At 65.4% G+C, this 113,143-nt stretch carries 104 protein-coding genes and 2 tRNA genes (1 of these 106 cut by a window edge); 48 read left to right on the top strand and 58 right to left on the bottom strand.

Annotation, left to right across the window (positions count from 1 at the left end; translation table 11 throughout):
• Window positions 1-842: the 3' end of an XrtA/PEP-CTERM system amidotransferase gene (locus tag AC56LK_RS13935; RefSeq protein ID WP_497185089.1), read on the top strand. It extends 1,054 nt beyond the left edge of the window; the window shows 842 of its 1,896 coding nt (coding positions 1,055-1,896); the start codon falls outside the window, past its left edge; the stop codon is at window positions 840-842.
• Window positions 843-894: 52 nt separating this feature from the next.
• On the opposite strand, the gene AC56LK_RS13930 is transcribed toward AC56LK_RS13935, so the two are convergent.
• Window positions 895-2,256, bottom strand: coding sequence for a UDP-glucose dehydrogenase family protein (locus AC56LK_RS13930; protein ID WP_497185088.1), 1,362 nt, complete (start codon window positions 2,254-2,256; stop codon window positions 895-897).
• A gap of 336 nt (window positions 2,257-2,592) precedes the next feature.
• On the opposite strand from AC56LK_RS13930, the gene AC56LK_RS13925 reads away from it, so the two are divergent.
• From AC56LK_RS13925 to AC56LK_RS13900, 6 genes are read left to right on the top strand one after another with little or no spacing between them, the layout of a single operon-like run.
• Entirely contained in the window at window positions 2,593-3,780 is a 1,188-nt protein-coding gene (locus AC56LK_RS13925) for a glycosyltransferase family 4 protein (RefSeq protein WP_497185087.1), read from the top strand.
• The gene (locus AC56LK_RS13920; protein WP_497185086.1) at window positions 3,781-4,974 is read left to right on the top strand and encodes a glycosyltransferase family 4 protein; all 1,194 of its coding nucleotides are present in this window, start codon (window positions 3,781-3,783) and stop codon (window positions 4,972-4,974) included.
• Between the two features lies 1 nt (window position 4,975).
• Window positions 4,976-5,956, top strand: a complete 981-nt coding sequence (locus tag AC56LK_RS13915; RefSeq protein ID WP_497185085.1) for a polysaccharide deacetylase family protein — start codon at window positions 4,976-4,978, stop codon at window positions 5,954-5,956.
• A gap of 4 nt (window positions 5,957-5,960) precedes the next feature.
• Window positions 5,961-8,498 (top strand): oligosaccharide flippase family protein, encoded by a 2,538-nt coding sequence (locus AC56LK_RS13910; RefSeq protein ID WP_497185084.1) that lies wholly within the window; start codon window positions 5,961-5,963, stop codon window positions 8,496-8,498.
• A gap of 60 nt (window positions 8,499-8,558) precedes the next feature.
• Window positions 8,559-9,545, top strand: a complete 987-nt coding sequence (locus tag AC56LK_RS13905; RefSeq protein WP_497185083.1) for a glycosyltransferase family 2 protein — start codon at window positions 8,559-8,561, stop codon at window positions 9,543-9,545.
• Window positions 9,542-10,750, top strand: a complete 1,209-nt coding sequence (locus AC56LK_RS13900) for a polysaccharide pyruvyl transferase family protein (RefSeq protein ID WP_497185082.1) — start codon at window positions 9,542-9,544, stop codon at window positions 10,748-10,750. Before AC56LK_RS13905 ends, AC56LK_RS13900 begins: the two co-directional genes overlap by 4 nt.
• Window positions 10,751-10,777: 27 nt before the next feature.
• Here the strand turns inward: AC56LK_RS13900 and AC56LK_RS13895 are convergent, their stop codons facing one another.
• Together AC56LK_RS13895 and AC56LK_RS13890 are read right to left on the bottom strand one after the other, a co-directional pair.
• Complete coding sequence (locus AC56LK_RS13895) at window positions 10,778-12,022, bottom strand: pyridoxal-dependent decarboxylase, exosortase A system-associated (RefSeq protein WP_497185081.1); 1,245 nt, start codon at window positions 12,020-12,022, stop codon at window positions 10,778-10,780.
• The gene (locus AC56LK_RS13890; protein WP_497185080.1) at window positions 12,015-13,601 is read right to left on the bottom strand and encodes an acyl-CoA ligase (AMP-forming), exosortase A system-associated; all 1,587 of its coding nucleotides are present in this window, start codon (window positions 13,599-13,601) and stop codon (window positions 12,015-12,017) included. Before AC56LK_RS13890 ends, AC56LK_RS13895 begins: the two co-directional genes overlap by 8 nt.
• A gap of 156 nt (window positions 13,602-13,757) precedes the next feature.
• Between AC56LK_RS13890 and AC56LK_RS13885 the strand changes: the two genes are divergently transcribed.
• The 6 genes from AC56LK_RS13885 to AC56LK_RS13860 are packed head-to-tail and all read left to right on the top strand — an operon-like array spanning window position 13,758 to window position 19,202.
• Window positions 13,758-14,954: a DegT/DnrJ/EryC1/StrS family aminotransferase gene (locus AC56LK_RS13885; protein WP_497185079.1), complete on the top strand. Its 1,197-nt coding sequence runs from the start codon at window positions 13,758-13,760 to the stop codon at window positions 14,952-14,954.
• Window positions 14,951-15,997: a GNAT family N-acetyltransferase gene (locus AC56LK_RS13880; RefSeq protein ID WP_497185078.1), complete on the top strand. Its 1,047-nt coding sequence runs from the start codon at window positions 14,951-14,953 to the stop codon at window positions 15,995-15,997. Before AC56LK_RS13885 ends, AC56LK_RS13880 begins: the two co-directional genes overlap by 4 nt.
• A 15-nt stretch (window positions 15,998-16,012) precedes the next feature.
• Window positions 16,013-16,261, top strand: coding sequence for an acyl carrier protein (locus AC56LK_RS13875; protein ID WP_497185077.1), 249 nt, complete (start codon window positions 16,013-16,015; stop codon window positions 16,259-16,261).
• The gene (locus AC56LK_RS13870) at window positions 16,258-17,103 is read left to right on the top strand and encodes a hydrolase 2, exosortase A system-associated (protein ID WP_497185076.1); all 846 of its coding nucleotides are present in this window, start codon (window positions 16,258-16,260) and stop codon (window positions 17,101-17,103) included. The genes AC56LK_RS13875 and AC56LK_RS13870 overlap by 4 nt, the downstream gene beginning before the upstream one ends.
• Window positions 17,096-17,947, top strand: coding sequence for a hydrolase 1, exosortase A system-associated (locus AC56LK_RS13865; RefSeq protein ID WP_497185075.1), 852 nt, complete (start codon window positions 17,096-17,098; stop codon window positions 17,945-17,947). The genes AC56LK_RS13870 and AC56LK_RS13865 overlap by 8 nt, the downstream gene beginning before the upstream one ends.
• Window positions 17,948-17,954: 7 nt before the next feature.
• The gene (locus tag AC56LK_RS13860; RefSeq protein ID WP_497185074.1) at window positions 17,955-19,202 is read left to right on the top strand and encodes a glycosyltransferase; all 1,248 of its coding nucleotides are present in this window, start codon (window positions 17,955-17,957) and stop codon (window positions 19,200-19,202) included.
• On the opposite strand, the gene prsR is transcribed toward AC56LK_RS13860, so the two are convergent.
• From prsR to AC56LK_RS13830, 6 genes are all read right to left on the bottom strand, one after another.
• Window positions 19,199-20,560, bottom strand: coding sequence for a PEP-CTERM-box response regulator transcription factor (gene prsR / locus AC56LK_RS13855; protein ID WP_497185073.1), 1,362 nt, complete (start codon window positions 20,558-20,560; stop codon window positions 19,199-19,201). The genes AC56LK_RS13860 and prsR overlap by 4 nt on opposite strands.
• Before the next feature lie 13 nt (window positions 20,561-20,573).
• Window positions 20,574-22,667 carry an XrtA/PEP-CTERM system histidine kinase PrsK gene (gene prsK, locus AC56LK_RS13850; protein ID WP_497185072.1) on the bottom strand — a complete coding sequence of 698 codons (2,094 nt, stop codon included), beginning with the start codon at window positions 22,665-22,667 and terminating at the stop codon, window positions 20,574-20,576.
• A gap of 90 nt (window positions 22,668-22,757) precedes the next feature.
• A complete protein-coding gene (locus AC56LK_RS13845; RefSeq protein WP_497185071.1) occupies window positions 22,758-24,161 on the bottom strand; it encodes a TIGR03013 family XrtA/PEP-CTERM system glycosyltransferase in 1,404 nt (467 codons plus the stop codon).
• Between the two features lie 34 nt (window positions 24,162-24,195).
• The gene (locus tag AC56LK_RS13840) at window positions 24,196-25,257 is read right to left on the bottom strand and encodes an SDR family oxidoreductase (protein WP_497185070.1); all 1,062 of its coding nucleotides are present in this window, start codon (window positions 25,255-25,257) and stop codon (window positions 24,196-24,198) included.
• A 24-nt stretch (window positions 25,258-25,281) separates the two neighbouring features.
• Window positions 25,282-26,571 (bottom strand): nucleotide sugar dehydrogenase, encoded by a 1,290-nt coding sequence (locus AC56LK_RS13835; RefSeq protein ID WP_497185069.1) that lies wholly within the window; start codon window positions 26,569-26,571, stop codon window positions 25,282-25,284.
• 325 nt (window positions 26,572-26,896) lie between these two features.
• Window positions 26,897-26,972, bottom strand: a tRNA-Arg gene (locus AC56LK_RS13830).
• Window positions 26,973-27,190: 218 nt separating this feature from the next.
• Between AC56LK_RS13830 and AC56LK_RS13825 the strand changes: the two genes are divergently transcribed.
• Together AC56LK_RS13825 and AC56LK_RS13820 are read left to right on the top strand one after the other, a co-directional pair.
• Window positions 27,191-28,081 (top strand): c-type cytochrome, encoded by an 891-nt coding sequence (locus AC56LK_RS13825; protein WP_497185068.1) that lies wholly within the window; start codon window positions 27,191-27,193, stop codon window positions 28,079-28,081.
• Between the two features lie 298 nt (window positions 28,082-28,379).
• Window positions 28,380-29,303, top strand: a complete 924-nt coding sequence (locus tag AC56LK_RS13820; protein WP_497185067.1) for a GNAT family N-acetyltransferase — start codon at window positions 28,380-28,382, stop codon at window positions 29,301-29,303.
• Window positions 29,304-29,318: 15 nt separating this feature from the next.
• Here AC56LK_RS13820 and AC56LK_RS13815 read toward each other — a convergent pair whose 3' ends face one another.
• Complete coding sequence (locus tag AC56LK_RS13815) at window positions 29,319-30,803, bottom strand: right-handed parallel beta-helix repeat-containing protein (RefSeq protein WP_497185066.1); 1,485 nt, start codon at window positions 30,801-30,803, stop codon at window positions 29,319-29,321.
• 398 nt (window positions 30,804-31,201) lie between these two features.
• Between AC56LK_RS13815 and AC56LK_RS13810 the strand changes: the two genes are divergently transcribed.
• From AC56LK_RS13810 to AC56LK_RS13795, 4 genes are all read left to right on the top strand, one after another.
• Window positions 31,202-33,967 carry an RIFT barrel domain-containing protein gene (locus tag AC56LK_RS13810; RefSeq protein ID WP_497185065.1) on the top strand — a complete coding sequence of 922 codons (2,766 nt, stop codon included), beginning with the start codon at window positions 31,202-31,204 and terminating at the stop codon, window positions 33,965-33,967.
• An 84-nt stretch (window positions 33,968-34,051) separates the two neighbouring features.
• Window positions 34,052-34,369 carry a hypothetical protein gene (locus tag AC56LK_RS13805; RefSeq protein ID WP_497185064.1) on the top strand — a complete coding sequence of 106 codons (318 nt, stop codon included), beginning with the start codon at window positions 34,052-34,054 and terminating at the stop codon, window positions 34,367-34,369.
• Window positions 34,370-34,438: 69 nt separating this feature from the next.
• On the top strand, window positions 34,439-35,761 hold the full coding sequence (locus AC56LK_RS13800; protein WP_497185063.1) for a putative O-glycosylation ligase, exosortase A system-associated: 1,323 nt from the start codon (window positions 34,439-34,441) through the stop codon (window positions 35,759-35,761).
• Window positions 35,758-36,813, top strand: coding sequence for an acyltransferase family protein (locus AC56LK_RS13795; protein ID WP_497185062.1), 1,056 nt, complete (start codon window positions 35,758-35,760; stop codon window positions 36,811-36,813). The genes AC56LK_RS13800 and AC56LK_RS13795 overlap by 4 nt, the downstream gene beginning before the upstream one ends.
• A 42-nt stretch (window positions 36,814-36,855) precedes the next feature.
• Here AC56LK_RS13795 and AC56LK_RS13790 read toward each other — a convergent pair whose 3' ends face one another.
• Complete coding sequence (locus AC56LK_RS13790; RefSeq protein WP_497185061.1) at window positions 36,856-38,304, bottom strand: oligosaccharide flippase family protein; 1,449 nt, start codon at window positions 38,302-38,304, stop codon at window positions 36,856-36,858.
• 8 nt (window positions 38,305-38,312) lie between these two features.
• A complete protein-coding gene (locus AC56LK_RS13785) occupies window positions 38,313-39,314 on the bottom strand; it encodes a glycosyltransferase family 2 protein (RefSeq protein WP_497185060.1) in 1,002 nt (333 codons plus the stop codon).
• Between the two features lie 531 nt (window positions 39,315-39,845).
• Between AC56LK_RS13785 and AC56LK_RS13780 the strand changes: the two genes are divergently transcribed.
• On the top strand, window positions 39,846-41,255 hold the full coding sequence (locus AC56LK_RS13780) for a right-handed parallel beta-helix repeat-containing protein (protein WP_497185059.1): 1,410 nt from the start codon (window positions 39,846-39,848) through the stop codon (window positions 41,253-41,255).
• A 94-nt stretch (window positions 41,256-41,349) separates the two neighbouring features.
• Here AC56LK_RS13780 and AC56LK_RS13775 read toward each other — a convergent pair whose 3' ends face one another.
• Both AC56LK_RS13775 and AC56LK_RS13770 read right to left on the bottom strand, forming a co-directional pair.
• A complete protein-coding gene (locus AC56LK_RS13775; protein ID WP_497185058.1) occupies window positions 41,350-43,410 on the bottom strand; it encodes a M13 family metallopeptidase in 2,061 nt (686 codons plus the stop codon).
• Window positions 43,411-43,494: 84 nt separating this feature from the next.
• Window positions 43,495-45,564, bottom strand: coding sequence for a M13 family metallopeptidase (locus tag AC56LK_RS13770; protein WP_497185057.1), 2,070 nt, complete (start codon window positions 45,562-45,564; stop codon window positions 43,495-43,497).
• Window positions 45,565-46,106: 542 nt separating this feature from the next.
• Between AC56LK_RS13770 and AC56LK_RS13765 the strand changes: the two genes are divergently transcribed.
• Both AC56LK_RS13765 and AC56LK_RS13760 read left to right on the top strand, forming a co-directional pair.
• Window positions 46,107-47,528, top strand: coding sequence for a S41 family peptidase (locus AC56LK_RS13765; RefSeq protein ID WP_497185056.1), 1,422 nt, complete (start codon window positions 46,107-46,109; stop codon window positions 47,526-47,528).
• A 115-nt stretch (window positions 47,529-47,643) separates the two neighbouring features.
• Entirely contained in the window at window positions 47,644-48,765 is a 1,122-nt protein-coding gene (locus AC56LK_RS13760; protein ID WP_497185055.1) for a beta-ketoacyl-ACP synthase III, read from the top strand.
• Window positions 48,766-48,801: 36 nt separating this feature from the next.
• Here the strand turns inward: AC56LK_RS13760 and AC56LK_RS13755 are convergent, their stop codons facing one another.
• The 8 genes from AC56LK_RS13755 to AC56LK_RS13720 form a co-directional block, all read right to left on the bottom strand.
• Window positions 48,802-50,844 (bottom strand): 2,4-dienoyl-CoA reductase FMN-binding domain-containing protein, encoded by a 2,043-nt coding sequence (locus AC56LK_RS13755; protein WP_497185054.1) that lies wholly within the window; start codon window positions 50,842-50,844, stop codon window positions 48,802-48,804.
• Between the two features lie 48 nt (window positions 50,845-50,892).
• A complete protein-coding gene (locus tag AC56LK_RS13750; protein ID WP_436108150.1) occupies window positions 50,893-51,345 on the bottom strand; it encodes a hypothetical protein in 453 nt (150 codons plus the stop codon).
• An 11-nt stretch (window positions 51,346-51,356) separates the two neighbouring features.
• Window positions 51,357-51,821 (bottom strand): DUF2721 domain-containing protein, encoded by a 465-nt coding sequence (locus AC56LK_RS13745; RefSeq protein WP_436108149.1) that lies wholly within the window; start codon window positions 51,819-51,821, stop codon window positions 51,357-51,359.
• Between the two features lie 60 nt (window positions 51,822-51,881).
• Window positions 51,882-52,838, bottom strand: a complete 957-nt coding sequence (gene pip, locus AC56LK_RS13740) for a prolyl aminopeptidase (RefSeq protein ID WP_497185053.1) — start codon at window positions 52,836-52,838, stop codon at window positions 51,882-51,884.
• Window positions 52,839-52,893: 55 nt separating this feature from the next.
• Window positions 52,894-54,513, bottom strand: a complete 1,620-nt coding sequence (locus AC56LK_RS13735) for an ArnT family glycosyltransferase (protein WP_497185052.1) — start codon at window positions 54,511-54,513, stop codon at window positions 52,894-52,896.
• A gap of 89 nt (window positions 54,514-54,602) precedes the next feature.
• Window positions 54,603-55,922, bottom strand: a complete 1,320-nt coding sequence (locus AC56LK_RS13730; RefSeq protein WP_497185051.1) for an amino acid deaminase — start codon at window positions 55,920-55,922, stop codon at window positions 54,603-54,605.
• Window positions 55,923-56,038: 116 nt separating this feature from the next.
• Window positions 56,039-56,779, bottom strand: a complete 741-nt coding sequence (locus AC56LK_RS13725; protein WP_436108146.1) for a beta-ketoacyl-ACP reductase — start codon at window positions 56,777-56,779, stop codon at window positions 56,039-56,041.
• Between the two features lie 48 nt (window positions 56,780-56,827).
• Window positions 56,828-58,006 carry an acetyl-CoA C-acetyltransferase gene (locus tag AC56LK_RS13720; protein ID WP_497185050.1) on the bottom strand — a complete coding sequence of 393 codons (1,179 nt, stop codon included), beginning with the start codon at window positions 58,004-58,006 and terminating at the stop codon, window positions 56,828-56,830.
• A gap of 281 nt (window positions 58,007-58,287) precedes the next feature.
• On the opposite strand from AC56LK_RS13720, the gene minC reads away from it, so the two are divergent.
• Genes minC through minE form a run of 3 tightly spaced genes read left to right on the top strand, consistent with a single transcriptional unit; the run spans window position 58,288 to window position 60,181 of the window.
• A complete protein-coding gene (minC, locus tag AC56LK_RS13715) occupies window positions 58,288-59,061 on the top strand; it encodes a septum site-determining protein MinC (protein ID WP_497185049.1) in 774 nt (257 codons plus the stop codon).
• A 51-nt stretch (window positions 59,062-59,112) separates the two neighbouring features.
• The gene (minD, locus tag AC56LK_RS13710) at window positions 59,113-59,928 is read left to right on the top strand and encodes a septum site-determining protein MinD (protein ID WP_436108143.1); all 816 of its coding nucleotides are present in this window, start codon (window positions 59,113-59,115) and stop codon (window positions 59,926-59,928) included.
• Between the two features lies 1 nt (window position 59,929).
• Window positions 59,930-60,181: a cell division topological specificity factor MinE gene (gene minE, locus AC56LK_RS13705; protein WP_231059021.1), complete on the top strand. Its 252-nt coding sequence runs from the start codon at window positions 59,930-59,932 to the stop codon at window positions 60,179-60,181.
• Between the two features lie 52 nt (window positions 60,182-60,233).
• On the opposite strand, the gene AC56LK_RS13700 is transcribed toward minE, so the two are convergent.
• Complete coding sequence (locus AC56LK_RS13700) at window positions 60,234-60,782, bottom strand: hypothetical protein (RefSeq protein WP_497185048.1); 549 nt, start codon at window positions 60,780-60,782, stop codon at window positions 60,234-60,236.
• Window positions 60,783-60,969: 187 nt separating this feature from the next.
• Here AC56LK_RS13700 and AC56LK_RS13695 point away from each other — a divergent pair, with 187 nt between their 5' ends.
• The 9 genes from AC56LK_RS13695 to AC56LK_RS13655 all read left to right on the top strand — a co-directional run bounded on the left by AC56LK_RS13695 (window position 60,970) and on the right by AC56LK_RS13655 (window position 70,552).
• Entirely contained in the window at window positions 60,970-61,659 is a 690-nt protein-coding gene (locus AC56LK_RS13695) for a response regulator transcription factor (protein WP_436108141.1), read from the top strand.
• A gap of 94 nt (window positions 61,660-61,753) precedes the next feature.
• Window positions 61,754-63,025 (top strand): glutamyl-tRNA reductase, encoded by a 1,272-nt coding sequence (gene hemA, locus AC56LK_RS13690; RefSeq protein WP_497185047.1) that lies wholly within the window; start codon window positions 61,754-61,756, stop codon window positions 63,023-63,025.
• Window positions 63,026-63,108: 83 nt separating this feature from the next.
• The gene (gene prfA, locus AC56LK_RS13685) at window positions 63,109-64,185 is read left to right on the top strand and encodes a peptide chain release factor 1 (RefSeq protein WP_497185046.1); all 1,077 of its coding nucleotides are present in this window, start codon (window positions 63,109-63,111) and stop codon (window positions 64,183-64,185) included.
• Between the two features lie 46 nt (window positions 64,186-64,231).
• On the top strand, window positions 64,232-64,705 hold the full coding sequence (locus AC56LK_RS13680; RefSeq protein WP_497185149.1) for a disulfide bond formation protein B: 474 nt from the start codon (window positions 64,232-64,234) through the stop codon (window positions 64,703-64,705).
• A complete protein-coding gene (gene prmC, locus AC56LK_RS13675; protein ID WP_497185045.1) occupies window positions 64,702-65,529 on the top strand; it encodes a peptide chain release factor N(5)-glutamine methyltransferase in 828 nt (275 codons plus the stop codon). Before AC56LK_RS13680 ends, prmC begins: the two co-directional genes overlap by 4 nt.
• 58 nt (window positions 65,530-65,587) lie before the next feature.
• Window positions 65,588-67,369 carry a DUF885 domain-containing protein gene (locus tag AC56LK_RS13670; protein ID WP_497185044.1) on the top strand — a complete coding sequence of 594 codons (1,782 nt, stop codon included), beginning with the start codon at window positions 65,588-65,590 and terminating at the stop codon, window positions 67,367-67,369.
• 79 nt (window positions 67,370-67,448) lie between these two features.
• Entirely contained in the window at window positions 67,449-69,044 is a 1,596-nt protein-coding gene (gene gshA / locus AC56LK_RS13665; RefSeq protein ID WP_497185043.1) for a glutamate--cysteine ligase, read from the top strand.
• A 13-nt stretch (window positions 69,045-69,057) separates the two neighbouring features.
• Window positions 69,058-70,050, top strand: coding sequence for an arginase family protein (locus AC56LK_RS13660; protein WP_497185042.1), 993 nt, complete (start codon window positions 69,058-69,060; stop codon window positions 70,048-70,050).
• A 49-nt stretch (window positions 70,051-70,099) separates the two neighbouring features.
• On the top strand, window positions 70,100-70,552 hold the full coding sequence (locus tag AC56LK_RS13655; protein ID WP_497185041.1) for a GNAT family N-acetyltransferase: 453 nt from the start codon (window positions 70,100-70,102) through the stop codon (window positions 70,550-70,552).
• A 348-nt stretch (window positions 70,553-70,900) separates the two neighbouring features.
• Here the strand turns inward: AC56LK_RS13655 and AC56LK_RS13650 are convergent, their stop codons facing one another.
• Window positions 70,901-71,335, bottom strand: coding sequence for an FKBP-type peptidyl-prolyl cis-trans isomerase (locus AC56LK_RS13650; protein ID WP_497185040.1), 435 nt, complete (start codon window positions 71,333-71,335; stop codon window positions 70,901-70,903).
• Window positions 71,336-71,439: 104 nt separating this feature from the next.
• Window positions 71,440-73,317: a potassium transporter Kup gene (locus tag AC56LK_RS13645; protein WP_497185039.1), complete on the bottom strand. Its 1,878-nt coding sequence runs from the start codon at window positions 73,315-73,317 to the stop codon at window positions 71,440-71,442.
• A gap of 165 nt (window positions 73,318-73,482) precedes the next feature.
• Here AC56LK_RS13645 and rarD point away from each other — a divergent pair, with 165 nt between their 5' ends.
• The 4 genes from rarD to AC56LK_RS13625 all read left to right on the top strand — a co-directional run bounded on the left by rarD (window position 73,483) and on the right by AC56LK_RS13625 (window position 77,491).
• Window positions 73,483-74,361, top strand: a complete 879-nt coding sequence (rarD, locus tag AC56LK_RS13640) for an EamA family transporter RarD (RefSeq protein WP_497185038.1) — start codon at window positions 73,483-73,485, stop codon at window positions 74,359-74,361.
• Between the two features lie 84 nt (window positions 74,362-74,445).
• Complete coding sequence (ettA, locus tag AC56LK_RS13635) at window positions 74,446-76,113, top strand: energy-dependent translational throttle protein EttA (protein WP_497185037.1); 1,668 nt, start codon at window positions 74,446-74,448, stop codon at window positions 76,111-76,113.
• Window positions 76,114-76,407: 294 nt separating this feature from the next.
• Window positions 76,408-76,824 (top strand): helix-turn-helix domain-containing protein, encoded by a 417-nt coding sequence (locus AC56LK_RS13630; protein ID WP_497185036.1) that lies wholly within the window; start codon window positions 76,408-76,410, stop codon window positions 76,822-76,824.
• A gap of 133 nt (window positions 76,825-76,957) precedes the next feature.
• Entirely contained in the window at window positions 76,958-77,491 is a 534-nt protein-coding gene (locus AC56LK_RS13625; RefSeq protein WP_497185035.1) for an REP-associated tyrosine transposase, read from the top strand.
• 52 nt (window positions 77,492-77,543) lie between these two features.
• Here AC56LK_RS13625 and AC56LK_RS13620 read toward each other — a convergent pair whose 3' ends face one another.
• The 9 genes from AC56LK_RS13620 to AC56LK_RS13580 form a co-directional block, all read right to left on the bottom strand.
• Window positions 77,544-78,116 (bottom strand): porin family protein, encoded by a 573-nt coding sequence (locus AC56LK_RS13620; RefSeq protein WP_497185034.1) that lies wholly within the window; start codon window positions 78,114-78,116, stop codon window positions 77,544-77,546.
• Between the two features lie 171 nt (window positions 78,117-78,287).
• The gene (locus AC56LK_RS13615; protein ID WP_497185033.1) at window positions 78,288-78,884 is read right to left on the bottom strand and encodes an alpha-ketoglutarate-dependent dioxygenase AlkB family protein; all 597 of its coding nucleotides are present in this window, start codon (window positions 78,882-78,884) and stop codon (window positions 78,288-78,290) included.
• A gap of 184 nt (window positions 78,885-79,068) precedes the next feature.
• Window positions 79,069-79,431, bottom strand: coding sequence for a hypothetical protein (locus AC56LK_RS13610; protein ID WP_497185032.1), 363 nt, complete (start codon window positions 79,429-79,431; stop codon window positions 79,069-79,071).
• A gap of 132 nt (window positions 79,432-79,563) precedes the next feature.
• On the bottom strand, window positions 79,564-79,941 hold the full coding sequence (locus tag AC56LK_RS13605) for an MAPEG family protein (RefSeq protein WP_497185031.1): 378 nt from the start codon (window positions 79,939-79,941) through the stop codon (window positions 79,564-79,566).
• A gap of 8 nt (window positions 79,942-79,949) precedes the next feature.
• On the bottom strand, window positions 79,950-80,780 hold the full coding sequence (locus AC56LK_RS13600; protein ID WP_497185030.1) for a Rossmann-like and DUF2520 domain-containing protein: 831 nt from the start codon (window positions 80,778-80,780) through the stop codon (window positions 79,950-79,952).
• Between the two features lies 1 nt (window position 80,781).
• A complete protein-coding gene (locus tag AC56LK_RS13595; RefSeq protein ID WP_497185029.1) occupies window positions 80,782-81,360 on the bottom strand; it encodes a DUF924 family protein in 579 nt (192 codons plus the stop codon).
• 49 nt (window positions 81,361-81,409) lie between these two features.
• Entirely contained in the window at window positions 81,410-82,153 is a 744-nt protein-coding gene (locus AC56LK_RS13590) for an MgtC/SapB family protein (RefSeq protein ID WP_497185028.1), read from the bottom strand.
• 9 nt (window positions 82,154-82,162) lie between these two features.
• On the bottom strand, window positions 82,163-82,429 hold the full coding sequence (locus AC56LK_RS13585; RefSeq protein WP_436108567.1) for a hypothetical protein: 267 nt from the start codon (window positions 82,427-82,429) through the stop codon (window positions 82,163-82,165).
• Window positions 82,429-84,261, bottom strand: a complete 1,833-nt coding sequence (locus tag AC56LK_RS13580) for an aminopeptidase P family protein (protein ID WP_497185027.1) — start codon at window positions 84,259-84,261, stop codon at window positions 82,429-82,431. The genes AC56LK_RS13585 and AC56LK_RS13580 overlap by 1 nt, the downstream gene beginning before the upstream one ends.
• 172 nt (window positions 84,262-84,433) lie before the next feature.
• On the opposite strand from AC56LK_RS13580, the gene AC56LK_RS13575 reads away from it, so the two are divergent.
• Complete coding sequence (locus AC56LK_RS13575) at window positions 84,434-84,784, top strand: MmcQ/YjbR family DNA-binding protein (protein ID WP_497185026.1); 351 nt, start codon at window positions 84,434-84,436, stop codon at window positions 84,782-84,784.
• 76 nt (window positions 84,785-84,860) lie between these two features.
• Window positions 84,861-85,487 (top strand): hypoxanthine-guanine phosphoribosyltransferase, encoded by a 627-nt coding sequence (locus tag AC56LK_RS13570; protein ID WP_497185025.1) that lies wholly within the window; start codon window positions 84,861-84,863, stop codon window positions 85,485-85,487.
• A 14-nt stretch (window positions 85,488-85,501) separates the two neighbouring features.
• On the opposite strand, the gene AC56LK_RS13565 is transcribed toward AC56LK_RS13570, so the two are convergent.
• From AC56LK_RS13565 to AC56LK_RS13545, 5 genes are all read right to left on the bottom strand, one after another.
• A complete protein-coding gene (locus AC56LK_RS13565; RefSeq protein WP_497185024.1) occupies window positions 85,502-86,455 on the bottom strand; it encodes an NAD(P)H-dependent flavin oxidoreductase in 954 nt (317 codons plus the stop codon).
• 82 nt (window positions 86,456-86,537) lie between these two features.
• The gene (locus AC56LK_RS13560; RefSeq protein WP_497185023.1) at window positions 86,538-87,455 is read right to left on the bottom strand and encodes an MBL fold metallo-hydrolase; all 918 of its coding nucleotides are present in this window, start codon (window positions 87,453-87,455) and stop codon (window positions 86,538-86,540) included.
• 1 nt (window position 87,456) lies between these two features.
• A complete protein-coding gene (locus AC56LK_RS13555) occupies window positions 87,457-87,663 on the bottom strand; it encodes a DUF1289 domain-containing protein (RefSeq protein ID WP_497185022.1) in 207 nt (68 codons plus the stop codon).
• The gene (locus AC56LK_RS13550; RefSeq protein ID WP_497185021.1) at window positions 87,663-89,126 is read right to left on the bottom strand and encodes a UbiA family prenyltransferase; all 1,464 of its coding nucleotides are present in this window, start codon (window positions 89,124-89,126) and stop codon (window positions 87,663-87,665) included. Before AC56LK_RS13550 ends, AC56LK_RS13555 begins: the two co-directional genes overlap by 1 nt.
• 82 nt (window positions 89,127-89,208) lie before the next feature.
• Window positions 89,209-89,670, bottom strand: coding sequence for a thioesterase family protein (locus AC56LK_RS13545; RefSeq protein ID WP_497185020.1), 462 nt, complete (start codon window positions 89,668-89,670; stop codon window positions 89,209-89,211).
• A 118-nt stretch (window positions 89,671-89,788) separates the two neighbouring features.
• Between AC56LK_RS13545 and AC56LK_RS13540 the strand changes: the two genes are divergently transcribed.
• Window positions 89,789-90,220, top strand: a complete 432-nt coding sequence (locus AC56LK_RS13540; protein ID WP_497185019.1) for a CopG family transcriptional regulator — start codon at window positions 89,789-89,791, stop codon at window positions 90,218-90,220.
• A 22-nt stretch (window positions 90,221-90,242) separates the two neighbouring features.
• Window positions 90,243-91,451 carry an extracellular catalytic domain type 1 short-chain-length polyhydroxyalkanoate depolymerase gene (locus tag AC56LK_RS13535; RefSeq protein WP_497185018.1) on the top strand — a complete coding sequence of 403 codons (1,209 nt, stop codon included), beginning with the start codon at window positions 90,243-90,245 and terminating at the stop codon, window positions 91,449-91,451.
• 2 nt (window positions 91,452-91,453) lie between these two features.
• On the opposite strand, the gene AC56LK_RS13530 is transcribed toward AC56LK_RS13535, so the two are convergent.
• Window positions 91,454-91,639, bottom strand: a complete 186-nt coding sequence (locus AC56LK_RS13530; RefSeq protein ID WP_497185017.1) for a cysteine-rich CWC family protein — start codon at window positions 91,637-91,639, stop codon at window positions 91,454-91,456.
• Between the two features lie 136 nt (window positions 91,640-91,775).
• Between AC56LK_RS13530 and argB the strand changes: the two genes are divergently transcribed.
• Both argB and AC56LK_RS13520 read left to right on the top strand, forming a co-directional pair.
• Window positions 91,776-92,705, top strand: coding sequence for an acetylglutamate kinase (gene argB / locus AC56LK_RS13525; protein ID WP_436108555.1), 930 nt, complete (start codon window positions 91,776-91,778; stop codon window positions 92,703-92,705).
• A 42-nt stretch (window positions 92,706-92,747) separates the two neighbouring features.
• Window positions 92,748-92,822 (top strand) — tRNA-Thr (locus tag AC56LK_RS13520).
• Between the two features lie 21 nt (window positions 92,823-92,843).
• On the opposite strand, the gene AC56LK_RS13515 is transcribed toward AC56LK_RS13520, so the two are convergent.
• Window positions 92,844-93,734 carry a TraB/GumN family protein gene (locus AC56LK_RS13515; RefSeq protein WP_497185016.1) on the bottom strand — a complete coding sequence of 297 codons (891 nt, stop codon included), beginning with the start codon at window positions 93,732-93,734 and terminating at the stop codon, window positions 92,844-92,846.
• Between the two features lie 27 nt (window positions 93,735-93,761).
• Between AC56LK_RS13515 and AC56LK_RS13510 the strand changes: the two genes are divergently transcribed.
• Genes AC56LK_RS13510 through pabB form a run of 3 tightly spaced genes read left to right on the top strand, consistent with a single transcriptional unit; the run spans window position 93,762 to window position 96,947 of the window.
• Window positions 93,762-94,490 (top strand): pyrimidine 5'-nucleotidase, encoded by a 729-nt coding sequence (locus tag AC56LK_RS13510; RefSeq protein WP_497185015.1) that lies wholly within the window; start codon window positions 93,762-93,764, stop codon window positions 94,488-94,490.
• Between the two features lie 27 nt (window positions 94,491-94,517).
• Window positions 94,518-95,096 carry a nucleoid occlusion factor SlmA gene (slmA, locus tag AC56LK_RS13505; RefSeq protein WP_497185014.1) on the top strand — a complete coding sequence of 193 codons (579 nt, stop codon included), beginning with the start codon at window positions 94,518-94,520 and terminating at the stop codon, window positions 95,094-95,096.
• A gap of 18 nt (window positions 95,097-95,114) precedes the next feature.
• Window positions 95,115-96,947 carry an aminodeoxychorismate synthase component I gene (gene pabB / locus AC56LK_RS13500; protein ID WP_497185013.1) on the top strand — a complete coding sequence of 611 codons (1,833 nt, stop codon included), beginning with the start codon at window positions 95,115-95,117 and terminating at the stop codon, window positions 96,945-96,947.
• Window positions 96,948-96,950: 3 nt separating this feature from the next.
• Here the strand turns inward: pabB and AC56LK_RS13495 are convergent, their stop codons facing one another.
• Both AC56LK_RS13495 and AC56LK_RS13490 read right to left on the bottom strand, forming a co-directional pair.
• The gene (locus AC56LK_RS13495; protein ID WP_497185012.1) at window positions 96,951-97,541 is read right to left on the bottom strand and encodes a glutathione peroxidase; all 591 of its coding nucleotides are present in this window, start codon (window positions 97,539-97,541) and stop codon (window positions 96,951-96,953) included.
• Between the two features lie 41 nt (window positions 97,542-97,582).
• Window positions 97,583-98,005 (bottom strand): CoA-binding protein, encoded by a 423-nt coding sequence (locus AC56LK_RS13490; protein ID WP_497185011.1) that lies wholly within the window; start codon window positions 98,003-98,005, stop codon window positions 97,583-97,585.
• A gap of 99 nt (window positions 98,006-98,104) precedes the next feature.
• On the opposite strand from AC56LK_RS13490, the gene AC56LK_RS13485 reads away from it, so the two are divergent.
• The gene (locus AC56LK_RS13485; protein ID WP_497185010.1) at window positions 98,105-98,728 is read left to right on the top strand and encodes a peptidoglycan recognition protein family protein; all 624 of its coding nucleotides are present in this window, start codon (window positions 98,105-98,107) and stop codon (window positions 98,726-98,728) included.
• A 3-nt stretch (window positions 98,729-98,731) separates the two neighbouring features.
• Here AC56LK_RS13485 and AC56LK_RS13480 read toward each other — a convergent pair whose 3' ends face one another.
• The 15 genes from AC56LK_RS13480 to mnmG all read right to left on the bottom strand — a co-directional run bounded on the left by AC56LK_RS13480 (window position 98,732) and on the right by mnmG (window position 112,923).
• Complete coding sequence (locus AC56LK_RS13480) at window positions 98,732-100,402, bottom strand: serine hydrolase (RefSeq protein ID WP_497185009.1); 1,671 nt, start codon at window positions 100,400-100,402, stop codon at window positions 98,732-98,734.
• Between the two features lie 247 nt (window positions 100,403-100,649).
• Entirely contained in the window at window positions 100,650-101,009 is a 360-nt protein-coding gene (locus tag AC56LK_RS13475) for a hypothetical protein (RefSeq protein WP_497185008.1), read from the bottom strand.
• A 179-nt stretch (window positions 101,010-101,188) separates the two neighbouring features.
• Window positions 101,189-101,611: a F0F1 ATP synthase subunit epsilon gene (locus AC56LK_RS13470; RefSeq protein ID WP_497185007.1), complete on the bottom strand. Its 423-nt coding sequence runs from the start codon at window positions 101,609-101,611 to the stop codon at window positions 101,189-101,191.
• A gap of 27 nt (window positions 101,612-101,638) precedes the next feature.
• The gene (atpD, locus tag AC56LK_RS13465; protein WP_497185006.1) at window positions 101,639-103,045 is read right to left on the bottom strand and encodes a F0F1 ATP synthase subunit beta; all 1,407 of its coding nucleotides are present in this window, start codon (window positions 103,043-103,045) and stop codon (window positions 101,639-101,641) included.
• Window positions 103,046-103,150: 105 nt separating this feature from the next.
• Window positions 103,151-104,026, bottom strand: coding sequence for a F0F1 ATP synthase subunit gamma (gene atpG, locus AC56LK_RS13460; RefSeq protein WP_497185005.1), 876 nt, complete (start codon window positions 104,024-104,026; stop codon window positions 103,151-103,153).
• A 56-nt stretch (window positions 104,027-104,082) separates the two neighbouring features.
• Window positions 104,083-105,624: a F0F1 ATP synthase subunit alpha gene (atpA, locus tag AC56LK_RS13455; RefSeq protein WP_224946990.1), complete on the bottom strand. Its 1,542-nt coding sequence runs from the start codon at window positions 105,622-105,624 to the stop codon at window positions 104,083-104,085.
• A 76-nt stretch (window positions 105,625-105,700) separates the two neighbouring features.
• A complete protein-coding gene (locus AC56LK_RS13450) occupies window positions 105,701-106,234 on the bottom strand; it encodes a F0F1 ATP synthase subunit delta (protein WP_436108541.1) in 534 nt (177 codons plus the stop codon).
• Between the two features lie 2 nt (window positions 106,235-106,236).
• Window positions 106,237-106,707, bottom strand: a complete 471-nt coding sequence (locus AC56LK_RS13445; protein WP_436108540.1) for a F0F1 ATP synthase subunit B — start codon at window positions 106,705-106,707, stop codon at window positions 106,237-106,239.
• Window positions 106,708-106,780: 73 nt separating this feature from the next.
• Window positions 106,781-107,020, bottom strand: a complete 240-nt coding sequence (atpE, locus tag AC56LK_RS13440; protein WP_056340707.1) for a F0F1 ATP synthase subunit C — start codon at window positions 107,018-107,020, stop codon at window positions 106,781-106,783.
• A gap of 86 nt (window positions 107,021-107,106) precedes the next feature.
• Window positions 107,107-107,943: a F0F1 ATP synthase subunit A gene (gene atpB / locus AC56LK_RS13435; protein ID WP_497185004.1), complete on the bottom strand. Its 837-nt coding sequence runs from the start codon at window positions 107,941-107,943 to the stop codon at window positions 107,107-107,109.
• Between the two features lie 2 nt (window positions 107,944-107,945).
• Entirely contained in the window at window positions 107,946-108,284 is a 339-nt protein-coding gene (locus tag AC56LK_RS13430; RefSeq protein ID WP_436108538.1) for an ATP synthase subunit I, read from the bottom strand.
• 269 nt (window positions 108,285-108,553) lie between these two features.
• Entirely contained in the window at window positions 108,554-109,426 is an 873-nt protein-coding gene (locus AC56LK_RS13425) for a ParB/RepB/Spo0J family partition protein (RefSeq protein ID WP_497185003.1), read from the bottom strand.
• A 21-nt stretch (window positions 109,427-109,447) separates the two neighbouring features.
• On the bottom strand, window positions 109,448-110,218 hold the full coding sequence (locus AC56LK_RS13420; RefSeq protein ID WP_497185002.1) for a ParA family protein: 771 nt from the start codon (window positions 110,216-110,218) through the stop codon (window positions 109,448-109,450).
• A 114-nt stretch (window positions 110,219-110,332) separates the two neighbouring features.
• Window positions 110,333-110,992 carry a 16S rRNA (guanine(527)-N(7))-methyltransferase RsmG gene (gene rsmG, locus AC56LK_RS13415; protein WP_497185001.1) on the bottom strand — a complete coding sequence of 220 codons (660 nt, stop codon included), beginning with the start codon at window positions 110,990-110,992 and terminating at the stop codon, window positions 110,333-110,335.
• Entirely contained in the window at window positions 110,989-112,923 is a 1,935-nt protein-coding gene (gene mnmG, locus AC56LK_RS13410; protein ID WP_497185000.1) for a tRNA uridine-5-carboxymethylaminomethyl(34) synthesis enzyme MnmG, read from the bottom strand. The genes rsmG and mnmG overlap by 4 nt, the downstream gene beginning before the upstream one ends.
• Window positions 112,924-113,143: the final 220 nt, after the last annotated feature.

Genomic DNA, 113,143 nt, shown 5'->3' with positions numbered 1-113,143 from the left:
AGCTGGCGCGCAAGCACGTGACGGTGGCGCTGTCGGGCGACGGCGGCGACGAGAACTTCGCCGGCTACCGCCGCTACCGCTATGCGATGGCCGAGCACAGCGTGCGCTCGAAGCTGCCGGCCGGGATCCGCAAGCCGCTGTTCGGCACCCTCGGGGCCCTGTACCCGAAGGCCGACTGGGCGCCGCGCGTGTTCCGCGCCAAGACCACCTTCGAGGCGCTGGCGCGCGACCTGGTCGAGGGTTACTTCCACGGCGTGTCGATCATGCCGGACCGGGTCCGCGACGAACTGTTCAGCGACGGCTTCCGTTCGCGCCTGCAGGGCTACCGCGCGATCGAGGTGATGCGCGGCCATGCGAAGAACGCGCCGACCGATGACCCGCTGTCGCTGCTGCAGTACCTCGACTTCAAGACCTACCTGCCGGGCGACATCCTGACCAAGGTCGACCGCGCCAGCATGGCCCACTCGCTCGAAGTACGGGTGCCGCTGCTGGACCATACCTTCCTGGAGTGGGTGTCGGGACTGCCTTCAAGCATCAAGCTGCAGGGCGGCCAGGGCAAGTACATCTTCAAGAAGTCGCTCGAGCCCTTCCTGCCGGAGGACGTGCTGTACCGCGCCAAGAAGGGCTTCTCGATCCCGGTCGCAGCCTGGCTGCGCGGCCCGCTGCGCCAGGCCGTGCGCGAGGCGGTACTGAGCCCGCGGCTGCTGGATACCGGCATCTTCAACGAGCGCTACCTGCGCCACATGGTGGACCAGCACGAATCCGGCGCCAGCGACTACAGCGCCTCGCTGTGGTCGGTGCTGATGTTCGAAGCCTTCCTGCGCGTCAGCCTGGAGCGCTGAAATGCAAAACGCCCGGCACGGTGGCCGGGCGTTTGCCTTACATCGTCAGGCCTCAGGCCGCGCGGCTGACGCGGCCGATCCCTTCGTAGTGCAGGCCATAGGACGAGACCATGGCCGGCTGCCAGATGTTGCGGCCGTCGAACACGGCCTTGCTGGACAGTTCCTGGGCCAGCTGGGCGAAGTCCGGCGAACGGAATTCCTTCCACTCGGTGACCAGGGCCAGCGCATCGGCGCCACGCACCGCATCCATGGCCGACGTCGACATGCGCAGCATCTCGGCGACGCGCTGCGGGCCGTGCTCGGCCAGCAGCACGCGCGCCGCTTCCTCGCTCGCCACCGGATCGTAGGCCACGACCTTGGCGCCGGCCGCGAACAGCTTGCGGATCAGGCGCAGGCTCGGGGCTTCGCGCATGTCGTCGGTGTTCGGCTTGAACGACAGGCCCCACAGGGCGATGGTGCGGCCCGCCAGCTGGGTCTCGCCGCCGAAGAAACGGCACAGCTTGTTGAACAGCACGTCCTTCTGCGCCTCGTTGACCTTCTCGGTGGCGTTCAGCAGGTACATCGGCTGCTCGTGGTCGGCCGCGGTCTTGACCAGGGCCTTGATGTCCTTCGGAAAGCAGGAACCGCCATAGCCGACGCCGGCATACAGGAAGTTCGGGCCGATGCGCGGGTCCAGGCCCATGCCGAGGCGGATCGCCTCGATGTCGGCGCCCAGCAATTCGGCCAGATTCGCCACTTCGTTCATGAAGCTGATGCGGGTCGCCAGCATGGCGTTGCAGGCGTACTTGGTCAGCTCGGCGCTGCGCACGTCCATCTCGACCAGCTTTTCGTGGTTGCGGTTGAACGGGCCGTACAGTTCGCGCATCATGCGGGTCGCCCACGCGTTGTCGCTGCCGATCACGATGCGGTCTGGACGGGTGAAGTCGCCGATTGCCGCGCCTTCCTTCAGGAATTCCGGATTGCTGATCACGGCGAATTCGATGTTCACGCCACGCTTGTCCAGTTCGCCGGCGATGGCAGCGCGCACCTTGTCGGCGGTACCCACCGGTACGGTGGATTTGTCGACCACCACCACCGGACGGTCGATGCGCTCGCCGATGCTGCGTGCCGCGGCCAGGATGTGGGTCAGGTCGGCGCTGCCGTCCTCGTCGGGCGGGGTGCCGACCGCCAGGAAAATCACCTCGGCGTGGGCAACCGCTTCATCATAGCTGGTCGAAAACAGCAGGCGTCCGGCGTCGGCGTTGCGGTTGACCAGCGAATCGAGGCCCGGTTCGTGGATCGGGATGCGGCCATCCTTGAGCATGTCGATCTTGCGGGCGTCGACGTCGAGGCAGAGCACGGTATTGCCGACGTCGGCGAAGCAGGCGCCAGACACCAGGCCAACATACCCGGTGCCGATGATGGAAATTTTCATAGGAATTCAGCTGGAAAAGAGGCACGGATGGCCGGCGCTGCAAGCGAGCCCGGCCGTGAATGTTTCCAACAAGCCTAACAGTGCTGTTAAAAAATTGCAAACGAACTAACTCTATTGTGTCGCGGCATTTGCACACCTAAAACACACGATGTTTCTCGCACGAAACTAGTGCGATATTTTAATTTTTATAAGGTAATATGCTGACTTGCTTTTAACGAAAATGGCATTCCAGCAAGCATTTCCGACCTTGCGGTGCCGGCAGGCGCAGCAGGCGGAAGACCGGTCCGCGCAGCTTTGAAGGCAGTGCCGGAATGCCTGTCCGGTCAAGCCCCCGACATGAAATTACTGACGTTTTCCACCCTGTTTCCGAACGCCGAACAGAGTACCCACGGCCTGTTCGTGGAGACCCGGCTGCGCTACCTGGTCGCCAGTGGCCAGGTCGCATCGCGCGTGGTCGCGCCGGTGCCCTGGTTCCCGTTCGCGCACGAGCGCTTCGGCAGCTACGGCAAGCTGGCGCGCGTGCCCGCGAACGAAGTACGCGGCGGCATCGAGGTCAGTCATCCGCGCTACGTGGCGCTGCCGAAGATCGGCATGAACATCGCGCCGCAGCTGATGGCGCGCGCGGTGCGCCCGGCGATCGGCCGGATCCTCGACAGCGGCTACGATTTCGACGCCATCGACGCCCACTACTTCTACCCGGACGGGGTGGCCGCGGTCATGCTCGGCAAATACTTCAACAAGCCGGTGGTGGTGACCGCGCGCGGCAGCGACATCAACCTGCTGCCGCAATTCCCGGTGCCGCGCAAGATGATCCTGTGGGCGGCCCAGAACGCGCGCGCCGTGATCACCGTCTGCAGCTACCTGAAGGACGAGATGGTGCGCCTGGGCGCCGATCCGCGCCGCATCACGCCGCTACGCAACGGCGTCGACCTGCAGCGCTTCGCACCGATGGATGCGGCTACCGAGCGCGAAGCGGTGCGCGCGAAGCTCGGCCTGGAAGGCTATACCCTGCTGTCGGTCGGCCGCCTCAACGAAGTCAAGGGCCACGACATCATCGTCAAGGCCCTCACCCGCCTGCCCGGCGTCACGCTGATGATCGCCGGCGACGGCCCGGACCGCGGCAAGCTGGCGGCGCTTGCCTCCTCGCTCGGCGTGGCCGGCCGCGTACGCCTGCTGGGTCCGGTGCCACAGACCGAACTGCGCACCTATTACGGCGCCGCCGACCTGCTGGTGCTGGCCTCCAGCCGCGAAGGCTGGGCCAACGTGCTGCTCGAATCGATGGCCTGCGGTACGCCGGTGGTCGCCACCAGTATCTGCGGCACGCCGGAAGTCGTCACCGCGCCCGAAGCGGGCCGCCTGATGCCGGAACGCACGCCGGAAAGCCTGGCCGAGGCCGTCAATCTGCTGCGCGCCGACACGCCGGACCGCGCCGCCACCCGGCGTTACGCCGAACGCTTCAGCTGGGACCAGACCACGCAGGGACAAATCGACCTGTTCCGCAATATCCTCATGGGGCAAACCTGAATGCGCATCCTGTACCACCACCGTACCCGCTCGAAGGACGGCCAGTACGTCCACATCGAAGAGATGATCAATGCCCTGCGCGAGCAGGGGCATGAAGTCGTGATCGTGGCCCCGCCCAGCGCCGAGACCGAAGACTTCGGCTCGGATGCCGGCGCCGTGGCCCTGCTCAAGCGCTGGCTGCCGAAATGGTTCTACGAACTGATGGAGCTGGGCTATTCCCTGGTGGCCTACCGGCGCCTGGCCAGGGCGGTGCGCGAGCACAAGCCGGACTGCATCTACGAGCGCTACAACCTGTTCCTCCCGGCCGGCATCTGGCTGGCGCGCAAGACCGGGCTGCCGCTGCTGCTCGAGATCAATGCACCGATTCTCGAGGAGCGCAGCCGCTACGACGGCCTGTCGCTCACCCGTCTGGCGCGCTGGTCGCAGGCCTATGCCTGGCGCAATGCCGACGTGGTCTTGCCGGTGACGCGCGTGCTGGGCGACATCGTGGCCTCCTACGGCGTGCCGCAGGAGCGCATCGTGGTGATCCCCAACGGCATTAACGGCAAGCGTTTTTCCGAGGTACCCGACGTCGCGGCGGCCAAGCGCGCGCTCGGCCTGGACGGCAAGCTGGTGCTCGGCTTCACCGGCTTCGTGCGCGACTGGCACGGCCTGGACAAGGTGATCAACCTGATCGCCGAAGACCCGCCCGCATCGCAGCGCCACCTGCTGGTGGTCGGCGACGGCCCGGCGCGCGCCAACCTGGAAAAGCAGGCGCGCGAGCTGGGCATCGCCAGCCGCGTGACCTTCACCGGCATCGTCGGGCGCGACGACGTGGCGCGCCACGTGGCGGCCTTCGATATCGCGCTGCAGCCGGCGGTGGTGGCCTACGCCTCGCCGCTCAAGCTGTTCGAATACCTGGCCTTGGGCAAGGCGATCGTCGGCCCGGCCCAGCCGAACATCGAGGAAATCCTGGCGCGCGACCACAACGCCGTGCTGTTCGACCCGGACAGCACCGCTTCGCTGGCGCAAGCCGTGGACCGCCTGTGCACCGACCACGCGCTGCGCGAAAAGGTCGCGGCGAATGCGCGCGCCACGATCGCCGAACAGAAACTTACCTGGCACGAAAACGCCCTGCGCGTGGTCGGCCTGTTCCAGGGACTGCTGCGCCGTGATGAAGCACGACCTGCCGTGGTTTCCTCGCAAAGGACATGACATGACGGCGTACGCGCCCTCCACCGGCATGGGCTCGCGCCTGGTCCGGTACATTGGCGACCGGATCGCCACCGGCAGGCCCGGACAGGGCCGCCTGTGCATCCTGAACTACCACCGCATCCTGGAAGCGGCCGACCCGCTGCTGGCGGCCGAACCGGACGTCGAGACCTTCCGCTGGCAGATGCGGGTGCTGGCCGACTGCTTCAACGTGCTGCCGATGGACCGGGCCCTGGCGGCCCTGTCCAGCGGCCGCATGCCGCCGCGCGCGGTCTGCATCACCTTCGACGACGGCTACCGCTCGTTCCATGACCTGGCCCTGCCGGTGCTGCGCGAGTTCGGCTTTCCCGCGACGGTGTTCGTCACCACCGGCTTCGTCGACAGCGGCAGCATGTGGAACGACCGCATCCTGGAAGCCTTGCGCACCATGAAAGCCGCCGGCCTCGACCTGGAAGACGCAGGACTGGGCAGCTACCCGCTCGACACCCTCGAGCAGCGCCGCCAGGCGGTCGGGGTGCTGACCGAAAAGGCCAAGTACCTGGAGCCCGCGGCGCGCCAGGCCCTGGTCGAGCGCCTCGACGGACTGGCTACCCCGCCGGCGCGCGAGCCGATGCTCACCAGCGACATGATCCGCAGCATGTCGGCCCAGAACATCGAGATCGGCGCGCACACGGTGTCGCATCCGATCCTGACCAGCCTGCCCGACGCCAGCGCCCTGCAGGAACTGGCGGAAAGCAAGCGCCAGCTGGAGGCCATCACCGGCCGCCCGGTGCGCTATTTCGCCTACCCGAACGGCAAGCGCGGCAAGGATTTCGATGAGCGCCACATCGCCATGGCGCGCCAGGCCGGTTTCGAAGCCGCCTTCACCACCGCCCTCGGTGCGGCCAGCGCCGCGGACGACCGCTTCGCACTGCCGCGCAGCCGTCCCTGGGACGTGACCCGGCCCTTCTACGTCTTCCGCGTTCTGCGCTGGCTGGCAGCCTGACACCATGGCTACGATGACAAATACCCTGACTGGCCGCAAGGCCATCGGCATCTCCTTCGCCACGCAGTACGTCGAACTGGGCATCCAGTTCGTGTCGGTGATGGTGCTGGCGCGTATCCTGTCGCCGTCTGAGATCGGCACCTTCTCGGTGGCGGCCATGCTGATGACGATGCTGCACGTGTTCCGCGACTTCGGCGTGATTCAGTACATCATCCAGGAGCGCGAGCTGGACCGCGACAAGCTGCGCGCGGTGATGGGCGTGGCGATCCTGCTGGCGCTGGCGGTGGCGGGCGTGATGCTGCTGCTCAGCGGCCCGGTGGCGCGCTTCTACGCCAACCCGGCGCTGCGCGAGGTCATGCTGGTGATGGCGGCCAGCTTCGCGATCTCGCCCTTCGGCTCGGTAGTGCTGGGCGTGCTGCGGCGCGAAGGGCGCCTCGACGCGATCTTCTACGTCAAGACCTTCGCCGCCCTGTGCCAGGTCGGCGTCGGCATCTGGCTGGCCCTGGGTGGCCATGGCGCCCTGAGCCTGGCCTGGAGCAACTTCGCCGGCATCCTCGCCTTCGGCCTGGCGGGCAACCTGTTCCGGCCGGCCAAGCTGCCCTGGCTGCCCCGCTTCCGCAATCTCGGCACCGTCCTGTCCTTCGGCAGCGTCAGCAGCCTGGGCAACCTGGCCAATATCGCCGGCACCAGCGCGCCGGAGCTCATCGTCGGCAAGGTGATGAACCTGGCGGCGGTGGGCTACTTCAGCCGCGCCACCGGCCTGGTGCAGCTGTTCACGCGCCTGATCGGAAGTGCGCTCACGCCGCTGGTGCTGCCCTACTTTGCCCAGGTGAAGCGCGACGGCCAGTCGCTCGACAAGCCCTACCTGATGGCGGTGTCGCAGCTGACCGCGGTGGCCTGGCCCTTCCTGGCGGTGCTGCTGGTGCTGGCCTATCCAGTCACCCACGCCCTGTACGGCGCCCAGTGGGATGCCTCGGTGCCGGTGGCGCGCCTGCTGTGCGTGGCCGGCATCATCGGCGCGGTCGGCCTGTTTTCCTCGCAGGCGATGGTCGCGGCCGGCAAGGTGCGCTACGCCACCCTGTGCAACCTGCTGGTCCAGCCGGTGCGCATCGCCGCCGTGCTCGCCACTTCGGCCTGGGGCCTGGAAGCGGTGGCGCTGGCCCTGGTGATCTCCGAGTGCATCGGCCTGGTGGCCGTCTGCATCTTCCTGCGCCGCACCATCGGGGTACGTCCGCTGGCCCTGGCGCGCGCCTGCGCCCGCAGTGCCGTGATCGCGGCCTGCGCGCTGGCGGTGCCGCTGCTGGTCTGGCTGGGCGGCTCCGACCACACGGCGCGGGTCTGGAGCGCGCTGGCGCTGGGCGGCCTCGGCGCCACGCTGGGCTGGCTCGGCGGACTGGTGCTCACCCGCCATCCGCTCGGCGAGCACGTGCTGCCCCTGCTCGGCCTGCGCCCCGCTCCCGGCAGCGCGCAACAGCCCGGCCTCAGCCCCGCCGCGCGCGCCAAGCGGCTCGCCTACCGCAGCGGCGCGCTGGGCGCCTGGCACCGCGTCCGCAACCGCCGCAACCTGACGGTGGTGATGTTCCACCGCGTGCTGCCGCGCACCGACCCGCGCTTCGCCGGCGCCGATCCGGAATGGACCATGACGCCGGAAGCCTTCGCCCAGTGCCTGGAATTCTTCCGCCGCCACTACAGCGTGGTGGACGCGCCGCGGGTGTTTGCGGCGCTCGAAGGCAAGGCCACGCTGCCGCCCAACAGCCTCTTGATCACCTTCGACGACGGCTGGGCCGACACCGCCGAATTCGCGCAGCCGGTGCTCGACCGCAACCGCATGCCCTCGCTGGTGTTCGTGGCGGGCGGCGCGATCGGCCAGGCCGACCCGTTCTGGGAAGAAGGCGTGTTCAGCTTCCTGGCGACCGAACCGGATGCGCTGGCACAGGTCGGTGCGGCGCTGGCCGGGCTCGGCATGGCGCCGCTCGGCGATGAGCTGCCGGCCGGCGGCGAAGCGGCGATCCGCGCCGTGATCCGCGAACTCGGCAAGCGCCCGCGCAGCGAAGCGCTGGCCCTGGCCGCGGAACTGCGCCGCCGCAGCGTCGCCGATCACGGCATTCCGGCGATGATGGACGTGCCGCAGCTGCGCCGGCTGGCCGCCGGACACGCGATCGGCGGACATGGCATGAGCCACCAGCCGCTGACCCGGGTGCCTGACCTGGCCCACGAGCTGCGCGCGGCGCAGCAGTCGGTGGCCGACTACCTCGGCCAGGAGCGGATCGCCTCGATGTCGCTGCCGCACGGCGCCGGTTCGGATGCCGTACTGGCGGCCTGCCGCGCCGCCGGCTACCGCTACCTGTTCGACAGCCGCGCCCACCTGAATCGCATCGACGGCAGCGCGGCGCCGGGCCAGGACATCGGTGCGGTGGGGCGCATCCACATCTCGGAGCGCGCCATCGTCGACGCCGGGGGCCAGGTCGACCCGACGCGGCTGGCGGGCTCGCTGTTCCTGCGCCCGGTGCGGGCGCTCGAGCGGCCGCGCACGCATCTCTAGGAACGGCGATGCTTTCCGCCGCAATGTTTAGAGCACCACATGGCTTCAAAGGTTGAACCGATGCAAGAACAACAGAACGACAATCCGGGCGCAGCGCTGAGCTGCGCGCCGGACGCGATCCAGGTCAGCGTGATCATCCCGGCCTTCAATGCCGCCGCCACCATCGGGCGCGCACTCGCTTCGGTGCGCGCGCAGGAAGGCGTGGGCATCGAAATCATCGTCATCGACGACGCCAGCCGCGACGGCACGGCGGATGCCGTGCGCGCGGCGATCCGGCCGGGAGAAAACATCACCCTGCTGCAGCTGCCGATCAACAGTGGCGTGTCGGCGGCGCGCAATGCCGGGATCCAGCTGGCGCGCGCGCCCTACCTGGCCTTCCTCGACGCCGACGACATCTGGCTGCCCGGCAAGCTGCAGCGCCAGGTGGCGACCATCGCCGCCGATCCCGCCATCACCCTGGTCTCCTGCAACAGCCAGCAGGCCGATGCAGAGGGCCGTCCGCTCAAGGAAGGCCACGTGAACCGGCCGCCGGTACAGGGCATCGACGCCTGGAAGACCCTGCTGGTGTACAACTTCCTGCCGACCCCCACCGTGCTGACCCGTACCGCGCTGGTGCGCGAACTGGGCGGATTCGACGAGCAACTGGCGGTGGGCGAAGACCTCGACCTGTGGATCAAGCTGGCGATCCGCGGCAAGGTCGCGGTGCTGCCGGAAGTGCTGATCAATTACTACGACCTGAACAACAGCCTGATGAAGCGCCATCGGCGCCAGACCGGCGACATCGTCCAGCCCATGATCGAGCGCCATATCAGCGAACAGGCCGGCAAGCTGTCGGATGCCGAAATCCGCCACATGCGCGGCAGCCGCTCGTTCCAGATGGGCTGCGACCTGTTCTTCTCGGGCAGCTACCGTCCCAGCATGGCGCTGTTCATCCAGGCGGCCCGCTGCGGCACCCGTCCGCTGAAGAGCCTGTCCTACTTGCCGCGCGCGCTCGTGATGGAAGCTGCGGCACTGACCAAAGAAACCTTTATGAGGCCCGGGAAATGAGCGGGAAGCAAGCCCTGAACATCCTGATCAATGGATGGTATGGACAGCTGAATGCCGGGGATGACGCCATCCTCGACGTGTTTGTCGAGCGCACGGCGGAAAAGTTCGACGCCCGCTTCACGGTGCTGTCCGAGTTCCCCGGGAACATCCCGCAAACGCCCCGCCTGCGCAGCCAGTTCCACCCGGTGCTGCTGGGACGCGGCATGCTGTCCCAATACCTGAACGGCAATGCCTGGCGCCACCTGCGGGCGATCCGCGAAGCCGACCTGGTGGTGCTGGGCGGCGGCGGCATCCTGCGCGACAACACCAACTGGCGCAACCTGCTGCGCCTGCTGGACGAAATCTGGCTGGCCAAGCTGTTCGGCCGCAAGACCATGATGTACGCGATCGGCGTCGGCCCTTTCAAGACGCGCATCGGCAAGTGGCTGATCGGCGCCACCGCGCGCGCCTGCGACCTGGTCACCGTGCGCAGCCAGCGCGCCGCGGAACTGCTGCGCGAAGTCGGCGTGCCGGCCGAACGCATCCATGTGGTGGCCGATCCCGCCTTCCTGCTGGCGCCGCAGCAGCCGGCGGAAGCACAGCGCGCCGAACTGGCTGCACTGTTCAGCTCCGGCAAGAAGAAGATCGGGTTTTACCCGACCTTCTACCTGCGCCGCAAGTCGGCAGGCATCGAACGCATCGCCGCCGCACTCGACCAGCTGGCCGAAACGGAAGACGTGGAATTCGTGGCGGTCCCGATGTCGGTGCTCGACGGCGACATGGATGATGTCGTCATCGCCCGCCGGGTACAGGCGGCGATGCGCCGCCCGGAGGCTCTGCACATCTATGAAAAGCGGCTGTCGGCGCCGGAACTCAAGTGGGTGACTGGACTGGCGCCGCTGAACATCACGGTGCGCCTGCATGCGATGATCTTCTCGCTCGGCTGCAACGTGCCGGTGGTGGCGCTCAATTACGAGCCGAAGGTGTCGAACGTATTCGAGGACTTCGCCGCCCCCCAGTACCTGGTCGACCTCAACGAGGACACCGAGGTGCGCCTGGTCGATGCGACCCGGCTGGCCCTGCGCAACCTGGAGCCCTATGGCGAGCATATCCGCCAACGCCGCCAGCGCGTGAAGGCACGCTCCAGCGCCACCTTCGACCTGATGGGCGAGCTGTGCGGCTACGAGACCGGGCTCGATACCGAGACCGAGCCGCATCGCCGCTGATCCGGCTCAGGGGACAAGCGCCCGGCCTCAGAGCAGGACTTCGGCCGCCGCCGGATGGCTCAGGAATGCGGCCGGGCTGGCGCTGCGCCCGTAGGCGCCGGACTGGAACACCACCACCAGGTCGCCCGCTTCCGCCCGCGCCAGCTCCATCCGTTCGGCCAGCAGATCGAGCGGGGTGCACAGCGGTCCGACGACGGACACGGTCTCCCGCTCCCCCGCTTCCATGCGGTTGCCGATCGCAACCGGATAATTCTTGCGGATCACCTGGCCGAAATTGCCCGACGCCGCCAGGTGGTGGTGCAGGCCGCCGTCGGTCACCAGGAAGACCTGGCCGCGCGACTCCTTGCGTTCGGTGACGCGGGCCACGTACACCCCCGCCTCGCCCACCAGGTAGCGTCCCAGCTCGATGATCACCTCGGTCTCCGGCGAGCGTTCGCGCAGGCGCGCGCACCAGTCTTCCAGGTGGGTGCCGATGGCCTCCAGCGCCAGCGGCGCTTCGCCCGGAAAGTAGGGAATGCCGAAGCCGCCGCCGATGTTCAGCTGGGGCAGCGGCAGGCCGGTCCCCTCGAGCAGGGCCAGCGCCAGTTCGAAGGTGCGGGACTGGGCCTCGATGATGGCCTCCGCCTTCAGGCTCTGGGAGCCGCTGAAGATGTGCAGGCCGCGGAATTCGACCGTCATGCCGGCCAGCGAGCGCAGCACCGCCGGCACCCGCTCGGCATCGATGCCGAAGGGCTTGGCGCCGCCGCCCATGCGCATGCCCGACCCCTTCAGTTCGAAGTCCGGGTTGACCCGCAGCGCCACCAGCGGCCGGATCCCCAGGGTTGCGCCGATGGCGGCCGCGCGCGCCAGTTCGTTCTCGGATTCGATATGCAGGCAGACCCCGGCGGCGATCGCCCGGCGCAGCTCGGCATCGAGCTTGCCGGGACCGGCGAAGCTGATTTCCGCCGCCGCCATGCCGGTGTCGAGGGCGACCGCCATCTCGCCGGCGGACGCCACGTCGAAGCCGTCGACCAGGCCGGCCATGTGCTGCACCAGTGCCGGCATCGGGTTGGCCTTGACCGCGTAATGCAGGCGCACCGAAGGGGGCAGCACGGCGCGCAGCTGCGCCACGCGCGCGTCCAGGAGGGCGCGGTCATAGGCATAGAAGGGGGTGGCGCCGACCCGTTCGGCGAGCCGGGTCAGCGCGATGCCGCCGACCTGCAGGCAGCCGTCCACCACCGGGAACAGGGTCTGCGCCGCATGCACCGGGCGGGACGGTTTTGCTTCACTCATGGGTGTCCTGTTCTTCGAACAAATGCATGAAATCGGTACGCAGCAGCGGCCGGTCGATCTTGCCGTTCGGGTTGCGCGGCAAGGGCTGGTCGCGCAATGCGATGTGGGCCGGCACCATGTAGGCCGGCAGCAGGCGGCGGCAGGCCTCCAGCAGGCCGGCCGCCGCGGCGGGCGCGCCTTCGCGTGGACGCGCCACCGCCACCACCGCCTGGCCCAGCTTCGGGTGCGGCACGCCGAAGGCGGCCGCATCGAGCGCCAGGCCGCTGGCATGCAGGGCTTCCTCGACCTCGGTCGGGCTGACCCGGTAGCCGGACACCTTGATCATCTCGTCGCTGCGGCCGACGAAATACAGGTAGCCCTCTTCGTCGCGGCGCACCGTGTCGCCCGACCACACCGCCATCTCGGCCAGCGGCAGGGCGGGATCGCGGCCGGGCGCCGGGCGGAAGCGCTCGGCGGTCTTGGCCGGATCGTTCCAGTAGCCCAGCGCCACCAGCGCGCCACGGTGCACCAGCTCGCCCGGCTCGTTGGCCGCGCACAGGGAGCCGTCGGGCCGCACCACCATCACTTCGGCGTTCGGGATCGCGCGCCCGATCGAATCCGGGCGCCGGTCCAGTTCGGACGGCGGCAGGTAGGTCGAGCGGAAGGCTTCGGTCAGGCCGTACATCAGGAACAGTTCGGCCTGCGGGATGGCGGCGCGCAGCGCGTCGACGGCGGCGCGCGGCATGGCGCCGCCGGAATTGGTCAGGTAGCGCAGCGTGGTGGCGGCCGACCAGTCGAGTCGGGCCAGCTCGATCCACAGCGGCGGCACCGCGGCCAGCCCGGTGATGCGCTCGGTCACCACGGCGCGCACGACGTCCTGGGCGAACAGGTGGTTGATCAGCACCGCCGCCGCGCCGGCGTGGAAGGCGCAGGTGAGCTGGCTCAGGCCATAGTCGAAACTGAGCGGCAGCACCGCGAGCAGGCGGTCGTCTGCGCGCAAGCCCAGGTAGCTGGAGACGCTGAGCGCCCCCGCCACCAGGTTACGGTGCGACAGCACCACGCCTTTCGGCTTGCCCGTGCTGCCCGAGGTGTACAGGATGGCGGCGACGTCGGCATCGATGCGGCGCACCGGGTGCGGCGCGCCGTCGCGGTTCGCATCAAAGCTGCGCACGGCCGCCCCGGCAGGCGCTTCCAGTCCCTCGGCGGGGCCGGTTACCAGGATGGTGTGGAGCTGCGGGCAGGCGGCCAGCGCGGGCGCCAGCTGGCGCAGGCGCTCCGGCGAGGTGACCAGCAGGCGCACCCCGCAGTCGGCCAGGATGTAGGCGACCTGCTCCGGCTTGAGCAGGGGATTGACGGGTACGAAGACGGCGCCGGCAGCGCTCGCGCCGAACAGGGCGGCGACGCCCTCGACACGCTTTTCGAGGAAGACGGCGACCCGTTCGCCGGCGCTGACGCCGGCATCCTGCATGGCGCCGGCGGCCGCGCCCACGCGTTGCGCCAGGGCTGCGTAGTCGAGGCGCTCGGCGCGGTAGACCAGCGCTTCGGCGGACGGCGTGCGCTCGGCCGCCGAGAAAATGAAATCGTGAACGAGCTCACTCATGAAAACCCTGATCGTCTCTCGCTCCCTGTCGCAGGCAGCCAAGCGCGCATTTTACCAGTAAGATTTCGGTGAAGTAATCGACGCCGGCCTTTCGGAAAAGACGCGCACGCATCGGCGCGGCTCGACCGCAGGCCACTGCTCAGCCTATACTCTCTGATGACCAAAATCCTGCCCGTTTCCGCCCTGGTGCGTCCGCGCGTGCCGCTGGCCCCGGTGCTGTCCGGCGGCAGCTTCGCGCGTGCGGGCGACGCAGGACTGCCCTCGGTGCTCGACGCCGGCCCGGCCCGGCTGGTGACCAGCGGCCGCATCGCGATCGCCATGGCGCTGCGCGAGATGGGCATCCAGCCCGGCGACGCCATGCTGGTGCCGGCCTGGCACACCCAGTCAATGGTGGCGCCGCTGCTGTGGGCGGGCGTGCAGCCGGTGTTCTACGACGTGGGGCCGGACGGCACGGTGGATCCTGCCGAGCTGGCGCGCCGCCGCACCCCGGCGGTGCGGGCGCTGATGGCCACCCATTACTTCGGCTTTCACCAGGACATGGCGGCGCTGCGTGCCTGGTGCGACGCGGCCGGGCTGCAGCTGCTCGAGGACTGCGCCCACTGCTGGTTCGGCGAGGTGCAGGGACGCCCGGCCGGCGCCTGGGGCGACTACGCGATCGCCAGCAGCATGAAGTTCTACCCGACCTATGAAGGCGGCTGCCTGGTGTCGGCGCGCCACGCCCTGCGCTCCCCCTCTCCTTCCGGCGCCGGCGCCGGCTTCGAAGCCAAGGCGGCCCTGGGCGCGCTGGAGCGCGCCTTCGGCCACGGTCGCCTGCGCGGGTTGGAACGCCTGCTGGCCCTGCCGCTGGCGCTCAAGCGCGTGCTGTGGACCCGGGCCAAGGCCAGGCAGGCGGACGCCGCGCCTGCCCTGGCGCCCGATTCTTCCGACAGCAGCGTGCGCTTCGAGCCGGCCTGGCTCGACCGCCGCAGCGCCCTGTTTTCGCGCGCCGTGCTGCGCCTGGGCAGCGCCCGCCGCATCGTCGGGCGGCGCCGCGCCCATTACGCGCAGCTGGCGGCGGCACTCGGCGGCCTGCCGGGCTGCCGGCCGTTGCATCCGGCCCTGCCGGACGGTGTGTGTCCCTGGGTGTTCCCGCTGCTGGTGGAACAGCCCGAGCCGCTGTTTGCGGCACTGCAGGCGCGCGGCGTGCCGCTGGTGCGCTTCGCCGAGCTGCGCGACCCCGGCGCCGGCACCGCAGACTTCCCGTACAGCGCCGCACTGGCGCAGCGGGTGTTCGGCTTCCCGGTGCACCAGGAACTGCGTGCGGACGAACTGGCCTGGCTGTGCGCCGCCATCCGCGAGGCGGCCGGAGCATGAGCCGACACCTGCGCTGGACCCTGCATCCCGCCACCGATTTCGCGGATTACGCCGCCGGGTGGGACGCGCTGGTGCGTGAGGCCGCCATGCCGCCGGCGCTGGCACCAAGCTTCGTCGCGCCGTTGCTGGCATGCTTCGGCGACCCGCGCGCCCTGCTGGCCTGCTGCCGCGAAGGCCGCGGCGCCGGCGCGCCACCCGTGGCGATGGGGGTGTTCATCCCGGCGGAGCATGGCAGAGGCTGGAGCACGCTGCAGCCGCCCCAGGCCCCGCTCGGCCTGTGGCTGCAGCGGCCCGGCCAGGACACGGCTGTCCTGCTGCGCGGCCTGCTGCACGCCCTGCCTGGCTGGCCGGCGGTGGTGGCGCTGACCCATCTCGACCCCGACGTGATGCCGCGTCCGCCTGACGCGGGGAGCGTGCGCACCCTCGACTACATCGACACCGCCCGCATCACGCTGCAGGGCAGCTTCGACGACTACTGGGCCGCGCGCGGCAAGAACCTGCGCGCCAACCTGAAGAAGCAGCGCGCGCGCCTGGCCCGCGACGGCATCGCGCTGCGCCTGGAAGCCGTGCGCGCGCCAGGCGCCATGGAAGCGGCGGTGGCCGACTATGCGCGCCTGGAGGCGGCCGGCTGGAAGGCCGGCGGCGGCACCGCGGTGGCGCCGGGCGACGCCCAGAGCCGCTTCTACGCCGCCATGCTGGACGCCTTCGCGCGCCAGGACGGCGCCTGCGTCTACCGCTACTGGTACGGCGAGCGCCTGGCCGCGGTGGACCTGTGCATCGAAGACGCGGCGGGTTGCCTGATCGTGCTGAAGACCACCTACGACGAAGCGGTGGCCGACGGGACATCGCCGGCGCTGCTGATGCGCGAGGAAGCCACCCGCGCCCTGTTCGAGGCCGGCCACTACCGCCGCATCGAATTCTATGGCAGGGTGATGGAATGGCACCTGCGCTGGACGCAGGAAATCCGACGTCTGTACCATGTAAACTATTACCGCTGGCCGCTGCTGGCGCGCGCGCATGCCGCGCTGCGCGCCCGGGCCTGATTTGCTGGAGAAGCCATGTACCTTGATGAAGTAAGACAGATCGTGACCGATACCCTGTTCCTGGGCCCGCGCGGCGACGCGCTCACGGCCGACTCGCCGCTGCTGGGCGCCCTGCCCGAGCTCGACTCGATGGCGGTGGTGTCGCTGCTGGGCGCACTGGAGGAGCGCTTTGGCTTCATGGTGGACGACGACGAGATCAGCGCCAGCACCTTCGAGACCCTGGGCAGCCTGGCTGCTTTCGTCGACGGAAAACTGAAGCAATGAGCGCCGCGCCGGCGCGTCCGGATGCCGAACCGTTCTTCCTGCCGTCCCCGCGCGGGCCGTTGTTCGCGCTCTACCACGCTCCGGCCGGAGCCTGCCGCCACGCGCTGCTCTACGTCCACCCTTTCGGCGAGGAGATGAACAAGTCGCGCCGCATGGCGGCCATGGCGGCACGCCGCCTGGCCGACAGCGGCGTGGCCGTGCTGCAGCTCGACCTGAGCGGCTGCGGCGACAGCGCCGGCGAATTCGCCGACGCGCGCTGGGAAGACTGGCTGGACGACCTCGCCCTCGGCAGCGCCTGGCTGCGCGAGCGCAGCGGGCTGGCGCCCGGTGTGTGGGGCCTGCGCTTCGGGGCCCTGCTGGCCCTCGACTTCGCCCGGCGCGCGGCCGCGCCGCCGCCGCGCCTGCTGCTGTGGCAGCCGGTCACCAGCGGCGCCGTCTACCTGACCCAGTTCCTGCGCCTGCGCAGCGCCGGCGACATGCTGCGCGAGGGCAGCGCGCGCGGCACGCAAGCCCTGCGTTCCACCCTGCTCGGCGGCGTGCCGCTCGACGTGGCCGGCTACACCCTGGCCCCGCAGCTGGCGGCCGCGATCGACGCCCTCGATGCCGGCGCCATCCTGCCGCCGGCGCCGGTCGACTGGTTCGCCGTCGGTCCGGGCGAGCGCCCCCTGTCCCCGGCCAGCGAGCGCATCGCACACGGCTGGCGCGTGGGCGGCAAGGCCGGCACCCCGGTCGCCCTGCATGCGGTGCGCGGCCCGGCTTTCTGGGACAGCCAGGAAATCATCGATTGCCCGGCGCTGCTCGACGCCACCGTGGCCGCGCTGGCGGAGGTTGCCCATGCATGAGGAACGCGCACTGTCGTTTACTTGCGAGGGCGACCGGCTGGTCGGCATCGTCAGCCTGCCGTCCGCCGCCGCGCCACAGCCCGCCCGCGGCGTGCTGATCGTGGTCGGCGGCCCGCAATACCGCGCCGGCAGCCACCGCCAGTTCACCCTGCTGGCGCGCCAGCTGGCGGCCGAAGGAATCGCGGCGATGCGCTTCGACTACCGCGGCATGGGCGACAGCGAGGGCGCCCTGCGCGACTTCGCCGACGTCGGTGCCGACCTGCGCTGCGCGCTGGACGCCTTCTTTGCCGCCGTGCCTTCGCTGCGCGAGGTGGCCCTGTGCGGCCTGTGCGACGGCGCCTCGGCTTCGGTGTTCTATGCGGCGGACGACGCACGCGTGCGCGGCCTGGTCCTGCTCAATCCCTGGGTGCGCACCGAGCAGGGCGCGGCCCGCGCCACCTTGCAGCACTACTACGGCGCGCGCCTGGCGAGCGGCGCCTTCTGGCGCAAGCTGCTGTCCGGGCAGTTCAGGCCGCGCGCCGCGCTGGCTTCCGCCTTCGGCCTGCTGCGCCAGGCAAAAAGCGGCCCGCAGGACGCCGGCGCCAGCCTGCCCGAGCGGATGTACCGGCGCCTCAGCGCTTTCAGCGGCCGCGTGCTGGTGGTCCTGAGCGGGGCCGACCTCACCGCCCAGGAATTCGCCGGACTGGCGGACTCCTCGATGCCGTGGCGCACGCTGCTGGCGGACGGCCGCGTGACCCGCCACGAGCTGCCGGGCGCCGACCATACCTTCTCTCAGCGTGCCTGGCAGGACGAGACGGCGGCCCGTGTATGCGACTGGATGCGCGCGTGGCAAGACCCCCGGTGAAGCATCCATGAAACGGGTGCTGATGGTGGCCTTCCACTTCCCGCCGCAGCGCGGCAGCAGCGGGCTGCAGCGCACGCTGCAGTTCGTGCGCAACCTGCCGGCATCCGGCTGGGAGCCGCTGGTGCTCAGCGCCGCGCCGCGCGCCTACGAGGACGCGGGCGACGAGCAACTGGCCGCGATCCCGCCCGCTACCCACGTGCAGCGCGCCTTCGCCCTCGATACGGCCCGCCACCTGGCCTGGCGCGGCCGCTACCTGGGCTGGCTGGCGCTGCCCGACCGCTGGGTGAGCTGGCTGCTGGGCGCGGTCCCGGCCGGCCTCGCCACCATCCGGCGCCTGCGCCCGGCCCTGATCTGGTCGACCTACCCGATCGCCAGCGCCCACCTGGTGGGACTGGTGCTGCACCGCCTGAGCGGCCTGCCCTGGGTGGCCGACCTGCGCGACCCGATGGTCGATGCGGTCCACCCCAGCGGCCGCGCCAAGCGCGCCGCTGCGCTGTGGATCGAACGCCAGACCCTGCTGCACTGCACGCGCGCGGTGTGCACCACCGAAGGCGCCGCGCGCAGCTACCGCGCACGCTATCCGGCGCTGCCGCCGGAGCGTCTGGTGGTGATCGGAAACGGTTACGACGAGGGGAATTTCGCCGCGGCCGGCACGCTGCCGGAAGACTTGCCGAAGCAGACCGGCAGGCCGCTGGTACTGCTGCACAGCGGGATCGTGTACCAGCTCGAACGCGACCCCAGCTGCCTGTTCGAAGCGCTGGGCATCCTGCGCGCCGACGGCCGCATCGGGCCGGACACGCTGCGCCTGGTGCTGCGCGCGCCGGTGACCGCAGACTGGCTGCGCGGCCTGGCGCAGCGCCATGGCATCGCCGACATGGTCGCGATCGAGCCGGCCCTGCCCTACCGCGACGCCCTGCGCGAGATGCTGGCTGCCGACGCCCTGCTGGTGCTGCAGGCGGCCAACTGCAACGACCAGGTGCCGGCGAAACTGTATGAATACCTGCGCGCCGGACGCCCCATCCTGGCCCTGACCGATGCCGCCGGCGACACCGCCGCGGCCCTGCGCGGCGCCGGCATCGACACCATCGGGCCGCTCGACTCGACCGAGGGCATCATCGCGGCACTGCTGCGTTTCCTGAAGCTGGTGGAGGAAGGACGGGCGCCGCTGGCCGCCCCTGAGGCGGTGCGGCGCCATGAACGGCGCGCCCACGCCGAGCAGCTGGCGCGCCTGTTCGACGAGGTGCTGGAGACTTAGTTACCGGCCTTGATGCCGTGGCGGCCCATCAGGTCGTACAGCGTCGGGCGGCTCACGCCCAGCATCTCCGAAGCCTTGACGATGTTGCCGTCGACCCGTGCCAGCACCTTGACGATCGCCTTGTACTCGGCTTCGTCGCGCACCTGGCGCAGGTTGATCGGTTCTTCCACCGCGCCCTCGCCCGGCAGCCCGAGGTCGTCGGCGACGATGGTATTCCCGTCGGCCATGATGACCGCGCGCTTGATGTAGTTCTCCATCTCGCGCACGTTGCCCGGCCAGTTATAGGTCTCGATGGCGGCGATCGCGTCCGGCGCGAAGTGCAGCGACGGACGTCCTTCGGCCGCGCAGAACTTGTTCTTGAAGTGGTGGGCCAGCAAGGCGCTGTCGCCCTCGCGCTGGCGCAGCGGCGGAATGGTCACCACGATTTCCGACAGGCGGTAATACAAGTCTTCGCGGAAGCGGCCCTGGGCGCACAGCTCCTTCAGTTTCTGGTGGGTCGCGCAGACGATGCGCACGTCCACCGGGATCTCCTCGTGGCCGCCGATGCGCTCGATCACGCGCTCCTGCAGGAAGCGCAGCAGCTTGGCCTGCAACGGCATCGGCAGGTCGCCCACTTCGTCGAGGAAGAAGGTGCCGCCGTGCGCCAGCTCGACCTTGCCCTTGGTCTGCTTGGCAGCGCCGGTGAAGGCGCCCTTTTCGTAGCCGAACAGTTCGCTCTCGAGCAGGTTCTCGGGAATGGCCGCGCAGTTGATCGCCATGAAGCGCTCCTTGGCACGCGGCGACAGCTGGTGCAGCGCGCGCGCCAGCACTTCCTTGCCGGTGCCCGATTCGCCCAGCAGCATCACCGAGGCCGAGGTCGGCGCCACCTTCTCGATGTTGCGGCAGACCTTGAGCATGCCCGGGTCGCGCGAGATCACGCCGGCCAGCGGCGAGTCGGCCTGCGACTGCTGCATGCGGCGGTTCTCCAGCTGCAGATTGTGCAGGAAGAAGGCGCGCTGGATCACCAGGTTGAGCACTTCCGGGTCGCAGGGCTTCTGGTGGAAGTCGTAGGCACCCATGCCGATCGCCTTGACCGCGTTCGCATGGTCCTGGTTGCCGGTCAGGACGATCACGCGCGTGTCCGGCGCCAGCGCCAGGATCTGCTGCAGCGTCGCCAGGCCCTCGGTCGAGCCGTCCGGATCGGGCGGCAGCCCGAGGTCCATGGTGCACACGGCAGGCTCGTGGCGGCGGATCTGGGCCAGCGCGGCCTCGCGGTCGCCGGCCACCACCACGTCGTAGCCGTCCAGGCTCCAGCGCAGCTGCTTCTGCACGCCGGGATCGTCTTCGATGATGAGCAGTTTGGGTTTGGTCTGGGTCACGTTGTTCCTCGCTTCAGGCGGCACGCTGGGCGCGCTGGTCCGCCGGCATTTCCTGTTGATGGAGCGGCAGCATGACGCGGAAGGTGCTGCCCGTGCCCGGGCTGCTTCTCACCTCCAGGCTGCCGCCCAGTTCGTTGATGTATTCGCGGCTTTCGAAGGCGCCGATGCCCATGCCGGCCGACTTGGTCGAGTCGAAAGGCTTGAACAGGCGCTCGCGGATGAATTCCTCGCTCATGCCTTCGCCGGTGTCGCTGATCTCCACCAGCGCGCGGCCGCCTTCGGCCGCCAGGCGGATGCTGACGCTGCCGGTGCGCGGCGTGGCCTCGATCGCATTCTGGATCAGGTGCCCGACCACGCGCTCGAGGCGTTCACGGTCGGCCAGCACCTGCAGGCCGGGGGTCTCGACCAGCAGCTGCGGGCGCGGCTCGAAGGCCGCCTTCTGGTCCACGGCCTGGCGCACCACCTGTTCCACGGCGAGCGCCAGCGGCTGCTGCGCGGATTCGGTGCGGCTGAGCTTTTGCAGCATGATCTTCATCTTCTGCACCGAGTAATCGACGGTCTCGAGCATGTCGGCCTGGAATTCCGGATTGTCCTTGTGTTTCGCCGCGTTGGCGTTCATCAGCGACAGCTGCAGCACCAGGTTCTTCAGGTCGTGCACCACGAAGGTGGACATGCGGTTGAAGGACTCGAACTGGCGCGCCACCATCAGCGCGTTCGCGGTCTCCTGCTGGGCCAGCTGGCTGGCGGCCTGGCTGCCGGCGATCTCGAGCACATCGATGACTTCCCAGTTCAGCTTGACCGGGCTGCGCGGGTTCTGCAACAGCACGAAGCCGGACAGGCGCTCATGCAGGATCAGCGGCACCACCAGCCAGGCGCGCGGGTAGCTGCCCAGCCATTCCGGCAGCACCAGGGCATCGTACTTGTCGGGGCTGTGCGCGTATTCGTGCAGGTCGACCACCCACTGGCTGGTCTCGAGGAACTGGCAGAACGGCGAATCGGCCGGTTCCATGCCCGTCAGCGCCGGCGAATGCCAGCTGGTCACCGGCTCGTAGTTGCCGGAGGCGCCGCGCTGCCACAGCACGCCGCCCGGACTTTCCACCAGCGCCGCCACCGCCTCGATGACGCGCCCCCCCAGGTCCGGGCCGGGCTTGGACAGCGTGCGCGTGAAGCGCATCCATTCCTCGCGGTAGTCGTAGTTGTAGCGGTAGAAGTGCTTGCTGATGAAGACCTTCAGGCGCGCCCGGAAGCTTCCCGAAAACAGCACGCCGGCCAGCAGGATCAGGGCGCCGAACAGGAAGGTCACCTGCATCACGGTGCCCCAGCTGCCGCCGAAATAGCGCAGGTAGTAGCCGGCCGAGCCCATCGCCAGCAGGTAGAGGGCCGAACCGAACAGGGTGGCGGAATGGAACATCGCGCGGCGCGACACCGACAGCGGCGAGGACCACATCTTGCTGCGTCCCAGCGAGATCGCGATCAGCGGCACGGTAAGGGCGTTGACGACGCCGCGCGCGGCCCAGATGTCGGGATCGACCTCGCGGAACAGCATGGCGTTGCTGTAGAGGTAGAAGTCGTAGGCGAACATCGCGCCGATGCCGAGGCAGGCGAATTTCACGGCCCAGCGCTCATGCAGGGTGCGGGCGCGGTACACATGCTCCACCAGCAGCATGCCCGAGACCGCGATCGCCACCCGCGCCGCGCCCGGCAGCGCGCCGGTCCGGTCCAGCTGTGCCAGGTCCCACCAGCCGCCGGCCACCGCGCCGAAGCAGGCCAGGTAGACCAGGGGGCCCAGCACCAGCGCCGGCTGCAGGCGCAGCGGCATGCGGCTGCTGGCGTCGGTGAAGTGCCCGCGCAACACCACCAGGAAGACCGACCAGCCGGCATTGCGCAGCAGCTCCGCGCAGTCGGTCAAGGTCGACGACATGTTGCCGGCCGCCGCTTCCCAGGCCAGGGCGGCGCCCCACAGCACGCTCGACAGGCAGGCCAGGCCGAGCGCGATGTCGTGGCGGCGCCGCTGGCGCACCGCCAGCGGCGCACCGAGCACGAGGAAGCACACGGCCACCAGTGCATAACTGTAAGCCGCGATACTGGTCAGGGAGACGTCGTCCATGGGAGTGGCGTAGGCGGCGCTAAAAGGAAGGGATGAAGCTCGGGTTGGCCCGGCGCAGCGGCGCGCCGGGCAGGCTATGGCGCGCGCCGGTCACTGGCCGCGGCGCAGCAGGACGACCTTGAGCGTGTTGATCAGGATGAGGACGTCGAGGAACAGGCTGTTGTTCTTCACGTAGTACAGGTCGTACTGCAGCTTCTGCAGGGCGTCCTCGGCCGAGGAGCCGTAGCCGTAGCGCACCTGGGCCCAGCCGGTGATGCCCGGCTTGACGCTGTGGCGCACGTTGTAATACGGGACCACTTCGATCAGCTGCTCGACGAAGTAAGGACGCTCCGGACGCGGGCCGACGAAAGACATCTCGCCCTTGAACACGTTGAGGATCTGGGGCAGTTCGTCGATGCGGGTCTTGCGCATGAAATTGCCGAAACGGGTGACACGCGGGTCGTTCTTGGACGCCCACTGCGGCTGGCCGCTTTTCTCGGCGTCGGCACGCATGCTGCGGAATTTATGGACGCGGAAGGTCTTGCCGTCCTTGCCGACCCGTTCCTGCGAGTAGAACACCGGACCGCCGTCTTCGAGCTTTACCAGCAGTGCGGCCAGCAGCATCAGCGGGAGCGACATCACCAGGATCAACAGGCTGCACACCAGGTCGAAGCTGCGCTTCATGAAGGTGCGCACGAAACTCTGGTCGAAACCGCCGCCGAACACCAGCCAGGACGGCTGCAGCGAATCGACGCGGATCTGGCAGGTCTCGCGTTCGAAGAAGGTGGCGGCGTCGGTGACGCGGATGCCTTGCAGCTTGCAGTCGAGCAGTTCCTTGATCGGGAAGCCGCCGCGGCGGTTCTGCACCGACACTACGATTTCCGAGACGTTGTACTGGCGTACCAGCGATACCAGCGAGTCGCCGTCGCGCACCTTCAGCAGGTTCGCCGAGGGCACGCACAGCTCCTCGCCGGCGCTCGGGATGAAGCCGGCGATGTTGTAGCGATGGTAGTTCGAATTCTTCTGCGCCAGCTCGCTGCATTCCTTGGCCAGCGGGCCGCTGCCGAGGAACATGATGCGCGACTGCAGGAAGCGCGCTTCGGAGGTCTTGAAGAAGGCCATGCGCGCCAGGAAGATCCCGGTGCCGGCCAGCATGAAGACCAGGGCCATGGTGCCGCGCCCGAAGGACAGTTCCGGCGCCATGTAGAACACCAGCGCCAGGATCGCGAAGCCCATCAGGAAAGACGGCATCAGCTTCATGAAGAAGGGATGGCGCAGGCCTTCGTCGAAGTCGAGCTGGTACATGCCCATCGCACTCATGCTGAAGATGATCGCCACCGTGAATGCAACCGCCGAGGTGAAGAAGTGGTCGAGGTGGGCGGCCGTGGCGGCGTCGCCGAACTCGAGCATGCGCACCGCGGCGCCGATGTAGGCGGCCCCCAGCAGCACCAGCACCTCGACAAAGAGCAGCAGGAATACGATCTTCGACACATAGTGGTTAGAGATCCTGAACACGGTACCCTCCCTGATTCTTCTTACTTTTATATGGTTATGCAGTGGTGTTCGACGACGGCGCGAGGTGCTGCACGTACCACGACATCGCCTGTTGCAGGCCTTCGCCGATGCGATGCGTCGGCTGGTAGCCCAGCAGGGTCGCTGCCTTGCTGATGTCGGCCTGCGAATGGCGCACGTCGCCGCGCCGGAAATCGACGTATTGCGGCTGGTGTGCGTTCAGGTGCGGGAAACGCTCCCGCAGCAGCTCGCGCATCATGCCGTACAGCTGGTTCAGGCTGGTGCGGTCGTTGACCGCGACGTTGTACACCTGGTTGGCCGCTTCGCCCCCTGCGAGCGCGGACAGCAGGTTGGCCTGGACGACGTTGTCGATGTAGCAGAAATCGCGACTGGTCTCGCCGTCGCCGTTGATGCGCAGTTCATCGTTGCGGATCAGTGCAGCGACCCACTGCGGAATCACGGCGGCGTAGGCGCCGTTCGGGTCCTGGCGCGGGCCGAACACGTTGAAGTAGCGCAGGCCGATCGATTCGGTCCCGTAGGTACGGCCGAACACGTTGGCATACAGTTCGTTCACGTACTTGGTGACGGCATAGGGCGACAGCGGGCTGCCGATCCGGTCCTCGATCTTCGGCAGGTCCGGATGGTCGCCGTAGGTCGAGCTCGAGGCCGCGTAGACGAAGCGCTTGACCTTCGCATCGCGCGCTGCAACCAGCATGTTGAGGAAGCCGGTGACGTTGACCTCGTTGCTCGTGATCGGATTGTCGATCGAGCGCGAAACAGAGCCGAGTGCGGCCTGGTGCAGGACAAAATCGACGCCCCCCCCAGCGGCGCCGGCGCAGGCGCGCGCGCAGTCGTCCGTATTGCGGATGTCGCCTTCGATGAAGCTGAAGCGCGACCAGGCCTCCTGCCCGACTGCCTCGCGTACCATCTCGAGGTTGTGGCGGTGACCGGTGGCGAAGTTGTCCAGGCCCGTGACCTGCTGGCCCAGGCGCAACAGCGACTCGACCAGGTTCGAACCGATGAAGCCGGCCGCACCGGTCACGAGCCAGTGATAGCGCTGCTGCTGCAGGTGCTGCTGAAGGTCTTGAAACTTATTCACTTTCCAAACGCTTTCTCGGAACGGTTAGAGTCGCCAGACGCAATAGCCGGCTTCCTGCAGGGCTTTCGGGTCGAACTGGGACTTCACGTCGATGAAGCAGCCGCCTTCATTGAGCTTGGACTGGAAATCGGACAGCGACAGCGCCAGCACTTCCTTGTGCGGCACCGCGACGACGACGGCATCGGCCGGCGGCAGGCTGTCCCAGCTTTCCAGCTTGATGTTGTATTCGTGCCGGGCTTCTTCGGCTTCGGCCACCGGGTCATACACGTGGACCTCGCAACCGTAGGATTCGAGTTCGTGGACGATGTCGGCGACTTTCGAGTTGCGCAGGTCCGGGCAGTTTTCCTTGAAGGTCAGGCCGATCACGTTGACCTTCGAACCCTTGACGTGGAAGCCGGAGGAAATCATCGACTTGACCGTCTTCTCGGCCACGAACTTGGCCATGCCGTCGTTGATGCGGCGGCCCGCCAGGATCACCTGCGGGTGGTAGCCGACCATCTCGGCCTTGTGGGTCAGGTAGTAGGGATCCACGCCGATGCAGTGGCCGCCGACCAGGCCCGGACGGAAGGGCAGGAAGTTCCACTTGGTGCCGGCCGCCTTGAGCACCTCGAGGGTGTCGATGCCGACCTTGTCGAAGATGATCGCCAGTTCGTTCATCAGCGCGATGTTCAGGTCGCGCTGGGTGTTCTCGATGACCTTCGCGGCCTCGGCGACCTTGATGCTGGACGCGCGGTACACGCCGGCGGTGACCACTGATTCATACAGTTTCGCGATGCGGTCGAGCGATTCCTCGTCGTCGCCGGAGACCACTTTCAGGATGGTGGTCAGGGTATGTTCCTTGTCGCCCGGGTTGATGCGCTCCGGCGAGAAACCGACGTGGAAGTCTTCTTTCCACTTCAGCCCCGATTCGCGTTCCAGGATCGGGATGCAGACCTCTTCGGTCGCGCCCGGGTAGACGGTCGATTCATAGACGACGGTGGCGCCGCGCTTCATGTTGGCGCCGACCGACTTGCTGGCGCCGATCAGCGGCGTGAAATCCGGGTTGTGGGCGATGTCGACCGGGGTCGGCACGGCCACGACGATATAGTCGGCCTGCGCCAGCATGGCCGGGTCGGTGGTCACCTCGAGGTGGCGCGCTTCGCGCAGCGCTTCCGAGGACACTTCGCCGGTCGGATCCACGAACTGTTTATAGTGTTCGATCTTGGTGCGCGACAGATCGAAGCCGATGGTGCGCGCTTTCTTGCCAAATTCTACTGCCAGGGGCAACCCGACATATCCCAGCCCTACCACTGCGACGACTTCATCAGCTTTCATGGCGCATTCCGCTTCAGTATCAGGTTTTGCAATTATGCTAACTTTCAGTGTAGCACGAATGCATAAGTACACTCAACTTACCGTGAGAGTTTTGTCTAACGATAACAACGTTGCCGACGAGATGATATAGAAAAGACATGACTCCACGGTGACATGGCCCGCAAAGCTCATCTGTATCGGCCGAAGGATATTAGCATTTTCTGAAACACAAGTTCCAAAAAAGCATGAATCGTGCGCGGGATTCCGATAGCAATAGATCAAGCAATATTGCTAACGGGAATTTACAATTTTGCAAGAAAATACGGCGGGCGCCGATGTATTCGGATGGCGCGGCTGGCGGGGATCGAACCCACGACCCTTGGCTTCGGAGGCCAATACTCTATCCACTGAGCTACAGCCGCGTAGGGGGGAACAGAAAGTGATGCGAAGGATACAGTCTTTCTCCGATGCCGTCCATGGGCATGCACTTGCCTGAGATGAATTTCGTTACACTAGAGCAGCTTTACGACTATAATCGGCCGTTTGACGGCATTTGCAAAAAAGCATGTGATCGCAAGCGCCGGGTTAATGGCAAGGTTTTTTGGTAGTGGCAGGTTTTTTTAATGGAATTAAGGAAATCATGAGCGACGCACACAACGAACACCAATCCCTGATCCGTACCCCGAAGCAGCTCATCGCTGCCGTCGCAGGGTTCTTCCTGGTCATCGTCATCGGCATCATCCTGCTCGTGGTTTTCGCTACCAACGATCGCCTGACCGGCGCCGGCACCAAGAGCCAGAGCGCCGAAGCGCTGGCGCAGCGACTGCGTCCGCTGGCCGAGGAAGGCTTCACCCTGGTCGACGCGAATGCTCCACGGGTCCTGCAGGCAGGCAATGCTGTGTATACCGCGGTCTGCGCCGCCTGCCACGACAGCGGCGCCGCCGGCGCCCCCAAGCTGGGCGACAACGGCGCCTGGACCGCTCGCCTGGCCCAGGGTTACGACACCCTCGTCAAGCATGCCATCGAAGGCATCCGCGCCATGCCGGCCAAGGGCGGCAACCCGGATCTCGACAACGTCGAAGTGGAACGCGCCGTGGTCTACCTGGCCAACAAGAGCGGCGCCGCGTTCAAGGAACCGGCTGCGCCGGCACCGGCCGCTGCGACCACGACCGCGGCAGCACCCGCCACTGAAGCAGCCGCTGCAGCGCCTGCAGCTGCAGCAGCTGCGCCTGCAGCCACCCCGGCCGCCGCTCCGGCAGCAGCGCCGGCCGTTGCTTCTGCCGAGACCGGCAAGACCCTGTATAACAGCGCTTGCATCGCCTGCCACGGCGCCGGCATCGCCGGTGCACCGAAAACCGGCGACAAGGCAAACTGGGCTCCACGCATCGCCCAGGGCAATGCGACCCTGTATGAGCATGCCATCAAAGGCTTCCAGGGCAAGGCCGGCCTCATGCCGCCGAAAGGTGGTTCGACCGCAGCGGATGCGGACGTCAAGGCCGCCGTCGACTATATGGTCCTCGCCTCCAAGTAATTCCCCGGGCCCGCTCCCGGGCCCTGTTCTCCCCTCTTCCTGTCCCCGGCGGCATCGCCCGCCAGTCCAGTCCCTTTGAGCCTCGCATGCGCGCTGTCGCGTCCCGTAGACGCTGCGCACGGTTCAATGCGAATCAGAAATATTTTTCGATTAGAATGGCATTGCCTAAAATTTATTGCGAAAAATGCAAAACCGTTCACGCCACGCCATCGTGAAAAAGGCTGACTGCCTTTCTCCAGAAGAACTCCAGACATGGGAGCATTTATCAGCGACCCAGCCCCATCTCGCATCGCCATTCATGAGCGCCCACTATGCGCGGGCCGTGGCGGAATCCGGCCTGGATGCCCGCGTGTGCGTCATCCGGGACAACAATGAGATCTCGGCATTCTTCCCGCACTCCTACGCAAGCGGCCTGGCAAGCGTGTTCGGTGTTGCCGAGCGCATCGGTGGCGAAATGACGGATACCTTCGGTGTGATCGCCCACAGCGGTTTTCGCACCACTCCGGAGGAATTGCTTCGCCTGGCAAAGATCAATTACTTGAACTTTTCCCATCTCGCCGAGCCGCAGTTGCACCATGGCCTCACGGCAGGCCAGCCGCGGGTCGGCCTGCGTACCCGGGTCGATCCGCAGGCGGTCCCGGTCCTCGACTCGGTGCCGTCGATCGGCAAGCACTATCTGAAAGAAAGCGCGCGCCGCACCCGCAAGCTGACCGAGGAAGTCGGGCCGCTGCGTTTCGAATTCAATGTGGAGCGCAATCGCACCGAAGCGCTCGAACTGCTCATCCGGCAGAAGCGCGCCCAATACCAGTCCAGCGGCGCTCCCGATTCGCTGAAGGAAAGCTGGAAGCGCAACACCTTGTCCAGGCTGCTGGACTACCGTTTCGACAGCTGCCAGGGTGTACTGTCTTCGCTGTACGCCGGCGACGCCTGGATCGCATCGCATTTCGGCATCATGGGCAACGGCATCCTGCACATGTGGTTTCCGGTCTACAACCAGGAATTCTCGAAATATTCCCCGGGCCGCCTGCTGCTGCATGCCATTATCGAATCCAGCCGCGCCGCCGGCTTCGACACGATCGACCGTGGCGAAGGCGACACGCCGATCAAACGCGAGATCGCCAACCAGGAATATCAGTTATACCGGGGCATCTGGCAAAGCCGCTCGGCGCTCACGCCGATCGTGCACAACTTTACCCGCTTGCGCTGGCGCCTCGGCTTCTGAGGCGCGGGCCGCCGGTCAGGGTGAACGCATGCAGCCGCTGAAGTCGTCGAAGGCCCCGTAGCGCGGCCTCTCGGCACGCACCGGACCACACAGGTCGGGCACGGTTTCTCCGCGCGTCACGCGGCGTTCGGCCGGCTCGCGCCAGCGGAAATCGAAACCGAGCGGATCGCGGAACAGAGCACGCTGCGGGTGGCTTCCGGTATACAGCCGCGCCGCCGACGAAACCTGGTTGTCCCCCATGTGCAGGATGCCGCCGTCGCGGCTGCGAACGATGCCATCCACCAGGTTGCCGTCGATCGTGGCGCTGCTGCTCGGGAAGCGTACCGCGATGCCGCCGGTGTCGATCAGCGTGTTGTGAATCAGCTTGCTGCGCGCAGCGGAGTTCAGGTAAATGCCGTCATCCGAACACGATGCGATCAGGTTGGCGCGCAGGGTGCTGTCGGCCTGCTCGGTGATGCATTTGCCGCCGTCGCGACAGAACATCTTCTCGGTACCTCCCCCACCCAGCGACAGGCCGACACGCTGGCCCGGCGCACCGCGCAGCCGGTCTTCGCACAGCACGACGTTTTGTTCCATGAGGTTATTGCTACCGGCACCTTTGAAGAAGGCGCCATAGCTGATCCGGTCACCATCGCCCTTGATGAAGTCGCTGATCAGGTTGCGGCGGACGATCCAGTGGCTGGCCGTGACCACGTCGATTGGCGTGACGGGCTTGTGGGTGGCCCTGATCGTATTGTTGCGCAGCGTATTCAATTCAAGCAGACCATGATCGGGGTGCTGCCCAGCTTCCCCGTTGATCTTGACATGCGCGTTGTAGTCGACAATCAAGTTATTGACCGCAGCAAAGTGATGGGCATTGCCTACGACATGGAATGCATGCTCGCATGGCGCGTCCGTGCACTTCCCTTGCATGGACAGATTTTCGAAGCGCCAGTAGGGCGCCGATACCTTAAAGCCTTCATGCGTATTCATGTCCAGGTGGACGCTGCCGGGCGTTTGGGCCCGCACCACGATCGGTGCGTCCGCCCGGCCTGGACGTGCTGCCAGGATCCGGTAATCGAAGCGGTAGCGGCCAGGCAGGAGGGTGATGACCTGGCCCGGCAGCGCTTCGGCAATCGCGCGCAGCAGGCCCGCGCTGTCGGATACCAATATTTCCTGACCTGAGGGCTGGCTGGGAACAAGCATACCCGACGCCTGCATACCGACCTTGCCGCTCCAGGAAGCGCTTCGCAGCGGCGTATCGCCGCGATCTACCCGTACCAGCCATTGCCTGGCGGTCGAGCCGATGGTTTCGATCAGTGCATTGTGCCCGTCACTGCGGCGCTCCACATAAGGACCCAGCGAACGTGGCGTAATGCCGGCATCGTCCAGGTAATACAGGGCGATGCTGCCAGCCAATGCCGTCAGTCCGAGACTTGCAACGCCAAGCCACAACAAGGGACGCCTGTTGCCGCGACGTTGAGACTTGGAGCGGCTGGAGACGCCGGCTTGTTTTTGCATGTGTCAGTCCAGACAGCCGAAAAGAGTCAAAAGATTATGCCATAAGGAATTTCGTCTGTGACGGCCATCACAGTGTTGCATTCAAACATCGCAATCAGCGGGAAAATTGCATGCTAATTGACAACAGGAATGAGTTGCACGACAATATTTTGTTGTATCCGAGCAGTTTTTTGAATTTTTTTCGGTATCAATTTGCAATTTTTCCCTACTTCATTTAGTTTCCAGGAGTAATCTGAGTCTATCCGTACGGCACTATTTTTCTCGCCGTAAATTTTTAGGACAGCTCAGATATGCGAAATTCTTACACTTCTCCCCTCCTGATCGCAGCCGTTTGCGCCACTCTGTCGGCTTGCGGCAGCAGCAACGAAGCAGCAACTGAAACGCCAGCAGCAAACTCGATGGGTACGATGGGCGCCGTCCGTCTCTCCACGACCACCTACACTCCTGAATCGACCTGGACCGCATGCGCCACCGAAGGCGGCACCTGCGCGGTCAGCGGCACTGCCACCGTGCGCTACGGCACTGCGGACAAATTCGTTACCAAGAGCGTGACCGGCCCGGTCGCTTGCTCGAACACCGTGTTCGGCGACCCGGCTCCGGGCTATGCCAAGACCTGCAGCATCGGCGTCACTCCGGTTGCAAGCGCCCCGACCACTTCGACCACCACCTGGAGCGTCTGCGCCAAGGAATACGGTACCTGCTCGTTCAGCGGCACCGCCAACGTTCGCTATGGCACCGATACCAAGTACGTCACCAAGACCCTGACCGGTCCGGTCAACTGCTCGAACACCGTGTTCGGCGATCCGGCGCCGGGCTATGCCAAGTCCTGCAGCGTCGGCACTGTCACGACCGCGCCTGCTCCGACCACGCCTCCGACCGCACCGACGACCTCGCCGACGCCCCCGGCGTCCTGGGCCGTGTGCGCCACCGAAGGCGGCAACTGCTCGGTCAGCGGCACTTCGGAGGTGCGTTATGGCACGGCGACGCAGTACGTCACCAAGACCGTGACCGGTTCGGTCGCCTGCTCGAACGCCGTGTTCGGCGATCCGGCACCGGGCTATGGCAAGTCCTGCAGCGTCGGCATCACGTCCACGACGGCCCCGACCGCTCCAGCACCGGCTCCGGCTCCGGCTCCGGCTCCAGCCCCTGCTCCGGCTCCTGCCCCGGCTCCAGCTCCAGCACCTACTGGCGGCGCAATTACTACCGTCCAACTGACCAATGCAACGGCCAGCGCGCAAACCAGTGCCGCTGCCACCTTTGGCCAGACCTTCCTGCAGGGCGACGTGCGTAACGGCGAGACCCTGGTTGGCCGCAACGCAGCCGGCGCCTCGGTGCCACTGCAAGTCGACGTCAAGGCACGCCATGCCGACGGCTCGCTGCGCCACGCCGTGATCACCGCCCAGCTCTCGAGCAGCGCGGCGAACGCATCGGAAACCATCAGCCTGGTCAAGGCGACCGCCACCGCGGCAGCGACCCCGGCAACCCCGGCCTCGCTGCTGAACAGCGGCTTCACCGCGGCCTTCACCGCCACCATTGGCGGCGTCCAGTACAAGGCTTCGGCGGATGAGCTGCTGAAGGCGGGCAAGTACACGACTTGGCTGTCGGGTTCGCTGGCCAACGAATGGGTGGCGCAGGCTCCGTTGAAGACCTCGTCGGGCGTCGAGCATCCGCACCTGATGGCCCAGTTCGCCATCCGTCACTACGCCGGCAGCAACAGCGCCCGCGTCGACGTCACCATTGAAAACGGCTGGGCCTTCCAGGCCGCTCCGCAGAATTTCACCTACGATGCGCAGATGATGGTTGGTGGCCAGTCGGTCTTCTCGCAGGCCGCGCTGACCCACTACCACCACGCCCGCTATCGCAAGGTCTTCTGGTGGGGCAAGGCGCAAGCGCTGAACGTGCGCCACAACACCGCGTACCTGATCGCAAGCAAGGCACTGCCGAACTACGACCAGTCGCTGGCAATCAAGGAAACGACGATCGCTTCGTGGAAATCGCAATGGACCGCGGCCAAGACCGGTCCGATGCAATCGGGCGTCGCTGCACAGTACATGCCGATGACCGGCGGTCGTCCTGACATCGGCCTGATGCCGACCTGGAGCGCCCTGTACCTGCTGAGCATGGACCAGCGCATGAAGGATGTCAGCCTGGGCATGTCGGAAGCAGCCGGTTCGTGGTCGGCCCACTATCGCGACAAGAACACCGGCCGTCCGGTGACCCTGAGCGCGTATCCTTACCTCTCGCGTTATGAGAGCGGTTCGATCAACCCTGCGACCGGCAAGAGCGAACTGCTGCCGTCCTGCCCGAATACGCTGTGCACCACGCCGTTGACCGCCGATACCCCGCACCAGCCGGCGTTCGCCTACGTGCCTTACCTCGTGACCGGTGACTACTACCACCTGGAGGAACTGCAGTTCTGGGCAAGCTTCAACAGCTTCCAGATCGCACCGCAATACCGCGGCGCCGGCAAGGGCCTCGTGATGGACAACCAGGTGCGTGGTCAGGCATGGACCCTGCGTACGATGGCCGAAGCCGCCTTCATTACCCCGGACAACGATCCGCAGAAGGCAAGCTTGATGGCATTGGTGAATAACAACATCGAGTACTACAACGCCACCTATACCAACAATGCCGCCACCAACAAGCTGGGTGTCGTCACCAACGGCTACGCCATCGAATACGACGGCAACACCGGCCTGGCACCGTGGCAGGACGACTTCCTGACGTCGGCGATCGGCCGCATGGTGGAACTCGGCTTCAGCAATGCCCAGCCCTTCCTGGCCTGGAAATCGAAGTTCGTGGTGGACCGCATGATCGGCAGCGGCTACTGCTGGGTTCAGGCTCCGGCCTACAGCCTGAAAGTACGCGACAGCTCGAGCGCGCCGTTCTATACCACGATCGGCCAAGCCTACCTGGCGAGCAACCCGACGACCGGTGCGCTGGCTTGCGGCAGCACGCAACTGGCAAGCGCCCTGGGTGTGCGTGTCGGTGAGATGGTCGGTACCTTGTCGCCGATCGGCCAGCAGGGCATCATGCAGGCGGCCCTGGCCTATGCCGCAGGTGCCAACGCAAACGGTGCGAAAGCATGGTCGGCGTTCACTACTAACCGCCAGTACAAGCCGGACTACTCGGCGGAGCCGAACTTCTCCGTGGTCCCACGCTGATCGTGCGCTGATCCAGCAGTGACGTAAAAGCGGAAGTCTTCGGACTTCCGCTTTTTTTTTGCCTGTCGATCGAGCCTCTCTTGAATGGAACCTGAAGCGATTCGTAGTAAAAATGTAACTTTTCTGCTCGTTGTGCAACGGTGTTGCCCAACTTCACGTGATATCCTTCAGCATTCGTTCAGGCAAGCATTGCGCGTTCCGGCGCAGGCAGAACAGCTGTTAAGGGCACCAATGATTGACAACATCGCGATACTCATCTTCAGCTCCGCCATCGTCTACACGGTTTTCCGGGCGATCAAGCTGGACAAAGTGCTTCCCTGGTTTTCCGCCGATAGCGAACGGCAGCTGCAAGCGCTGCAGCTCGAAGAGCAGAAGAAGTCCAAGAAAGGCATCCGCAAGTAAGCATCGCCCAGCGATCTCCTGTCCGGAAGATGCGTTTTCCGGCCGCTGTTGTGCAAGGCACCTATACGTATGCAAAGTCTATTCCTGACGGCTGTCTTCGGCAGTCTTCTCTTCATGGGGTTTTCGGCGGCATTCGCCGCGGCACTCGGCTTTGTCTGGGTCGATATCGTCAAGCCCCAGCAATTGGCCTATGCGATCCTGACCGGACAGCCGCTGTCCTTCATCGCCGCCATCGCGACGATCGGCCTGTTCACGATGACAGACCGCAAGCAACCGCCACGCTTCACGCCCATCCTCCTCTTGCTCACGCTGTTCGGCCTGTGGATCACGTTCACCTCGTCCATGTCCGAATTTCCGGTCAGGGCCTGGACCAAATGGGACTGGGCCTCGAAGGTCGTGATCTTCGCGGTGATCTTCCCATTCATCTTCCGGTCCCGCGTCCAGATCGAAGCCTTCATCCTGGTCTTCATCTTCTCCGCCGCGACCATCTTCTTCTCGGCCGGTGTGAAAACCATGCGCGGCGGCGGCGGATATGGCGTGCTGGCGATCATGGGATCGGGCAATACCGGCCTGGCGGAAAGCAGTACGCTGTCCGTGGTATCGGTGATGCTGATCCCCCTGATATTCTTCGTCATGCGGTATTCCATCCTGCTCCCGCGGACGCGCCTGACACGCTTGTTCTTTGTCGGCGTCATCATCACCGCGGTGGCGGCGGTGGTCGGCACCTCCGCACGCACAGGTGTGATCGCGATGATCGTACTGGTGGCGATTTCGATCCTCAAGTCGCAGCGCAAGATGATGTGGATCGCCGGAATAGGCATCGCCGCGATCATCTTGATGAACATCGACCTGTCGAACACTCCCTGGGGAGCACGCATGTCGACCATCGAAACCTACAACGAGGACTCCTCCGCACTCGGCAGGATCAAGGTGTGGGAGTGGACCCTGCAATTCGTCGGCACCAATCCCTTGGGCGGGGGGTTCGACGCCTACATGCACAACCGCATCGCTGGCGTTCTGGCAGACGGCACGATACGCTACCTGCCTGACGGCGTCAGGGGCGGCAAGGCGTTTCACAGCATTTACTTCGAAGTGCTGGGCGAACAGGGCATTCCAGGTTTCATCATGTACTTCCTGATCATCGTGTTGTCCCTGCTGAAATTGCATTCGTTGAAAAGAAAATGGCGTCAGCATGAAGGAATGGCCTGGGTTGGGGGACTGGCGGACGCGCTTACCACCGCGATCCTGGTCTACCTTGCCGGCGGCGCCTTCGTCGGTATCGCCTACCAGCCGTTCATCTTCTACATGGCGAGTCTTACGGTGGCGATCGACCAGTACTCCGTCCGCGTGGAACGAGAGCAGCTCAAAGAAAAAGGACGTGTGAAGTCGTGAAGCTCAACCAACTCGCAGGCTTACGGGGAATCTGCGCATGGTGGGTGGTGTTTTACCATTCGCTGGGCCTGATGGGCGATTCGGTCTCGGGGCCGCTCAGGCATGTCATCGCACACGGCTACCTGGCGGTCGACCTGTTTTTCCTGCTCAGCGGTTTCGTGATCTTCCTGAGCTACCACGTCGCCGTATCCAAGGATTTTCCTCATAGCGTAGGCAAGTTTTACTGGAACCGCCTGGCTCGGATTTACCCCCTGCATCTCGTGATGCTGGGAGGTTACCTGCTGCTGTTCCTGGCGTTCACCCATTTCTCGAGCAGCGGCGCGGCGCCGACGACCTACACCTGGAGCTCCTTTATCCAGAGCATGTTCCTGGTCCATATGTGGGTTGGCAGCGACCTGACATGGAACGTGCCGTCGTGGTCGATCAGTTCGGAATGGTTCGTCTACCTGTTTTTCCCACTGATGGCGTATAGCCTGCGCAAGCTTCGCGGCGGGGTGGCGGCCCACCTGCTGGTCATCGCAGCAGTCGCGCTCTTGCTGCATCTGATTTACTCCCTGTCCGGCTTGCACTCGCTGGGCTCGGAGATCCCGCGCATGGCGCTGGTGCGCACCATGCTGGAATTCCTGATGGGAGTATTCATCGGCTCCTTGTTCGTCAATCACAAGGACTTCCTGGAAAAGACCAGTGGCGTGGCCTTCGTCGGCTTCATCATCCTGAGCGGGCTGTACGCGTTCACCGACCTGCCCGACTATTCCCTGATCCCGATTGCCTTCGCCCTGCTGATCGCCTACCTGAGCGTGACAGCGTCCTGGCTCACTGCCCTGCTGTCCCGGCCGTCGCTGGTCTATCTCGGCGAGATCTCGTATTCCACCTACATGGTGCACTACCTGGTCTACGATCTGTTCAAGGCCGGCTTCGTCTCGAATATCCACCAGGTCAACCAGCTGTACCTGTGGCTGTCGTTCGGCATGGTGTTCGTCCTGTCGGTACTGCTGCACCACGCCGTCGATACGCCTTCGCAACGCTACTTCCGCCGCCTGTCCGCACGCTAGCGGCGGCGCGCTTGCGCGCCAAGCCCGCCCTGCTGCCCTCCTTCAGGCCCGCGACAGGCGGGCAAGCAGCATCTTCTTCGCACGCAGCAGTTCCTCGGCGAGCGGATGGCGCAGCAACAGGAGCACGACCGGCCATGCCACGCACGCAAACATCGCCACCAACAGCAGGCGCGCCGCCGGATGCGCCACCGAGGCCAGCAGCGGCGAGAACAGGTACAGCCCGGCCAGCATGGCGACGACCGTGACCGCGCTGCGCCAGGTCGCCGACACCCAATGCACGGGCGTGATGCCCATGGCCCTGCGGGCCAGCAGCAGGTAGGCCGGAACCGACAGGAGCTCCCCGCACACGAAAGCGAATGCGAAAGACTTCAGGGAACCGTCGAACAGCGCGACCGAGAAGCCGATCTTGGCCAGCATGCCGACCAGCAGCGGAGACGCCGACAGGTAGGGACGGCCCATGGCCGTGAAGGCCGGCTGCAGGACCGAGAACGACATCTGGATGCCGGCGACGATGCAGAGTGCCGGGACGACCGGCGCCGATTCCAGCCAGCCTGGACCGTAGAGCAACAGGATGATATCGCCCGGCACGAAGGCAAGCACCGCCAGCGCGGGCCACATGACGCCGGTCAGGTAGGCGACGATGCGCTTGACCTCGCGCGACACATCCTCGCCGCTGTGATGGATCTTTGCCAGATAGGGCAAGGTCGCAAAATTGATGCTGGGCCCGGCGATGTAGTTCAGCATATTCACAGTAGAACTTGCTCGGCTGAACAATCCAACGAAATGCGCACCGCTGAGCCGGCCAATGACCAGGTCAGGCAGTGCCGCGTCGGCGGAACGGACCGAGTTGGTCAGCATGGTGCCGCCACCGAAATGCGCCACTTCGCGCCATCCGCGCAGGGACGGCAGGAGCGGCACATTCGCCGGCCGCAGGAGCCAGTAAGCCGTTGCGGTAACGAAGATATTGACCAGGTTGGCCCATGCGAAGGACATGTAGCTGTAACCCAGTTTGGCCAGCGTAATGCAGGTGAGCGCATAGGCCAGCACCGAGCAGGCGGTAACGATGGCCGGGACCCGGACATCGAGTTCGCGCGCCAGCACGGCTTGCGGGATCGAGCCGACCGGGATGAACAGGAAACCGATGGCCAGGACGTGCATTACATCCTCGACGCCGGCATGACGGTAATACTCGGCGGCAAACGGAGCCGCCAGGAACACCGCCAGCGCAAAACTCCATGAGGCGCAGAACATCACGCCCATGGCCGCACGCAGGGAGGCCGTCGTCAGCACCTTCTGGCTGCGGATGAAGGAGACCACGCCGAAGTCGCGGAACACGTGGGCGAAGGCCACGAGGACCGCAGCCATCGAGAAGATCCCGATCTCGGCCGGCTCCAGCAGACGTGCGATGTAGACCGACAGCAGGAAGTTGGCGACGGTGGCGCCGTTCGAAACAAAGAAATTAATGGCGATTTTTGAACGGATCGAATTCATGTGTACTTCTAAGCGTTGGGCGTGGCCGCCGCGCCGACCGCGACAAGCCGCCTGCCGGATCTTCTCGCAAGTATGAGCTTGCCATACAAAGTTCCGAGCAGGTAGACCGCGTCCATGAGACCGGTAAAACTGCGTGCCCGGCTGTTGGGTAAACGCGAAACGAAAAAGCGCATGAAGCGCAGCAGTCCGGACGCCGCCTGGCTGTAGCGGTAGCGCGGCAGCCCGAACAGTTTCGGGACCGGTTCCTGCGGCAGCCACTGCAGGCGCACCCCGTTGCTGGCACCGGACCAGAACGACCAGCGCAGGTGGTAGGAGCGGGTCATGCGCGACTCCGGAATGAAGTGGTAGATGACCAAGGCCGGATCGTACATGCCGTGGAAACCTTTCAGCATCAGGTTGCGATGCAGCTCGTCGTCCTCGCCACCCATCAGGTTGCCCTTGGAGCGGCCGATATGTGTCGCGAAGCCGCCGGCTTCCAGCAGGGCGCTCCGTTTGACGATGCAGTTGCCGCCGCAAATGCTGCCCCCGAAGTCCTTGAACGGCTGCGCCTGGTCACTCTGTTCGATCCAGCCGAGCACGGCGCGGTAGGCACCGACGTGCATCGGCAGCCAGGCCGGCGGCGTTGACTGCCAATCCGGCTTGTAGGGACCGCCGAGGAAATCGAACTCACCCTTGCGCATATAGTCGGCCGCCACGTCGAACCAGGCGGCGTCGATCTTTTCATCATCGTCGATGAAGCCCAGGTACTCGTCGTCGGTGTGGGCAACGGCAAAGTTCAGCGCTGCCGAACGGCCCTGCTGGAGCGCCAGCAGATACCTCGTCTTGAGGGTCGGGAAATTGTGCAGGGCAGCCTTGTTGGCCTCCTGGTTCTGAGGTGTGGAATTGTTATCCGAAACAATGACCGTCAAATCTATATCCGTCGGCAAATGCGCTTGGGCGATGTGCGCGAGCGCGACGCCCAGCAGGTCAGGCCGGTTATAGGTCGGAATAATCAGGCTGAGTTTGAACATTGTCGGACCGCTTCCATAGGCTGATATGCACGAGGTAGTTGAAGCAGGCCCCTGTACGGCGCCATGGGACGGCGCAATACGACGGGGACGTCACACGCGGTATTCCTGAACCCAGCTGCAACATCACTGGTGTTCTGTTTGTCATGTAAGTTTAGCAAAGATAATAATTGCTTAAAGATAAAGATGTCGCGCAATTTGTGTGGGCGTTGTGATCTTGGGACAAGTCGATGTCTCAGTAAGAGTTATTTAACAATTGGTTAATTTTTTCTTTCAAATAACTGAATGACGGTAAGTATGAGCCAGCCTGGAGAGTCGGCCAACAGACGATAAAATTTGGTGAAGATAGGCCGATATTGAACGTAGATGAACGAATAATCGTGAAATCCATTTCTCTATGGAGAGTTCTAAAAGTTCTCGACTGTTACAATTGGTTACGTGATTTTACAGACAGCATCGTATATGCTGGCCGGAAATGTGTCGCTGGAAATTTCCTAAAGACACAAACTTTGTTATTCTGACCAGAGGGATTTGATGCGCCAGCTTTCTTCTTCTATCCTGCAAAACAGCCTCCTTATCGCAGGCCTCCTGTCGGCTCTGCCGGCCTCCGCCGCCACCCTGGCAGTCGGTTCGGGCAAGACCTACGCAACTCCCTGCAAGGCATTTGCGGTGGCCAAGGACGGCGACCTCGTCGAAATCCAGGGCAACCAGACCTATGCGGGCGACGTCTGCGGCATCAATACCAGCAACCTGACTGTTCGCGGCGTCAACGGGCGTCCCAAAATCGATGCGGCCGGCAAGAACGCCATGGGCAAGGGCATCTGGGTCGTCAGCGGTAATAACGTGACCGTCGAGAACGTCGAAATGTTCGGCGCCAAGGTGCCGGACCGGAACGGCGCCGCATTGCGCCTCGAGGGCAGCAACTTTACCCTGCGCTCGGCCTACCTGCACGACAACGAGAACGGCATCCTGAGCAATGCCAACACGACCAGCAACATCCTGATCGAAAACAGCGAGTTCGGCCGTAACGGCGATGGCACCGGCTACACCCACAACCTGTACATCGGCAACGTCGCCAGCCTGACCTTCCGCCACAACTTCTCGCACGACGCCAACGTCGGCCACAACCTGAAGTCGCGTGCCCGCGTCAACACGATTGCCTACAACCGCTTCTCGAGCCTGCCCGAAGGCCAAACCGGCAACGGCAAGCCGAGCTACGAGATCAACCTGCCGAACGCCGGTACCACCTATATCATCGGCAACGTGATCCAGCAGCCGGCCGCGAACGGCAACCCGAGCATGATCGCCTATGGTGAGGAAGGCGCCAGCAACCCGGGGCACGACCTCTACGTGGTAAACAACACCTTCCTGAACGACGACAGCGCGCGCGGCACCTTCGTGTCCGTCGGCTCGGGCGTCACCAAGCCGGCCCTGCTGCAAAACAATATCTTTGCCGGCACCGGTACCGTCAGCACCCAGGCCAGCGCCGTCCAGAAGACCAACTACCGCGCGGCTGCACCCGGTTTCGTCAACCGTGCGGCCTACGACCTGCGCCCGACCGCGAACGCCCTCGTGATCGACGCCGGCTCGGCGCCGGGTACAGCGGCCACCGGCGTGTCCCTGGCGCCGACGGCGCAGTACAAGCACGTCGCCTCGGGCCAGACCCGGACCGTGTCGGGCCTGCTCGACATCGGCGCCTATGAAGCCGGCGCCACGACCAGCACGCCGACGCCTACCCCGACGCCGACACCGTCCACCTGGACCGCCTGCGCCACCGAAGGCGGATGGTGCCGCTTCAGCGGCTCGGCCCAGGTGCGCTACGGTAGCGCCGACAAATACGTCACCAAGACCCTGACCGGCCCGGTCGCCTGCACCAACGCGGTGTTCGGCGATCCGAAACCGGGCTACGCCAAGTCCTGCAGCTACGCCAGCGCGGCGCAGTAATCCCGCCGGCTGCGCCCATGCCAAGCGCACCATGAAAAACGGCCGCGACATTCGTCGCGGCCGTTTTTATTGTCCATACGGGCGAAGACGTCCCTTACCAGATGATCACGCGGTCCTTTGGCGCCAGGTACATCTTGTCGCCTTCCTTCACGCCGAAGGCTTCGTAGAAGCCCGGCTGGTTCTTCAGCGTGCCGTTGGCGCGGAACTGCGCCGGCGAGTGCGGGTCGGTCTTCACCTGGTTGATCTGGGCCGGCTCGCGCATCTTCGCGCGCCACACCTGGCCCCAGCCCATGTAGAAGCGCTGGTCGCCCGTGAGGCCGTTGATGACGGGCGCCTTCTTGCCCTTCAGCGACAGCTTGTAGGCCTTGTGGGCGATCGCCAGGCCCGAGTTGTCGCCGATGTTCTCGCCCAGGGTCAGTTCGCCGTTCACGTTATAGCCCGGCAGCGGGCTGTAGCCGGCATACTGCTGGATCAGGACCTTGGTCTTCTCGGCGAAGCGCTTGCCGTCATCCTCGGTCCACCAGTTGCGCATATTGCCGTCGCCGTCGTACTGCGAACCCTGGTCGTCGAAGCCGTGGCTGATCTCGTGGCCGATCACCGCGCCGATGCCGCCGTAGTTCACCGCGTCGTCGGCCTTCGCATCGAAGAACGGCGGCTGCAGGATCGCGGCCGGGAACACGATCTCGTTCAGTTCCGGGTTGTAGTAGGCGTTGACGGTCTGCGGCGTCATGCCCCATTCGTCGCGGTCGATCGGCTTGCCCAGCTTGTTCAGCTCACGCTGGTACTCGACTTCGCGCGAGCGCATCACGTTGCCGACCAGGTCGTCGCGCCTGACGCTCAGCGACGAGTAATCCTTCCACTTGTTCGGGTAGCCGATCTTCGGGGTGAACTTGGCCAGCTTGGCCTGGGCCTCCTTCTTGGTGGCGGGGCTCATCCAGTCCAGGGTGTCGATGGACTGGCGGTAGGCTTCCATCAGGTTCTTCACCAGGACTTCCATGCGCGCCTTGCGTTCGGCCGGGAAGTGCTGCTTCACGTACAGCTTGCCCACCGCGTCGCCCAGCGAACCCTCGATGGTCGACACGCCGCGCTTCCAGCGCGGCTCCAGCTTCGGCGCGCCCGACAGCGTGGTGCCGTGGAAGGCGAAGCGCTGGTCGACGAAGGCCTTCGACAGGTAGTTGGCGTAGCCGTTCACGGTGTGCAGCTGCAGGTAGAGCTTCCAGGTCTCGAGCGGCACGCGGTTCACGATCTCGGCCATGCCCTTCAGGTAGCTCGGCTGGCTGACGATGACGTAGCCGGTCTTGCCCTTGATGCCGGATTCCGCCAGCCAGGCGTCCCAGGCATAGCCCGGCGCCAGTTCGGCCAGCTTGGCCAGTTCGACCTTGTTGTAGGTCTTGATCGGGTCGCGGTTCTCGACCTTGGTCCACTGGACGCGCGCCAGTTCGGTCTCGAGGTCGACCACGGCCTTCGCATGCGCGGCGGCGTTCGTGTCGCCCGACAGCGCCAGCATCTTCTCGACGTGCTGCTGGTACTTGGCGCGGGTGTCGGCCAGCTTGGCGTCGTCCGCCTTCAGGTAGTAGTCGCGGTCCGGCATGCCCAGGCCACCCTGGTACAGGTCGGCCACGTACTTGGTCGAGTCCTTGGCATCCTGGTGGATGTAGAAGCCGAAGGGCACGGTGACGCCGATGCGGCCCAGGCGCGCGAAGGTGGCCGGCAGTTCGGCCTTGTCCTTGATGGCGGCGATTTTCGCCAGCTCGCCCTTCAATGGGGTGATGCCCAGCTGTTCCAGGCGCGCTTCGTCCATGTAGCTGGCGAAGAAATCGCCGATCAGCTGCTCTTCCGAGCCTGCGCGGGCGTTCCTGGTCGCCGCCGATTTTTCGATGATCGCGCGCAGTTGCGGCTGGGTGTCGTCGTGCAGCTTGTGGAAGGCGCCCCAGCTCGACTTGTCGGCCGGGATCTCGACGGTCTTGAGCCACTTGCCGTTCAGGTGCTGGAAGAAGTCGTCCTGCGCGCGCACGGCCGGCTCGACATAGTCGAGCGCGATGCCGGCGGACAGCTTCGGCGCGGCCTTGGCGCCGGTGGTGGTCTTTGCGGATTCCGCCTGGGCCATCGAGGCCACCAGGACGAGCGCCGCGGCGCTCAGGATATGTCGTTTCATTGGTTCTCTCCGTGTGTCTTCTTGTTGTCGTTATGTGAAACGGGCCGGAAGCTTGCGCCGCCGGCCCGTTGGGCTGCTACCTGATTACCAGATGATCACGCGGTCCTGCGGCGCCAGGTACATCTTGTCGCCTTCCTTGACGCCGAAGGCCTCGTAGAACTCCGGCATGTTCATCACGGTGCCGTTGGCGCGGAACTGGCCCGGCGAGTGCGGGTCGGTCTTGACCTGGTTGATCTGCTGCGCTTCGCGCATCTTCGAACGCCACACCTGGCCGAAGCCCATGAAGAAGCGCTGGTCGCCGGTCAGGCCGTCGATGACCGGGGCCGGCTTGCCGTTCAGCGACAGCTTGTAGGCTTTATAGGCGATCGACAGGCCGGCATTGTCGCCGATGTTCTCGCCCAGGGTCAGTTCGCCGTTCACGTTATAGCCAGGCAGCGGCGAGAAGCCGTTGAACTGCTTGACCAGCTTGTCGGTGCGGGCCTTGAAGGCGGTGCGGTCCTGCTCGGTCCACCAGTTGCGCAGGTTGCCGTCGCCGTCCGACTGGCTACCCTTGTCGTCGAAGCCGTGGCCGATCTCGTGGCCGATCACGGCGCCGATGCCGCCGTAGTTGACGGCATCGTCGGCACGCATGTCGAAGAACGGCGGCTGCAGGATCGCGGCCGGGAACACGATCTCGTTGGTCGTGCTGCGGTAGTAGGCGTTGACCGTCTGCGGCGTCATGCCCCATTCGGTGCGGTCGACCGGCTTGCCCAGCTTGTTCAGCTGGTAGTTGTACTTGAAGGTCGCGGTGCGCATCGCGTTGCCGACCAGGTCGTCACGCTTGATGCTCAGCTTCGCGTAGTCGCGCCACTTGTCCGGGTAGCCGATCTTCGGGGTGAACTTGGCCAGCTTGGCGCGGGCTTCCTTCTTGGTGTCCGGGCTCATCCACTCCAGGTTGTCGATCGACTGGCCATAGGCGATGATCAGGTTCTTCACCAGCTCTTCCATGCGGGCCTTGCGCTCGGCCGGGAAGTGCTCCTTCACGTACAGCTTGCCGACCGCTTCGCCCAGCGCGCCCTCGACCGCGCCGACACCGCGCTTCCACAGCGGGGCCTGCTCGGAGACGCCGCTCAGCGCGGTGCCGTAGAACGAGAAGCTCTGTTCGACGAAGGCCTTCGACAGCAGCGGCGAGTATTCACGCAGCAGCTGCCATTCGAAGTAGGACTTCAGGGTCGACAGATCGGTCTTGGCCAGCACCTCGTTCAGGCCCTTGAAGTAGCTCGGCTGGTTGACGATGATGGTATCGACCTTGTTGCCGATGCCGGCCGCGCCCAGTGCCGCCTTCCAGTCGTAGCCCGGGGCCAGCTTGCCCAGCTCGGCCACGCTCATCTTGTTGTAGCGCTTGACCGGATCGCGGTTCTCGACGCGGGTCCACTGCACCTTGGCCAGCTCGGTCTCGAAATCGACGATGGCCTTGGCCTGGGCCGCGGCGTTCTTCTCGCCAGCCAGGCTCAGGGTCTTCTCGACGTGCGCCAGGTACTTGGTACGCACTTCGGCCAGCTTGGCGTCGTCCTGCTTCAGGTAGTAATCACGGTCCGGCATGCCCAGGCCGCTCTGCGAGATGTACACGACGTGCTCGGTCGAGTTGCGCATGTCCTGGCTGACGTAGATGCCGTACGGGGTCGAGACGCCGATCTTCGACAGGTGGGCGGCCAGGGCCGGCAGGCCTTTCTTGTCCTTCAGCGAGCGGATCTTCTGCAGCTCCGGGTTCAGCGGCTTGGTGCCCAAGGCTTCGCGGCGCGCTTCATCCATGTAGCTGGCGTACAGGTCGCCGATCTTCTGGGTTTCCGAGCCGGTCTTGGCCGACTTGTCGGCTTGCGCCGCCTCGATGATGGCCTTGATCTGCGGCGTGGTGTCGTCGCGCAGCTTCATGAAGGTGCCCCAGCTGGCCTTGTCGCTCGGGATCTCGGTCTCTTTCAGCCACTTGCCGTTCAGGTGGGTGAAGAAGTCGTCCTGCGGGCGCACGCTGGTGTCGATGTATTGGGTGTCGATGCCCGAGATCGGCGCGGCGACCGGCTTGGCGCTTGCAGCCGCCGCAGTGGCCGAATTGTCCGCCGCGTTGGCAAAGGCTGCCGCCAGGGTCAGCGTCAGGGTGCTCAGAAGGATTCGCTTCACGGAATAGTCCTCGATTGCTAAGGAATTACTGGGGTTGGGAAAAGCGGCCGGCTTGTGGCCGGTCTCATCGTTGCGCCGGCAGTGTTCAACTGTCGGCCGTCTCAGCCACCGTCCTCGACGGTATAGGCTTCAGGCATTCTAGCGGGTGGGCAAGGGGCGGCAACCGCCTGCAGGGCTTTTTTACTTTTCGATACATGCAGATAGGGTGATATCGCATATGCATGTGTTGGTACGTCACAACAAGATGAGCTGCGTCCGGGCATAAAAAAGCCCGCGGAGGGGGCCGCGGGCAAAGACCACTTCAAAAGTGGAGAGAGAGAAAAACTAAGATCGACTATAAGGTCAGCTTTCCCCGTCCGATTCGACTCTTACAATTGCTTACCAAGCTGAGCAATCCGTAACAAGTCAGGCCTGCTTCAAAACAGCCCTTGGCGTTCGGGTTTATACTGGCCTTGCGCTAACTCATGTGCCAATACAGGTGTAAGATCAGCCGCAGGCACCGCGGCGCCATCGCAGCCAGCAGCGCTCATACCGGGTAAACCATGGGCTCCACATTCAAGAATTCCTGTCTCCTCGGCCTGGGCGCCATCGCCGGGGTCGCGGTCACCATGCAGTTTTCCGCCCTGGCCTACAAGCCGGTCGAGGCGGGCATGCCCCTGGCCGAGCTGCGCCAGCTGGCCGACGTCTACGGCGTCATCAAGTCCACCTACGTCGAGCCGGTCGAGGACAAGGCGCTGCTGTCGGAAGCGATTTCCGGCATGGTGGCCTCGCTCGACCCGCACTCGGCCTACCTCGACCCGCGTGCCTACCGCGAGCTGCGCGAAGGCACCGAAGGCCGCTTCGTCGGCCTGGGCATCGAGATTTCCGAGAGCGAGGACGGCTACGTGGAAATCGTTGCGCCGATCGAGGATTCGCCGGCCTGGCATGCCGGCATCAAGGAAGGCGACCTGATCACCCAGATCGACGGCCATCCGGTGCAGGGCCTGCCGATCGACGAGGCGATCAAGCGCATGCGCGGCGAGCCGGGCACCAGGGTCACCCTGACCATCGCGCGCAAGGACAGCCCCGCCCCGCTGCGCTTCACCATCGCGCGCAGCGAAATCATCCAGAAGAGCGTCAAGGCGAAGATGGTGGAGCCGGGCTACGCATGGCTGCGCATCTCGCAGTTCCAGGAACCGACCGTGGACGACATGGCGGCCAAGCTGCAGGCGCTGTACCGCGCGAATCCCGACATGAAGGGCCTGGTGCTCGACCTGCGCAACGACCCGGGCGGCCTGCTGCAGGGCGCGATCGGCGTCGCCGCCGCCTTCCTGCCCAAGGATGCCGAGATCGTCTCGACGCACGGCCAGCTGCTTGAACAGCGCCAGCGCTTCTACGGCCGCCCCGAGTTCTACATGCTGCGCAGCGGCGCCGACCCCTTGTCGACCCTGCCCCAGGCTTTCAAGAAGCTGCCGATGGTGGTGCTGGTGAATACCGGCTCGGCCTCGGCCTCCGAGATCGTGGCCGGCGCACTGCAGGACTACAAGCGCGCCACCATCCTGGGCAGCCAGACCTTCGGCAAGGGTTCGGTGCAGACCATCCGCCCGATCGGGCGCGACGCCGCCGTCAAGCTGACCACCGCGCGCTACTACACCCCGGCCGGGCGCTCGATCCAGGCGCGCGGCATCGTGCCCGACGTACCGGTCGACGAAACCCTTGATGGCGACGGCCTGAATGCGCTGCGCATGCGCGAGGCCGACCTCGAGCGCCACCTGTCGAACGACCGCGACAAGGAAGAAGCCACGCGCGCGGATGACATCGAAGAGCAGATGCGCCTGCTGGCCGAGGCGCGCGAGCGCAAGCCGGTCGACTACGGCAGCGCCGACGACTTCCAGCTGGCCCAGGCCCTGCGCCACCTCAAGGGCGAAAAGGTGCAGCTGTCGCGGCGCGCGGGGGGCGCCACCCTTGCGCAGCACGCCCGCTGAGGCTTAGGCTTTCCCCTCTAAACTGCCGGTTTCGACAATTCCCAGGTCAGGGCCGAGGGTGTAGAATCGGCGCATCTTGGGGGCAACTCCCGTTATTTTCTTTGAAAGTCGCTATATGAAACCTGTCGTGATCAGCGGCACCGGCCTGTTTACGCCGCCCTATTCCATCTCCAACGATGAGCTGGTGACGGCCTACAACGCCTACGTCGAGCTGTATAACCAGGAACACGCCGCCGCCATCGCCGCCGGCGAGACCATTGCGCTGGAAGCCTCGAGCAGCGCCTTCATCGAAAAAGCCTCCGGCATCAAGTCGCGCTACGTGATGGAGAAGGAAGGCATCCTCGACCCGGCCCACATGACCGCCCGCATCCCCGAGCGCGCCGACGAACAAGTGTCGCTGCAGGCCGAGATGTGCGTGGCCGCGGCGCGCGAAGCGCTGGACCGGGCCGGCAAGCAGCCCGCCGACATCGACATGGTGCTGGTGGCCTGCTCGAACATGCAGCGCCCCTACCCGGCCATGGCGGTCGAGGTGCAGGACGCGCTCGGCATCGAGGGCTTCGGCTTCGACATGAACGTGGCCTGCTCCTCGGCGACCTTCGGCATCCAGACCGCCGTCGACGCGGTACGCAGCGGGCGTGCGCGCGCCGTCCTGATGCTGAACCCGGAAATCACCAGCGGCCACCTGAACTTCCGCGACCGCGACAGCCACTTCATCTTCGGCGACGCCTGCACCGCGGTGATCGTCGAAGCGGCCGATACCGCGACCAGCCGCCACCAGTGGGAAATCCTGGACAGCAAGCTGAAGACCAAGTTCTCGAACAACATCCGCAACAACTTCGGCTTCATGAACCGCTTCGACGAAGCCGGCATCGGCGCGCCGGACAAGCTGTTCCGCCAGCAAGGCCGCAAGGTGTTCAAGGAAGTGTGCCCGATGGCGGCCGAGACGATCGCCGACACCGTCAAGAACGCCGGCCTCGAGATCAAGGACGTGTCGCGCTACTGGCTGCACCAGGCCAACCTGAACATGAATTTGCTGATCACCCGCACCCTGCTGGGCCGCGACGCCGAGCCGAACGAGGCGCCGGTGATCCTCGACACCTACGCCAACACCTCGTCGGCCGGGTCGATCATTGCGTTCCACAAGTACCAGGATGATCTGCCGAGCGGAGCGAATGGCGTGATTTGCTCGTTCGGCGCCGGGTATTCGATCGGCTGCGTGGTCGTTCGCAAAAAATAATCGTCGTTCATAGGGTGGACGGCGAAGCCTTCCACCCTACAGTTTCGCAGCCAGCTCGGCGCCTTCGCGGATGGCGCGTTTGGCATCCAGCTCCGCCGCCAGCGCCGCGCCGCCGATCTTGTGGAAGCGCGGCCCGCCCGGCGTCCCTTCCGCCGGCATCAGCTCCGCCAGGCTCTCCTGCCCCGCGCAGATCACCACGTTGTCCACTTCCAGCAGGCGCGCTTCGCCGCCGACCGTGATGTGCAGGCCCGCATCGTCGATGCGCTCGTACTGCACCCCCGCCAGCATCTGCACGCCATTGCGCATCAGGGTTGCGCGGTGCACCCAGCCCGAGGTCTTGCCCAGCCCCGCGCCGGGACGGGTGGTCTTGCGCTGCAGGAGCCAGACCTGGCGCGGCGGATGCGGCTTGGCGGGCGGCGCAAGTCCGCCCGGCGTGCCCAATGACGGATCGACGCCCCACTCGCCCATCCAGTGCGCGGTCGGCACAGGCAGCGGCACGTCGGGATCGTGCACCAGGAATTCCCCCATGTCGAAACCGATGCCGCCGGCACCGATGACGGCCACCCGCCGCCCCACCGGCTTCCCTTCGCGCAGCACGTCGAGGTAGCTCAGCACCTTCGGGTGGTCGATGCCCGCGATCTTCGGCTTGCGCGTGGTGATGCCGGTGGCGACGATGACGTCGTCGTAGCCTTCGGCCAGCAGCTCTTCGCGGCTGACGCGCCGGCCCAGGCGCAGCTCGACGCCGGTCAGTTCGATCTTGCGTCCGAAGTAGCGGATGGTCTCGGCGAATTCCTCCTTGCCCGGCACGCGCATGGCGACGTTGAACTGGCCGCCGATGCGGTCCAGCGCGTCGAACAGCGTCACCCGGTGCCCGCGCTCGGCCGCCACCGTGGCCGCGGACAGGCCGGCCGGACCGGCGCCGACCACGGCGACGCGGCGCGCCTGCGCGGTCTTGCGGAACACCAGCTCGGTCTCGTGGCAGGCGCGCGGATTCACCAGGCAGCTGGCGCGCTTGTTCGAGAAAGTGTGGTCGAGGCAGGCCTGGTTGCAGGCGATGCAGGTGTTGATCTCGTCCTTGCGCCCAGCGGCCGCCTTGGCGACCCAGTCCGGATCGGCCAGGAAGGGCCGCGCCATCGACACCATGTCGGCGCTGCCCTGCGCCAGCAGCGCCTCGGCGTCATCCGGCATGTTGATGCGGTTCGAGGCCACCACGGGAATCTTCACCTCGCCGCGCAGGCGCCCGGCGATCTGGGCGAAGGCCGCGCGCGGCACCGAGGTGACGATGGTCGGCACGCGCGCCTCGTGCCAGCCGTAGCCGGTATTCAGGATCGTCACGCCGGCCGCCTCCAGGGCCCTGGCCACCGCCACCACCTCGTCCCAGGTATTGCCGCCTTCGACCAGGTCGAGCACCGAGTGGCGGTACATCAGGATGAAGTCGGGGCCGACCGCGGCGCGGATGCGGCGCACCACCTCGACGGCCAGGCGCATGCGGTTCTCGATGCTGCCGCCCCATTCGTCGGTGCGCTTGTTGGTGCGCGCGCACAGGAACTGGTTCAGCAAATAGCCTTCGCTGCCCATCACCTCGACGCCGTCGTAGCCGGCCATCTTCGCCAGCCTGGCGCAGCGCGCGTAGGCCGCGATGGTGGACTCGATGCCGGCGGCGTCGAGCGCTTTCGGCTTGAATTTCGAGATCGGCGACTTCACGCTGGAGGCGGAGACCACGAAGGGCTGGTAGCCGTAGCGGCCGGCGTGCAGGATCTGCAGCACGATCTTGCCGCCCTCATCGTGCACGGCGCGCGTGACGCGCCGGTGGTTGGGCACGTCGCCGAGGAAGTTCAGGGTGCCGCCAAACGGCAGCAGCCAACCCTGGCGGTTCGGCGAGATGCCGCCGGTGACGATCAGGCCGGCGCCGCCGCGCGCGCGTTCGCGGTAGAACGCGGCCAGCTTGCCGTAGTTGTAGAAACGGTCTTCGAGCCCGGTGTGCATCGAGCCCATGATCACGCGGTTCTTCAGGGTCGTGAAACCGAGGTCGAGCGGCGCGAGGAGGTTTGGATAAAGTGGATGCAAGGTGGAGTACATAAGCACGGCATTACACCGTGATTTCGTGGAGGCGTGTTTCTAAACATGCTAGGCCAGGTGGCTTTCGCGATCGCGCAGCTCGGCGAAACTTTCGATACTGCCGATATTGATGACGACCGGATTCAGGCTCGCGTTCGGCGACATCGAGCGCCAGGCGAACTGCCATTCCTTTTCCCGGGACAGTCCCAGGCTCTTCGAAAACGCGGCGCCCAGCGGCGAGCGCACGCCGTATTCGACCTGGCCGTCGATGCCGGCCCAGTTGGGCAGGGTGCGCTGCACCGCACGGTGCAGGCGTTCGCCGAATTCTTCGGTGTTGTGGATCACCAGGCAGCGGTCGGCGGGGCTGAACACGTCGAACAGCTGCTTGTCCCAGGCTGTCGAAAACGACAGGGCCAGGAAGCCGCCGTCGGGCAGGAGGCGGAACTGGCCGCGCAGCGCGGCTTCGAGCTCGTCTTGCGGCGCATAGCGGTACAGGGTCGGGGGGCGTTGGTAGTCGTGCATGCTTTACTCGATTATTTGGTAGGCGCCTGCTGGCGGGGATGCTGGAGCGACAGCATGGCCTGCATGCGCATGAAGCGCGAGGCGATGAGGATCTCGCGCAGGAAGTAGACGAAGCTGCTGATCAGGCCCAGCATCGCGAACACGAACAGTCCGGCGATGTACTGGTCCAGCGGCAGGTTGGTGGTGTCGCCCAGGAACAGCATCGCAATCACCAGGCAGACCATCAGGCCGCAGCCGGTGCTGGAGGTGATCGCCGTGTTGATCAGGTGCGAGCGGACGTAGAGGGTCTCGAGTTCGGACGAGTCCTCGGTACTCGGCCGCTCCTTGAGGCGGTCTTCGAGCACGCGGGTGCGGTCGATGATGCGCGCCAGCCGGTTGGTCAGCACGGTGAGCTTGGTCGCCACGCCGGTCAGCAGGAAGACCGGCGCGATCGCCAGCTGGATCACATGGCCGATGTCGCTGATCTGGATATTCATGAAAAGGTGCGTTGTTGTAGGTCTTGTTCGTAGTGTAGCAGCCGCGGAGCGGCCGCGGCGTCAGTCGAAGCGCCCGTGGCGCTTGAACTGCTCGGTCGCGCTCACCAGCGCGCGCGCGATGCCGGTCTCGAGGGCGCCGTGGCCGCCGTCGGGAATCATGTGCAGCTTCGCGCCGGGCCAGGCCTGGTGCAGGCGCCAGGCCGACAGCGGTGGGCAGATCACGTCGTAGCGGCCCTGCACGATGGTGGCCGGCAGGTGGGCGATGCGGCCGATGTTGCGCACCAGCTGGTCTTCTTCCAGGAAGGCGCCGTGCAGCATGTAGTGCGATTCCAGGCGGCCGACGCCGAGGTCGAGCGCGTCCGACGAGGCTTCCTCGGGCTGCGGCAGCAGGAACACGCGGCGGCCTTCGAAACGGCTCCAGGCGCGCGCGGCCGGCCAGAACACGGCAGGGTCCTCGCACAGCAGGCGTTCGCAATAAGCCTTGAGCAGGTCAGCGCGCTCGGCCATCGGGATCGGGGCCACGAATTCCTCGTACAGCTCGGGATAGAACCACTTGACGCCGTTGATGAACCAGTCGACTTCGGCCTTCGTGCACAGGAAGATCCCACGCAGCACGAAGCCGAGGCAGCGCTCGGGGTGGGCCTGGCCGTAGGCCAGCGCCAGGGTCGAGCCCCAGGAACCGCCGAACACCAGCCACTGGCGGATGCCGAACATGGCGCGCAGGCGCTCGATGTCGTCGATCAGCAGCCGGGTCGTGTTGTTGCGCCATTCGCCCAGCGGGGTCGACTTGCCGGCGCCGCGCTGGTCGAACAGGATCACGCGGTAGGCGTTCGGATCGAAGAAGCGGCGGTGCTGCGGCGACAGGCCGGCGCCCGGCCCGCCGTGCAGGAACAGCACCGGAATGCCGTTGGGGTTGCCGACTTCTTCCCAGTAGATCGTGTGCAGCTCGTCGACGGCGAGCATGCCGTGGCGGATGGGCTGGATCGGCGGGAACAATGACGGCGGTGTGGCGGGCATGGAGGCTCTCTCGGCAGGTCAGGGCCCGATTGTAGCCTACAGCAGAAGGCGCGGCCTAGCGTGCGGACTGGATGGTACGCCCGATGATCGGCAGGTCGATCTCTTGTTTACCATTGGACGGCTTCACCGGATGGCGGTTACGGTAGATGACCAGTTCCTTCTCGTGGGCCGGATAGTTGGCCGGGGTCTTGATCCGTGCCACCTCCTCGAACTGTTCCGAAGCGATGACCCGTTCGAAGCGCTGCATCACCGCGAGGTCGTTCCAGAAGCCCGGCTGCACCACGACGTATTCGATGCCCAGGCTGTCGATGCGCTCGCTGATCGCCGCTTCGTCCAGCTCCTTTTCCTTGACGCCCAGCTCGCGCCGCACCGCCACGTTGAGCAGCAGCTTGTCGGCACGCACCACCGACATGTCCTGGCGGTCTTCGCGGGCGCGCATGTTGAACACGAAGGAGCCGTCGCGGTAGCCGGAGAACAGCACCGCCGTGCCGCGCGCGGCCTTCTGCGCGACAAAGTCGGCCGCTTCGGCATAACCGCCCACGTAATGCACGGGCCGCATCAGGGTGGTCTGGCCGAGCACCAGCGCCGCCAGCGCGACGCTGGCAGGCACCACCGCGCGCGCCGGCAGCAGGGTGGACAGCGCCAACACCGCGGCCAGCACCACCGGCGGCAGGATGAACAGCGAATGGCGCGCCTCTTTCAGGTCGATGGCCGAGAAGAACAGGTAGCCGAACAGGAACCAGAGCGTCCAGAACAGCAGGTCGCCGCGCAGGAAGCCCTCCACCCGGCGGCGCTGGAGCAGGACGAGGGCACCGGCGGCGGCGGCGATGACCAGCGGCCAGCCGAGCTGTCCCGGCAGGCGTTCCAGGTACCAGGTCCAGCCGGCGAGCGAGGAACGCGAGGCCAGCGAATCGGCGATGCCGGTGGCCGACTGGACGTTCGCCTGTCCGAATTTCAGGGTCAGGACGACCAGCGGCACCAGGCCGACCAGGGCCAGGATGGCGGCACCCCATGCGTGGCGGTCGCGCAGCAGCGCGCCGCGGCGCTCGGCCAGCAGCGTGGCGGCGTAGACCAGGGCCATGAAGCCGGCGGTCAGTTTGGTATACATGGCCAGCACCAGCAGCACCAGCGCCCAGTACAGCAGGCTGGAACGCGACTCGCGGCGGTAGCGCGTGAACAGCACGGCGCTCCAGACCGAGAAGGCGAGGCTGGGGATCTCGAGCATGACCTGGCGGCCCCAGAAAGCGATCTCGGGCGCCGCCACCAGCATCACCGTGGCGGCCAGGGCCTGCCACTGTCCCAGCCAGAAGCGGAACAGGCGCCAGCTGCCCCAGGCGAAGGCGATGTAATGCAGGCCGATCACCAGCAGCGCGGTGTTCTCGGAGACGCCGAACAGCGCGTAGAACGGCGCGCTGATGGCGTAGAACAGCGGCGGATAGAACAGGATGGTCAGGGCCGGGTACTTGGCGTAATAGGCGTAGGCATAGCCGGCCGGGTCGCCGAAGGGTGCGGCCGCGAACAGGTCCTTGATGAAGACGCCGTTCAGGGCATGACGCGGCGCATCGCTCCAGGAGAAGGTGTTCCCCGATGGCGCGCCGAGGTACAGCAGACCCACCAGCAGCGCCAGCGTGAGCAGGATGATCCAGTGTTGAAACCGGGAAGCTTGATTGTCCATGGGCGCGTAAAAGTAAAGACTGTTGCGCGCTAGCATACTTGTCAATATTGAATTAAACAAGCAATGCCGGTGTGGGTGTGGCTTTCCGGTCAGAAGAAGGTATTCAGTGCCTGCGTCACATTGTAGGCGTCGTCCACCGCCAGCAATACCTGCCATTTGTCGAAGGTGGTGCAAGGGTGCGAGATGCCGCAGCCGACCAGGTCGCCCACCTGCAGGCTGCCGCGGATCTCGCCTTCGGGCAGACGCAGATAGGCGTGCTGGTCGTTCATCTTGACGATCTCGCAGCCGGGCGGCAGGGTCGACGGCGCCGCTGTGTCGCTGCCGGGACGGTGGCTGAACAGCGGGACCGGCAAGGCCTCGTCGTAGGAGGCGTCGCGCTTGCCCATCGTCAGGATCGCCAGGCCGGGTTCGGGGCGCGACTGCACCATGCTCCAGACTTCCAGGGCCGGACGCAGGCCTTCGCCATGCGCTTCGCGCGCGTCGAGCTGGGCCAGCAGGCGTCGATAGGAACCGTGGTCGCTGGTGAGATAGCAGCCGCTGCGCAGCACCGCGCGCACGGGACGCGACAGGCCGTCCACGCCATGGAAGCCGCGCGCCACCAGGTCGAAATAGGACGAGCCGCCGGCCGACAGCAGGATCTCGCCGCTGCCGAACAGGCTTTCCTGATCGGCCGTCTTCACCAGCGCGACCAGCCGGGCCAGGAAGGCGTTCACGGCGCGGATGTCGGCCTCGCGGTCCTTGGTCACCAGCAGGCCTTCGTAGCCTTCGAAGCCCGCCAGCACCAGGCCGGGGGCATTGGCGATCGCGCGCGCCACCGCCAATGCTTCTTCGTCCGTCCTGCAGCCGGCGCGCTTGCCGGCCAGGCCAAGTTCGACCAGCACCGGCAGAGATCTAGCCAGGCTGCGTGCCGTCACTGCCTGCGACAGCCGCCTTACCCCTTCCTCAGAATCGGCAAGGACGAAGCATTCGAAATCCGGGTCCTCATGCAGCAGCGCCAGCACGGCCTCGATGTCGGCGCGCCCCACCAGCTGGTTCGCCAGCAACACGCGGCGCACGTTGAAGCGGTGCGCCACGGCTACCTGCGTGGCGCTGGCCAAGGTGATGCCCCAGGCGCCATTCGCCAGCTGGGCCGCGAACAGCTGCGGACTCATGGTGGTCTTGCCGTGCGGGGCGAGCGTGGCGCCGTGGCGCTCGCAGAAGGCCTTCATCCAGGCGAGATTGTGCAGCAGCGCCGATTCCTTCAGCAGCGCCACCGGGAAGGAGGTGTCGCCGCGCAGCACGTTCCAGCCCTGCACGCCGATCGCACCCTGGCGCAGGGCTTCGGTCAGTGGCAGGCCCTTGGTGCCGGGCGGGAGCAGCTGTTCGTCGAGGCAGGACAGGGCAAGGCCGTCGCGGGGCAAGGTGTGCATGGCAGCGCTTTGTAAATGGTGAAGATGCGAATATTTTAATCGTGCCCGCGCGTGGCAGAGCGCGAAAAAAAAAGCACCGCCGCGGCGGTGCTCTTCCTTGCGCGCGAGCGCGGCAATCACTGCATGTGCTGGCCGCCGTTGATGGCGATGTTGGCGCCGGTCACAAACGCTGCCTCATCCGACGACAGGTAAGCCACCAGGCCAGCCACTTCTTCCGGCTTGCCCAGGCGGCCCATCGGGATTTGCGGGATGATCTTGGTTTCCAGGACTTCGCTCGGAATGTCCATCACCATCTTGGTGCCGATGTAGCCCGGCGAGATGGTGTTGACGGTCACGCCCTTGCGCGCCACTTCGTAGGCCAGGGCCTTGGTGAAGCCGTGCATGCCGGCCTTGGCCGCCGAATAGTTGGTCTGGCCGAAGGCGCCCTTCTGGCCGTTGACCGACGAGATATTGATGATCCGGCCCCAGCCGCGTTCGACCATGCCGTCGCAGACCGGCTTGGTCATGTTGAACACGGAATCCAGGTTGGTCTTCATGACCGCGTCCCAGTTCGGCTTGTCCATCTTCTTGAAGGTCATGTCGCGCGTGATGCCGGCGTTGTTCACCAGCACGTCCACCGGGCCGACTTCCTGTTCGACCTGGCGCACGCAGGCCTGGGCCGAGTCGTAGTCCGACACGTCGCAGGCATAGGCCTTGAAATCATAGCCCTGCTCTTTCATCTGGCTCAGCCAGGAATCCGCCTTCTTGTTCCCCGGCGAAAACGTAGTGACGACCTTATAACCCAAAGCGGCCAGCTTGATGCACACCGCTTCGCCCAGACCGCCCATGCCGCCAGTCACCAATGCTACTCGTGCCATTGTCTTCTCCAGTTTTATTTGTCAGTCACTTCGTACAAACCCAGCGAATCAGTCGCGTTCGACCGCCAGCGCCACGCCCATGCCGCCGCCGATGCACAGGCTGGCCAGTCCGCGCTTGGCGTCGCGGCGCACCATCTCGTGGAGCAGGGTGACCAGCACGCGGCAGCCGGAAGCGCCGATCGGGTGGCCCAGCGCGATCGCGCCGCCGTTCACGTTGATCTTCGACGTATCCCAGCCCATTTCCTTGTTGACCGCGATGGCCTGGGCCGCGAAGGCCTCGTTGATTTCCATCAGGTCGACGTCTGCGTGGGTCCAGCCGGCCTTCTGCAGGCACAGGCGGGTGGCCGAGACCGGGCCCATGCCCATGATCGACGGGTCCAGGCCGGCCGACGAGTAGGCCTTGATGCGCGCCAGCGGGGTCAGGCCCAGCTCTTTCGCCTTCGAGGCGCTCATCATGATGACGGCCGCCGCGCCGTCGTTCAGGCCGGACGCGTTGCCGGCGGTGACGGTGCCCTCTTTATTGAAGGCGGGACGCAGGCCGGACAGGGCCTCCAGGGTCGAGCCGTGCTTCGGGTATTCGTCGGTGTCGAAGAGGGTCGGGCCCTTCTTGGAGGGAATCTCGACCGGGATGATCTCGTCCTTGAACTTGCCTTCTTTTTGTGCAGCCTCGGCCTTGAGCTGGGACTGCAGCGCGAATTCGTCCTGCTCGGCGCGCGAGACTTCGTACTTGCGCGCGACGTTCTCGGCGGTGACGCCCATGTGGTACTGGTTGTAGACGTCCCACAGGCCGTCGACGATCATGGTGTCGACCAGCTTGGCGTCGCCCATGCGGAAGCCGTCGCGCGAGCCGTTCAGCACGTGCGGCGAGGCGCTCATGTTTTCCTGGCCGCCGGCGATGACGATGTCGGCGTCGCCGCACCGGATCGCCTGGGCCGCCAGGTGGGTGGCCTTCAGGCCGCTGCCGCAGACCATGTTGATGGTTTGCGCCGGCACCATGTCGGGCAGTCCGCCCTTGATGACGGCCTGGCGCGCCGGGTTCTGGCCGACGCCGGCGGTGAGGACTTGTCCCATGATGACCTCGCTGACCGAGGCGGGATCGATGCCGGTCTTGGCCAGCAGTTGGCGGATCACGTGCGCGCCGAGCTCGGCGGCTGGGATCTTGGCCAGTGTGCCGCCGAACTTGCCGACCGGCGTGCGGCCAGCGGCCACGATGACGACGTCTTCCATTTGGATCTCCCTAGTTCCGGCGTGGCCGGCGAATTGTTGAGACAGCTGGTTGCGAAACCATGCATGTTACGGTGGGTGCGGTGCTGATGTTTAAGCAAAATCAATCTTATCAGCTTATTCACCAATTACAACCGCGGAATGACAGGCGCGCGATCAGCTTGCTGAGCTGTGTTGAACAGTGGCTGCAACACTCATTTCTACTAGGAATCATGCGTACGTTAAGCCCTTTCGGTCAAATTTCACAGTAGAATGCACGAGCGCAACGCCAACCAGACTGTTTTATGCTCAGAACCCCATCCTCGCTTCCCATCGAAATCAAGATCTCCACGGTCGTCGCCATTTCGACGATCCTGCATTCGGCCGACCCGGCCACGATCGATGCGGCGCTGAACCAGATGACCGGTGGGGTCTCGGACTTCTTCGAGGACGAATTCGCGGTGATCGACGTCGCCGCCATCGCCCACGAAGCCCCGGCCATCGACTGGCCTGCCCTGGTGGCGCTGTTGAAGAAATACCGCCTGAACGCGGTCGCCGTGCGCGGCGCCGGTCCGGAGATGGCAGAGGCGATCCGCGCCCACGGCCTGTCGCTGGACGACGGCTCGAGCGGCGTGCGCGCGCCCGAACTGAAGGAAGTGCCGGCTGCCGCGGCACCGGCGCCTGCTCCCGAGCCGGCCCCGGCGCCGCCGGCCCCTGCCCCGGCGGCGCCGGTGGCGGCCATGATCATCGATACCCCGGTTCGTGCCGGCCAGCGCGTCTATGCACGCGGCACCGACCTGATCATTACCGCGGTGGTCAACAATGGCGCCGAAATCATCGCCGACGGCAGCATCCACGTGTATGCCCCGCTGAACGGCCGGGCACTGGCGGGCGCGTCCGGCAATCCGGAAGCGCGCATCTTCGCCCTGTCGATGCAGCCGGAACTGGTATCGATCGCCGGCGTGTACCGAACCTTCGACGACGGTTTCCCGAACGACCTGACGCGCCAGCCCGCGCAGATCAAGCTGGTCGGCGACCGGCTTGCCATCTCGTCGCTGGCGCCGGCCACGTCGCGCTGATCCGTCAACGTTTGACCCGCAGATACTGCTAGAACTGTAAAGGACCTTTTTGTGGCACGAATTATTGTTGTGACGTCCGGCAAGGGCGGTGTGGGCAAAACCACTTCGAGCGCAAGCTTTTCCAGCGGCCTGGCCCTGCGCGGCCACAAGACCGCGGTCATCGACTTCGACGTCGGCCTGCGCAACCTCGACCTGATCATGGGCTGCGAACGCCGCGTGGTCTATGACCTGATCAACGTGATCAATGGCGAGGCGACCCTGAACCAGGCGCTGATCAAGGACAAGCACACCGAGAACCTGTTCATCCTGCCGGCCTCGCAGACGCGCGACAAGGATGCGCTGAGCGAAGAGGGCGTGGAACGCGTGCTGAACGACCTGGTGCAGATGGGCTTCGAATTCATCATCTGCGATTCGCCGGCCGGCATCGAGCACGGCGCCCTGATGGCCCTGACCTTCGCCGACGAAGCGATCATCGTCACCAACCCGGAAGTGTCCTCGGTGCGCGACTCGGACCGCATCCTCGGCATCATCCAGGCCAAGTCGCGCCGCGCCCAGAGCGGTTCGGAGCCGGTCAAGGAGCACCTCTTGATCACCCGCTACTCGCCGAAGCGCGTCGAAGCCGACGAGATGCTGTCCTACCAGGACGTGCAGGAAATCCTGCGCATCCCGCTGATCGGCATCATCCCGGAATCGGAATCGGTGCTGCACGCCTCCAACCAGGGCAACCCGGCCATCCATTTCAAGGGTACCGACGTGGCCGAAGCCTACGAGGACGTGATCGCCCGCTTCCTGGGCGAAGACCGTCCGCTGCGTTTCACCAACTACGAAAAGCCGGGCCTGTTCCAGCGCATTTTTGGAGCCAAGTGATATGCCACTGCTCAATTTCCTCTTTCCGAAAAAAGAGAAGAGCGCGACAGCTGCCAAGGAGCGCCTGCAGATCATCATCGCCCGCGAGCGCACCAACCGCGCCGGACCGGACTTCCTGCCGGCCCTGCACCGCGAGCTGATCGAGGTGATTTCGAAGTACACCAAGGTCAGCGCGGACGACATCAAGATCTCGCTCGACCGCCAGGGCAACCTGGAAGTGCTCGACGTGAACGTGGTGCTGCCCGACGCCTGATTGCCTGGTGTTTTTACAAACAAATGCCCGCTTGATGCGGGCATTTGTTTAGCTATACCGGCACCTGCGCCGTCCCCGAATCGATCACCTTCGCCTTCTGCAGCTCGCGCGCCACCTTGGCGCAGGCCTCCACGTGCTGGTTCCCCATCTTGCGGAACAGCGCGAAGCCGATCGCCGCCGAGGCCACCTGCCCTGCGATCGGTACCACCTTGGTCACCGTCTTGGCCGCGATCTTCAGCCCGGCGCGCTTGAACAGCTGCAGCACCAGGGCCTTGGTCACCAGTTTCCCGACCAGCATGCCGCCGACCGAGGCCGCGGCCTGGTAGGCCAGCACCCGCAGGCGGGGATTCAAGCGCTCGATCTGCTGCTGGCTCAGGCCGAACTCCTTGTTGACCTCCTCGACCAGCACCGTGAAGGTGGTCAGGTCGGACAGGATGTCCACGCCCGGCAGCGGCACCGCCGCCACCCCGGCCGACACCAGGGCCCGCTTGCGCACCATCTCGCGGCAGCGCTCGCGCACGGTCTCGATCTCGGCGCCGCTCACCGGCACGAGGGGCGCTTCGGTTGGAACACCGTCCTTTTTTTTGCGTCGAAACAACATATCGCCTCCCGTTTAGCTTGTGAGGACAAGTGTAACGCCCTCTGGCGTTTCTCCTTAACACAACAGATCTAATTTCCGGAACGCAAATTCGTTATTTTGCTGTAGCGCTATTTTGTGAAAGTCTGCTATATTCGGTTTAACTTTGTAGGAGCCTTCCTACAAGGGCAACCTTACCAGTAGATGTCCTATGAAGATCGCCGTTCTTGAACAAGACCGCAGCCAGGCTGAACTCATTTGCCAGGTGCTGACAGCCGCAGGTCACAGCTGCCAACCGTACGACAGCGCCAAGGAATGCCTCGCGCAATTGCGTAAGGAAAATGCCGACATGCTCGTCATGGACTGGAACGTCCCTGATCTGGAAGGCGCCGAAGTCTTGCGCCGTGCCAAGGAAAAGATGGCGGCGAATGCCCCGATCATCTTCCTGGTCGGCAACAATGCCGAAGACGACATCATCGCCGGCGTCACCGCGGGCGCGGACGACTACCTGGTCAAGCCGCTGCGCCGCGGCGAGCTGGTGGCCCGCGTCTCGGCCCTGCTGCGCCGCGCCTACCCGTCGCAGAACAGCGCCGAGCAGCTGCAGTTCGGTCCCTTCACCTTCGAAACCCGCCCGGGGCGCTTGCTCAAGGATGGTTCGATCATCGACGTGACCCAGAAGGAATTCTCGCTGGCGCTGCTGTTCTTCCGCAACATCGGCCGCCCGCTGTCGCGCGCCTACATTCACGAATCGGTCTGGGTACGCGACACCGACGTGCCTTCGCGCACCATGGACACCCATGTCTCGCGCGTGCGCAACAAGCTCAGCCTGCGTCCGGAAAACGGCTTCCGCCTGGTGCCGGTCTACAGCTACGGCTACCGCCTCGAAAAGCTGGGCGCATAACATTGTGCCAACAGGGCGGCCGGCCCCGGCCGCCCGCTGAAACCCTTCTCGCGTAAGGGTATAATGGGCGCAACCCTGTCGACCCTGTCCCACCATGCAACTGCTTGCCGTTGGCCTGAACCACACGACCGCACCGGTCTCGCTGCGCGAGCAGCTGGCGCTCGCGCCTGACCAGCTCGGCAAGGCGGTGCAGGCGGCGCGCGGCTGGTTCGCACGCCAGGGGATGGGCGGCGATGAGGCTGCGATCCTGTCGACCTGCAACCGTACCGAGATGTATGCGGCCAGCGACATCGCCAATCCGCTCGACGCCTCGGCCCAGTTCCTGGCCCACTACCACGCCCTGAATTTCGCCGAGCTGCGCCCCCATCTCTATATGCTGCCGCAGGACAGCGCGGTGCGCCACGCCTTCCGGGTCGCCTCCGGGCTCGATTCGATGGTGCTGGGCGAGCCGCAGATCCTCGGCCAGATGAAGGACGCGGTGCGCACCGCCGAGGAAGCCGGCGGCCTGGGCACCTACCTGCACCAGCTGTTCCAGCGCAGCTTCGCGGTCGCGAAGGAAGTACGCACTACCACCGAAATCGGCGCCCACAGCGTCTCCATGGCCGCCGCCGCGGTCCGCCTGTCGCAGCGCATCTTCGACCGCATCGCCGACCAGCACGTGCTGTTCATCGGCGCCGGCGAGATGATCGAACTGTGCGCGGCCCACTTCGCGGCCCAGAACCCGAAATCCGTCACCATCGCCAACCGCACGATGGAACGCGGCCAGGCCCTGGCCACCCGCTACAACGGCGAGGCGATCCGCCTGGCCGACCTGCCCGAGCGCCTCCAGCACTTCGACATCGTGATCTCGTGCACCGCCTCGACCTTGCCGCTGATCGGGCTCGGCATGGTCGAGCGCGCGATCAAGGCGCGCCGCCACCGCCCGGTGTTCATGGCCGACCTGGCCGTGCCGCGCGATATCGAGCCCGAAGTCGCGCGCATGGACGACGTCTTCCTGTACACCGTGGACGACCTCGCCCAGGTGGTCCAGACCGGCATCGAGAGCCGCCAGGCCGCCGTGGCCCAGGCCGAAGCCATCATCGAGACGCGCGTGCAATCCTTCATGCACTGGGTCGGCGACCGCGCCATGGTGCCGGTGATCCGCGACCTGCACGAGTCGAGCGAGGCCCTGCGCCTGGCCGAACTCGAACGCGCCCGCAAGCTCCTGGCGCGCGGCGACGACCCCGAGGCCGTGCTCGAGGCGCTGTCGAAAGGCCTCACCGCCAAGTTCCTGCACGGTCCGCAGCAGGCGCTGCACCATGCCCAGGGCGACGAGCGCGCCCGCCTCGCCAGCCTGCTGCCCCAGCTGTTCCGCAGCCGCCGTTAGCGGCCCTCCCCGTTTGCCCGCGTCCTTCCTCGGACGCATCCGGCCGTCCCTGCGGCTTTCCGAACCCCTTACCGAACACGCCTATGAAACCATCGATGCTGGCCAAGCTGGACCAACTGGCCAACCGACTCGTCGAACTGGACGAACTGCTCATGTCCGAAGGCGCCACCGCCAACATGGACAGCTACCGCAAGATGACCCGCGAGCACGCCGAGCTGTCGCCGCTGGTCGCCCTGTACCGCCAGTACGGCGCGGCCCAGGACGACATCGCGGCGGCCCAGGAGATGGCGCAGGATCCGGAGATGAAGGACTTCGCCCAGGAAGAGATCGAAGAAGCAAAAGGCCGCCTGGCCACGCTCGACCTCGAGCTGCAGAAAATGCTGCTGCCGAAGGACGTCAACGACGAGCGCAACATCTTCCTCGAGATCCGCGCCGGCACCGGCGGCGACGAGTCGGCCCTGTTCGCCGGCGACCTGCTGCGCATGTACACCCGCTTCGCGGAGCGCAACCGCTGGCAGGTCGAGGTGGTGTCGGAATCGGTCTCCGACCTGGGCGGCTACCGCGAAGTCATCGTGCGCATCATCGGCAACGGCGTGTACTCGAAACTGAAATTCGAATCGGGCGGCCACCGCGTGCAGCGCGTTCCCGCCACCGAGACGCAAGGCCGCATCCACACCTCGGCTTGCACCGTGGCCGTGATGCCGGAAGCCGACGAGGTCGAGGACGTGAACATCAACCCGGCCGACCTGCGCATCGACACCTACCGCGCCTCCGGCGCCGGCGGCCAGCACATCAACAAGACCGATTCGGCGGTGCGCATCACCCACTTGCCGACCGGGATCGTGGTGGAATGCCAGGACGACCGCAGCCAGCACAAGAACAAGGCCCAGGCGCTGAAGGTGCTGGCGGCGCGCATCAAGGACGTGCAGCTGCGCGAGCAGCAGTCGAAAGAGGCGGCCACCCGCAAGAGCCTGATCGGCTCGGGCGACCGCAGCGAGCGGATCCGCACCTATAACTTCCCGCAGGGCCGCCTGACCGACCACCGCATCAACCTGACCTTGTACAAGCTGGACTTCATCATGGACGGCGACCTGCTTGACCTGACCAATGCGCTGGCGGCCGAGCACCAGGCGGAGCTGCTGGCGGCCTTGGGGGATTGATGCGAGAATGCCCCGTCCGGACAACACTTACACCTCACCACCGATGCTGCCTTCCAACCGCCAGATCCTGTTCGCCATCTCGTCGATCTGCTTCGCGCTGATCGGCGTCGCCCTCTACCTGCAGCACATCCACCAGATGCTGCCCTGCCCCCTGTGCGTGATCCAGCGCTACATGTTCCTGGCGATCGGCGTGGCGACCCTGGTGGCGGCCATCAGCGGCAAGGTCCGCGAAGGCACCATACTGGCCCTGCTGGCGGCCTTCGGCGGCCTGTACGCGGTCGGCAAGCACCTGTACGTGATCGCCAACCCGGGCTTCAGCTGCGGCATCGACCCGATGGAGACCTTCCTCAACAAGATCCCCACCGCCGAATACCTGCCCTGGCTGTTCCGCGCCGACGGCCTGTGCGAAGGCGCCACCGATTCGCTGCTGGGCCTCGCGATTCCGCAGTGGTCGGCGGTCTGGTTCGTGGTGCTGACCGCGCTGCTGGCCTTCGTCCTGCTGCGTAAAAAGCGCGCATGACGCCAGCCGTTCAAGCCGGGGCAACGCTCCGGCAGCTCCAAAGCACGCTGCCGCTCGACCCGCTCGAAAACCGCATCCTGCTGTGCCACGCGCTCGGCCTGCCGCGCGTGGCCCTGATCACCCAGTCCGAACGCGCCCTGACCGAAGACGAAGCCGCGCGCCTGGCGGCCTTGGTGCAGCGCCGCCTGGGCGGCGAACCGATCGCCTACATCGTCGGCGAACGCGAATTCTTCGGCCTGCCCTTCAAGGTCGGCCCCGGCGTGCTGATTCCCCGTCCCGATACCGAGCTGATCGTCGAGCGGGCGCTGGAGCGCCTGCCGCAGGGGGGCCGCCTGCTCGACATGGGCACCGGCAGCGGCGCCATTGCCGTGGCCTGCGCCCACACCCGCATGGACGCCGACGTAACCGCGCTCGACCTCAGCGACGAGGCGCTGCTCATCGCGCGCGCCAATGCCGCGGCCAACGGCGCGACCGTGCGCTTCCTGCGCAGCGACTGGTTCGCGGCCGTGGGTGAGGAGCGTTTCGACGTCATCGCCTCGAACCCGCCCTACATCGCGGCGGGCGACGCGCACCTGTCGCAGGGCGACCTGCGCTTCGAGCCGCCCGGCGCCCTGACCGACCATGCAGACGGCCTGTCGGCCCTGCGCAGCATCATCGACGGCGCCCCCGCCCACCTCGCGCCGGGCGGCTGGCTGCTGCTCGAGCATGGCTACGACCAGCCCGACGCGGTGCGCGCCCTGCTGGCGGCGCGCGGCTTCGGCGAGGTGCAGAGCTGGCGCGACCTGGCCGGCATCGAACGCGTCAGCGGCGGCCGCCTTTCCTGACGGGCGCACCGCCGAAAACAGTCTTGTTAAAATGACCAGCCCACTTTCAGGGCCCGGTATGCGCAAACTCTTCGCCTCGATCGTCCTGCTCGCTCCCTTCGTCTGCGCCGCCGCCGACACGGCGGCGGAGGGCGCACGCCGCCTGTTCGAGCGCGAATGGCAGTGGCAGCTGCGCCAGCAGCCCGAGTACGCGACCGCCATCGGCGAGCACCGCTACGACGCCCTCCTTTCCGATACCACACTGGCCGCGCGCGCCGCCGCCATCGAACACACGCGCGAGGTCCTGCAGGAAGCGCGCCAGCTCGAGCGCGCGGAACTCGCGGGCCAGGACCTGCTGTCCTACGACCTGTTCATCGCCCAGCGCGAACGCGCCCTCGCGCTGAACGCCTTTACCCCCTTCGATCCGCAACCGCTCAGCAGCGCGGACGGCCTGCACGTCCGCCTGCCGCGGCTGGTGGCGGCGATGCCGTTCACGAACGAAGCCGACTACCGCAACTACCTGTCGCGCCTTGGCGCCCTGCCCGCCCATGTGGATGGCCTGGTCGAGCAGCTGCGCGCCGGCATGGCCGCCGGCTGGACCGTGCCGAAAACGGCGATGGCGCCGGTACCGCCGGCCCTGCATGCGCTGCACGAGGACATTGCCGCCGGCCCCCTGTTCGCACCCTTCCTGCGCATCCCGGCCGGCATCGAGCCGGAGCTGCGCGAAAAACTGCTGGTGGAGGGCATCTCGGCGCTCGCCGATGCCGCCCAGGCCCTGCACCGCTTGGAAGAGTTCATCCGCAACGACTACCTGCCGGCGGCGCGCGAGACCATCGGCGCTTCCAGCCTGCCCGGCGGCGCCGACTGGTATGCCTTTGTGGTGCGCAACGCCACCACCACGCGCCTGACGCCGGCCCAGGTGCATGCCATCGGCCTGCGCGAAGTCACCCGCCTGCGCATCGCGATGGCCGCGCTGGCGCCGCGGACCGGTTTTCGCGGCAGCCTGGAGCAGTTCCTGGTGTTTGCACGCAGCGACCGGCGCCTGTTCTTCGCGAACCAGGAAGCCCTGCTGGCCCGCTACCGCAAGGCCGTGGCGCGCGCGCGCGCCAGGCTGCCGAAGGTCGTGGCGACGGTCCCGGAGGCGGACATCGCGGTCAAGCCGATGTCCCAGGATGGTCCCGGCCAGCCGCTCGCCTATTACGAAGCCGGCAGCGACAGCCGCAGCGCCGCGCTGGTGGTGAACGTGTCGCAGCCGGGCACGCGGCCGGTCTGGCAGGTCGACAGCGTGGCCCTGCACGAAGCCGTGCCGGGCCATCACCTGCAGGTGGCGCGCGCCCAGATGCTGGGGCTGCCCGCCTTCCGGCGCCATGGCTGGTACGAGGCCTTCGGCGAAGGCTGGGCCACCTATGCCGAGAGCCTCGGCCCCGAGCTGGGTTTTTTCGACGACCCGTTCTCGCGCTTCGGCCACCTGAACGAAGAGATGCTGCGCGCGGCGCGGCTGGTGGTCGATACCGGCATCCATGCGCTGGGCTGGTCGCGCAAGCAGGCGATCGATTACCTGAACACCCATACTGCCAATCCCCCGGCCGATAACGAGGTGGAAGTCGACCGGTATATCGCCCAGCCGGGGCAGGCGCTCGGCTACAAGATCGGCCAGCTGCGCATTGCCGCGTTGCGCGAGCGGGCCGGCGCGGTGCTGGGCCGGCGCTTCGACCTGCGGCGCTTCCACGACGCCGTGCTGGCCGGCGGCGCCCTGCCGCTGGACGAACTCCAGCGCCAGGTCGAGCGCTGGATCGTGAGCGAAAAAGAGGCAGAGAAACCGGCATCCGCCGTTGCCGCCGCGGGCTCCCGGAAGGAATGAGGCAGTCGCCGACGCACTGCGCGTTTTTCGGTTAATCTCTGCTCCAATCCGCATTGGCAGTATAAGAAAGGAAACACCCGTGTCGAACCAACTACAGCGCCGCCTTGCCCTGCTCGATGATGACGACCACCGCGCCCTGCTGGGCCAGGGCCTGCGCGGCATCGAACGCGAAACCCTGCGCGTGGACCGGCACGGCCACCTGGCGCGTACCCCGCACCCGGTCCGGCTCGGTTCGGCACTGACCCATCCGCAGATCACCACCGACTACGCGGAAACCCTGCTGGAGTTCATCACGCCGGCCGAGCACGACATTTCGGTGGTGCTGAACCACCTCGACGCCATCCACCGCTTCGCCCATGCGCGCCTGGACAAGGAGATGCTGTGGAGCGTGTCGATGCCGGGCGAACTGCCGTCCGAGGAAGAGATCGAGATCGCCTGGTACGGCACTTCCAACCTGGGCATGCTCAAGCACGTCTACCGCCGCGGCCTGGCGCTGCGCTACGGGAAGGCGATGCAGTGCATCTCCGGCATCCATTACAACTACTCGCTGCCGGAGAAACTGTGGACCCTGGTCGCCGCCAGCGAAGGCATCGCCGAGGAGCGCCGCCATGCGCTGCGCGACTTCCAGTCCGAGAGCTACATCGCGACGATCCGCAACTTCCGCCGCTACAGCTGGCTGCTGATGTACCTGTTCGGCGCCACCCCGGCCCTGACCACCAGCTTCCTGCGCGGCCGCCCGCACAAGCTCGAGACCTTATCAAGCGACACGCTCTACCTGCCCTATGCGACCAGCCTGCGCATGAGCGACCTCGGTTACCAGAACGACGCCCAGGCCGGCCTGCGCCCGCACGAGAACAGCCTGGAAAGCTATGTCACCAGCCTGATGTGCGCGGTGAACACGCCCTACGAGCCGTATGCGGAGATCGGCACCAAGAAGGACGGCGAGTGGATCCAGCTGTCGACCAATGTGCTGCAGATCGAGAACGAGTACTACTCGACGATCCGGCCGAAGCGCGTGATCCGCACCGGCGAGCGCCCGGTGCAGGCGCTGTGCAACCGCGGCGTGCAGTACATCGAGGTGCGCTGCCTCGACGTCGATCCCTTCGAGCCGGTCGGCATCAGCCTGGAAACCGGCCGCTTCCTCGACGCCTTCCTGCTGTTCTGCGCCTTCGAAGAGAGCCCCCTGATCAGCGCCCATGAAGGCCAGGTCCATGCGCGCAATTTCGCCCGCACCGTGAAGGAAGGCCGTGACCCGGCCCTGACGCTCACCCGCGACGGCCTCGAGGTCTCGCTCAAGGAATGGGCGCTGGAGCTGGTCGAGCGCATCCGCCCGGTGGCGCAGCTGCTGGACGACCAGCACAACGAGGGCAACGTGCACGAGTCCTCGCTCAACCTGCAGAAGGCCAAGATCATCAACCCGGCGCTGACGCCGTCGGCGCGCGTGCTGGAAGAGATCCGCAGCCTTGGTTCGGCCAGCGCCTTCGGCCTGCGCCAGAGCGAACTGCATGCCGCCAGCTTCCGCGACAGTCCCCTGATGCCGGCCGAGGAAGCGCTGTTCGACGAGATGGCCGAGAAATCGCTGGCCGACCAGGCCGCGATCGAGGGGGCGGACAGCGGCAGCTTCGACGATTTCGTGGCCGCCTACAACAGCAGTACCCTGTGCGGCAACCACTAGCCGCGAGGGCGGGGTGCTCACTTTTTATAACGAACACCATGCCCACGGAATGGGCAGCCGGGATGCACCGGGGGCGCTGGCCTCGGTGCTGGCGGAGTTGGAACGGCGCGGCCTGGGCCGCATCGTGACGCCGCACGGCGTGCCCCTGGTGTCGCTCGAACGCGTGCACACGCCGCGCTACCTGCACTTCCTGCGCACCGCATGGAGCGAGTGGGTGGCGCTCGATCCCGCCAATGCCAGGCGCGAGCTCTTGCCCTCGACTTGGCCGGCGCGCGGCATGCGCGACGATGTCGAGCCGCGCGATTTGCATGCGCGCGTGGGCCTGTTCGTTTCCGACGCGCGCTCGCCGCTCACCAGCGGCACCTGGACCGCCGCCAAGACCGGCGCCGACTGCGCGGTCAATGCCGCGCACGCGCTGCGCGTGGGCGAACGCGGCAGCTTCGCCCTCACCAGTCCGCCCGGCCACCATGCGGGCACCGACTGGTGCGGCGGCGGCGGCTTCCTGAACAATGCGGCGCTGGCAGCCCAGCACCTGCGTGACGACGGCCTGGAGCGCGTCGCCATCCTCGACATCGGCCTGCACCACGGCCACGGCACCCAGCAAATCTTCTATGGCCGCAGCGACGTGCTGTTCATCTCGCTTCACCTCGATCCACGCACCGCCTATCCGTTCTACGCCGGCCATGCCGACGAAACCGGCGCCGGCGCGGGGCTCGGCTATACGATGAACCTGCCGCTGGACGCGGGCAGCAGCAGCGCGCAGTGGTTCACCGCGCTGGAAACGGCCTGCGTCAAGCTGGCCATGTTCCGCCCGGAGGCGCTGGCGGTATCGCTCGGCGGCGGCCTCGGCGCCGGCTTCGGCCTGCAGGGCGGCGACTTCCTGCGCATCGGCGAGCGCATCGCCCACCTGGGGCTGCCCACCACCTTCATGTTCGAGGACCTGCAGGCAGCCGCCCCCGGCCTCGACACCGTGAACGTCCTCGAAGGCTTCGAAACCGCCGCCTGAGCGCGGCATCCCCTACCTGCTCACCACACGCACATATCACGCACCTACCATGATCGACTGGCAGTTCTCCCATTTTAATGAGCTCTCCCCCGCCGACCTGTACGAAGTACTGCGCCAGCGCCAGGACGTCTTCATCCTCGAACAGACCTGCCTTTACCCCGACATCGACGGCCTCGACCCGGTGGCGCACCACCTGCTCGGCTGGCGCACGATCGCCGGCGAGCGCCGCCTGGCCGCCTACCTGCGCGTGCTCGGACCCGGCGTGAAGTACGACGAGATGTCGCTCGGCCGCGTCATCACCACGCAAGCCGCGCGCGGCACCGGGGCCGGACGCGCGCTGCTGGAACGCGGCATCGCCTGCGCGGAAAGCCTGTACCCGGGCCACCGCATCCGCATCGGCGCCCAGCAGTACCTCGAGAAGTTCTACGCCGGCTTCGGCTTCGACACCGTCTCCGCACCGTATGACGAAGACGGCATCATGCACATCGATATGCTGCGCTAGCGCACGGGCTGGGAAATCCTTTTTGCATCCGGCAGGCGGTATACCGTACTCATCGGCGCGGCTGCGCCGCCAGCCGGCCGGCAATGCACACGACCAATGTCGCCAGCAACAACCAGCTGTCCGGCTCAGCCTGCGCGGGCCGAAGCGGCAGGCAAACGGCGGCAGGCGCAATCGGTGCGCCGCCGAGGAAGAGCAACAGGACAGGAAGGAAATGCATAGCGGGCGCACCGGGAGGATCAACGGGAACAGCAAGCATCGGGCATATGGCGGCCCGGCCTGTGCGCCAGCTCAGGCGTGCGCGCAAAAAAAACCGGAGCGGCGCGCCCCGGTCTCTCTTGGCTTGCCGTGTTACTCCACCTTGGTCAGGGTGATTTCGAAGACCAGGCCATTGTTGCCCGGAATACCGTTGGAGCCACCGGCGCCGTAGCCGAGGCTGGCCGGCACTTCGATGGTGCGCTTGCCGCCGACCTTCATGCCGCTCACGCCCTGCTCGAAGCCCGGGATCACGGCATTGGTGCCCAGCTTGAACGAGAAGGAATTCGACTCCAGGCGGGTGCCCTTGTGGTCGGCCGTCGTGGCGTTGTACAGCCACAGGGTGTAGGTGACGGTGGCGGTCTTGCCGCTGACGGCTTCGGCGCCGGTACCGAGCACGTCATCTTTCTTGACCAGCGAGGTCGGGTTGTTCGGGTTCGTCACAGGTGCGCTGGAATCGCCACCGCCGCCGCAGGCGGTCAGGCTGAGGATGGCGACGAAGGCGGCGATCAGGGGGAACTTCAGCTTCATGGATGGTCCTTATGGGAGATGCGGGAAAGAATAAAGCGAAACACCGCACCTTAGCTCATCCGTTCGTCACCGTGTGTCCACCCTTTGTATTTTTCTGTAATCGACTAAATCTCTACTTGCGTACCCAGCTCGATCACGCGGTTCGGCGGGATCTGGTAATAGTCGGCGGCGGCGCGGGCGTTGCGCGACAACATCACGAACAGGTGCTCGCGCCATGGCGCCATGCCGCGGCCCGGGGTCGAGATCACGGTCTGGCGCGCGATGAAGAAGGAGGTCTCCATCATCTCGAAGCTCAGGCCCAGCCCGGCGCACTGGCGCAGGATGCCCGGAATGTCCGGCTCGTCCTTGAAGCCGTAGCGAACGTTGAGCTGGAAGCAGTTGTGGCCGAGTTCCACCACGTCGACCTGCTGCTCCACCGGCACCCAGGGTTCCTCGAGCATGTACACCGTCAGGAACACGACGCGTTCATGCAAGACCTTGTTATGCGAGAGGTTGTGCAGCAGGGCGTGCGGCACACCGTCGCTTTCGCCGCGCAGGAACAGCGCGGTGCCGGGCACGCGCGCGGGCGGCGCCACGAACAGCGATTCCATGAAGGCTTCCAGCGGAATCGCATGCTTTTCCAGGTTCTCGAACACCAGTTCGCGGCCGCGCTTCCAGGTCAGCATCAGGGTCAGCAGGATCGTGCCGAGCAGCAGCGGGAACCAGCCGCCGTGGAACAGCTTGAGCGAGGTCGACGCGAACAGCAGGATGTCGATCACCAGGAAGAAGCCGGTTGCCAGCAGGCATACCGCCAGCGGCAGGCGCCAGCGGTAGCGGGTCACGAAGAAGGTCAGGATGGTGGTCGCCATCATGGTCGCGGTCACCGCGATGCCGTAGGCGCCGGCCAGTTCGTCCGAGGAACCGAAACCGATCACCGCGATCAGCACGATCGCCAGCTGCGCCCAGTTCACGGCCGGGATGTAGATCTGGCCGATCTCGCTTTCCGAGGTGTGCAGGATGCGCATGCGCGGCAGCAGGCCGAGCGCGATCGCCTGCTTGGTCATCGAATAGGTGCCGGAAATGGTCGCCTGCGACGCGATCACGGCCGCCATGGTCGACAGGATCACCAGCGGGATCACGCTCCAGGTGCCGAGCTGGTGGAAGAAGGGATTCTCGACCGCGGTCGGATCGGTGATCAGGAGCCCGCCCTGGCCGAGGTAGTTCAGCACCAGCGCCGGAAAGGCGATCGCGAACCAGGCCAGGCGGATCGGCTTGCGCCCGAAGTGGCCCATGTCGGCGTACAGCGCCTCGGCGCCGGTGATCGCCAGCACCACCGCACCCAGCGCGACGAAGGCCAGGAATTTGTTATCGAGCATGAAGCGCAGCGCATGCCAGGGATTGAGCGCTTCCAGGATGACCGGAGCGGCGATGATGTTGATGACGCCCATCACGGCCAGCGTGATGAACCAGACCAGCATGACCGGCCCGAAGAAGCGGCCGATGCCGGCGGTGCCGTGGCGCTGCACGCTGTACAGGGCCACCAGCACGACCACGGCCAGCGGCACCACGTAGTGCGACATACCCGGCGCCGCGACTTCCAGGCCTTCGATCGCACCCAGCACCGAGATCGCCGGCGTGATCACGCTGTCGCCGTAGAACATGGTGGCGCCCAGTACGCCGATGACGAGCAGGGGGAAATACCAGCGCGAGGCCTTCGATACCGAATTGGTGGCCAGCGCCATCAGGGCCATGATCCCGCCTTCGCCGCGATTATCGGCGCGCAGCACCAGCGTGACGTACTTGAGCGAGACGATGATCGTCAGGCTCCAGAAAATCAGGGAGATGATGCCGAGGATGTTGGGGGTGCTGAGGGGGAGGCCGTGCTCTTCGTCGAAGATCGCACGCAGAGTATAGAGGGGGCTGGTGCCGATATCGCCGTAGACGATGCCGACGGCGGCCAGCGTCAGTGCCGCGACGCTGCTCTTCTTGTTCTCGGTACTCAAGGTTTCACCATTGTTCTGTTCTTGGTGCAGCGCACCATAGAATAAGGACAAGAAAATTGCAAGAAAATTTCGTATTGCATCATACACCTGCCAAAAACCGGTCGCCGCTGCAGAGATATTGCGCATCAGGGATAATGTGACCCCAGCAATCGCCCCCCTCTTCCCATGCGCTCCGGTATCCTGTCCGCCGCCCTTGCCTTCCTGTGCTGGGGCCTGTTCCCTATTTATTTCCACGCGCTCGGCGACGTGCCGCCGACGCAGATCCTGGCGCACCGGGTGCTGTGGTCGCTCGCTTTCCTCCTTCTCGTGCTGGGCTTCCGGCGCCAGTGGAAATGGCTCGCCATCGTGCGACAGCCGCGCGTCTTCTGGAGTTTCGTCGCGTCCGCCGTCCTGCTCTCGGCCAACTGGCTGGTCTACATCTGGGCGGTCAAGAACGGCCACGTGATCGAGGCCAGCCTCGGCTACTTCATCAATCCGCTGGTGAACATCATGTTCGGCTATCTGCTGCTGAAGGAACGCATGCGCCCGGCGCAGTGGGGTGCGATCGCGATCGCGGCGCTGGGCGTCGGCTGGCTGACCTGGCAGTCGGGCACGGTGCCCTGGATCGCCCTGTTCCTGGCCGCCTCCTTCGGCGGCTACGGCCTGCTGCGCAAGACCGCGGCGCTCGGCGCGCTGGAAGGCCTGTCCTTCGAGACCATGGTGCTGTTCCCGTTCGCGGCCGCTTATGTCGGCTGGCTGACCGTGAACGGCGATAACGCCTTCCTGAATGCGCCGCTGGAGGCGACCCGCGTCCTGCTGATCATGGCAGGCCCGATCACGGCGATCCCGCTGCTGCTGTTTGCCGCCGGCGCGCGCAAGATCCCGCTGTCGATCCTGGGCCTGCTGCAATACCTGTCGCCGACCATCCAGTTCGTGCTGGGCGTGTGGCTGTTCCACGAAGCCTTCAGCAGCGACCGCCTGGTCGGCTTCCTGATGATCTGGGCCGCGCTGGCGCTGTTCGGCGGCGAGGGCCTGTGGCGCAGCCGACCATCGAAGAGCGCCTGATTTCTCCGCCCGGACGCAAAAAGCTCGTGTCCGGCGCGGGTTCTGTCGTATCCTGTGCACCTTAAACAACACCAGAGTCAAAGCATGGCCAATTACGTCTATACCATGAACCGCGTGGGCAAAATCGTCCCACCGAAACGCCAAATCCTGAAAGATATTTCCCTGTCCTTCTTCCCGGGTGCCAAGATCGGCGTGCTGGGCCTGAACGGCTCGGGCAAGTCGACCCTGCTGAAGATCATGGCCGGCATCGACACCGACATCCAGGGCGAAGCGCGTCCGATGCCGGGCCTGAACATCGGCTACCTGCCGCAGGAACCGCAGCTCGATCCGGAAAAGACTGTGCGCCAGGAAGTGGAATCGGGCCTGGGCGAAGCCTTCGAAGCCCAGGCCAAGCTGGAAGCCGTGTACGCCGCCTATGCGAAAGAAGACGCGGACTTCGACGCCCTCGCCAAGGAGCAGGAGCGCCTGGAATCGATCATCGCCGCCGCCGATGGCGGCAACCTGAACCTGCAGATGGAAATGGCCGCCGACGCGCTGCGCCTGCCGCCGTGGGACCAGAAGATCAGCGTGCTGTCGGGTGGTGAAAAGCGCCGCGTGGCGCTGTGCAAGCTGCTGCTGTCCAAGCCGGACATGCTGCTGCTCGACGAACCGACCAACCACCTGGACGCCGAATCGGTCGAGTGGCTGGAGCAGTTCCTGCTGCGCTTCCCGGGCACCGTGGTGGGCATCACCCACGACCGCTACTTCCTCGACAATGCCGCCGAGTGGATCCTGGAACTGGACCGCGGTTCGGGCATCCCATGGAAGGGTAATTACTCGTCCTGGCTGGACCAGAAGCAGGCACGCCTGAAGCAGGAAGAAGCCACCGAATCGGCGCGCCAGAAGGCCCTGCAGAAGGAACTCGAATGGTCGCGCCAGAACCCGAAGGCACGCCAGGCCAAGTCGAAGGCCCGCCTGGCCCGCTTCAACGAGCTGAGCGAATACGAATACCAGAAGCGCAACGAGACCCAGGAGATCTTCATCCCCGTGGCCGAACGCCTGGGCAATGAAGTCATCGAGTTCAAGAACGTCTCGAAGGCCTTCGGCGACCGCCTGCTGATCGACAACCTGTCCTTCACCGTGCCGCCGGGCGCGATCGTCGGCATCATCGGCCCGAACGGCGCCGGTAAGTCGACCCTGTTCAAGATGATCGCCGGCAAAGAGCAGCCGGACAGCGGCGAAGTCGTGATCGGCAAGACCGCCAAGGTCTCGCTGGTCGACCAGCACCGCGACGAACTGGCCAACAACAAGACCGTGTTCGAAGACGTCACCGGCGGCGCCGACATGCTGTCCGTGGGCCGCTTCGAGATGCCGTCGCGCGCCTACCTCGGCCGCTTCAACTTCAAGGGCTCGGACCAGCAGAAGGTGGTCGGTAACCTGTCGGGCGGTGAACGCGGCCGCCTGCACCTGGCCAAGACCCTGCTCCAAGGCGGCAACGTCCTGCTGCTCGACGAACCGTCGAACGACCTCGACGTGGAAACCCTGCGCGCGCTGGAAGACGCCCTGCTCGAGTTCGCCGGCAGCGTGATGGTGATCTCGCACGATCGCTGGTTCCTGGACCGCATCGCGACCCACATCCTGGCATTCGAAGGCAATTCGCAGGTTACCTTCTTTGACGGTAACTACCAGGAATACGAGGCCGACAAGAAGAAGCGCCTGGGCGAAGAGGGCGCCAAGCCGAAGCGTATCCGCTACAAGCCGCTGACGACCTGAGCTCAGCAGTAAGTGTTTGTTTCATAAATAAAAACCCCGCTCATGCGGGGTTTTTTTATTCCCGGAAACGAACGCGACTAACTCAAGGCCGTGTGTAAAATCTTTATCGATGAGGCCTCACGAGCCTGGCTGTCCGCTGCAATATGGCGTCGACTGACGGTCTACCCCGTCGTCGAAAAGATAGACAGAAATGTAAATAAATAAGGATAGAGGCGCTTGCTTATGCCGCCGTACAGGACGAGACGGCCACGTACGGCATTCCAGAAGCATGGCTGCCAGGGCGCTTACTCAACCATGCTTCTGTCGCACCGTATCCGGCTCGACCCTGCGCCTAAACAGGGTAAATATTTTTCGCAGGTAGCTGGGACAGCGCGCCGGGTCTGGAACTGGGCGCTGGCAGAGTGGCAGCGCCAAGCCGCTGCCGGCATGCGTCCGAACGCAATGGCACTTAAAAAACAATTTAACGCAATCAAATACGCTCATCCCGACTGGCTCGATGCCGAAGGCGGGCCTTGGCTCCATAGCATCCACCGCGACGCCCATGCGCAGCCGTGCGCGCATCTGGCCCGTGCTTGGAGCCGCTACTCCGCGCAACGCCGGGCAGGCGTAACGGCCCATCCGCCCGTGTTCAAGAAGAAAGGTCGCTGCCGCGACAGCTTCTATGTCGCCAACGACAAGCTCCGGCTTGACCCGTGGCGAGCCAAACGGTGACGTTAGGCACTGCTGCCGGAATGGTTCCGGCGGGAGGCGGGAAAGTGACGCCTGCCAGATACGAACACGGTCGACAGGACGGTTCGGAACAGGAAGGGGACGGCACATATGCGCACGTTTTCGATAGCAGCCTATGATTGATTACCGCGACAACCGCGTCCCGGGCGGGACGTTTTTTTTCACGGTGCGCCTGCTCGAACGCGGCAGCACCCTGCTGACAGACCATATCTCCGCCTTCGGCGAAGCCATGCGCCTGGCACGCGTACGCAAACCCTTCCACGTCGATGCCTGGACGGTCCTGCCGGACCACGCACATGCGATGTGGACATTGCCGCCGGGCGATCACGACTGCTCGAGCCGCTGGCGAGCGGTCAAGATCGCCTTCTCCAAGGCCTTGCGCAAGTCCACGGTGCCGGATGCCAACGATGGCGCGATCTGGGAACGCCACTACCAGCACTACCGGGTCGGCGACGACGACGAGTACGCGGCCCTGATCGACTACACCCACACCGATGCCTTCCGCCACGGTTTCTGCAGCCACCCCCGCGAATGGCCGTGGTCCTCGCTGCACCGCTTCGTCAGCGCCGGCCACGCGATGCCGGCGCCGCAACTGATCGTGCCGCCCTGGGTGCACCGTCCGCAGCCGCACGGCTTTGCGCGGCTGTGACCGTCAAAAGCAAAAGGCCCCGCAGGGCCTTTTGCTTTGATGCTGCGAACGCTTAGAAAGCGTATTTCGCGCCGATGGTCCAGACATCGGCCTTCGCGCCGAAGTCCTTGCTCTTGCCATAACGCTCATATTCGCCGATCAGCGACACGTTCTGGTTCAGCTTGTACTCCGCGCCGAGTGCGCCATAGGCTTCGGTTTTGCTGCGGCTCATGTTTTGCACGGCATTGAGCGTCTCCAGCTCGCTCTTGGTACGGGCCGCGCCCAGTTTGCCGTACACCGAGAACTGCTCGTTCACCGGCATGGTCGCCTTGGCGGCCAGGTAGACCGCGTGGCCATCGGTCTCACCGCGGACCTTGGTGCCGCCGATGGCGTAGTTCACGTCCGATTTACGGAAGTCGGTATAGCCCGCTTCCACGCCCCAGGTCTGGTTGAACTCGTAGCCGCCGAAGAGCTTGCCGGAAGCCTTGTAGCCTTCGGTATCGGCATTCGAGGTGCCGGAGAGCTTGAAGTCATGGTCGGCACTGGCGATACCGGCGCCCACATAGGCGCGCGGTGCGGCAGTCTGGGCCTGGGCCGCCGACATGGCGGCTGCGGATGCGATCAATACAACGAGAAGCTTTTTCATTACGCGAATCCTTTGACTGGTTCGCGATTCCCAATGAATCGCGATGTAGCCAACATAGCATTCGTTTCTCTTAATAAAAGGCCTGAAACCCGTAAGAACTGTAAGAAAATGTAACTTTCTGACCCGCGGGTTAGATATTTTTATTAAAAAATCATGAAAATAACGCGGCAGTTAATCGATTTTACGAAAAGTTAGGTTGATGCGCGGTCCAAGCGGACGTGCCGTTTTGTTGATGCCATGCATCCAGTTGGCCTGCATGGCACCGGCCATGAACAGCAGGCTGCCATCGGTCAGCGGCAGTTTCAGGGTCTCTTTGGTGAGCTTGTGGCGCAGGATGAAAGGCCGGGTGGCACCGAAACTGACCGAGGCGATGGCGGGCTCGGGCCCCAGCTCCGGTTCGTCGTCGCTGTGCATGCCCATGCTGTCGCGGCCGTCGCGGTAATAGTTCAGGAGCACGCTGTTGTAGTGCCGGCCGGTGGCTGCTTCGGCAGCTTGACGGATGGTGTCGAGCAGGGGCGTGAACGGCAGCGGCGCCAGGCTCAGGCCGGAGTAGCGATAGGCCTTGTCACCATGCCAGGCGCTCAGGCGCGGCTGCAGGTGGCGCTTGCCGTAGACGATCACGGTTTCTTCGCGCCAGGCGGTTTCGGCGCACAGGCGCGCCAGCACCTCCTCGTTCGGCCAGGGCAGCGGCAACTGGGGCAGGAAGGCCAGTTCGCCGCCACGGATAGGGATGCGGGTCAGCCTTGAAGCTGAGGTAAATAAATCCATTGTCTTGTTTCATGGCTATGATGACGCATTCCCGTCACCACATCATTTTCACATGGACAAACGTCACTTCCTCGGCGCTGCGACGGCAAGCAGTGCCCTGCCCGCCGTCGCAGCGCGGCCGGTCAATGAACGTTTCGCAGCTTGCCCCTGGGCGCTGTACCAAATCGAGGTACAGGCCTAGGTATCAGGCGTAGGCTTCGGCCAGACTCATGACGCGCGGCGTCACGCTGACGCCGAGGTTGCCGAACAGGGTTTCGAGCGCGGCCAGGTTGGCGGCGCACTCCTCGGCTTTCCAGCCGTTGAACAAGTCGGTGCCGTCCTTCTGGAAGTGCAGGTCCAGCACCTTGCCCTTGTCCTTGTGAACATAGCCCTGCTGATGGGTATTCTTGAAGCCGAGTTCGGCCAGGCCCGCCAGCACGGTTTGCGGCGGATTGTCCGGATCCGTGGCCAGGAAGACACCGAAAGTCTTGCCCGGCGGCTTGGCGGCGACATCGACATCGTAGATGCCCGGGGCCTTGGTGACGCTGGTGCTCTTCAGGAACAGCATGTGATCTCCTTCTCCTGTTGCCGTCCGGCGGCGTCGGCGCAAAGGCGCGGCTGGCGGATCGGTTGGTCGTTGTAGCATCACAGCTTATTGCTCTCTGGGAACTTTGTCGATCAATCTCTGCGCTTTTTCGCTTTAGCGCAGCAATAGACCCCAAACAGTGCCGCCAATTAACAACGCACAAGCCAGCATGCCCGTAATAAAACCGATTTCCCGCCGCGCCGGATCGCGGTAATAGCCGAGCGCGTAGGCGATGCGGCCCAGGCACCACAGCAGGCCGCACGCCGCCGCCCACAGGTCCCCCAGGTAGAAGGCGCACAGCCACAAGGGCACCAGCAGCAGCGGCAGCTGTTCGAGGGTGTTGGCCTGCACCCGCTGGCAGCGCAGGAACTCTTCGGGGCCGTCCATGATCGGTGCCGGAATGTCGTGGCGGATGCGCGCGCGGCCGGCGTTCACGCCGGTCCAGAAATACACGCCGAGTGCGGCCAGGGTGGCCCAGGCGGTGAAAAACATCGAAGCTCCTATGGTTGGATCAACTTGCGGCGTGCCAGGTCGGCGGTCGGCGCCACCAGCGCTTCGTACAGGCGGCCGGTAGCGGGATCCCAGCGCGTGACGGCGTCCTGCTGGCGCGCCACGGTGGCGAAATCGCCGCGCGCGACGGGACCGCTGAGCGCCGCCGCGGGGCCGATGCGGAACACGTTCGCCAGGGCCTCGGTGGCCAGCGGCCGCGCCAGTTCGCGCGCGACGTCTTCCGGCACCCCGGCGGCCGCGTAGGCGCGCAGCGCCGCGTCGACTACCGTCACCAGGTAATTCGACGCGAACACGGCGGCCGCGTGATACACGGTCTTCGCGGCCGGATCGATGCGCACCATCCGTGCGCCGATCGCCGCGAACGCCGGTTCGAGCAGGGCCAGCGCCGCGGCGTCGCCCTCGATGCCGCAGAAGGTGCCGGCGAAGTCCGCCGCCACCGCCGCCGGATCGGCGAAGCTGCGCACCGGATGCACGCTCGCGACCAGGGCGCCGGCGTCGCGCGCCGCCGCCAGTTCGGCGGAGGCCTTGGCGCCGCTGCAGTGGAACACCACCGCTCCCGCCAGCGAATGGGCTTGCGCCAGCGCGGCGCAGGCCGGGGCGATCGCGTCGTCGCCCACCGCCAGCATCCACACCGGGGCCGGGCGCAGCTGGGCCATGCCGGCGCAGGCGCGGCCGGCGCCGATGAAGGCCACCGCTTCCCGGGCGCCGGCTTCGCTGCGGGTCAGGACATCCTGGATCGCGAAGGCGCCCGTGCCGGCGAACAGGCGTCCGAGCGCGCGGCCGACGTGACCGGCGCCGACCAGGTTCAGCGTCGGCGCCACGTCAGAAGCCGGCCCCGGGCAGCGCCAGGTAGGCCAGCTCCTCGGGGTTCGAGGCGCGGCCGAGGATGACGTTCCGGTGCGGGAAGCGGCCGAAGCGGGCGATCACGCCGCGGTGGCGGTGCGCATAATCGAGCGCCTCGCCGAAGCCTTCGTGCTGGGCGGCCAGCTCGGTGAACAGGGTCACGGCCTGTTCCTGCATGCGCGCGTCTTCCGCATGCTCGAAGGGCAGGTAGACGAACTGGCGTTCGACCGGCGTGAGCGCCAGGTGCTCGCCGGAGTCCACCAGCTGGCGCGCCGCAAGCAGCGCCAGGGCGTCGCCGCCGAAGGATTCGGGCTTGCCGCGGAAGGCGTTGCGGGTGAACTGGTCGAGCACGAGGATGCGCGCGAGGGTGCCGCGCGGCCCCTGCTCGTCCCATTCGCGCAGCCCGCCGGCGACGGCTTGGACAATCAGGCCGCCGAAGCGTTCGCGCAGTGCGGCATCGAAGGCCTCGTCCTTGCGGAACCATTCGATGCGCTGTTTGCCGTGGCCCGGGCTGCCTTCCGGCAGGAACCAGAAATCGAGGACGTCTTGTGCTTGCATTGATGAACCCCAGTAATGGATAAAGCGCGTTATTATTGTTGATCTTTTATTAATTGCGGGCGTGGGACAGCTGGAAGGCTTCCAGTCCCTCGAAGGCCGCCAGCTCCTGGGCCAGCTCCGACAGCGGCGCGCCGCTGCGGTTCGACAGCGCCAGCGCCACGAAGCGCCATTCCTGGCGTCCCTCGTCGCTGCTGATCGTGAGCGAGCTGCCGGCGATCTCGTAACCGCGCTCGAGCGCGGCCTGGCGCAGCACTTCTTCGCGCGGCAGCACCTGCGGCTTGAAACGCATGCGCACCGCCACCGCATGGCGCGCCGGCAGGATGGTCTCGAGGCGGTTCAGGTAGATCATGATCATGCCCGAGAAGAAGGCCAGGCCCATCGCCGCCAGGTAGAAACCGACGCCGACCAGGATGCCGATCGCGGACGAGGCCCAGATCGAGGCCGCCGTGGTGAGGCCGCTGATGTTGAAGCCTTCGCGCATGATGACGCCGGCCCCGAGGAAGCCGATGCCGGTCACCACGCCCTGGATGATGCGGGTCGGGTCGACCGGCGCCAGCACCCCGCCATGGCCGCCGTACCAGAAATCAGGATAGCCGGCCAGGATGGTCAGCGCGGCCGAGGCCATGCACACCAGACCGTAGGTGCGCATGCCCGCGGCGCGGCCGTGGTAGGCGCGTTCGTAGCCGACCAGCAGGCCGAGCGCCAGCGCGCCGGCCAGGTGCAAGAGGATCAGGCCATTGGTATGGATGCTGGCTTCGGACCAGTAGGCGGCAAGCAGGGAGTTAGGCGGCATGGATCGACGTCACGCTCCCGGCTTCTTGCGCACCAGCTGCTTTTCGAAGGCCTCGTCATGCTTGCTGATGCGTTTGACCTCCTGCGGACCGAGGCCGTTCACGAAGGCGACGAAATCGTCCAGCTCGAGCGGCGCATTCAGCGCGGGCGCGCCGGGCGCCTCGGACAGGTAGAACAGGCCGTCGCCGGTGCGCGCCATCGAGTAGGCGCTGTTCCCGGTGCGCTTCTTGAGGCGCTCGACCGCCGCGCTGGCGCGGGTGGAACGGGAGCTGGCCATCAGATCGCCTCCGTGCGCTTGAAGAGCCAGTCGCGTGCCGCGCCGCGCACGTGCGGCTCCAGGCGTGCGCGCACGGTGGCGTGGTAGGCGTTCAGCCACGCGATCTCGTCCTCGCGCAGCAGGGCGCGCTCCAGCGGGCGAGTATCGATCGGGCACAGGGTCAGGGTTTCGAAGCCCAGGTAGTCGCCGAACTCGGTGGTGTCGACCAGCTGGTTGAGCACCAGGTTCTCGATGCGGATGCCCCAGCGTCCCGGGCGATAGATGCCCGGCTCGATCGAGGTGATCATGCCCGGCTCCATGGCGGTATGCGGGTCCGGCGGCACACTAGGGGAAATCGTCTGCGGGCCTTCGTGCACGTTCAGGAAGTAGCCGACCCCGTGACCGGTGCCGTGGCCGTAGTCGATGCCGGCCGCCCAGATCGGCGCACGCGCGATGGCGTCGAGCAGCGGCGCGCGGGTGCCGCGCGGGAAGCGCGTCGCCGACAGGTTGATCAGGCCTTTCAGCACCAGCGTGTAGTCGCGCTTCTGGGCGCTGGAAGGGGTGCCGACCGGGATCACGCGCGTGATGTCGGTGGTGCCGCCCAGGTACTGGCCGCCCGAGTCGATCAGGAGCAGGCCGTCGCCTTCGATGACGGCACAGCTCTCTTGCGCGGCGCGGTAGTGCATGATCGCGCCGTTGGCGTTGAAGCCGGCGATGGTCGAGAAGCTCGGGCTGATGAAGTTCGGGCGGCGCGCACGGGCGGCCGTGATGTGGGTGTCGATCGCCACTTCGTCCAGCGGCATGCGGGCAGCCGACGCACGGCCGGCGTTTTCCAGCTCGGGCTCCAGCCAGGAGAAGAATTCGCACAGCGCCGCGCCGTCCTGCTCCATGGCGGCGCGCACGTTCACCGCTTCGCTGTCGAGCTTGCGCGACTTGGCGAAGGTGGTCGGGTTGATCGCTTCGACGACATTCACGCCCTGGGCCACCGCGGCGCGCATGCCGGCCGTCACGCGGCGCGGGTCGAGCAGCAGGGTGGCGCCGTCCGGCAGCGCCGCCAGCGCGGTGGCGGCATTCGCGTAAGGCGCCAGGTGGACGCCATCGGATTCCAGGCGCGCGCGGACGTCGTCCGGCACCTTGCCTTCGCCCACGAACAGGGTGGCGTCGGCGCGGCCGATCAGCGCATGCGCCAGGAACACCGGGTTGAAGCTGACGTCGGCGCCGCGCAGGTTGAACAGGTAGGCGATGTCGTCGAGCGTCGAGATGAAATGGAAGCCGGCGCCATGCTGCTCCATCGCGGCGCGGGTCGCGGCCAGCTTGTCGGCGCGGCTCATGGTCGCATAAGGCGGCAGGTGCTCGAACACCGGATCGCCCGGCAGCGCCGGACGGTCCTGCCAGACTTCGTCGAGCAGGTCGATGTCGGTGCGCAGCCGGATGCCCTTGGCGGAGAGCGCGTCCGACAACAGGCGCGCACTGGCCAGGCCGAGCACGCGCGCATCGACGGCGACGGTTTGCCCGGCGTTCAGGTTGGCGGCCAGCCAGTCGACGTGCATCTGGCTCGCCGCGCCCGGGATCTTCATCAGCGCGATTTCGCTGCCGGCCAGCTCGGTCTCGGCCTGGGTCCAGTAGCGGCCATCGGTCCACACGCCCGTGAAACCCGCGGTGGCGATGAAGGTGCCGACCGAGCCGGTGAAGCTGGAGAGCCACTCCCTGCCCTTCCAGTGCCCGGGCAGGTATTCCGACAGGTGCGGATCGCTCGACGGCACGACATAGGCGTCGATGCCGGCGCGCGCCATCGCGCTGCGCAGTTGGGCCAGGCGTTTGCTGCGGGCTTGTTCGAATTCGGGAGTGGACATGGCTTGGTCGTTCGTTGTTTTCCAAGCCACGTATGATACGCCGCAATGCGCCCATGTGGCGCTCCGGTTTATTGCATGGCGTCAACTAAAGGCCGCCATCCGGCCCGGCGCGCGCTACAATGGCGCGCACATGAACCACACGACCGGCTTTGAAGCCGGCACAGGAGACACCATGGATTTTGAAGCGGCCAAGGCCCTCTGCCGCAGCCTCCCCGGCTGCACCGAAGACACCAAGTGGGACCACGACACCGTCTTTTCGGTCGGCACCAAGATGTTCGCGGTGACCAACAAGGACGGTCCCTCGACCGGATTCAGCCTGAAGGCCGACGACGAGCGCTTCCTCGAACTGACCGACCGGCCCGGCATCCTTCCCGCGCCCTACCTGGCCCGCGCCAAGTGGGTCTTCGTGACGCCGGAAGCCCAGCTCGACGACGAGGAGTTCGCCGCCCTGCTGCGCCGCTCCTACGAGCTGGTATTCGCCAAGCTCACCCGCAAGCTGCAACGTGAAATCACAGGCAGCTGATTCCAACAGGAACGCGCCCGCGTACCCGATTGGCGCATAATCGAAACGCCATCTTTACACCAGAAGACAGAACAGCATGCAAGACTACCACCATGACCGCGCCCGCGCGCTTCTCGCCAACGCCACCCAGATCGTCACGCCCGAAGAAGTCCAGGCCGCGGTGGCACGTGTCGCCGACCAGCTCAACGCGCGCTTCGGCAATCCCCAGGACAAGGCCTTCCCGCTGGTGCTGGGCGTGATGGGCGGCGCCGTCGTGTTCACCGGCCACCTGCTGCAGCAGCTCGACTTCCCGCTCGAATTCGACTACATCCACGTCAGCCGCTACGGCGACGCCGACCAGGGCGGCCAGATCGTGTGGAAGGTGATCCCGCGCCAGGACGTGGCGGGCCGCACCATCGTCGTGGTCGACGACATCCTCGACGAAGGCGAGACCCTTGCCCACGTCAAGCAGCGCCTGCTCGACATGGGCGCGGCCGAAGTCATCGTGGCGGTGTTCGCGGACAAGGACCTCAAGCGCGCCAAGCCGATCAAGGCCGACCTGGTCGGCCTGACCCTGCCGAACGAGTTCGTGGTCGGTTTCGGCATGGACGTCTACAACTACTGGCGCAACCTGCCGGGCCTGTGGTCGATCAACCCGGACGACCTGAGTTCGGCCGAACCGGCGCCGCCGTTCCCGACGCCGGACGCCAAGCGCCTGGATTAAGCGCGTTACGCGCTCTAAAGCGCCAGGCGCGCACGCGCGGCGGCGTATTCCGCCTTCAGCCGCTCGACCATCTCGGCCACCGTCGGGACGTCGTCCATCAGGCCCACGCCCTGGCCGGCGCCCCAGATGTCGCGCCAGGCCTTGGCGCTGGCCGAGCCGAAGCTCATCTTGCTCTTGTCCGATTCCGGCAGGTTGTCGGGATCGAGTCCGGCCGCGACGATCGACTTCTTCAGGTAGTTGCCGTGCACGCCCGTGAACAGATTCGTGTACACCACGTCGGCCGCGGTCGATTCCACGATCGCATCGCGGTAGGCGTCGGTCACGTTCGATTCCCTGGTCGCCAGGAAGCGCGAGCCGATGTAGGCGAAGTCGGCGCCCATCGCCTGCGCCGCGAGGATGGCGTCGCCGGTGGCGATCGAGCCGGACAGCGCGATCGGCCCCTTGAAGAACTTGCGCACCTCGCCCACCAGGGCGAAGGGCGACAGCGCGCCCGCATGGCCGCCGGCGCCGGCCGCCACCAGGATCAGGCCGTCCACGCCGGCTTCCAGCGCCTTTTCCGCATGGCGGATCGAGACCACGTCGTGCAGCACGATGCCGCCGTAGGCGTGGACCGCGTCCAGCATCTCCTTCGGCGGCGCGCGCAGCGAGGAGATGATGATCGGCACCTGGTGCTTCACGCAGACCTCGACGTCGTGGGCCAGGCGGTCGTTCGACTGGTGCACGATCTGGTTCACCGCGATCGGTCCCACCCTGGCGCCCGGGTTGGCGGCCTGGTAAGCGGCCAGCTCTCCCTGCAGCTCGGTCAGCCAGGTGTCGAGCAGCTCGGCCGGGCGCGCATTCAGGGCCGGGAAGGAACCGACGATGCCGGCCTTGCACTGGGCCGCCACCAGCGCGGGTCCGCTGGCGATGAACATCGGCGAGGCGATGACGGGGAGGGACAGGTTTTGCAGCGCGGGTGGCAGCGTCATGGAAGGCTCTCGATAATCGGTTGATCAAATCACTCAGGGCATTATGCCGTGAAAAAAGAACGATCGTGCTAGATTTTTGACTCTAAACATCCACTAACTGGTTTCCCGCGACGCGGGCGGCGCCGGCGCGCAGCAGCGCAGCCACGGCCCACTGCGCCAGTTCCTCCCGGCCGCGGCCCAGCAGCTTCACGCGTACGCGCTCGACCAGCGGGATCGCGGCCAGCACTGCGGGCAAGGTGTCGAGCGGCAGCGCGCGGCGCTCCAGCAGCAGGAACTTGAGCAGCACCTTGACCGCGTTTTCCCCGTTGCGCACCGGGTCGGCGCTCAGGTAGTCGAGGCGCGAACGGGCCCGCGCCAAGGCCCCGGCCACGTCGCCGAACAGTGCCCCATGGCCGGGAATGACGACGCGCGCATCGAGGGTGGCGATCAGGTCGAGCGTCGCGCCGGCTTCCTCGAAACCCGGCTCGCCGCTGAGCTCCGGGAAAATCACGCCGAAGCCGTTTTCCCACAGCGCGTCGCCGGAAATCAGGATGCCCTCGTCTTCGCAGAAGAACAGCAGGGCGTGCGGATCGTGGCCGGGCGCCGCCATGACCGTCCAGTGCAGGCCGCCCAGCACCGGGCGATCGCCCGGCGCCAGCGTCGCGTCGAAGGAAAAGCGCGCGCACTGCTGGCCGGTAGCGCGGTAGCTGAGCGCCTCTTCGTCCCAGGCCGCGACCTTGGCCGCATCCAGCGCCGGAATCGCGATATGGCAGCCGTAGGCGGCCGCCAGCAGCGCATTGCCGCCGCAGTGGTCCGAGTGCAAATGGGTATTGAGCAGGCGCTCGAGCGGCCGCCCGCCGAGGGCCTGGCGCACCAGCGCCAGGGTCTGCGGCGCGTGGGTGACATAGCCGCTGTCGACCAGCGCCGTGCCTTCGCTGTCCGTGAACAGGATGTTGTTGGACGAGAGCCAGCCGCGCTCGAAGACCTGGATCGACGATGGAAGCGGCAGGCCCGGGCTCACCTCAGCCCCAGTCGATCTCGGCTTCGCGGCGCCGGATCTCGGTCCAGACGGCGCGCTTGTAGTCGTCGCCGGCACTGCCCCAGGCGACGATCTCCTCGATCGTGCGCAGGCAGCCCCGGCACAGGCCGGTGTCGGGCTCCATCTGGCACACGTTGATGCAGGGTGAAGGGACGGGGCTTTGCAGTTCGGGTTCCAGCGTCAGGGGCATCAGAGTACGGCGTTAAAGTCTAAAAAATAAGCGCAGGCCATGATAGCGCCCATGGCGAAAACCACCATCCGGCTGCCGCGGTCCTTGAGCGCATACAGGACCGGGTCGTCGTCCATCTCATCGCGCCCGGTCTTGATCCACAGGCGTCCCAGCCAGTAGATCAGCAGCGCCGCCGCCGCCCACAGCAGCGTCGGGCTGGCGTAGCGCGCCTGGGTCTCGGGTGCATTGATGTAGAGGCCGAACACGACCACCGCCGACATCGCCGAGGCCAGGCCCATCGGCCACAGCACGGCCAGGTCGGCCACGCGGTAGTCGCGTCCGCGCGTGCTGATACCGCCGCTGCCCTGCAGCGACTTGAGTTCCGAGCAGCGCTTGACCAGCGCCAGGCTGAGGAACACGAACAGCGAGAAGGCCAGCAGCCAGGAGCTGGTGTGGATGCCCACCGCCACCGAGCCGGTGACGATGCGCATGGTGTACAGGATCGACAGCGCCATGACGTCGACCAGCACGTATTCCTTCAGGCTCCAGCTGTAGGTGGTGGTCATCACGACGTAGGCCAGCAGCATGCCGGCAAAGCCGGCGTTGACGGTGAAGGCGAGCCCGAACGCAATGAGCATCAGGACCACGGCCGCCGCGACACCGGAGGGAATCGGCAGCACCCCGCTGGCGAAGGGACGCAGGCGCTTGCGCGGATGCAGGCGGTCGTTGCCGAGGTCCCACAGGTCGTTGGCGATGTAGGTGGCGGAGGCGGCCAGCGAGAAACACAGGAAGGCCAGCAGCATGGTGGCGATATCGGCTGGTGCGAACGAGAACGCGGTCAGCATCGGCACGAACAGCAGCACGTTCTTGGCCCACTGGTGCATGCGCAGCGCCTTGCGCCAGACTTTCAGGCCGGCGGCCGGGCGGGCGAACTCTTTCTCGACCACGTGCTTGCTGCGCACCTGGCGCGCCAGCGATTCCGAGGCGCCGACCAGCAGGGCTGCCTGGGCGCCTTCCCAGACGGCCAGGTCGGCCGGGCTGTCGCCGGCATAGGCGAAATTCGGACCCACTTCCTCGCGGATGGCGGCCAGCTTGTTGCTGCCCTTCAGGTTGCGGCTGCTGTCGCTTGCCAGCACGCGGTCGAACAGGCCGAGGTGGGCGGCCACACCGTCGGCAATGCTGTGGTGGGCGGCCGTGGCCAGCACGATCTCGCGTCCGGCCGCTTTTTCGGCACGCAGGTAATCGAGCAGCTCTTCGCGGTAAGGCAGCTGTTCCGCCGGCACGCTGACGCGCTGGGCGATTTCCGATTTCAGGGTTTCGCGGCCGCGCAGGAGCCAGAACGGCAGGTGCAACAGGCTGAGGGGCGACTGCCGGGCCAGCAGGAGAACGGACTCGACCAGGGTATCGGTCAGGGTCAGGGTACCGTCGAGGTCGACGACCAGCGGCACGGCAGCGGCATCGCGCTCAGCCCGTTGAGAATTCAACATACACACCTAGAAAAGATAACAACGACATTCCACTATGCATGAATGTCAGGAGAGGGTCAATTGTAATTTTGGTAACTAATTATTGCGCGTCAATGACATCCTCTGATTGTGTGAATTGCGCAACGTGCTCGCGCTTGCGCGCCAGCCGGGCAACAAAACGTTCCGGATCGATCAGATGCCGCTCGTGCACCCCCTCGCACACCTTCTCCACCTCGTCCCAGGCCTCGACCCGGAAGCGCACCCGCCTGCCATCCACTTCCAGCACCTCGCCGCGGATGGTGAGCGTCATGCCCGGCGGCGTCGGCGCCAGGTGCCGGAATTCGACCAGCGTGCCCAGGCTCTGCTCGCGCGGCCAGTCGACGAAGGGCATCAGGCCGTGCAGGCAGGCCAGTTCCATCATGCCGACCAGGTAGCCGGTGGCCAGCACCTCCGGCATGTCGCGGCAAAACGGCGTGTCGTGGTAGAGCTCGGGGACGCTGGCCCGCCGGGGAATCGTATAACGCCATTCAAAACAATGGCCGAGTTGTATTTCTGCACGCATGTTCGCAGATTAACGCAGCCTGTCGCATTTAGGGTGTTCTCATTCAAATGATCGGCGTACACTCCGCAGACCATCCAGCTGGATGGTGCAAGCGTGGCGTAAGGAAGCGAAGGGCATCATGACCAGGGAAGTAATGAAAATGGCAGCACGGGAACCGGCGCGTCCGGCGGATTCGGAAAAGATCACGATCAACCTGGGGCCGATCGACCTCGGACAGATCGACCTGCTGGTGAGCGAAGGCTTCTACGCCAACCGTTCCGACCTGATCCGCACGGCGATCCGTAACCAGCTACTGACGCACGCCGACGTGGTGCGCCAAACCGTGGCGCGGCGCAGCCTGGTGCTCGGCCTGCACCATTACACGCGCGCCGACCTGGAGCGGGCCCGCGAAGCCGGCGAACGCCTGCAAATCCAGGTACTGGGGCTGGCCAGCATTGCCCACGACGTCCCGCCCGAACTGGCGCTGGATACCATCGAATCAATCGTCGTCCTGGGGGCGCTGCATGCCAGCAGCGCGGTCAAGACGGCACTTGCCGGGCGCATCGAGTGATCGCGCCGGCCAAAGGACAAGCATGAAATTGAATCTCCACCTGCTCGCGCAGATGCGCAAGGCCACCAGCGCCTTGCTGAAGAAAGGGCCGGTGGACACCACTGCCATCGTCCAGGAAGCGATGAAGCACGCCACCGCCTACCAGCGCCCTAGCCCGGCCCCCGGCTCGCCGCCGCCGATGCGCGACATCAATCCGCCGCCGCAGGGCGCGGCTGCCAACGACGACACCCGCCAGGAAGCCGCGCGCGAACGGGTCGCCACCGATGTCGTCCCCGACATGCTGGCCAACCTGCAGCGCACGATGGAATCGGTGCGCGAACAGTTCGGCGGCCTGAATGGTGGACTTGGCGGGCTCGGAGGCCTGGGCGGCACCGGCACTGAAACCAGCAACCCCTGGCCGGGCAGTTTCAGCAGCGGCAGTTTCACCAACGAAGCCGGCACCCGCGACTACAAGCTGTATGTGCCGAGCACGCTGACGGAGGCGCCGGCCGCCCTGGTCGTGATGCTGCACGGCTGCACCCAGAATCCGGACGATTTCGCACACGGCACGCAGATGAACGCGCTGGCGGAAGAACTGGGCTGCCTGGTCGTGTACCCGGCGCAGTCGCAGGCGGCCAATCCCTCGCGCTGCTGGAACTGGTTCAACGAGACCGACCAGCAGCGCGACCGCGGCGAGCCCTCGATCATCGCCGGCATCACCCGCGACGTGATGGCGCGCCATGCGGTCGACGGGCGCCAGGTCTTCGTCGCCGGACTGTCGGCCGGCGGCGCCATGGCCACCATCATGGGCACCTTGTATCCGGAGCTGTATGCCGCCGTCGGCGTCCACTCGGGGCTACCGTTTGCCGCGGCCAAGGACCTGCCGTCGGCGCTGGCGGCGATGAAGGGAGATTTCCGCCGCAGCCAGGCGCCGGGACGCACGGTGCCGATCATCGTGTTCCACGGCGACCGCGACACCACCGTCCACCCTGCCAACGGCGACGAGCTGGTGGCCCAGGTGCGCGCCAAGGGTGCGCGCCGGACGGCGGTGGAGCCGGGACAGGTGCCGAACGGCCACGCCTACACCCGCACCATGCACCACCACGACGACGGCAGCGTCCACGCCGAACACTGGCTGATCCATGGGGCAGGCCACGCTTGGTCGGGCGGCGATGCGCGCGGCAGTTATACCGATGGCAAGGGGCCGGATGCGAGCCGCGAAATGATGCGCTTCTTCCGGACGCAGCGCTGATCCTAGGGCACCCGGCGTTCCGCCTGCTCGGCCTCGATATGGGCGCGCAGGCAGGCCGGGCACCAGCAGCCGGCGGCTTCCCGCGGTACGGGAACAGCCGGCGGCAAGGCGGTGCACCAGCAGGGTTCAGGGCTGCCCTCGACCATGGCGCAGCCGAATTCGGCGCCGCAGCGCGTGCAGGTGCTCATCGTTTGCTCCAAGTGGAAACGTTCATTGTCCGGTACGGCAAGGATCAGGCCAATAAAATACAACAAAACGCCATATAATCAGCACAAGTCATTCCCTGTTGCCTTAAAATCTTGCGACATTTATTTTGGACCCTCCATGAACGCTACCCTGAGCAGCCTGAATCCCGACGACCAGCCCAACGACCTGACCAAGGTATCGCCGCAGATCAAGGCACAGATCCTGGCCGAGGCGCTTCCGTACATCCGTAACTTCCACGGCAAGACCATCGTCATCAAATACGGCGGCAACGCCATGACCGACGAGCGCCTGAAGCACGGCTTCGCGCGCGACGTCATCCTGCTCAAGCTGGTGGGCATGAACCCGGTCGTGGTGCACGGCGGCGGTCCGCAGATCGACAATGCGCTGAAGAAGATCGGCAAGCAGGGCAGCTTCGTGCAGGGCATGCGCATCACCGACGAAGAGACCATGGAAGTGGTCGAGTGGGTGCTGGGCGGCGAGGTCCAGCAGGACATCGTCATGCTGATCAACCACTACGGCGGCCAGGCGGTGGGCCTGACCGGCAAGGATGGCGGCCTGATCCGTGCACGCCGCATGGCGATGCCGGACAAGGAAAAACCGGGCGAATTCCTGGACATCGGTTTCGTCGGCGAGATCGAGGCCATCAACCCGGCCGTGGTCAAGGCGCTGCAGGACGATGCCTTCATCCCGATCATTTCGCCGATCGGTTTCGGCCAGGACGGCCAGGCCTATAACATCAATGCCGACGTCGTCGCCGGCAAGATCGCCGAGATCCTGAAAGCCGAAAAACTCATCATGATGACGAATATCGCCGGCGTGCAGGACAAGACCGGCAAGCTGGTCACCGACCTGTCGGCGCGCGAGATCGACGAGATGTTCGAAGACGGCACGATTTCGGGCGGCATGCTGCCGAAAATCTCGTCCGCCCTGGACGCGGCCAAGTCGGGCGTGAACACCGTCCACATCATCGACGGCCGTATCGAACACAGTTTGTTGCTGGAAGTCTTGACCGAACAGGCTTTTGGCACTATGATCCGGTCTCACTAAATTTTTTGTGGCGGAAACTCCGCCACAAGAGACGACCTGAATGCCCTTGTAGCTCAGTGGTAGAGCACTCCCTTGGTAAGGGAGAGGCCACGTGTTCAATCCACGTCAAGGGCACCACTCTCCTCCCGCAGTACTCCCCTAGTAAATTCGCTCCACCTTGATGCCGCGCTTGCGCAGCAGCTCCGGCAATCCGCGTTGTCCCAGCAGGTGCAGCAAGCCCACCGCCACCACCGCATTGTCTTCGCGCGCCAGCAGCGAGGCGACCTTGTCCGCCATCGGTCCGTTGCGCTCGTCGAGCAGGATGTCGCGCATGAACTTCCCGGTCAGGCTGTCGTCGCTTTCCACCCGTTGCATCAGGCCGTCCTGGGCCTTGCGGTCGGCGCGCTCGTAGGCTTCGAGCATCTCGCGCGTCTCGCGCTGCTGGCGGCCCGAGGCCATGTTGTCCAGGGTTTCTTCCAGCAGGCGCCATTGCGCCTCGTCCGGCAGGCGGTTCAGCAGCGAGGCCTGGTACTGCATCGTCTCCAGTTCGGCGACGCGGGTCTTGCCCTGGCGCGCCAGCGTGGCAAGGTGTTCGTCGACGCTGAGCGTCGGGTCGTAGCCCAGCTTGACGGTGTCGAGCACGGCCAGCATCGTCACCAGCATCCAGGGCTTGAACTGCGCGACCGCGGCCGGATCGATCCCCTGCTTCCTGAGCGCTCCTTCGATGCGCGCGCGGCGCTCCGGCGCCAGGACCGCATAGCCCGGGCTGCCGGGCGCGAACATGCCATGCTGCCGGACCGCAGCCGCGATAGCGTCGGGATTGCCCGCCATGTCGATTTCCAGCACCAGCGTCGGGGCGGCCGCCATTGCCGCCCGAATGCGCGGCTCGAGGGGATAGAAGTCGGCGCGGCCGACGTGCATGGTGCCGTACAGGTACAGCGTCCTGCCTTTGTCGCTGGCCTTGAACAGGGCCCCCCGTTCCGCTGCCAGCGCCTGGAAGGCCAGCAGGAACAAGCTGAAGAACACCACTATAATCGGACGTCGCCGCATTCATTTCTCCCTGTTGTGCTTTAAATCGTGCCAAATCATAACCCTGCTTCTCCCGTCTGGCTGTTTGATCTCGACAACACGCTGCATGACGCCTCGCATGCGATCTTCCCGGCCATCAGCGCGAACATGAACACCTATATCGCGCGCGTGCTGGGTGACGGCGGCACGCCGGCCAGCCAGGCGGTCGTCGACGCCGCCCGCCTGGGCTACTGGAAGCGCTACGGCGCCACCCTGCTCGGCATGATCCGGCACCACGGGGTATCGGCGGCCGACTTCCTGCACATGACCCACGACCTCGGCGCCCTCGACAAGCTGGTGCGCGCCGAAAAAGGCCTGGGCACGCTGCTGCGGCGCCTCCCGGGCCGCAAGATCCTGCTCACCAATGCGCCGACGCGCTACTCCACCGACGTGATGCGCCACCTGGGCCTGAGCCGCCATTTCGCCCACCACGTCGCGATCGAGCACATGCACGTACACCGCCAGCTGCGGCCCAAGCCATCCAGCCTGATGCTGCGCCGCCTGCTGCGCAAGCACGGGGTGGCGGCACGCCGCTGCATCCTGGTCGAGGACACCCTGGCCAACCTGAAAAGCGCCAGCCGCCTCGGACTGCATACCGTGTGGGTGACGCAATACCTGCGCATGAGCGACCCGATCGGAAAAGCACCCTTGCCGCGGACCTTGAAACGCCCCGGTTATGTCGATGTCAAAGTAAAATCCGTGCGGCAACTCCCGGCGCGCCTGCACCGGCTGCGTTGAAACGACCAACTACTGACTAAGGATCACATGGCAAGCACCAAGCCGGGCCAGCGCAAGCTGCAAATCCTCCAGGCCCTGGCCTCGATGCTCGAGCAGCCGAAGGGCGAGAAGATCACCACGGCGGCGCTGGCGGCGCGCCTGTCGGTATCGGAGGCGGCGCTGTACCGTCACTTCGCCAGCAAGGCGCAGATGTACGAAGGCCTGATCGAATTCATCGAGTCGAGCGTGTTCGGCCTGATCAACCAGATCGCCGAGCGCGAGGAAGACGGCGTGCACCAGGCGCATGCGATCCTGCAGATGCTGCTGTCCTTCGCCAGCAATAATCCGGGCATGACCCGGGTGCTGATCGGCGACGCCCTGGTGGGCGAGGACGAACGCCTGCAGCAGCGCATGAACGGCTTCTACGACAAGGTCGAGCTGGCGTTCAAGGGGGCCTTGCGGGTCGCCGTCACCCAGGGCCACGGCCTCGAGACCGACGTCGCGGCGCGCGCCAGCCTCTTGGTGAGCTACGTGACCGGACGCTGGCACCGCTACGCCAAGAGCGGCTTCAAGCAGAACCCGGCCGAAGGCACGGCCCTGCAGCTGTCGCTGCTGCTGGCGGCCTGAGGCTGCGAGCGAGGCACCATGGACACCCAGGAAGTCTTTGCGCTGCTGGACGACGCAGGAAGCTCGGGCGAAGCCCGCTCGCGCCTGTACAGCCGTCACGCGGGCACGCTGCGCTGTATTGAAGCAGCCGGCTGGCCCCAGCTGCTGCAGGAGATGCAGGAGGCGCTGGGACGCGGCCTGTACGCGGTCCCGCTGCTCAGCTACGAACTCGGGGCCCACCTGCAAGGGGTGCCCGCGCACGCGGTCGACGGCGCGCTGGCGCAGGTGCTGCTGTTCGAACAGTGCGAGCACCTCGCAGCGGCGCAGGTCGAGGCCTGGATCGCCACCCGCGCCGCGGCCGGCGAGCCGGCGGGCGTGGCCGGCATCATGTCCAATGTCGACGAAGCAGCCTTCACCGATGCCATCCGGCGCATCCGCGACTACATCGCCGCCGGCGACACCTACCAGGTCAACTACACCTACCGCCTGCGCTTCGAAGCCTTCGGCCCGCTGGTCAAGCTGTATGCGCGGCTGCGCGCGCGCCAGCGCGTGCCCTACGGCGCCCTGGTCGCGCTGCCCGGCGGCGAAGCCCTGCTGTCCTTCTCGCCCGAACTGTTCGTGCGCCACGATGCCGGCGTGCTGACGGCGCGCCCGATGAAGGGCACGGCGCCGGCCAGCGGTGACGATGCGGTGGACGCGCAGCGCTCCGATGCGCTGTCCCAGGATACCAAGAACCGTGCCGAGAACCTGATGATCGTCGACCTGCTGCGCAACGACCTGGGCCGGGTAGCGCAGACCGGCAGCGTCGAGGTGCCGGCGCTGTTCGAGGTGCGCCGCTACGGCAGCGTGCTGCAGATGACCTCGACCGTGCAGGCGCGCCTGCGCGCCGACGTCAGCCTCGAGCAGGTGTTCGCCGCCCTCTACCCCTGCGGCTCGATCACCGGCGCGCCCAAGCGCCGCACCATGGAGATCATCCACGAACTCGAACCGAGCGCGCGCGGCATCTATACCGGCGCGATCGGCTGGTTCGATCCTCCCCAGGACGGCAAGGCCTTCGGCGACTTCTGCCTGTCGGTGCCGATCCGCACCCTGGCGCTGGGCGCGTCCCAGGGCGGCACCCGCCAGGGCGAACTGGGCGTCGGCGCCGGCATCGTCTACGACAGCGATGCGCCTTCCGAATTCGCCGAATGCCAATTGAAGGCGCGCTTCCTGACCGGTCTGCCCAACGAGCTCGAGATCTTCGAGACCCTGCGCGCCTCCTGGGACGACGGCTGCCGCCACGTCGAGCAGCACCTCGACCGCCTGGCCGCCTCCTGCCGCCATTTCGGGCTCCCGTTCGACTTCGGCAGCGCCCGTGCCGCCCTGAACGAGGCCTGCCTCGCCCTGCCCCCCGGCCAGCTGCACCGTTTGCGCCTGTCGGTGGGCCCGGCCGGCGCGCTGAACCTGCAGGCAGCGCCACTGACACCCCTGGCCGAACCGGTCAGGCTGCTGCTGGCGAGCGAGACGACGCACTCGGGCGACCTGTTCCTGCGCCACAAGACGAACGTGCGCAGCCGCTACGACGCGGCCTGGCGCGCCGCCGAGGCGCAGGGCGCCTTCGACTGCCTGTTCTTCAACGAGCGCGGGGAACTGACCGAGGGGGGACGCAGCAATGTGTTCGTGCGCTTCGGCACGGCCTGGTTTACGCCGCCGCTGTCCTGCGGCCTGCTGCCGGGCGTGATGCGCGGCGTACTGCTGCAGGCGCCGGCCTGGAACGCGAGCGAGCGCGTGATCACGCGCGCGATGCTGGAAGAGGCGGACGACATCGTCGTCTGCAATGCGCTGCGCGGACCGCTGCGCGCCGTCATTGTCGACGACGGCAGCCTGGCTTGAGTGTTACGGAGCGAGCGCCTGCTCGATCTTGCCGACCAGCGCAGGATCTTCCGGCGTCACCTTGCTCGGGAAGTGCTCGAGCACCTTGCCGTCGCGGCCGATCAGGTACTTGGTGAAGTTCCATTTCGGCGCCTGGCCGGTCGCCTTGGTCAGGCTGGCGTGCAGCGGATTGGCTTCCGGGCCGGTGACCACGCTCTTGGCGAACATCGGGAACTTGACGCCATAGGTGTTGAAGCAGAGGTCGGCGATCTCTTTCGCATTGCCCGGCTCCTGCTTGCCGAAGTCGTTCGACGGGAAGCCCAGCACCACCAGGCCGCGGCCGCCGTATTTCGCGTACAGCTTCTCCAGTCCTTCATACTGCTTGGTGAAGCCGCAGTAGCTGGCCGTGTTCACGACCAGCACCACCTTGCCGGCGTACTGGCACAGGTCCTGCGGCGCGTCGTCCTGCAGGCGCTTGAAATTCTGCTTGAGGATGGCCGGGCAGCTGGCCGGCATGCGCGCGGCGGCCGGGGCGGCTGCTGCCTGTGCGGCGGCCGGCGGGGCGATGCCGGCTGCGGCGAGGGAGGCGAACAGCAGGGCGGTGGTCTTGATCATGGCGGGAGTTCCCTGGTTGTGATGCCACGATTGTACCGCGCTTATCCTCTCAGGCCGCGGTGCTCGATCTTGATGCAGTGGTTCATGACGACGTCGAGCCCGGCGGCGCGTGCGAGGTCGGCGGCGGCCTGGTTCTCGATGTCGAGCTGCATCCACAGGCAGCCGGCGCGCACGGCGATCGCATCGCGGGCGATCGGCGGGATATCCTCGGACTTGCGGAAGCAGTCGACGATGTCGATCCGCTGGCCGCTGCTGGCGAGGGAATCGGCCACTTCCTGCAGCGTGCCGTAGACCGTTTCGCCCAGGATGGACTCGCCGGCATAGCTCGGGTTCACCGGCACGATGCGGTAGCCCTGCTGCTGCAGGTAGGCCGCCACCTCGTGGCTGGCGCGGTCCGGCTTGTTCGACAGGCCGACGATGGCGATGGTCTTGCTGTCGCTGAGGATCTGGGCAATGCTTCTCATGATGGATTCGTTAGGTTCGGGGCTCAGCCTTAGCTTATCAGATTTGCATCACGCGCGCTTTCGTGGAAAGATGCGGACTCGTCCCCTATCGAGCACGCCATGCGCCTGACCGCCCTCTCTTCCTTCGCCGCCCTCGCCCTCGCGCTGGCGTCCCCGTCCGCCCATGGGGCCGAACCGCTGGCCGCCGTCGGACGCGCGATCGTCCCCGTCGCCGCCTGGGGCGGCACCCCGGCCGACGTAAGCAAGGCGCGCCGCCACGCCATCAGCCAGATCACCCTGCACCACCAGGGCGAGCCTTTCAAGCCCGGCACCGACCCGCAGGCCTACCTGCGCCGCCTGCAATCCTGGTCGCGCACCAGCAAGGGCTGGCTCGACATCCCCTATCACTACGTCATCGACCTCGAGGGCCGCGTCTACGAGGCGCGCAACATCGACTTCGCGGGCGACACCAATACCGACTACGACCCGTCCGGCCATGCCCTGATCGAGGTGGTCGGCAACTTCGAGGAAGTGGAGCCGAACCAGCAGCAGCTCGACGCCGTGGTCGACCTGATGGCGCTGCTGGCGGCGAAGTACAAGGTGTCGCTGGACGATATCAGGAGCCACCGCGACCACTCGGATAAAACCGTGTGCCCGGGCGCGAACCTGTACCGCTACGTGAAGGAGGATTACTTCCGCCACAAGGTGGCGCTGCGCCTGGCCGGCGAGCAGGCCAGGCGCTGAAGCTCAGAGCTTGCGGGCCGGGATGTTGCGCCCGCCCTGCTTCAGCACGAAGCCCTGCCCGGCCGCCGGCTCGAAGCTGATCTCGGCATCCACGTCGTTCGAGAAGAACACGGTCTCGCTCATCGGGAAGATTTCGGTGCGGCCCTGCCCCGTGGCCTGCGCGAAGTAGCGATCGCCGTCGCGGCTCAGCTCCATCACGAAGCCGGGACGCAGCTCGTAGCGCCCGACGCGGCTGTCGAAGCTGGTGTTGGCAATCTTGACCGCCTTGCGGCCGGCCGGCACGTCGCCGGTACGCGGGTGCAGCTCCGCGTTGCCGTCCTGGTGCAGGGTCATCGCGCTGACCTTGCCGCCGGCGTCGCGCTGGAAGGCGAACCAGTCGAGCCCACCCGGCACGAAGAACTCGTTTGCCGATGCCGCCTTGAGCGCGACCGGCGGACGGCCGCTGAGCTGCATGACCAGGCCGTCGCCGCTGCGGCGGAACACGCGCTGACCACCCTTTTCCGCCTCGTAGGTGCCGGCGACGGCATCGAGCGCCGCGCCGTCCAGCGCCACTTCCCTGAACTCGCGGTAAGGCTTGCCGATGGCGATGCCTGCGGCCTTGCGCGCCACCACGCCCGGATTCGCCGGGCCGCTGTCGCTGTTGGCCAGCACCGCCACATAGACCTTTTGTTCCGGGAAGCGCAAGGCATAGGTGCTGAAGCCGTTGATGCCGCCGCCATGGCCCATGCTGGTCTCGCCCTGCACCTTGTCGACGTCCCAGCCATAGCCGTAGCCGGTGGCCTTGCCATCGCTCAGACGGTAGGAAGTGAACGCTTGCTTCCAGCTGGAAGGCTTGAGCAGGCGGCCGGCGCCGATCGCCGCGTCCCAGCGCGCCAGGTCGTCCACGCTCGACACCAGCGAGCCGGCGGCATAGGGCTGGGTCATGCTGAGCGGTCTGGCGGGACCGAAGCCCTTCTCGCCGCGGCTATGGCCGGCCGCCATCGGCGCCTTGCCGCGCGTGGCGCCTTCGTAATGGGTGTCCTGCATGCCGAGCGGCTTGAAGATGCGCTGCTCCAGGAAGTTCGCATAGGACTGGCCCGAGATCTTCTCGATGATCGCGCCGAGCAGGAAGTAGCCCGAGTTGTTGTAGCGGTACTGGCTGCCCGGCTCGAAGTCGAGCGGATCGTTCTTGAACGAGTCGATCATCTGGGCCACGCTCATGTCCTGCGCCATGCCGGCCATGTAGCCCGGCTTGCCGGTGTAGCTGGCGATGCCCGAGGTATGGGTCAGCAGGTGCTCGATCGTGATGCGCTTGCCCCTGGTCGGATAGTCCGGCAGGTGCTTGGTGATATCGTCGTCCACCGACAGCTTGCCCTCTTCCGCCAGCATCAGGATGGCGGTCGCCGTGAACTGCTTGGTGATGGAACCAAGGCGCAGCGCCATCTCCGGCGTCATCTTCACGCCCTTCGCGGTATCGGCCAGGCCATAGGCCTTGCGCAGCACGGTCTTGCCGTCCTTGACCACGATGACGGTGGCGCCGGGGGCGTCGGCCTTGAAGTAGGGCGCGATCGAGGCGTCGATGCGGCCGGCCAGTTCCTGCTCGGCGAGCGCGGACCTGGGGGCTTCCTGGGCCTGCGCGGCCTGTGGTTGGCACAGCAGCAGCACGGCGGCGCAAATGGCGGTACGGAGGAGCATGGTCAGTCCCTTTCGATTGTTGTGGTGGCGCAGAAAAGAATATGCCCGGCTTGCCTGGATGGCAAGCAGCGGGCGACAGAGGGCCGTTATGCGGCCCAGGCGTCATGATCGGTATTCCCTTGTTGTTATGGAGTGCCGTGACTGTATTTGCGGCCCCGCTCAGCCGCAATCGATAGCCGACAAGTGGTCGTTCGGATGGGTCAGGTGGTAGCTATCCGGGGGCGAACGGGGCGCTCGCCGGCGCGCGTCAAGGCAGCCGGGCGGCGAGGAACAGCCAGATCACGGTCATCAGGAGGATGCCGGTCACGGTCACGCAGGACCCGGTGAAGAACAGGGCCGACAGCATGGTGGCGGACAGCACCCGTTCGAACAGGAAGCCAAGCACGAAGTCGAAGGTGGCCAGCACCGACCAGCGCCGCATGTAGACCGGCAGGTAGCGGCTCATGCGCCGGTTGTGTTCGCGCGCGGCATGGCGTTCATAGAGGTTGCGGGCGGCGCTGATGTCGCGGAACAGCCAGCCGAAGAAGAGGAAACGGTACAGGGTCTGGCCAAACGGGGATTCAACCGCCTGGATTTGCTGTTCGCGAGGTTCTGGAGGGAGTGCCATGGTCCGGCCCGACGATTCTCATGCTGGAATCAGGATACTAAGCCGGAATGGGGCGCGCACCCGTGCGCCAGTTAACCGTGCGCGGCATTCGATGCTGCCAAACATTGCGGCAAATCAAGTGCCAATAAAAAAGGCAGCCGGAAGGCTGCCTCTTTGTACCGCAGACGCGGATGCTCGAATCAGCGTCCTTTCGAACGCAGCTTCTGGATCGCTGCCAGCTGCGCGATTGCCGCGGCCATTTCGGCCTGGGCTTTCGCGTAGTCGATCTTCGATTCCTTGTTCAGCATCAGCTCTTCGGCCTGCTTCTTTGCTTCCAGTGCCTTCGCTTCGTCCAGGTCGCCACCGCGGATCGCGGTGTCGGCCAGCACGGTCACGCCGTTCGGCTGCACTTCGAGGATACCGCCGGCGACGAAGACGAACTCTTCGCCACCGCCAGCCTTCTGGATCCGTACAGCACCTGGGCGGATGCGCGTGATCAGCGGGGTGTGCTTCGGGTAGATACCCAGCTCACCCGCTTCACCCGGCAACGCGACGAATTCGGCCAGGCCGGAGAAGATCTGCTCTTCGGCCGAGACCACGTCCACTTGAATAGTGTTTGCCATGTGTACCCTTCAGTTGCAGAAGCCGACTTAGCCTGCAGCCAGCTTCTTGGCCTTCTCGATTGCTTCCTCGATGGTGCCGACCATGTAGAAGGCCTGCTCCGGCAGGTGGTCCAGTTCGCCCGACGCGATCATCTTGAAGCCCTTGATCGTATCTTTCAGCGAAACGTACTTGCCCGGCGAGCCGGTGAACACTTCAGCGACGTGGAAAGGCTGCGACAGGAAACGCTGCATCTTACGTGCACGGGCGACGACCAGCTTGTCTTCCGGTGCCAGTTCGTCCATGCCCAGAATCGCGATGATGTCACGCAGTTCCTTGTAGCGCTGCAGGGTGCCCTGCACGGCGCGCGCGGTGTTGTAGTGCTCTTCACCGACGACCAGCGGGTCCAGCTGGCGCGAGGTCGAATCCAGCGGATCGACTGCCGGGTAGATACCCAGCGAAGCGATGTCACGCGACAGAACGACGGTCGAGTCCAGGTGGGCGAAGGTGGTTGCCGGCGACGGGTCGGTCAAGTCATCCGCAGGGACGTACACGGCCTGGATCGAGGTGATCGAACCGGTCTTGGTCGAGGTGATGCGCTCTTGCAGGCGGCCCATTTCTTCGGCCAGGGTCGGCTGGTAGCCCACTGCCGACGGCATACGGCCCAGCAGTGCCGACACTTCGGTACCGGCCAGGGTGTAGCGGTAGATGTTGTCGACGAAGAACAGAACGTCCTTGCCTTCGTCACGGAAGGCTTCCGCCATGGTCAGGCCGGTCAGCGCGACGCGCAGACGGTTGCCCGGCGGTTCGTTCATCTGGCCGTAGACCATCGCCACCTTCGAGTTGGTCGGGTTTTCCAGGTCGACGACCTTGGCGTCCGCCATCTCGTGGTAGAAGTCGTTACCTTCACGGGTACGCTCACCGACGCCGGCGAACACGGACAGACCCGAGTGCGCTTTTGCGATGTTGTTGATCAGTTCCATCATGTTGACGGTCTTGCCGACGCCGGCGCCGCCGAACAGGCCGACCTTACCGCCCTTGGCGAACGGGCAGACCAGGTCAATCACTTTAATGCCGGTTTCCAGCAGGTCGGTCGACGGCGACAGTTCGTCGTAGGCCGGCGCATCGCGGTGGATCGATGCCATGCGCTCGTGGCTGACCGGACCGCATTCGTCGATCGGGTTGCCCAGCACGTCCATGATGCGGCCCAGGGTCGGGGTGCCGACCGGGACCATGATCGGGTGGCCGGTGTTCTGGATGATCATGCCGCGGCGCAGGCCTTCCGAGCTGCCCAGTGCAATGGTACGGACCACGCCGTCGCCCAGCTGCTGCTGGACTTCCAGGGTCAGTTCCGAACCTTCCATTTTCAGTGCGTCGTACACTTTCGGCATGGCGTTACGCGGGAATTCCACGTCGACCACTGCGCCGATACACTGAACGATTTTGCCATCAGCCATTTTCGTTCCTTCAGATATAGTTAAATTCTTTATGCTTTGATCGGTTGGGGACAGAGTACCGCTCGCTGCGCTCGCTTAACTCTTTCCCCAAAGCGCCTAGTTCGATTAAACGGCTGCTGCGCCGGAAACGATCTCGGAGAGTTCTTTGGTAATCGCCGCCTGGCGGGTCTTGTTATAGACCAGCTTCAGGTCGCTGATGACACTGCCGGCGTTATCGCTCGCGGCCTTCATCGCGACCATGCGCGCCGACTGCTCGGACGCGAGGTTTTCTGCAACCGCCTGGTACACCAGCGCTTCCACGTAACGCACCAGCAGCTCGTCGATGACGACTTGCGCTTCCGGTTCGTAGATGTAGTCCCAGCTGATACCGCCGGCATCCTTTTCCAGGTGCTTGGCCGGCAGCGGCAACAGCTGCTCGACCATCGGCTCCTGCTTCATCGTGTTGATGAACTTGGTGTAGCACAGGTAGACAGCGTCGAGCTTGCCTTCCTGGTACGCGTCCAGCATCACTTTGACCGGGCCAATCAGCTTGTCCAGGTGCGGGGTGTCGCCGAGCTGGGTCGCTTGCGAAACGACCTTCATGCCCATGCGGTTCAAGAAGCCCAGGCCCTTGTTGCCAATGGCAACTGCCTCGACGGTGTTACCTGCCTGCTCCTGCTCGCGCGCCTTCAGCGTCACCTGGCGCAGCACGTTGGTGTTCATGCCGCCGCACAGACCCTTGTCGGTCGTGACGACGATGAAACCCACGGCCTTCGCCTTCACGTGCTTGGCTTGCGCCATGAACGGGTGCGTGTACTCCGGGTTTGCGCCGGCCAGATTGGCGGTGATGGTACGAACCTTGTCACTGTAGGGACGGGCGGCGCGCATACGGTCCTGCGCTTTGCGCATTTTCGATGCGGCGACCATTTCCATCGCCTTGGTGATCTTCTTCGTATTCTCTACGCTCTTGATCTTGCCACGAATCTCTTTGCCTACTGCCATGAGTCCTTACTCCTTCCGCGCACCGGCGCCGTGCTCACACGACGCCGGCTTGACGATTAATATGCGCCGGATTTTTTGAAATCAGCAATGGCGGCGGCCAGCGCAGCTTCGCCGTCCTTGTCCAGTTGCTTGGTTTCGTCGATCTTCGACAGCAGGGCAGCGTGGCTCGACTTCAGGAAGTTGTGCAGACCGTGCTCGAACGGCAGCACTTTCTTGACTTCGATGTCGTCCAGGTAGCCTTTGTTGACGGCGAACAGCGATGCGGCCATCAGCGAGGTCGACAGCGGCGAGAACTGCGGCTGCTTCAGCAGTTCGGTCACGCGGGCACCGCGGTCCAGCTGCTTGCGGGTCGATTCGTCCAGGTCCGATGCGAACTGCGCGAACGCAGCCAGTTCACGGTACTGCGCCAGGTCGGTACGGATACCGCCCGACAGGCCCTTGATGACCTTGGTCTGGGCTGCACCACCGACGCGCGACACCGAGATACCGGCGTTGATCGCAGGGCGGATACCGGCGTTGAACAGCGAGGTCTCCAGGAAGATCTGGCCGTCGGTAATCGAAATCACGTTGGTCGGAACGAAGGCCGAGACGTCGCCTGCCTGGGTTTCGATGATCGGCAGTGCGGTCAGCGAACCGGTCTTGCCGGTGACGGCGCCGTTGGTGAACTTCTCGACGTAGTCGGCGTTCACGCGGGCTGCGCGCTCGAGCAGACGGCTGTGCAGGTAGAACACGTCGCCAGGGTATGCTTCGCGGCCCGGTGGGCGGCGCAGCAGCAGCGAGATCTGGCGGTAGGCAACTGCTTGCTTCGACAGGTCGTCATAGACGATCAGTGCGTCTTCGCCGCGGTCGCGGAAGTATTCGCCCATCGCGCAGCCCGAGTAGGCCGAGATGTACTGCATCGCTGCCGATTCCGAAGCGGAAGCGGCGACCACGATGGTGTACTCCATCGCGCCGTGCTGTTCCAGCGAGCGGACGATGTTCTTGATGGTCGATGCCTTCTGGCCGATGGCGACGTACACGCAGGTGACGCCCTGGCCCTTCTGGTTGATGATCGCGTCAACCGCAACGGCCGATTTACCCGTTTGGCGGTCGCCGATGATCAGCTCACGCTGGCCACGGCCGATCGGCACCATCGCGTCGATCGACTTGATGCCGGTCTGCATCGGCTGCGAGACGGATTCACGGGCGATCACGCCCGGCGCGATCTTTTCGATCGGAGCGGTCAGCTGTGCATTGACCGGACCCTTGCCGTCGATCGGCTGGCCCAGTGCGTTGACCACGCGGCCACGCAGTTCCGGACCGATCGGCACTTCCAGGATGCGGCCGGTGGTCTTGACGGTGTCGCCTTCCGAGATGTGCTCGTAGGCACCCAGGATGACGGCGCCGACGGAGTCGCGCTCGAGGTTCATCGCCAGGCCGAAGGTATTGCCAGGGAATTCCAGCATCTCGCCCTGCATCACGTCCGACAGACCATGGATGCGGCAGATACCGTCGGCGACGGAGATCACCGTGCCTTGATTGCGAACTTCAGCCGAACCTTCCAGACCCTGGATGCGGCTCTTGATCAGTTCGCTGATTTCAGAAGAATTAAGTTGCATGAGTGCTAACTCCAAATGTTTTTGATGCGTAGGGCAAGGGCGCTAGCGCCGGCGCGTGCTGCTAGATATCGGACGATTACGACACCAGCGCAACATGCATCTGTTGCAGCTTGGCGCGTACCGAGGTATCGAGCACTTCGTCGCCGACGACCACGCGCACACCACCGATCAGCGAAGGATCCACTGTCACCGTTGGGTTCAGCTTGCGGCCAAATTTCTTTTCCAGCGTAGCGACCAACTGGGCCAGCTGGTCACCCGAGATCTCGAAGGCGCTGACGATGGCCGCATCGGCGGCGCCTTCGTTGGCGTTCTTCAGTGCCGCGAACTGGGCGGCGATTTCGGGCAGCAGGTTGACGCGGCCGTTTTCGGCCAGCATCGCGATAAAGTTCTTCGCTTCAGCGTTCAGCGGCGACTTGACCAGGGACGCAATCGTGTCGGCCAGCTGGGCAGCGGTGACCTTCGGGTTGGCGGCGAAAGCCTGCACTTCCGGGTTGGCGCCGATCTGGCCCAACTCGGCAGTGACGGCCGACCAGGCGGCCATGTCGCCCGACTGGGCGACACGGAACAGCGCTTCGGCGTAAGGGCGGGCGACGGTTGCGAGTTCAGCCATGATCAGAGCTCGGTCGACAGTTTCGACAGCAGGTCGGCGTGGACCGCTGGGTTCACTTCACGCTTCAGGATCTGCTCGGCGCCTTGCACTGCCAGTGCGGCTACCTGGCCACGCAGTTCTTCGCGGGCACGGGTCACCTGCTGCTCGGCGTCTGCCTGTGCTGCTGCGACGATACGGGCGGCTTCTTCGGCGGCGGTTGCCTTGGCTGCGTCGATGATCTGGGCAGCACGCTTTTCAGCGTCGGTGATGCGCTTCTGGACTTCGTCACGGGCGCCTGCCAGTTCGGTCTGGACGCGCTTTTCAGCGGCGGCCAGGTCAGCCTTGCCACGGTCAGCGGCAGCCAGGCCATTCGCGATCCTCTCGGCGCGCTCGTCGAGCGCTTTCATCAGTGGCGGCCACACGAATTTCATCGTGAAGCCCGCCAGGATGAAGAAGACCACGAACTGGACAAACAAAGTTGCGTTCAAGTTCACGGTAAATTCCTTCTCACAAAAACGGATGCCGAACCAGGGACGGTTCGGCTCTTCAGATCAAGGTCGTGCTTGATTAGCTGAACGGACGTGCGAAGACGAACAGCATGGCGATACCAACGCCGATCAGGAATGCCGCGTCGATCAGGCCAGCCAGCAGGAACATCTTGGTCTGCAGGGTGTTCATCAGTTCTGGCTGACGTGCAGAAGCTTCCAGGTATTTACCGCCCATGATTGCGATACCGATGCAAGCACCGATGGCGCCCAGGCCGATGATCAAACCGCAAGCCAGTGCAACAAAAGAAAGGTCAGTCATGTGTAACTCCAAAAGTTAATTTAAAAACTAGATTAAAAACTACAACTTCTTTACAACCACTATCTGTTCGATGCTTGCGGCGCCGATCAGTGGCCTTCATGGGCCTGACCGATATACACCAGCGTCAGCATCATGAAGATGAATGCCTGCAGGAACACGATCAGGATGTGGAAGATCGCCCAGATCGAACCCGCGATGATGTGACCGATCACACCAAATGCGGTGGCCATGGAGCCGAGCAGAGCAATCAAGAGGAACAGCAGCTCACCGGCATACATGTTGCCGAACAGTCGCATACCCAGCGACACGGTTTTTGCTGCATATTCGATGATGTTCAGGAGCAGGTTGAACGGCGCCATCCAGATGCCGAACGGGGCTGCGAACAGTTCGTGGATGAAGCCACCCAGGCCCTTGATCTTGACGCTGTAGTACAGCATCAGGGCCAGCACGCCCAGCGAGATGCCCAGGGTGCCGTTCAGGTCGGCGGTCGGGACCACGCGGTGGTACGGGAAGATGTTTTCGACGCCCAGCAGGCCGAACAGGCCGGCGAACATGTCGACCGGCAGGAAGTCCAGCGAGTTCATGATGGCGACCCAGACGAACACGGTCAGTGCCAGCGGCGCGATGAAGCTGCGGTCACCGTGCACGATCGACTTCGACTGGTCTTCGACCATTTCGACCAGCATCTCGACGGCAGCCTGGAAGCGGCCCGGCACGCCCGAGGTGGCTTTGCGCGCAGCCGCCCACATGATCAGGCAGCCGATCAGGCCGGCAGTGATCGACCAGAAGATCGTGTCCAGGTTGAAGACACTGAAGTCGACCACGAAGTCCTGGTGCTTGTTCGACAGGTGACCCAGGTGGTGGGTGATGTATTCTGATGGGGTGGGCGCGTGTGCTGCGCCTTCTACGGTTGGAGTCGCCATTGTCAGTGCCTAAATAATAAGATGATGTAACTCTTCAGCGCCACGATGAACCCGGCGACCAGTGCCAGCCAGTTCAGGTCGTGGTACAGCTTCGCGACCGCGAACAGAAGCGCGACCGTCAGTGCAATCTTTACAAATTCCCAGATGAAGAATGTTGCAGGACTGGCGCCTCCGGCCCGTTGGGCGTTGGCGAACAGCCGTACTGCCATGATGCCGTTGGGCACTACACAACACAAACCGCCCAGTACTGCGGAAAACATCGCAGACCATCCCCCCAGCAGTGCGGCGATCAGGCCGACGACTACTGTTGCAATCAATTGCAGGGAGACGATACGCAGCATATTGTTCTGGTTTCTCGCCGCGCGATCGGACAGTTACGATGTGGTAATTACATGAATCAGCGGGATTATAAGTGGTTATACGGACGCGAGTCAAACGATTCCGCGCTTATAACTGCCGCGTAAAGATGTGATGGGAGCAACAATGGGATTGCTGAAATCCCTATATTTTCAGTAACTTAACCCTGGCGTGGGGGAACCGGACCGTGGCATGCATACGTCACCGGAACGCGTGGGCAGGAAGACCCGCCCACGGTCCGGCAAGACACAATTCAGGCGCGCAGACGGGCCAGGACGCCGTCGAGAATGTCGAGGTCGGCGAAGTCGATGATCAGCTGGCCCTTGCCCTTCGCGCCCATCTTGAACATCACCGGCGTCGCCAGCTTGTCCGACAATTCCTCTTCCAGGCGCACGATGTCGCCCGGCTTGTCCTTGGCGCGCGCCGGCGTTGCCGGGCCGGACTGTTCCTCAAGGGCACGGGCGACCAGCTTCTCGGTCTCGCGTACCGACAGGCGCTTGGCGATCACCTGGTTGGCCAGGGTGATCTGGTGTGCGCTGTCGACCGCCAGCAGGGCGCGGGCATGGCCCATGTCGATGTCGCCGGCCATCAGCATGGTCTGCACCGGCTGGGCCAGGTTGATCAGGCGCAGCAGGTTCGACACTGCGCTGCGCGAACGGCCGACGGCCGCGGCCGCCTGCTCGTGGGTAAAGCTGAAATCGTTGATCAGGCGCTGGATGCCCTGCGCTTCTTCGAGGGGGTTCAGGTCTTCGCGCTGGATGTTCTCGATCAGGGCCATGGCCGCGGCCGACTGGTCGTCGACGTCGCGCACCAGCACCGGTATCTCTTCCAGTCCGGCCATCTGGGCCGCGCGGAAGCGGCGCTCGCCGGCAATGATCTCGTAGGGCACGCTGGCGCCCTCCCCCAGCGGACGCACCAGCACCGGCTGCATGATGCCCTGGGTCTTGATCGAGGCGGCCAGCTCGCTGAGCGAGGTTTCGTCCATGCGCGTGCGCGGCTGGTACTTGCCGGCCTGGATCTGGTCGATCTTCAGGGACGACGGTGCTTTCGCCGGGGCCGGCTGGCTGTCGCCGCCGAGCAGCGCGTCGAGGCCGCGTCCGAGGCCCTTGAGTTTTTTGGTTGCCATTTCTGTGTCAGCTCTCTGTGATTACATTGTCTTGATACGTTCGACCATTTCCGCGCCGAAGGCGATGTACGCCTGCGCGCCCTTCGAGGACGGATCGAACACCACGCCCGGCATGCCATAGGACGGTGCTTCGGCCAGGCGCACGTTGCGCGGGATGATGGTCTTGAACACCTTGTCGCCGAAATGCTGCTCGAGCTGGCTCGACACCTGCTGCGAAAGCGTCATGCGTGGATCGAACATCACGCGCAGCAGGCCGATGATGCGCAGGTCGGTGTTCAGGTTGGCGTGCACCTTCTTGATCGTGTTGACCAGGTCGGACAGGCCCTCGAGTGCGTAGTACTCGCACTGCATCGGGATGATCACCCCATGCGCCGAGCACAGGCCGTTCAAGGTCAGCAGCGACAGCGCCGGCGGACAATCGATCAGGATGAAGTCGTAGTCCTTGTCCACAGCCTCCAGCGCATCCTTCAGGCGGCGCTCACGATTCTCCAGCGCCACCATCTCCACTTCGGCGCCGGCCAGCTCGCGGTTGGCGGGCAGCACGTCGAAGCGCCCCGCCTCGGAACGCAGGCGCGCGCCGGCCACATCAAGCTCGCCGAGCAGCACCTGGTAGATCGAGCCTTCGAGCGAAGCCTTGTTGATGCCCGCCCCCATGGTGGCATTGCCCTGCGGGTCGAGGTCGACCAGCAGCACGCGCTGGTCCAGCTTCGCCAGGCCGGCCGACAGGTTGACGGTGGTGGTGGTCTTGCCGACCCCGCCCTTCTGGTTCGCTACGCAAAAAATCTTCGCCATCTATTCTTATCCGTTGGAGGGGACAACAAGACGCTATACCGTTCATATCGTACAAACCATTTTAACGGTTCATACCTTATAAACGATATAAACTATTTATACGGTTTATTCTGTTTAGGTCGAAGTTTGCTCCGACCGCTCGACGAAAACGAGGTGACGCTCCGCGCCGAGCCTTGGAACCCGCAGGGGCTGCAAACCCGTCACTTTCCATTCTGCAGGCACCCGCTCCTGCTCTTCGGCCGGCGCCGTGCCTTTCAGGGCGATGAATTTTCCGCCCTCCGCAAGCAGGTGCCCCGACCACTCCAGAAAATCGCTCAGGTCCGCGAAAGCACGCGAGGTGATGACGTCGAATTGGTCGCTCACCTGCAATTCCTGCACCTTCATCGTGTACACGCTGACGTTGGAAAGTTCGAGCTCGGCTTTTACTTGCTTGAGGAATGCGGTTTTCTTATGCACGGTGTCGATCATCGACACTTTCATGTCCGGGCGGCCGATGGCCAGCACGATGCCGGGCAGGCCGCCCCCTGCCCCGACGTCCAGCACATTCCGCGCTTCCGCAAAAGCCGGCACCGCGGCGAGCGAATCGAGCAGGTGGTGGGTCACCATCTGCATCGGGTCGCGCAAGGAGGTCAGGTTGTAGACGCTGTTCCACTTGTTCATCAGCGCCAGGTAATCCAGCAGCTTTTCCTGCCGGGCCGGGGTGACGTCCAGCTTCATCTCGCTAATGCCGTCGGCAAGCACTTGCGCCAGGGCGGCGCGGTCGAAATACTTCATTCAGCCGCCTCCGCGGTCGCGTTGCTGGTGAAGCCCTTGGCGCCGCGCTTCTTGAGGTGCACCAGCAGCAGCGAGATCGCCGCCGGGGTCACGCCCGAGATGCGCGAAGCCTGGCCCAGGGTCTCCGGACGCTGCTTGTCGAGCTTCTGGCGCACCTCGATCGACAGTGCCGCGATCTCCAGGTAATTCAGGTTCTCGGGCAGCTTCAGGTTCTCGTAGTGCTCATGGCGCTCCACTTCGCGAGTCTGGCGGTCGATGTAGCCGGCATATTTCAGCTGGATCTCGACCTGTTCCTTGACCGCCGGATCTTCCACGCCGGGTCCGCCCAGGGGCTGGCCTTCGATGCCGGTCATGCTGACCAGGGTGTCGTACTGCACACCCGGGCGGCGCAGCAGGTCGGCCAGGTTGTACTCGCGCTCGATCGCCTGCCCCACCACGCGCTCCGATTCGGCGGCGGCCAGGATGCGCGGGTTGACCCAGGTCGAGCGCAAGCGCTCGAGTTCGCGGGCCACCGCTTCACGCTTGGTCTCGAAGGCGGCCCACTGGGCGTCGCCGACGATACCGAGCTGGCGGCCGATCTCGGTCAGGCGCATGTCGGCATTGTCCTCGCGCAGCGACAGGCGGTACTCGGCGCGGCTCGTGAACATGCGGTAGGGTTCGGCCACGCCCTGGGTGGTCAGGTCGTCGACCAGCACGCCGAGGTAGGCTTCCGAACGGCCCGGGGTCCAGGCTTCCTTGCCCTGGGTCTGCAGCGCGGCGTTCAGGCCGGCGAGCAGGCCCTGGGCCGCCGCTTCTTCGTAGCCGGTGGTGCCGTTGATCTGGCCGGCAAAGAACAGGCCCTGGATCGCCTTGGTTTCCAGCGAGGCCTTCAGGCCGCGCGGATCGTAATAATCGTATTCGATGGCGTAGCCCGGGCGCAAAATAAAGGCGTTCTCCATGCCGCGCATCGACCGCACCAGGTCCAGCTGCACGTCGAACGGCAGGCTGGTCGAGATCCCGTTCGGGTAGAACTCATTGGTCGTCAGGCCCTCCGGCTCCAGGAAGATCTGGTGCGACTCTTTCGAGGCGAAACGGTGGATCTTGTCTTCGATCGACGGGCAGTAACGCGGGCCCACGCCTTCGATAACGCCCGTGTACATCGGGCTGCGGTCGAGGCCGTTGCGGATGATCTCGTGGGTCTTTTCATTGGTGTGCGTCACCCAGCACGGCACCTGGCGCGGGTGCATGGCGGCATTGCCCATGACCGAGAACACCGGCACCGGATCGAGGTCGCCCGGCTGTTCGGCCAGCACCGAGAAGTCGATGCTGCGGCCGTCGATACGCGGCGGCGTACCGGTTTTCAGGCGGCCCTGCGGCAGCTTGAGTTCCTTCAGGCGGCTCGACAGCGACACGGCCGGCGGGTCGCCGGCGCGGCCGCCCGAGTAATGTTGCAGGCCGACGTGGATCTTCCCGTCCAGGAAAGTACCGGCCGTCAGCACCACGGCGCGGGCGCGGAACTTCAGTCCGACCTGGGTCACGGCGCCGACGACGCGCTCGCCTTCCAGCATCAGGTCTTCCACGGCTTGCTGGAACAGCCACAGGTTCGGCTGGTTTTCCAGGCGCGAGCGGATCGCCGCCTTGTACAGGACGCGGTCGGCCTGGGCGCGGGTAGCGCGAACGGCCGGGCCCTTGGAAGAATTCAGGATGCGGAACTGGATGCCCGCCTCGTCCGTGGCGATCGCCATGGCGCCGCCGAGTGCATCGACTTCCTTGACGAGATGGCCCTTGCCGATGCCGCCAATCGATGGGTTGCAGGACATTGCACCCAGGGTTTCGATGTTATGGGTCAGCAGCAGGGTCTTTTGGCCGGTGCGTGCAGACGCGAGCGCGGCCTCGGTACCGGCATGGCCGCCGCCGACGACGATGACGTCGAATTCTGTAGGAAATAGCATGATGGAGAGTAAGGCGAGGAGTCTAATGCGCGATTATAGATTCTTTTTTCTTGCAGAAGCTTTTGGGGGGCTGAAAACGACAGATTTTGTTCCACGTGGAACAAATCGGGATAGGGGCGGCCAGTTGTCTGGCCGGTCCCCTCCCACACCACCCGGCATGCGGGTCCGCACCGGGCGGTTCGAGTAGTTGAGGTTAAGTGAGGCGAGGCATGCCGAGGCG

The organism is Telluria sp. ZB4P36, from assembly GCF_059685865.1.
Note: the sequence above shows the minus strand (reverse complement) of the source record. Positions and strands in the feature narration are given on the sequence as shown.

Coding starts and splice junctions, on each gene's coding strand:
- AC56LK_RS13930 (WP_497185088.1), bottom strand. CDS start 2,256: ATGAAAATTTCCATCATCGGCACCGGGTATGTTGGCCTGGTGTCTGGC.
- AC56LK_RS13925 (WP_497185087.1), top strand. CDS start 2,593: ATGAAATTACTGACGTTTTCCACCCTGTTTCCGAACGCCGAACAGAGT.
- AC56LK_RS13920 (WP_497185086.1), top strand. CDS start 3,781: ATGCGCATCCTGTACCACCACCGTACCCGCTCGAAGGACGGCCAGTAC.
- AC56LK_RS13915 (WP_497185085.1), top strand. CDS start 4,976: ATGACGGCGTACGCGCCCTCCACCGGCATGGGCTCGCGCCTGGTCCGG.
- AC56LK_RS13910 (WP_497185084.1), top strand. CDS start 5,961: ATGGCTACGATGACAAATACCCTGACTGGCCGCAAGGCCATCGGCATC.
- AC56LK_RS13905 (WP_497185083.1), top strand. CDS start 8,559: ATGCAAGAACAACAGAACGACAATCCGGGCGCAGCGCTGAGCTGCGCG.
- AC56LK_RS13900 (WP_497185082.1), top strand. CDS start 9,542: ATGAGCGGGAAGCAAGCCCTGAACATCCTGATCAATGGATGGTATGGA.
- AC56LK_RS13895 (WP_497185081.1), bottom strand. CDS start 12,022: ATGAGTGAAGCAAAACCGTCCCGCCCGGTGCATGCGGCGCAGACCCTG.
- AC56LK_RS13890 (WP_497185080.1), bottom strand. CDS start 13,601: ATGAGTGAGCTCGTTCACGATTTCATTTTCTCGGCGGCCGAGCGCACG.
- AC56LK_RS13885 (WP_497185079.1), top strand. CDS start 13,758: ATGACCAAAATCCTGCCCGTTTCCGCCCTGGTGCGTCCGCGCGTGCCG.
- AC56LK_RS13880 (WP_497185078.1), top strand. CDS start 14,951: ATGAGCCGACACCTGCGCTGGACCCTGCATCCCGCCACCGATTTCGCG.
- AC56LK_RS13875 (WP_497185077.1), top strand. CDS start 16,013: ATGTACCTTGATGAAGTAAGACAGATCGTGACCGATACCCTGTTCCTG.
- AC56LK_RS13870 (WP_497185076.1), top strand. CDS start 16,258: ATGAGCGCCGCGCCGGCGCGTCCGGATGCCGAACCGTTCTTCCTGCCG.
- AC56LK_RS13865 (WP_497185075.1), top strand. CDS start 17,096: ATGCATGAGGAACGCGCACTGTCGTTTACTTGCGAGGGCGACCGGCTG.
- AC56LK_RS13860 (WP_497185074.1), top strand. CDS start 17,955: ATGAAACGGGTGCTGATGGTGGCCTTCCACTTCCCGCCGCAGCGCGGC.
- prsK (WP_497185072.1), bottom strand. CDS start 22,667: ATGGACGACGTCTCCCTGACCAGTATCGCGGCTTACAGTTATGCACTG.
- AC56LK_RS13835 (WP_497185069.1), bottom strand. CDS start 26,571: ATGAAAGCTGATGAAGTCGTCGCAGTGGTAGGGCTGGGATATGTCGGG.
- AC56LK_RS13825 (WP_497185068.1), top strand. CDS start 27,191: ATGAGCGACGCACACAACGAACACCAATCCCTGATCCGTACCCCGAAG.
- AC56LK_RS13820 (WP_497185067.1), top strand. CDS start 28,380: ATGAGCGCCCACTATGCGCGGGCCGTGGCGGAATCCGGCCTGGATGCC.
- AC56LK_RS13815 (WP_497185066.1), bottom strand. CDS start 30,803: ATGCAAAAACAAGCCGGCGTCTCCAGCCGCTCCAAGTCTCAACGTCGC.
- AC56LK_RS13810 (WP_497185065.1), top strand. CDS start 31,202: ATGGGTACGATGGGCGCCGTCCGTCTCTCCACGACCACCTACACTCCT.
- AC56LK_RS13805 (WP_497185064.1), top strand. CDS start 34,052: ATGGAACCTGAAGCGATTCGTAGTAAAAATGTAACTTTTCTGCTCGTT.
- AC56LK_RS13800 (WP_497185063.1), top strand. CDS start 34,439: ATGCAAAGTCTATTCCTGACGGCTGTCTTCGGCAGTCTTCTCTTCATG.
- AC56LK_RS13790 (WP_497185061.1), bottom strand. CDS start 38,304: ATGAATTCGATCCGTTCAAAAATCGCCATTAATTTCTTTGTTTCGAAC.
- AC56LK_RS13785 (WP_497185060.1), bottom strand. CDS start 39,314: ATGTTCAAACTCAGCCTGATTATTCCGACCTATAACCGGCCTGACCTG.
- AC56LK_RS13780 (WP_497185059.1), top strand. CDS start 39,846: ATGCGCCAGCTTTCTTCTTCTATCCTGCAAAACAGCCTCCTTATCGCA.
- AC56LK_RS13775 (WP_497185058.1), bottom strand. CDS start 43,410: ATGAAACGACATATCCTGAGCGCCGCGGCGCTCGTCCTGGTGGCCTCG.
- AC56LK_RS13765 (WP_497185056.1), top strand. CDS start 46,107: ATGGGCTCCACATTCAAGAATTCCTGTCTCCTCGGCCTGGGCGCCATC.
- AC56LK_RS13760 (WP_497185055.1), top strand. CDS start 47,644: ATGAAACCTGTCGTGATCAGCGGCACCGGCCTGTTTACGCCGCCCTAT.
- AC56LK_RS13755 (WP_497185054.1), bottom strand. CDS start 50,844: ATGTACTCCACCTTGCATCCACTTTATCCAAACCTCCTCGCGCCGCTC.
- AC56LK_RS13750 (WP_436108150.1), bottom strand. CDS start 51,345: ATGCACGACTACCAACGCCCCCCGACCCTGTACCGCTATGCGCCGCAA.
- AC56LK_RS13745 (WP_436108149.1), bottom strand. CDS start 51,821: ATGAATATCCAGATCAGCGACATCGGCCATGTGATCCAGCTGGCGATC.
- pip (WP_497185053.1), bottom strand. CDS start 52,838: ATGCCCGCCACACCGCCGTCATTGTTCCCGCCGATCCAGCCCATCCGC.
- AC56LK_RS13735 (WP_497185052.1), bottom strand. CDS start 54,513: ATGGACAATCAAGCTTCCCGGTTTCAACACTGGATCATCCTGCTCACG.
- AC56LK_RS13730 (WP_497185051.1), bottom strand. CDS start 55,922: ATGCACACCTTGCCCCGCGACGGCCTTGCCCTGTCCTGCCTCGACGAA.
- AC56LK_RS13725 (WP_436108146.1), bottom strand. CDS start 56,779: ATGGCACGAGTAGCATTGGTGACTGGCGGCATGGGCGGTCTGGGCGAA.
- AC56LK_RS13720 (WP_497185050.1), bottom strand. CDS start 58,006: ATGGAAGACGTCGTCATCGTGGCCGCTGGCCGCACGCCGGTCGGCAAG.
- minC (WP_497185049.1), top strand. CDS start 58,288: ATGCTCAGAACCCCATCCTCGCTTCCCATCGAAATCAAGATCTCCACG.
- minE (WP_231059021.1), top strand. CDS start 59,930: ATGCCACTGCTCAATTTCCTCTTTCCGAAAAAAGAGAAGAGCGCGACA.
- AC56LK_RS13700 (WP_497185048.1), bottom strand. CDS start 60,782: ATGTTGTTTCGACGCAAAAAAAAGGACGGTGTTCCAACCGAAGCGCCC.
- AC56LK_RS13695 (WP_436108141.1), top strand. CDS start 60,970: ATGAAGATCGCCGTTCTTGAACAAGACCGCAGCCAGGCTGAACTCATT.
- hemA (WP_497185047.1), top strand. CDS start 61,754: ATGCAACTGCTTGCCGTTGGCCTGAACCACACGACCGCACCGGTCTCG.
- prfA (WP_497185046.1), top strand. CDS start 63,109: ATGAAACCATCGATGCTGGCCAAGCTGGACCAACTGGCCAACCGACTC.
- prmC (WP_497185045.1), top strand. CDS start 64,702: ATGACGCCAGCCGTTCAAGCCGGGGCAACGCTCCGGCAGCTCCAAAGC.
- AC56LK_RS13670 (WP_497185044.1), top strand. CDS start 65,588: ATGCGCAAACTCTTCGCCTCGATCGTCCTGCTCGCTCCCTTCGTCTGC.
- AC56LK_RS13655 (WP_497185041.1), top strand. CDS start 70,100: ATGATCGACTGGCAGTTCTCCCATTTTAATGAGCTCTCCCCCGCCGAC.
- AC56LK_RS13650 (WP_497185040.1), bottom strand. CDS start 71,335: ATGAAGCTGAAGTTCCCCCTGATCGCCGCCTTCGTCGCCATCCTCAGC.
- rarD (WP_497185038.1), top strand. CDS start 73,483: ATGCGCTCCGGTATCCTGTCCGCCGCCCTTGCCTTCCTGTGCTGGGGC.
- ettA (WP_497185037.1), top strand. CDS start 74,446: ATGGCCAATTACGTCTATACCATGAACCGCGTGGGCAAAATCGTCCCA.
- AC56LK_RS13630 (WP_497185036.1), top strand. CDS start 76,408: ATGCTTCTGTCGCACCGTATCCGGCTCGACCCTGCGCCTAAACAGGGT.
- AC56LK_RS13625 (WP_497185035.1), top strand. CDS start 76,958: ATGATTGATTACCGCGACAACCGCGTCCCGGGCGGGACGTTTTTTTTC.
- AC56LK_RS13620 (WP_497185034.1), bottom strand. CDS start 78,116: ATGAAAAAGCTTCTCGTTGTATTGATCGCATCCGCAGCCGCCATGTCG.
- AC56LK_RS13615 (WP_497185033.1), bottom strand. CDS start 78,884: ATGGATTTATTTACCTCAGCTTCAAGGCTGACCCGCATCCCTATCCGT.
- AC56LK_RS13610 (WP_497185032.1), bottom strand. CDS start 79,431: ATGCTGTTCCTGAAGAGCACCAGCGTCACCAAGGCCCCGGGCATCTAC.
- AC56LK_RS13605 (WP_497185031.1), bottom strand. CDS start 79,941: ATGTTTTTCACCGCCTGGGCCACCCTGGCCGCACTCGGCGTGTATTTC.
- AC56LK_RS13595 (WP_497185029.1), bottom strand. CDS start 81,360: ATGCAAGCACAAGACGTCCTCGATTTCTGGTTCCTGCCGGAAGGCAGC.
- AC56LK_RS13590 (WP_497185028.1), bottom strand. CDS start 82,153: ATGCCGCCTAACTCCCTGCTTGCCGCCTACTGGTCCGAAGCCAGCATC.
- AC56LK_RS13585 (WP_436108567.1), bottom strand. CDS start 82,429: ATGGCCAGCTCCCGTTCCACCCGCGCCAGCGCGGCGGTCGAGCGCCTC.
- AC56LK_RS13580 (WP_497185027.1), bottom strand. CDS start 84,261: ATGTCCACTCCCGAATTCGAACAAGCCCGCAGCAAACGCCTGGCCCAA.
- AC56LK_RS13575 (WP_497185026.1), top strand. CDS start 84,434: ATGGATTTTGAAGCGGCCAAGGCCCTCTGCCGCAGCCTCCCCGGCTGC.
- AC56LK_RS13570 (WP_497185025.1), top strand. CDS start 84,861: ATGCAAGACTACCACCATGACCGCGCCCGCGCGCTTCTCGCCAACGCC.
- AC56LK_RS13565 (WP_497185024.1), bottom strand. CDS start 86,455: ATGACGCTGCCACCCGCGCTGCAAAACCTGTCCCTCCCCGTCATCGCC.
- AC56LK_RS13555 (WP_497185022.1), bottom strand. CDS start 87,663: ATGCCCCTGACGCTGGAACCCGAACTGCAAAGCCCCGTCCCTTCACCC.
- AC56LK_RS13545 (WP_497185020.1), bottom strand. CDS start 89,670: ATGCGTGCAGAAATACAACTCGGCCATTGTTTTGAATGGCGTTATACG.
- AC56LK_RS13540 (WP_497185019.1), top strand. CDS start 89,789: ATGACCAGGGAAGTAATGAAAATGGCAGCACGGGAACCGGCGCGTCCG.
- AC56LK_RS13535 (WP_497185018.1), top strand. CDS start 90,243: ATGAAATTGAATCTCCACCTGCTCGCGCAGATGCGCAAGGCCACCAGC.
- AC56LK_RS13530 (WP_497185017.1), bottom strand. CDS start 91,639: ATGAGCACCTGCACGCGCTGCGGCGCCGAATTCGGCTGCGCCATGGTC.
- argB (WP_436108555.1), top strand. CDS start 91,776: ATGAACGCTACCCTGAGCAGCCTGAATCCCGACGACCAGCCCAACGAC.
- AC56LK_RS13515 (WP_497185016.1), bottom strand. CDS start 93,734: ATGCGGCGACGTCCGATTATAGTGGTGTTCTTCAGCTTGTTCCTGCTG.
- slmA (WP_497185014.1), top strand. CDS start 94,518: ATGGCAAGCACCAAGCCGGGCCAGCGCAAGCTGCAAATCCTCCAGGCC.
- pabB (WP_497185013.1), top strand. CDS start 95,115: ATGGACACCCAGGAAGTCTTTGCGCTGCTGGACGACGCAGGAAGCTCG.
- AC56LK_RS13495 (WP_497185012.1), bottom strand. CDS start 97,541: ATGATCAAGACCACCGCCCTGCTGTTCGCCTCCCTCGCCGCAGCCGGC.
- AC56LK_RS13490 (WP_497185011.1), bottom strand. CDS start 98,005: ATGAGAAGCATTGCCCAGATCCTCAGCGACAGCAAGACCATCGCCATC.
- AC56LK_RS13485 (WP_497185010.1), top strand. CDS start 98,105: ATGCGCCTGACCGCCCTCTCTTCCTTCGCCGCCCTCGCCCTCGCGCTG.
- AC56LK_RS13480 (WP_497185009.1), bottom strand. CDS start 100,402: ATGCTCCTCCGTACCGCCATTTGCGCCGCCGTGCTGCTGCTGTGCCAA.
- AC56LK_RS13475 (WP_497185008.1), bottom strand. CDS start 101,009: ATGGCACTCCCTCCAGAACCTCGCGAACAGCAAATCCAGGCGGTTGAA.
- AC56LK_RS13470 (WP_497185007.1), bottom strand. CDS start 101,611: ATGGCAAACACTATTCAAGTGGACGTGGTCTCGGCCGAAGAGCAGATC.
- atpD (WP_497185006.1), bottom strand. CDS start 103,045: ATGGCTGATGGCAAAATCGTTCAGTGTATCGGCGCAGTGGTCGACGTG.
- atpG (WP_497185005.1), bottom strand. CDS start 104,026: ATGGCAGTAGGCAAAGAGATTCGTGGCAAGATCAAGAGCGTAGAGAAT.
- atpA (WP_224946990.1), bottom strand. CDS start 105,624: ATGCAACTTAATTCTTCTGAAATCAGCGAACTGATCAAGAGCCGCATC.
- AC56LK_RS13450 (WP_436108541.1), bottom strand. CDS start 106,234: ATGGCTGAACTCGCAACCGTCGCCCGCCCTTACGCCGAAGCGCTGTTC.
- atpE (WP_056340707.1), bottom strand. CDS start 107,020: ATGACTGACCTTTCTTTTGTTGCACTGGCTTGCGGTTTGATCATCGGC.
- atpB (WP_497185004.1), bottom strand. CDS start 107,943: ATGGCGACTCCAACCGTAGAAGGCGCAGCACACGCGCCCACCCCATCA.
- AC56LK_RS13430 (WP_436108538.1), bottom strand. CDS start 108,284: ATGCTGCGTATCGTCTCCCTGCAATTGATTGCAACAGTAGTCGTCGGC.
- AC56LK_RS13425 (WP_497185003.1), bottom strand. CDS start 109,426: ATGGCAACCAAAAAACTCAAGGGCCTCGGACGCGGCCTCGACGCGCTG.
- AC56LK_RS13420 (WP_497185002.1), bottom strand. CDS start 110,218: ATGGCGAAGATTTTTTGCGTAGCGAACCAGAAGGGCGGGGTCGGCAAG.
- rsmG (WP_497185001.1), bottom strand. CDS start 110,992: ATGAAGTATTTCGACCGCGCCGCCCTGGCGCAAGTGCTTGCCGACGGC.
- mnmG (WP_497185000.1), bottom strand. CDS start 112,923: ATGCTATTTCCTACAGAATTCGACGTCATCGTCGTCGGCGGCGGCCAT.